Source organism: Rubinisphaera italica (assembly GCF_007859715.1).
Lineage (GTDB): Bacteria > Planctomycetota > Planctomycetia > Planctomycetales > Planctomycetaceae > Rubinisphaera > Rubinisphaera italica.
This window is the reverse complement of the sequence record NZ_SJPG01000001.1, coordinates 4,278,631-4,393,973: the sequence shown is the minus strand read 5'-3', so window position 1 is coordinate 4,393,973 and position 115,343 is coordinate 4,278,631. Positions and strand designations below refer to the sequence as shown.

Genomic DNA, 115,343 nt, shown 5'->3' with positions numbered 1-115,343 from the left:
GCCGAGTTGATCGACGATATGCATCAACTCGAATCCGAGCTGTTCGACATTATCTTCTTCGGAAAGTCGAGGGTGCTTGAAACGTACCACCGCAATATTACCGGACGGTTCGAGCGAGAAATAAAAGGGTTGGAAGTTTTTTGTGTGATCACTCATGGTTTGGCCCGCCGCGAGTTGCTGAAAGATGGTCTCGGAATGCCTGATGGCCCGTTACGGTTTGAAACGATCCAATCTCCGATTTCTTCCCGGGAAATTCGACGGGCACATAACGTTCATCGGTTCCGCGAACCCAGCCTTCCTGCTTTTGGGAGAGACGCTCCACAAAAACCTGAGATGCCTGCCCAATTCGCTCTCGATAATAATCTTCCGCCAGATCCCGCTCCAATTCACTCAGTCGGGCCACGCGCTCTTTAATAACCTGTGGGGGCAATTGATCGGGAAAATCAATCGCCTTCGTCCCTTTTCGGCCGCTGTATGGAAAAACATGCACTTTCATAAACCGTGCCTCCCGGCAAGATTGTAACGTTTCTTCGAACTCGGCTTCAGTTTCACCCGGAAAGCCGACAATCACGTCGGTAGTAAAGGCGGGATGGTCGAGCCGCTCCCGCATTTGTTGCAGTTTTTCCTGAAACCGAGCCATGCTATACCGCCGCCGCATCCGTCGCAGTACGGTTTCAGAACCACTTTGCAGAGCCGGATGAAATTGCGGGCAAAGATGCTTGCAGTTAGCCGCTGCTGAGATGAACTCGTTATTGATTTCAACCGCTTCAATACTTGAGAGTCGCATTCTCCAGTTCCCTGGGATTTTGTCCAGTTTCTCGAACAAATGCCATAACCGAAACGGAGCTTTCCCTGATTTCCCTCGCGTCGTGTCGACGCCATAATGTCCGACATGCACGCCAGTGATGACGATTTCCAGATAGCCATTATCAATCAATCGGCGAACTTCGTCTTCGATTTCCTGAGGAGAACGACTCTGTAAACCCGGACGGACAGAGGGGATAATGCAATAGGTGCACTTCAGAATGCAGCCATCCTGCACTTTCACATAAGCCCGTTTTCGGCCTTCGAATTCACTGATGCCAACCGGCATATCGTAAATTCCATGACGCTGCAGAATGTCTGGAAGTTCCCGCTTATTGGTCACCACCTCAAATACACTCGGCAACTTTGCCAGATCCTGAGGCTCCCGGGTCGCATAACAGCCCATCACCAATGTGCGGGTTCCTGGGTTTTTCCGTGAGAGTTGCCGAATAACCTGTCGGGATTTGGAATCACCAGTATGTGTTACGGTGCAAGTGTTTACTACGCACAGATCAGCATTTTCGTCTTCTGTTGCTTCCCGATAACCGTTTTTCTGAAGGGCTTCATAAACCAGCTGAGTTTCGTACTGATTGACCTTACATCCCAGCGTGACCATCCGACAGGTTTTTTGCTCCCCTGACAAATTCAAAAGGGGAGAAGTCGCCTGCATCGGGACGACTTCTTCGTTCTGATCATTCAGAACAGGCAGCGAAATGGAATTGGAAATCGTCATAAAATAGCAGATGACATTTTGAGGAAGAGGGTGATCGACGAATTGAAGATGTTCGAAATAGTATAATCACCCGCAATCCTGCAAACAAACGGCGTTCACAGATACTGTCATACATTTTCAGGATTCAGCCCCTCTCGCAATCATAATCATGAATGGGTTGGGGGTATTTACGGGGTGTAAACCCTGTCTCAGAAGAATGACGGATTTCCATCTATGAAATTGTAGATCGTAGATGGGGGTGAACTGATCGCGTCATGCTTTCTCATTTTCCAGTTTACTATGGAAATTATGAACCGCGGATGGACGCGGATTCATTTTATCTGCGTTTATCCGCGTTCATCTGCGGTTCTTTTTTCTGAAATAAGACGGGGGCATCAAATCTGGGGGCTGCGCTTCGCTACGACCCCAGCCACCCTTCCCTGTCCGTCTGGGGCAGCAGGAATCGTCTGAACTGTGAATCTGGTGGTCATTTTGATTAGAATTGTGTTTTCCTATGTAATCTCAATCTCGATGAACACCAGTTGATGGAATCTCGAATGATCTCCCAAAACCCAAGCGCCACCAATTCTCTCAATAAGTACAGTAGCCGGATTACCCAGCCGCGGAAGCAGGGTGTCTCTCAGTCGATGCTCTATGCGACTGGGATGAGTGATGAGGATATGAACAAACCTCAGATTGGCATTGCCAGTATCTGGTACGATGGCAATCCCTGTAATATGCATCTGGATCATCTGGCGACAGCTGTTCGCGACAGCGTGCAGGCGAAGAATCTGATCGGAATGCGATTTAACACCATCGGTGTGAGCGATGGCATTTCGATGGGGACCGAGGGAATGTCCTTCTCTTTACAGAGCCGGGATGTCATTGCCGATTCCATCGAAACCGTGATGTCGGCTTTCTTCTACGATGGCCTCATCGCATTGCCGGGTTGCGACAAAAACATGCCCGGCTGCCTGATCGCGGCTGGCCGCATGAATCGACCTGCCCTCATGGTTTACGGCGGCACGATCCAGCCCGGTTGCTGGAATGGAAAAATGATTGACGTCGGTTCCGCCAACGAAGTTTATGGCGAATACCTGGCTGGTCGCATCACCGATGAAGAACGGCATAACATCGTGCGGAACAGTTGCCCCGGTGCGGGGGCCTGTGGTGGGATGTTTACTGCGAACACGATGTCGGTTGCGATGGAAGCCCTCGGGATGTCGCTGCCTTACAGTTCCTCGATTCCGGCGACGGATGATCTCAAAGTAGCTGAGTGTAAATCGACCGGCGATTACATTTTGCGACTGCTCGAAATGGATTTGAAGCCTCGCGATATTATGACGCGCGAAGCCTTCGAGAATGCGATCACAATGATTATCGCACTCGGGGGATCGACCAATGGGGTACTGCATCTGCTGGCGGTGGCTCGATCAGTCGATGTCGACTTGACCTTGAAAGATTTCCAGGAAATCAGCGAGCGGACACCTCTGCTCGGCGATATGCGTCCGAGTGGAAAATATTCGATGGTCGATCTGCACAAAGCGGGTGGGACTCCTCCGGTCATGAAATACATGCTGGCCAATGGATATCTGAATGGTGATTGCATGACAGTCACAGGTAAGACCGTGGCAGAGAATCTGGCGAACATTCCAGACTTTCCTCCGGAGCAGGATGTTGTGCATGATGTCGCTCATGCGATCAAGCCGACGGGGCACTTACGAATCCTCTGGGGAAATCTGGCTCCCGAGGGAGCGGTCGCGAAAATTACCGGGAAAGAAGGAACTTTGTTCACGGGGACTGCTCGTGTGTACGACTGCGAGGAAGACATGATTGTCGCCGTTGAGAATAAGGAAATTCAAAAAGGGGATGTTGTCGTTATCCGTTACGAAGGTCCTAAAGGTGGGCCGGGGATGCCGGAGATGCTTTCTCCGACCGCTGCCTTGATAGGGACTGGTCTTGGAAAAGATGTTGCATTGATTACCGATGGCCGCTTCTCGGGTGCGTCTCACGGCTTCATTGTCGGGCATGTTTGTCCGGAAGCACAGGAAGGTGGGCCAATTGCTCTGGTGGAAGACGGAGATACGATTACCATTGATGCAGTAAAGAATGAAATCAGTATCGATGTCACACCCGAAGAGATGGCGACTCGAAAAGCGAACTGGGTCATGCCTCCTTATAAATACGAACGTGGAACTCTGCATCGATACATTATGACCGTGAAATCTGCTTCCCTGGGATGTGTTACCGATGAGTCCTGAAGAATTAATGCCAGAAGAATTTGAGCCTGAAGTCAAATCTCAACCGACCAAGTCCATGTCGCCGATTCGTCGACACAAACTGGTGATCGATGCAGACCCCGGTCTCATCGATGCGCTCACAATTATGGTTGCCATTCTCGATCCGCAAATCGATGTGCTGGCTTTAACGGCGACCGCTGGAGTCGTTAGCGGGAAGCAAGCCAATCAGAACATGCAGACGATTCTCAATCGGATGGATCCCCAGAAATATCCGAGGCTCGGTTGCACCGAAGTAGAACTTCCCGCATTAATCTCATCATTACGGGAGGTGCCGATTCCTCTATTGATCGGCGAGAATGGCTTGGGAGATTGCCCGACAACAGCGGTCAGTCTGGCCAGTCCTCATACGTCGGCGAAAGTTTTGGTCGATGTCGTTCGAAATAATCCACATGAAGTAACCGTGCTCACACTTGGCCCAATGACGAACATTGTCCTGGCCTGCGAAATCGCTCCCGATTTTCTACAGGAAGTCAAAACGCTCATTTGCCTGGGGGGCTCGATCAACGAAGGAGGAGATGTAACCGCGACTTCTGAAGGGAATGTTTACGCCGATCCCGAGGCGGCTCGTTATGTCTTTAAATCTTCTTGCCTCAAAACTCTGGTCCCGCTCGATATTTCCGATCAACTGCGGTTGAATTTCGGAGCGCTGGACCGACTGCCTCAGGACAGTAAGTCTCCCATTTCCGACCTGGTGCACCAGCTACTTTCATTCGCGCTGCGTTCTTCACGCCGACATCTGGGACAGGAAGGGATCGCCTTGAACGGCCTTGCCGCTTTAGCGGCAGCTGTCCGCCCTCAATTCTTTTCACGCAGGCTGATGTCGGTTGATGTTGAAACTGGTGGTGAATTGACACGTGGCATGCTGGTTGTTGATCGACGCGGAGTCCGACACCAGGAAGCGAATCTGGAAGTCCTCACAGAAATAGACGATCACGCCGCATTCGATTATTTCACGGGCGTTCTCTGGAGTGCCATTGAAAATGGGGAATAAATTTTTCAGTCTATTTTCTCCAATTTCTTTGATCCAATCACGGATTTGATCCGTCTAGTATCACAGCCTGCTAAGCTAAGGCATTCGCCTCAATCCGTAAAAGCTGTTCGCAACTCACATCGACTTAACCACAAGTGGAACCACTCATGCAGATTACACGATCGCGGATCTTAACATCATTCCTGCTCCTGACGGTTCTCGGCTGTAGTTCTCAGGAAGCTCCCGAGCAGAAGCAGGTGAATCTTCCAGAAGTCGAAACCTCTGAAGCAAAAGATGTTCCTCAGGAAGATCTCAGTCTCGACTTGAGTAAGCCTGAAGCGACTTTTGCGACATTCAAAACGAATATTGAAGCGGGGAATTGGAAAGCGGGTGCCAATTGTCTGACGGAAGATTCTCAGGCTTCTTTGTGTGGGGTGATGATCTTCATGTCTTCTCTCACCGCCGCTTTCGATCCGGACAGCAAAAAAGGATTTGAAGCGTTGATGAAAAAACATGGGGCTGGACCCGATGCGGAATCCCCGTTTCCGGGTTTAGAACCGCCCGCTGCTAACGGAGATCCACAAAACATGATGCGGATGCTTGGCAGTGCGATCAAAAACAAGCCGGCCTTTCTGGAAGACCTCATGGGCTGGATGTCCGAATCGGGTGGGAACTTTGATCTGGGTAAAGTGACCGATGCGAATTTGGAAGAGCTTAAAATCGATGAAGATAAGGCGACCGCGATCGTTGTCAACGATGACAAGCGTAATCCGATTGAATTTCAGCGAATGAAGGATCGCTGGAAAATTCATCTTCCCGATGAACTGTTTAATATGGACAACATGGCTGGTGATGAGACCGAGATGCAATTCGGAGAAATGCAGGAATACGATGATTTCGATTTTCAGTATGCCGAGCCCGATGTGATCCCACCGATGCAGGCGTTGACTCCCGAAGAATACAAAAACGCCTGGCAGGTCGATGTCTCTCTCGACAATCAGCCGGCTGGTGAACTCATCAAGAAAATGGCTGAGGAATGTGGATTTGAATTGTTTGAGGCAGAGAATTTCTCAGAAGCTTTCTCTAAGCCGATCACCTTGAATCTGCAGGATGTTTCCCGGCTTCAGGTGATCGAAGCTGCGTGTGAGCAGGTCGGAATTACTCCGCGATATAAACTCAAGTTACTGGGATTCAAAGAGGGCAAACGAGAGACTCCTGTGGCGACCAACGGTCCTTTTTTGATGCTTGTCGAATCCCTTGAAGAATATCCTCCTTATGCGGCAGGAGATTTGAAACTGCAATTGATTGCGGCCGGAATCCCCAGTGCTGTTGTTTCCAGTCTGCAGGAGGTGACCGATCAAGCTGATTCCGAGAACAAAACCAAAGCCCGCTGGATCATCGACCAGTTAACGGGAACAGGTAATCTCAATCTCCAGATCGAATCCTCCGGCTACCAGATGTTGATGCCTCAAGTCAGCCTCAAGCATGCCATCATTGAGGATTCAATACCTCTGGGAAACCTGGTTCAGACCGTCCAGCAAATTGAGTCGATTGATACTCAGTTTCATTATTCCATACCCACGGAAATTATTACCCAGACGTTCGACAAACTCGAAAAGGGGGAGACGATTGAAACAGAGAATTTCACTCTCACTCTCAAACAGGTTCGGATCAACCCGGATGCCGGTTCGAATTTCACAGTCGAGTACACGGGACTTTCCAACGGTCAGATCACAATTCTCGGGCTTGATGCAGAGGGGAATCCGTTCGAATCCAGCGGTGGAGGCGGATTCTGGACAGGCGACAAAGGCACTCAAAACGCTTACTTCGATAAGGCTCCCGCTAAACTTCAGGTTCAGATCGTCAAAGAATTCCAGGAATTTGAAGAATCGCTTTCGCTTTCCAATATCCCTCTGACAGAGTACGAAAATATGCCTGAAGAGATTGCCAAGCTCAGCTTTCCCGGCGAAGCTCCTGTCAGTTTCAAATTCCTGGAATTGACCGAAGAAAACGGCAATATGATGATGCAATATACAATCACCAATCATTCCAATAAGGACATTTCAAACTTCTCAGTCAATAACGATTACCTCGACGCCGACGGCAAGAAGCTCAAAGATTTCCCGCACTCCCAGTCTGGAGAGCGGAATCTCGTCCCGGCTGGCGAAACCCGTAAATTTGGTACGATGGCCTTCTTCGCCCCCGAGGAAACCAAATCAGTCGCCATCAATCCCAGAGATGTCAACTTCGCCGACAATACCAGCTGGGAATTCAAGAAATAGTTTTTGATCGATTCCAACAAGGGTGGCGGGGGCGCTCTCGAAGAGAAGCCCCCGAATCGATGAATTTTCCGGGGGCTTCCGCTGTAGCGGAGCGCCCCCGCCATCCAAACTCAATCGATCACACCTGTGGTTCAAACTCTTTCTCATACTCACGGCTCCACAGCTTCATCGCTGCAGGGTCGTTTTTGATTTGGTGGGTCTGTTCATCCAGTGCGATGCGTCTGCCGACTCGGTAGGAGATGTTTGCCAGATGGCACAGCTGAGTGCTCTTGTGGGCTTCTTCAATTTCGCAATTCAATTCAGCTTCGCCACGGATGGCTTCGACAAAATTCTGCAGATGATTGGTTTCTCCGCCCGGTCCAGAGCCGGAGGCGAGTTCTTTTCCGTTCGGATCGTAAGCGCGATAGCCCGAATCCGAAACGATCTCTAACGAACCCCCTTCGCCGAAGAATCTCATCGGTGTGCCCGGATCAAATTTGGTTGTCTTGATCCAGCTTCGCTGTTCCATCGTGATGAAACAATCTCCAAAGTGATACGTCGAAATGCTCGTATCGGGCGTTTCCTGATCATCCTCGTTCCGGAACTTACCGCCCGTGCTGCTCACTTCCTGCGGATGATCGACACCCAATCCCCAGCGGAGGACATCCAGATAATGCACGCCGTTGTTACCCATTTCAGCTGTCCCCCAGTCCCAGAACCAGTGCCAGTTGTAAGGGGCGATGTTATCCCGGTAAGCCACATGCGGAGCCGGTCCCTGCCACAAATCCCAGTTCAAATAGTCGGGAACAGGCGTCTGTTTTCCATACCCGATTCCCCCCCGGGCATTGTAATAGCAGCAGCTCGCATACAGCACTTTTCCGATCACCCCTTCATGCAGTTTTGCAACCGCTTCCTGTAACCCTGGCCGACTACGTCGCTGTGTTCCCATCTGCACGCGGCGATCGTACTTGCGAGCCGCTTCAATAAACATCTCCCCTTCATGAGGATTATGCGAACAGGGTTTCTCGACATACACATGCTTACCAGCCTGGCACGCAGCGATCCCGGCAGGAGCGTGCCAGTGGTCAGGTGTCGCAATGACAATCGCATCGATCTCGGAATCATCGAGCATGCGTCGGTAGTCGGCGATCGCTTCCGGCTTCCGATTCTGTTTTGTGGCGACACCTTCCTGAGCAAATCCGGCATTCTGGGAGTTGACATCGCATACGGTTTTAATTTCACAGTTCGGCAGGCTTGCGAAAGACTTTGCCAGATGCGTGCCCCGTCCATCTCTACCGTTAGCATTGCGGGATGTTCCCATAACACCCACAATCACTTTTTCATTGGGCGATTTGTTGTCGGCGAATAAGGTGGGGGCAGACATCAAACCCAGCATGCCTGCAGAAGTGGTTTGGAGAAATTGACGTCGTAGAAGATTGCTCATGGATAACGACTCCCGGAAGGAAACAGTGGATGTTTGGGCGAGTTTTCGTGAACCATTCTGTAAAATGTACGTTTCAGGCTATCAACTCTTTCAAAAATTTGCATGTCCATTCATCGTTTTAAGGGGAAATAATGTCTGCCAGCAATGTGATTACTGTCCTGGGTCTGTATGTGATTAAGCAGGATGAAATTGGAGTTCGACTGACACTGGGACAATTCTCGGGCATGGTCACACCCGGTTTAGGATTTGCGATTCCATTCGTCCAGCAGATCATGAAGACAAAACGCTCGCTACAGACAATTGATCTCCCCGAACAACAAATCGTGCTCAACGGCAATATCTCGGTGAAGATCTCCGGCAACTTGAACTTCCGCGTCGCCGATCCCGAGAAGGCACTACTGGAAGTGAGTAACTATCGCTACACGATGCAGCAGATGGCTTTAACGACTATCGCTGATGTTCTCGGCACAAAAACGATTGAGGACGTTCGCAATGAGAAAATGAAAATCGCGGCAGAAGTCGAAACCATTATCGCCCGCAACGCGGCTGACTGGGGATTGAGGGATGTCGATATTCGTCTGACCGATGCCCAGCTCGATGCCAGCCTCCAACGGGCGATGATGCGGGAGACGGAAGCTCAAAAGGAAGCCAATTCAATCAAGATCAAAGCAGAATCGGATCGTTATGTCGCCCAGATTTTTGGTGATGCAGCCGACATCCTCGGCCGGTCTCCCGGAGCGATGACACTCCGCGTGCTGCAAACTTTAAGTGATGTCAGTAACGATAAAACTACCGTCGTCATACCCGTCCCAATTGATATGCTGACACGTCATCAACCCAATCAACAAAGTTCATCCTCTGCGGATTCTTCACTCTCAACCTCTGAGGAGCGGGAGGCATCGCCATCCACAAATTATCCTGTAGCAGAACTTCGCTTAAGTGGTAGCCGGACGATTACTCACTGCCCCAACTGCAAAGCCAAGTACAACGTCACCGATATTCTCGGCAGCGATCAGTACGATATCGATCCACAAACACCTGGCCAGCAGATCCGCTGTAAAAAATGTGAGGTGACGTTTACATTGCCTGTTGAAGATTAAAGAACACCAGAATGATTAAAAGGAATTACATATCTTTTGATTAACACTTCAATGGTGTCATTAATAATTCCCAAGCTCCCCCTGCGAACGAATCTCCTGGTTCTCCGGTAGACGTCCGTGCGCGTTCAAGGCAAGGGATTTGCTAACGGATGTTGTAATTATCTGTTAAACTCGCTCTATTGTATGATTGAGGGTGGGCTTAAGATTTGCGGGCCAGGCAAATTGCAGGTTCTGATTATTCAACTTCAGAACAATGGTTGATCTCCATATCAGCATTCACTGCAATAGATACCCGATTTCTATGCCGATTCTTGGCAAGCGTTTATCAGAATTTCACATTGCAAAACATAATCTGTCATCAGATATTCAAAACTGTCGACATCCGTTATCATATTATCAGACTTGCATTTGTGATCCCATCTTGAACACATGGAGACAATGGTGGCTCAAATTGAATCTTCATTCGAATTGCTTCAGGACGGAAATGTATCCGTGCTGGTCCTGTTGCCCGAATTGAATAACGTTCAATGGGGAGACATCGACGCAATTGGAACTGAAGTTCTGAACTCGATGTCAACGCAAAAAAATCCTTACATCATTGTCGATCTGTCTCCCTTGAACTACATGGGCTCGGCGATGGTCGCCCTGATTGTGCGTGTCTGGAAGGCCGCTCAGGCTAAAGATGGAAAAATCAGTGTTGTCTGCCCACACGATGGGGTTAAGGAAGTTCTGAAACTGGCCTCACTCGATAAGGTCTGGACCATTGTCAATACACGTGAAGAAGCTCGTTCCGCCTTAGGATTACGAGGAACTTCCAATTTGACATCGTCCGGCAAGAATAATTCCACGGGCTCAAAGGCTGGCTGGGTTGTCGCCGGATTCCTCCTGCTTGCCTGCATTGGCCTGGCAGTCATTATCCTGAATCCAGGGATTTTGAACAATGAAGTCGTGAGCCCGGAAGTTCCAGCTCCAGCTCCAACCTCTTCCGATTCCAGCGAAACGGGGACTTCAGAACCCGCACTGGAAGAAATCACAATCGAAGAGACTGTCGAGATGAGTAGTTCGCATAATTCACTTCCCCAGGAAGAGCTGACATCATCTGAGCCAGCCGAAAATGTCCCCAGCCCGGCAGCGACAACAACTCCAATGCCTGAAGAGACAAGTGGCAAAGAGTCATCCAGTAACCCTTTCTCACCTTCAGGTTCGTAGCAATCTATACGGTTTCTAATGTCGTTAACATTCCGTTTTCCAATCTCGAATATCTGCCTCTCTGTCAATTTGCAAACTCTGTTGAAATCTCATTTTTCTGCAGAGATTAAAAACATACGAACGATGATTTAACATTTACTGAAGATCATTGAACATACCTACGCCACATCATGATGATGGTCGAGAGTTCAACAGCCGCTCAGACCGAGGAGTTAATACGATGAATGATGATAAAGAGATCGCATCTGACAACACCAACTCTCAAGGTTCCGGAGGAGAAGTTCGCCAGAAAGCCCTCCAGGAAGAACTCAGAAGTTTGATCGATGTTGTCGGACCGGGACCGCTGGTCGATTTACTGCTCGAACGGGCCTTCGAACTCGGGGCGACCGATATCCATTTCGACCCCCGTGTCGATGGCTTGCACGTTCGCCTTCGTGTCGATGGAATTCTGCATGGCATCCTGCAATTAAAACCTGGGATGACTTCTCAGGTCATTTCGCGACTGAAGTTGATGGCCGGAATGGATATTACCGAGCGTCGTGTCGCTCAAGATGGACATATCTCCAATGCCGTCCTCAAAGGACAGCGGGACATCCGCGTCGGTGGTGGGCCCACCCTTCATGGCGAGCGGCTCGTTCTCCGCTTGATGCCCAACGCTCGCGAATACACCAGCCTCGACCAGCTCGGACTCGATCCCGCTCAGGCCGAATCTGTTCGCACATACATCCAGGCACCTTACGGAATGATTTTGAGCGTTGGGCCAGTCGGTTCCGGGAAAAGTACAACCATGTACAGTTGCCTCGAACTCCTCAACAATCCCGGCAAAAGTCTGATTACCATTGAAGACCCGGTCGAACGGCGCATGGAAGGGGTCAACCAGATTCAAGTTGATCAAAAAATCGACTTCAATTTTGCCGAGGCTCTCCGCGGCGTTTTGCGTCAGGACCCCGATGTTATCATGGTTGGCGAAATTCGCGATCCCGAAACCGCGCACATTGCCGTGCGCGCTGGCTTGACGGGAATTCGAGTCCTGAGCACGCTGCACGCCAACGAAACAGCCGCTACCATCGATGTCTTCCGCGATTTCGGCATTCCCCCCATGTTCATTGCCGATAGCGTCAACTGTGTGATCTCACAGCGACTCCTCCGCAAAGTCTGCAGCAATTCCAGCGAAGACTACCATCCCGATGCCGCAGCCTGCCAGTTCCTGGGAATCGATCCCAATGAAGGGGAATCAGTCACCCTGAAACGCGGCATTCCAGCCGACTGCAACTTCCACACCGGCTACATGGGCCGGACTGGCGTCTTCGAAGTTCTGCCTGTCGATAGCGAGATTCGCGATGCAATCATCCAGAACAAATCAAGCCGGGAACTGCATAAACTAGCCGCAGAACGCGGCATGATGTCCCTCGAAAAAGCCGCCAAGCAGAAAGTCCTCTCGGGCGAAACGACCATCGAAGAACTGCACCGAGTCCTGGTTTTCGCTGCATAAGAGAATTGTCATCTCGACACGATCAAAAGGTGCGTTTCGACGCACCTTTTTTAGTGAACAGCTTCGGATGGTATCGGACTCCGGACTTACAACCACTACATACTCTGGAACGGAAGAAAACCTGTTTAATGGTCAAGAAAGATCTGGAACGGGGCGGAATTCCGTACAAAGATGATGATGGTGTGGCAGACTTCCATGCTGCTGAGTGACACAGACACATTACCGAACTCTTGCAGAATGGCTGTTCAATTCCTGAAGCACAGCAAATGTTACGGCATTCTGGAGCATTTTCAAAAATGAACTGCAGCGTGTAAGGCAGGAGCAAACTCAGTGTTTTACGCCATTTGATGTCCATGCGACTGCAGAAATCATTTGAAAATGGTCTAATATCCGATTGACAATGCGATAGACACATTTTGGAATTCAGGATCAGGCCAAAGCAGTCGCGAATCTGCCTTCTCCAAAGAAGAAACCCTTGCCATTGCAAGGGTTCAGGAACCGTGTGTCACCAATTGGCAACAAGTGACAAAATGGAGGATAGGGGACTTGAACCCCTGACCTTTTGGCTGCCAGCCAAACGCTCTCCCAGCTGAGCTAATCCCCCGTGGGTGGTGGTCATCACCTGTGACGGTATTATGAACAATCGGTTTGAAATTGCAAATGCTTTGGAAAATTGATTTTATTGTCTCTGAAAATTTCTGGGAAATACTGCTCTCACCGCTGGACGTGAAGGACTTGTATCAGGCAGAATGAATGTGTCAGGGGGCTGTTATCGATCCAAAATGAAGTTTCTCCTGAGCTATTCTGGAGGATGAAATGCTACATCTGTACGATCAGAGACAAGCTGGAAACCGTTTCGGTTCGCGACGGCACTTTTTGAGTGTCGGATCCCTTCTGGCGGGAGGATTGACGCTGGAGCAGATGTGTCAGGCTGGCTCTGCTGCGGGGATGGGATCGCTGTTGCGGGATAAAGCGGTCGTTTTTCTCTTTATGCACGGCGGGCCGAGTCAATTTGAGACGTTTGACCCGAAAATGGATGCTCCGGTTGAAATTCGCAGTACGACGGGCGAAGTGCAGACGAATCTGCCGGGAGTGACATTCGGTGGCACATTCAAGCGGCTGGCAACGATGGCGGATCGTCTGGCGATTGTCCGTTCATTTACGACTGGAGATAGCCGTCACGACATTAAGCCGATCGTGCATAAGTCGACGAATGATGCCAATCTTGGAACGCTCTATTCGCGAATTGCAGGAGCACATCATCCGGTAACCGGGATGCCTCGAAATATTGCACTCTATCCACAAGCGGTGGAACCGGAAGCCCAGCCAACGACGATGAATTTTGGGAAGTTCGGGTCCTCTGGAAACTACTCCTCCGCTCTGGCACCGTTTGCTCCAGGAGCGGGAGGAAATTTGCAGGATGATATGCAGCTCTCGATATCGATGCGACGATTGAACGATCGCCGAAAGTTGTTATCAGAACTCGATCAGTTACGCTGGCAGCGGGATCGGAGTGACTCGACTTCACTGCAGACGCCATTTCGTCAACAGGCATTTGAGACAATACTCGGTGGTTTGGCCGATGCCTTTGATTTGAAACAGGAAGATGACCGGACGCTGGCACGATATGATACCAGCCCCATTGCCCGTCCCGATAATATCAGCAAGAAGTGGAAGAACTATCAGAATTATGTCGATAACGGGCAATCACTGGGCAAGCTGCTTTTGCTTTCACGCAGGCTTTGTGAACGGGGTGCAGGGTTTGTCACCATCACAACTAACTTTGTGTGGGATATGCATGCTGATGTCAATAATGCGGGAGTTGCCGAAGGGATGCGGTATATGGGCAGGCCGTTTGATCATGCCGTCTCTGCATTTCTGGACGATGTGCACGAGCGGGGATTGAGCGATAAAATTCTACTGGTCTGTTGCGGAGAAATGGGACGTACGCCGCGGATCAACAAAAATGGTGGGCGGGATCATTGGGGAAACCTGGCTCCGCTGATACTGGCTGGCGGCGGATTGCCGATGGGGCAGGTGATTGGAGAGTCGTCTCGGGATGGAAGTGTTCCGAAATCGAAACCGATTACGATAGAAAATCTGGTATCGACAATTCTGAGAACGCTCGTCGATCCAGGGGTACTCCGGCTTGAACCCGACATCCCACGTGAAATATTGCAGGCCGTTTCTGAATGGGAATCGATTCGGGAATTGATATAAGTCGGCTTCCCTGCAGTGTCTCAGGCGGGCTTTCTGTCAACAGATGTTTCAGGCTGATCAATCTGTTTTTCACGTTGAAACCAGCGAAAGATCATCCAGCAGATCGCAGCCCAGGTCGCTCCCAGAGTCCAGCCGGCAATCACATCAGTCGGCCAGTGGACGCCGAGATAGACTCGGCTGATTCCGACGGCCAGTGTGATAAAGCATGCCAGCAGGAGAATATAAGCTTTCAGGCGACGACTGGTTTGAACACGCGCGAGTAAGGCTCCCAAAGTCAGGTAGGTGACGGCAGAAAGTGCCGAGTGTCCACTAGGAAAACTTTGTGTGTAAACGTAAGAGCCGTGGGGAACGAGATCTGGACGAGGGCGATCAAAGAAGTGCTTAAGGCCAGTGCTCATCAGCATTCCACTGACAACGGCACAAACCAGAAAGAGAGCGACCCACTTTTGTTTCTGAAGCACGAGAAAGCCAGCGATACTGATGGTCAGAAAAATTAGAATCGCATTGCCACCCAGAGCCGTAACGTCTCGACCAACTTCTTCCAACCAGAGAGGTCCGAGCGGATCAGTCAGATCATCGGGATTTCTCAATGAGAGTAATACCGCACGATCAAAATCCTGACTGTCGCCTTCGAAAACCTCATCAGCAAGTTTGAGAAAGCCCCAGCTTCCTCCACCAATGACTGCAATCAGAATCAACGTGGTCAATTCGTGTTTGCCCAGCCATTTGACGAATCGTTGAAGCATTGGTCAGTCTGTAATCAGAAAAATAAGGGAAGTCGTTCGTTCAGAAGTGGAGAAGGGGACTGGGGTCGTAGCGAATCGCAGCCTCCCAGATTTACCATTCCTATCGTATTGAGCGAATTAAACTGAGGTCACGGTGTCAGAATAATTTTGCCATGGAAGTCGGCTTCGCCTTCGAGTGTTTTCTTTTCCTGGAGTTGATGGGCAAGAGCGGCATCCTTCAGGGAAAGGTTTTTACCGATTGGGATGGTCAGCTGGCCAGCTTTGAAAAAATCGTTGATTTTACAGGCGACTTCCTGCTGCTCGGTAGCCGAAGCGTTGAACATGGCGAAGCCGATCAGTTTCAAATCGTTCACATAGAACGGACCGAGTGGAAACAGGAGTTCTGCTTCTCGGCCTGCCATCACGACAATGCGACCGCGTTTTTCCATGAAGGGAATCGTGCGGGCGATATCGGGAGAGCGAAGTGTTTCCCACCAGAAATTGATTTTGCCGTTTTGATCGAGATGGCTTTGTAACTGACGGTCCATTTCAGGATCTCGATAATTGAGAACGAGATCGGCTCCGATACTTCGACAATAGTCAGCTTTCACATCCGAGCCAGCCGTCGTGATGACGTGGGCCCCCATGGCTTTGGCCATCTGAACAACGATTGACCCGACTCCACCGCTGCCACCGTTGATGAATAAGGTTTCACCCTCGGCCAGATGGGAATGAGTAGTCAGTCCCAGAGCGGCAGTGATGGAAACCAGTGCCCCAGCTGCCGCCTGTTCAAAGGAAGCTTCCTCGGGAATCGGATACATCCAGTCTTCATGGACGGAGATCAGTTCTGCAAAGCTGCCTTGCTTTCCGAAGAGTCCCTGATTGCTGCCCCAGGCGCGATCACCAACGTGATATTTCGTGACCTGATTACCAACGTCTTTGACGGTTCCCGCAAAATCGCAGCCGGGGGTGTAGGGAAGAGGCAAATCCATAGCGATATTGCCGGCGCGGATGTAAGTATCAATCGGATTGACAGCAACCGCAGCAACTTCGATCAACACGTCATGTTCCTGAATCGACGGATCAGGTCGGTCGCCATATTTGATGTTTTCTGGATCACCAGTTTGTTCGATGTATGCCGCTTTCATCGTGAGTATTCTTTCAGTCGGGCTTGTCGAAATTGATAATGAATTTGAACCACGGATATACGCGGATGAACACAGATATTGTTAACCCAGATTCCCACTTGTATCCAAGGAGAACAACGTGACACGTGAGACGACATTAATACTATAAGAGTATAAGTTTAACCCGGATATTGATTGAACGCTGTCCCCTCGCTGACGCTTCGGGTTATGATTATTTTTCAAATTGAAGTCAGGAATCAGCCGATAACAATTTAGTTATCTCTCCGTCTTTGGGAAAATCAATACCGAATTTTATTGGTCTTCTTCTGGGACCGCATCACTGTCAACCATAGTGGACTCGCTCTCAGGGCCAGGAGAATCCTCTTTGGTTGTTGAGTTCTCACTGACGATTTCTTGTTCGAGAGAGTCTTCTGCAGCGACCTCTTCTTCAGTTGCTGAAAAATACATGTGCGAAAGCATTTCATCGAGTGGAACCATCGGCCGGGGAGGATGTTCGGTTTCGATGAACTGCATCCAGCAGCGGTCTTTTGTGAAGGGTGAAACGAACTGCGTGACATGGCCGGGAGTCTTGAGAATGCGACCCGTTTGAGGGCATTTCCAGACTCGTCGAACATCCAGTCGGGTTTTCAGTCCTGGACCTTTCATGGTGCTGCCTTCTATAAAAATAGATGTCTATGAGATCTCAGGTGTAGGTCAATGCGAACAGATCTCAAATTGTCCACGTTCATTTCGATGGCTATTAAAACTCAATCCACCAATATCAAATTCAGCGAGCCAGGATATTTCTATCCTGGCTCGCTGACAGTTACGTCATCATTTGATTTTACTGGTTTTGTCGGAGCAATCCCAGTGCATTCAGATAAGAACGCATTATTAGATGTTTAGACCAGAGGTGTCACTCCTGGTACGGACACCTTGGTGTCAGTTGGGGTCGACTCGAATGTGTAACCGGTCGGGCTCAGATCGAGGCTGGAGTTCCAGGCCTGCTCCCAAGTGACTTCTTTACCGGTGTAGGCGGACATGCGTGCCATGATGCCCATCAGCGAACTCTTCACCATATATTCGGTGTTGTTTAGCGCTTTCTGATTACGAATCGAATCGTACATAGCAACATGCTCATTGTGGTACATCTGGTTGACGTTCTTACGTTTCTTCCATTCATTCGGGCCGTTGATTTTGTAGGCCATCAAATCAGCGGTTCCATTTGTTCCGATAACGAAATCCTGGAATTCGTTCGTGCAGCCAATCTGTTGACGGGAAGCAGCGTGATAACGAACACCACTCGGGTAGTAGAAACAGGCTGCGATGTGATCAAACACATTTCCGTTTTCCTCGCCGATACGAGTTTCACGTCCCCCGGTGGCGAGTACTTTTTCGGGATAAACATCCTGCATCATCCAGGAAATTTTATCGAGTTCATGGACAAACTGCTCGGCGAAGAAGTCGGCTGAGAGCCAGGTGTAGTAGTACCAGTTGCGAATCTGGTACTCGATTTCCGACATGCCTGCGGTGCGTGGCTGGCGCTTATCGACACCTGCATTGAAACGCGTACTGTAAATCGCCTGGATGTCTCCGATGGCACCATCATGAATGCGGCCGATGGTTTCTTTCATGCCATCTTCGTAACGCCAGCACAAACCAGAGACGAGAGTCAATCCATTTTCTTTGGCCAGGTTGCCCGCTTCAAAAACGCGTCGACAACCGACGGGGTCAACCGCGACAGGTTTTTCACAGAAGACATGCTTGCCCGCTTTGATGGCGGCTTCAACTTGAATCGGTCGGAAACCGGGAGGAGTCGCCAGCAGGACGACGTCGACATCGGAATCGATCAGCTGCTGGTAAGCGTCGAAACCTTCGTAGATACGATCGGGAGATACATCGACCCGGTCTGCGTATTCGGTTGCTTTAAGTTGTCGCTGTGCCGCTTCGGCTTTATCTTTAAAAATATCGGCCAGAGCCACAATTTTACAGTTGGGGTCTGCAGAGAGAGTATCGCGTGCTGCTCCAGTCCCTCGACCGCCACAACCGACAAGTCCGACTTTCAGAACGGTTTCTTCTGCGGCATGAACATTGGCCTGAAAGAGTTGCTGAGTGAGCATACCGGCGGCCGCGCCAGCTGCTGAAGTCTTAAGGAAGGATCGTCGCGAGGACTGAGAATTTTGGGGCATGTTATCTTTCTCCAGATAATGGTGGGATTGCTGGAACGCTTAATAAGGCGAATTCGTCATACAGAACACATGCAATGCGAACTTAAACAGTGTATCCTCAGTGATCAGCGGAATTCAAAGCCAACGCAACATTTGTGAAGAATTTCGTTAGAGATAATCAACAGCGCACAAATGAGTATGTTTTTTCGTTTCTTTACTAATCGACTCGAAACTCAATCCATCGATCACGTTTAGTGAGTTGCTCTCGCCATTACGTTTACAATCGCCCTCCGCAAGTCATTGCTCGCCCTTATGTGGAAGATTCATAGAAAACGAGCGGTGGTCACAGGTGCCGCCTCTGGAATTGGACGTGAATTGTCCTTACAGCTTGCGGCGAAGAAAGTGCATTTGTGCCTGATCGATCTGCAAGGCGAAAAGCTTGAAGAGACCGCTCAGCTATGTCGTGCCCATAATGTAGAAGTCCAAACGCTGTGCACAGACATGTGCAATGAACAGACTCCTGCACGAGTTACTCAACTCGTTCGTAAAGAACTGGGCGGATTGGATCTGCTCTTTAATAATGCCGGCATCAGCTACTACGGCCAGACCGATAAAATGAGTGCCGAACAATTGCATCGCGTCGTGGGAGTTAATTTTGTGGCTCCACTGAATTTAACACACGCATTAATTCCTCTCCTGCTCGAACAGAGGCGTTCTCACATTGTCAACATCGCAAGTATGTTTGGATTGTTTCCAACTCAACGCAGCACGGCTTACCATGCCACCAAGTACGGCTTAATTGGTTATTCGCATGCACTGCGAGCTGAGTATTTACGGTATGGCCTGGGTGTGACAGCTGTTTGTCCTGGATTTGTCAGGACTGAATTGTTCGACAGTATGCTGCGACCCGAAGGCGAAGGCAAACGGGCTCCACCACGGTGGATTACGACGACACCTGAAATTGTAGCCCGAAAAGCGATTCGAGCAGCCGAACGAAATCAACGACTTGTTCCAATTACTCTGGCTGCGTATGTCGGCTATCACTTACAGAGATTTTTCCCGGCCGCTGTAGATTTGGGATATCGCCTCGAACGACGCAAAGCTCATCCCCTCACGGTCGCTGCGGAATTAAAAACTCCTGTAACGGTGACTGTCGAATCAATATTGGATGCCAATTTTTCTGCAGACGGCAAATGAACGAATCAAGTCGACAGCGACCTTTTGCAGTCGTTAATATGAATTACTCAGGCGAGCAGAGTCAGTCATGACTCGGGTGTGTTTGGTTAATAAGCGGTTAACGATCATATCCTGCATGATGATCGTGAGAATACCCGACCTATAACTGGCTCGCCTGGGTGATGTTGAACTCAAAAGTTTCCAATACGGATTTTACTGCATTCAAGAAAGTTATGGATTGATGGATTCACATTGTCCCGGACAAAATCGGCATTTACATGATGGACGCAGCGATGGACTGGTTCCGTTGCAGCCGATTGATTTGAATAAAACAAACACATTTGCCGAATTACTGCATGCGATGTCGAACACGGCCTTCGCTGGACGACAACTCGGTCAGGCGTTTGAAGTGCTTGAAGAGATGGCCAAAAACGAAAAGTGTGCCGTGGTCATGACTCTCTCGGGTGCGATGACGGTCGCCAAGCAGGGACAGATCTTTTGCGAACTGATCGACCGGGGCATTGTCCAGGCCGTTGTCGCAACGGGAGCCTTGATTGCACACGGCCTGACAGAATCGATCGGCTTGACGCACTATCGCTATGATCCGACGAAATCCGATGAGACACTGTTCGAGCAGGGCTACAATCGAATTTATGATACACTCGAAATGGAATCGAATCTGAACAATGTTGAAGCTGTTGTGCGGAAAGTGCTGAACGATTCTCAACCGGAAGACGGCATGTGGTCCTCTGCCAGATTGTGCCGTGCTCTTGGCGAAGAACTCGAACGACTCGATGAAGGCCCCGGCATTCTGCGGAGTGCCTATCAGAAGAATGTTCCCGTGTTTATTCCGGCTTTTACTGACAGTGAAATCGGACTGGATGTTTCGACATGGGCCATGAAAAATGCCTTCGAGAAAAACGGACAGGATCCCTCAAAAATGACTTCTGACGAAGTCTTCCGCGAGATGGCTCCGTTCAATCCGTTTCTGGATTTGCAGCATTATGCGAGATTTATTCAGTCGAGTGAAGAAATCGGTATCTTTACAATTGGCGGCGGAGTTCCTCGAAACTGGTCGCAACAAGTGGGACCGTATGTCGACATTACGAATAACCGCGTTGGGACAAATCTGGAGGCTCCCCGCTTCAAGTACGGCGTAAGAATCTGCCCGGAACCTGTCCACTGGGGTGGACTGTCTGGTTGCACGTACTCGGAAGGGGTCAGCTGGGGGAAATTTGTTCCCCCGCACGAGGGCGGCCGTTTTGCTGAAGTGTACTGTGATGCAACGGCTGTTCTGCCACTGCTCTCAAAAGCGTTATTTGAGAGAATTGGGAAATCGGAGTGACAATTTTATGAAGAATGCGTATTCTAATCCGATACGTACTGTCTAATAATAATTCAAGAGACATCAATACGGGCAATTCTAGTCCGTATTTTTTTGAATTCATTCCAACAGCTGAATAATATGAAGCCACCACAAGCAAACGTGAAAGTGGAGGTCTTAATCGACTCCGACAACCAAATCCCGGAATCCAAGCCGGGGTTTCTGGATCGGTTTCTGGTCAGCGGCTTTGCTTTGAGTCTCGTCTTGCATACTCTCCTGCTGATTTTCATGGCATTGATCGTCTTCCAGATTCCAAGCCCGGAAGAATACCTTTCGGCGATTGTCGAGTATTCCGAAGACGAAGTGGAACTGCTGGATGATATCCCTGACCTGGCCGAGCTGAAAGTTGAGGTCGATGAAGCTCAGTTCGACCTTGTGACCAGGCAGATTTCAACAACTCCAGGAGGCGCTCCTGAACTCAACATGATGCGAACCGAATCCGACAACGGCACGCCGACCGTTGAGGTTTTGGTCAAGATTCCTGAACTCGATATCACGTCTCATCTCGGTGGACGCTCTGCAGCTTCCCGGAGTGAAATGATCAAACTCTTTGGCGGGACCGAGCAAAGCGAAAAAGCAGTCGAACGGGGTTTGAAGTGGTTAGCAGATCGTCAGCGGAAAGATGGCAGTTGGAGCTTCGATCATCGCAGACCTGAAGATAAGCATTCCGATCATCAAGCAGGTAGCTTGCGGAATTGCCCGATTGGTGCCACCGCCATGGCTTTAATGGCTTTTCTGGGAGCCGGTCATGTGCATACGGAGCCGGGAGAATACAGCAAGGTCGTCGATCAGGGACTCCAGTTTTTAATCTCTCAAGGTGCGGAAGTTCGCGAAGGAATTGATTTTCGAGGTCGAACCGGAGCCGACAAAACGGATGTGCCGGGTGGAAGTCATGTGATGTATGCGCATGCTCTGGCTGCCATCGCACTCTGCGAAGCTTACGGCATGACACGTGATCGAACACTCCGCACATACGCACAGGGATCTCTAGAATACATTGTTCGCATTCGCAATCGTGAAGTTGGAGGCTGGCGCTATAAGCCGGAAGATGTCGGGGACTTGTCGGTGACGGGTTGGATGGTGATGGCACTTAAAAGTGGCCAGACAGCCGGGCTCCGTTTTTCCGAAATTGGTTTCACGACTTCCGAAGACTTACTCGATGCCTGCCAGAGAGCCGAGGGCAGTCAGTATGGCTATCTCCCCGGCCAAGGCCCGAAATCTTCCACGAGTGCAATCGGCTTATTGTGCCGCATGTATCTGGGCTGGGGGCGGGAACATCCTGTATTACGACAGGGAGCCAGCTTGATCAGTCAGACGGGTCCCAGCAAAGAAAATATTTACTACAACTATTACGCCACCCAGATTATGCATCATCTCGGAGGTAATGTCTGGACCACCTGGAATCAAGAAATGCGGGAATGGCTCGTCAATTCTCAGGTTCGTTCAGGCCCGGAAGTCGGGAGTTGGGATGCGACCGATCCCCACTCCAACCGCGGTGGACGACTCTATCAAACCTGCCTCTCGGTAATGACTCTCGAAGTTTATTACCGGCACTTACCACTGTATCAGGTCCGTGCTTTTGGTGAGAAATAATACGTCACGCCTGCTGAAAACTGGCAGCCAGTCGATTGAATGTCTTCGCATCTGTCAGGATTCTACGGCGAACTTCGATGGGTGCATTCAGCAGGTCGCTACGGTTGACCAGTAATTCGAGTTCAATATCCTTTTCCTGATCTTCAGGTGCCAGGCAATTGGTTGCTTCGGCAATTCGCAGATGCATTGTCGTTCTGTTGATATCTCGCAATACCGACTCGAATATATCTTCACCGGTTTTCACAACAGGATGCTGCTCAAAATCATTCAGGACTTCTTGCATCGATTTGAGCAGTGGTGATTCAGCCTGCTCCTCCGGAATCAGGAGCCATTGATGTTTTGTTAACCAGCGGCCGAAACGAGCACTGCCCAGAATCATCGCAAATGGAACGACGAGCAAAGGGCCGACTAGAATCGGTGCAAACCAGGGCAACATTTGTGGTGCCAGGCTGGCAACCAATGTCCCCAGTAAGCCATAGAACGCAAACACATCCCAGTGCATCGACCAGGCATCCTTTGCGGAGACACGAGTTTCTTCACGCTGCTGCGAATTCCAGGAAACCGTTCGGCCCATCAATGTCATCAAGACAAAACGGCTGTGATAGTAAGCCATCACGGGGGCGAGCAGAACGGAGAAAAAGATCTCCAAAAAAACACTAACGGTTAACGCGAGTGGACCTCCAAACTGCGTCACCTGTTTGCGATCACGAAACAGGCAAGACAGCCCCATGAATTTTGGAACGAGCAGCAATCCCATTGTTACTGCAAAAATACCAAACATGCAGGCCATCACATAACTGGCAGAGACTGTTGCGCCAGTAGGAAACGATTCGAGATACTGCGAAAGAAATGTAACGAGCATAAATGTCAGCCACAGCGGTGAAGCAATGTACGACATCACGCCCATAGCAAAGTGTACCCGGCTCAAAGGATGGAATCCTTCACTGACGACCAGTCGTGCGTGCTGCATATTTCCCTGACACCATCGCTGATCGCGTTGTACATAGTCAGCCAATGTTGTGGGGCATTCTTCGTAGCTTCCCTCAAGATCGGCAGCGACGCGAACTTTCCAACCGGCTCTCCTCATCAAAGCGGCTTCGACAAAATCGTGGCTGAGAATCTCTCCGCCTAACGGACGAGGCCCAGGCAGAATCGGCAAATGACAATGATCGATAAACGGACGAATGCGGATTAACGCATTGTGTCCCCAATAGTTTCCATCCACTCCTGTCCAGGAACAGAATCCCCGCACACAGAGTGGACCGTATGCAGCAGCAGAGAATTGCTGGAGTCGGGCGAATAAAGAATGTCGATTAAATGGACGGGGAGAGACCTGCAGGATTCCCAGTTTGGGATCGGCTGCCATACGCCGAACCATTTCGACAATGGTTTCACCAGCCATCACGCTATCGGCATCAAGGACGAGCATGAAGTCGTAACTCGTTCCCCAACGCTCACAAAAGTCTGCTATATTCCCGGCTTTCCGCTGAGCATTTTTTAGACGTCGCCGATAATAAATATTGATGGATGGTTTGAATCGCTCCAAATATTGGGACCAGACCAGTTCTTCGCGCAAAGCGATATCGGGATTGGTTGTATCACTCAGAACAAAAATCTCAAAACCGCTTTCTGCATTCACTTTTCGAAGTGATTGTATGATCGCATGCAGGCGGGCAATGACCGCTTCCGGATCTTCATTGTAGATCGGCATCAAAATGGCGGTCTTTGTCTGCTCCTGCACTTCAAGAGAAATCGATTTCCGCTTTGAAGCAGACTCGCTTCTTTTGAGCCGTGACATTTTCTGGTAGCCAAAAAAGGCGTTCCAGAATCCAAGCGAGACCCAGAAGGACAGCATCGCAAATAAGACTGTCGAGACAGACTCCAACGACGAGACCCCATTGCGTGAGATCGCATAGACAAACGGCGCCATTAACAGGATTGTCGAATACAAAGAGACAATCAGCAGTGCTAAGCGAGTTTGACGAATCTGGTAACTCGATCTTGCAGAGGATTCCATCACGATTTTTCTCCAGCAAAACTACCCAGCCCCAGATAGATGAAGGTTTGACGCACCCGACGAAATTGCACAGCAGAGACCTGCTGCCATCCATCTGCGCGCAACCACCAGACAAGTCGGAATGGATGAGCGTGGCGGAAGGCGCAAATTGATTCCATGGGCACGACCATTACAGCACGTCGTACGACCACTGCGTCGGCACGGCGGTCCTCGGTTGTTTGTTCAGTTTTGTAACTATCGGGAACTGCAGCGAGTGAAAGCGATGTTTTGCTCATGATCCTGGATCCTGTTTGAGGTGAAAGTTCAATCCGTTGTTTTCACATCTGAAATACTTATTCGTTCCGTGTGTAAACCTGGGGAAACTCATACGATGGTGGAGTGATTGGACAGAGATAACTCCATGTTTCCGTCAACTTGCGACTGGCATCACTGAGGCCAGCCTGTATTTCAAAGGGGGCATCTGAAGTTGGCTCTAACACCAACTGCAGACTCCACTTGCCATGAGGTCGTCGAATCAAATTGCGGTGCATCACTTCCGCTCTGGTGGTCCTCAGATTGATCTCGACGGGGGTTTCCTGTGCCAGATCGGCCAATGAAGGACCAGAAAAATTGATTGTCAGATGGACTTTGGAATCGGACTGGCGTCTAACCTGAAACGAATCGGCAACGCCCAGATATTCCCGGCATTTCGATTTCAAATCGCCTTGAAAATAGGAGATGCGATAGGAAATCGGCAGGCCTTGAGGTAGCGGCTTAGTAGTGTCGGGAACCCAGTACGCTCCGATATTGTCGATCCCTTCATGAGCGGCGGTTAGCTCGAACAGTTCGAGATGACCGGTGGGCCATTGATTTTTGGGCTCAATCCAGATACTGGGACGCTTGTGATATTGAGCAAACGAATCTTGATAGGTTTCAAATTCCGTATTGCGTTGCAACAATCCGAAGCCACGAACTTCTTTATTGGAAATTCGGCTTACGGAGGGATAACTCTGTCGGCACAAAGGTCGCCATGTCCAACCCTCTTCAGACTCAACAAGTAAGCCATCGGCATCGTGAACGGCTGGTCGCAAATCGACAGGCGGAGCAATTAAACCATCACCCCACATCCACATACTTGTAATGGGGGCAATGCCGAGTCGCTCCGGCTGTGCGCGAAAATAGAGAATCGAACGGACGTCAATGGTCGTTGTCTCTCTCCCATGCTCTAATGTGAATTCGTAGGCTCCCGTTAACGTTGGGCTGTCCATATAGGCGTATACAATTTGCCGATTGGAAACTGCGTCCGGTTTGACAACCCAGAACTCTCGAAAGACAGGGAATTCTTCCGGTTGATTCGAGCCGATGTTGACGGCTAACCCTCGATTTGAAGAACCGTAAATTCCACCAGCAGATCGACATCGAAAATAACTCGATCCGAGAAATGTCAGGATCTCCTGGGGATCGTCATTACCAGGGAATCGACCTGCCAGTCGAATACCTGCGTAACGAGTCGTCTCTGGTACATCGCTGCTTGTCAGGTCGCCGTTGTATTCAAAGTTTGCCGGGTTGAAGGGGACCTGGAATTCTCGCTTGTTCTGCACCAGATTGAGCAGAATCTGATTCTTCTGCACAAATCCCGGATGAAACATTTCGATCCAGAACGGACTGCTTTTCGCCCAGATCGCGTGGTCATGCTTAAAATGAATCTTCAAATAATCATCGTAACTCAATCGCTGGAGCGACTCGGCCACCTGCTGTTCCGGCTGATAAGGGCGAGCAGCTTTCAACTTGGCGTAAGCCACTAAATCTTCAAAGCTTGTAATGGAGAACGATCGCAAAGAGGACGCTTCGCCAGCCAGGGCAGCAGGGATCAAACGTTGTTGGTCTGCTCCGGCCACGTCATGCCTCCCTCCCAAAATTACTGACAACACCATGAACAGAGTCAGCACTTTGCAACACATCGCCATCTGTTTCTCCTTAAAACAAAGATTCTGCAGAATGAATATGCAAAGCTTGAGCCATAAATCTTGATTGAAGTGAGTCCTCGTTTTCGTGGAAAATGGCGAGGTTTGCTCGACCTGATGGCCAGGACTGCTCCCTTAGCTGCCAATTCTGTTTTCAAGGTGATCAATAAACTGTCATAATGATCATTCAACATGCAGTTAACTGTTTATTATTGAGACAGGCAAAATTGAACGGTTCGTCAGTTAGACAGTCTCCAGATTTGTATGAGCAGAACATGCAACCTCTGTGAAAATCACAACAGAAAAACGCAAGTAGATACCATTATTCAAGTTAAGGCTTCTCGAATGATTTCTGGCAAAGATCGCTGCCGCTTACTGAGAGATTATTGAGCCACTGAAATTGAAGCGAATTCGCAATTTGTAGAAACGACACAGTCTGTAAAAGTGAATGACTTCTTTACAAAGCGATTGAATTGTTAATTCGTCCGGTCGAACTAAGCGATTACGCGAAAGTTTCCTGATGTGATGGAGCCAGCATCGCCGATGTAATGAGTAGCGAGCGTTTTAATGTGCGCGATGTAGTAATCAAAATCCAAAATTAAGCCCCATCAGGGCAATACGGCTTCAAGCCGCTGTCTAATTTCGACGAAGGAGAAACACGGATGTTTCGACGCATGGCCCTAGCCGGCTTAACCATGATGATGTTGTTGCTGGTCGCGATTTCCACCAGTCAGGAAGCCAACGCAGGGGGACAGGGACAACCGACCGATTGGAATCGGTTCTACCACTATCCTTACCTCTATTATCCCCAGAACTTCCAGCAGCACGGCAGTTACGACAACATGTACTACCGATACGGACCAGAAATGCAGATTCCCGTCTACAATAAAGACTGGTACAACTTCTATCCCACAGAAAAACCCTATCACAAGGGTTTCCACTTCATCATGGATACCTTCTAGAGCATATTCAAAAATCACCTGCAGTGTTTGGCAGCAGCAAACTCAGTGTTTTACGGTCATTTGGAGTCCAAGCGACTGCAGAAACCATTTGAAAATGGTCTAAGGATTTTCTGCTCTCAGGAGCGGAATCAGGTAATCTCAAAGTGAATGAATAATAAAAACGTGCGCCTAACCAGTCGCACGTTTTTTTATTAGTCGCATGCGGAATTGCAGAAGCAACACCGCTGACATCATTCACGAAATGGGATCATCATGTTTATGAAGCATATCCAAAATCAGTCTTCCGCGTTCTGCCTGAGCAAATGCAACATTTCAGGGAAATCATCGCACATGCGAAGGCAGATACCATTTGGAAATGCTCTAATTGCGTAGAGCCGCTTCCAGTAACATGTTAAGACCTGCCGAGGTTATATTTTTTCAGGTAATTTCCAATTGAACGAAAGGGAAACACCTATGTTTCGACACATATTCCTTGCCGTGCCAACCATGATGATGTTCTTGCTGGTCGTCATTTCTACCAGCCAGGAAGCAAATGCTACAGGTCAGAGGAAACCCATTAACTGGAATCGGATTTACCAGGATCTTGGCCTCATCGAGCCCCAGGATTTCCAGCAGTTTAATTGTCACAACAACATGCTCGACCGTATTGATGTCCAAATGCAGATGCCGGTCAATAACAAGGATTTGAACCTCTTATATCCCAAAGAAACAGAAAAGCCATATCATAAAGGATATTCATTCATCATGGACGTCTTTTAGGAGGCTTTCAAAATCGCCCAAAGATAACGGCTCAATTCTTGTAGCCGTTTCCACAAAAATGTAGCGGGTGTTTGACTGGAAACCTAGGTCTCAAACCATCAAAAAGTCACTGCAGTATTCTGTAAACTGCAGTAGATGAACTTGGGTTCCACGCACCGTCATGACGTTTCACGATTCAATTCCTCAACGCAACTCCAGGTCGATTAACACTCCGTCCGCAGGCTTAGTGGAAACGCCAGCTTTAGCATCCAGTTTACATTCGACGGCTTGAAAGCGAAAAAGTTTAACAAATGCCCCAACTGCCAGCGCGACTTCAAGTTGTCCTAAATGTTTTCCCGGGCAGACGCGTGGTCCGTGTCCAAATCCAAAATGCAGGTTGTCTTTCGAGCTGCCTCCACGTTTTGCCAGTTCGCTCCAGCGTTCCGGGACAAACTCCGTAGCCGGGGATCCCGATTTCTCAATTCCCCAATGATCCTCGTGCCGATTCGCATGCCAGATATCCAGCAGGATATGAGTTCCGGAAGGAAGTAGAAGTTTGCGACCATCAGAGGTTTCGATCCAGGTGTCAGCTGTCGCCCGCCTGGGAAGAAAATAGAGTGACGGCGTGAGTCGCAACGTTTCTTCAAGTACGTTAGTGAAGTATTTGGCCTGCTCCAGGTTCTCCGGAGAGTAATCGGTCATCTCTTTGACCTCGGAATAGACCTGATCCTGTGCAACGGGATCATGTGCCAGATGAGACAAGGTCCACGCAGCATAGGACGTTGTTGCTTCGAGTGCTCCCGCGAGAAATACTTTGATGTTACTGCGAAGTGCTTCGTCGGGAGAATCCGATTTGAATTGCTTCCAGTGTCCCCGATTTGTTTTTCGTGCATCTAGTACCAGCGTCGTCAAATCCTCAAAGTCGGCATCATCCCGTTTAGCCTGAGCAATGCCAGCAGTGAATGCAGGCATTTTGCGAATAGGAATCCCGAGACGGTTCCAGACGGTATCGCTGACAATATGATCGATCACTCGTTCAAGAGCCGGGACGAAGCGATTGCGTAAATCTACATATGATATATCGGTGCCGAAAAAGTTGTTGGTCAGTAACTCCAGCATCACGGCTTTGATTTCCGGCTCCAGCTGAACACGTAATTTCGATGCCCCACTCTCGGCTAATCGCTGATGGAGAATTTCGAGTCGCTCTGTCACTGTCTGCCGAAAGGTTTCTGCAAACTCATGAAAAACTTCCGGCTGAAACAATGAGGTTTTACCGAATGGAGAAGCGGACAGTTTCCGCTGTCGTTTCCACTCGACTCCGTTGCTGAAGAGCAGGGTATCTTTGCCTGTCGCGCGGGCAATTCCTGTTGAAGGAAGAGTGTCGCGATCGAACTGCCCCGGCTTATCTCCTGTCGCTGTTGTGATGGCGCGGATGACTCCCGGATCTCGTGTCACGAAAACGGGTGCAAATCCCAAAATTTCGAGATAACGATTGTGTTTCCCAGATGACTCTACCCCATCCGCTTCATGAAAAAACGTTTCCAGAATCCTCAACGGCTGTTGATAATTCCAGGGATGCGGAAACGGAAGCGTCGGCCGTCCTGAGAACGGAGAATAAAGGGGAATTCGCGTCGGTTGGATGTCCCCTTCAAACGGACTTTGTCCGATCATCTGTTTCCAGGTGCGAGAGAACCATCGTGCTCCAGACATACTTGAATAATACCTTGAACGAGGTTTCCATTGGAAAAGAGATGATGGAAATTATAACGGAAATTCGTTTTGCAAATCACTCTGAGTCAATTTTCCAACAATCCCAATAAAAAAACATGACCAGATTTAGGGCCATGTTTCAGTTGGAATTTTAAGTTATTGCTCAGCGATCTGTTACTCCGGTCGGAACCGATAACCGACACCGCGGACTGTTTCGATCAGGTCACCTGCCTTTTCCAGTTTCTGGCGAAGCGAGCGGATGTGAACATCGATCGTTCTCTCAAGTGCGTTGGCATCTTCTCCGCGGCAGGTGTCCATCAATTCGTTGCGTCGGAAGGGACGACCAGCCTGTCGGGCGAGTGTCCAGAGCAGTTTGAATTCTGTGGGAGTGAGCGGAAGTTCTTCATTGTTGACGGTGACACGATGGTTCACACGATCAACAAAAACTCCGCGGCAGGTGACAGAATCCTGAGCATTGTTCTTGGAAGTTGGCCGTCGGAGCAGGGCTTTGATGCGGCTGATCAGCGGTTTGATTTTGAATGGCTTGGTGACGTAATCATCTGCTCCCATACTGAAGCCGACAATTTCGTCGACTTCTTCACTTTTGGCAGTCAGCATCAGAATACGAATGTGCTTGGTGCGGGAGTCTGACCGCAATTGTCGGCAAACTTCCAAGCCGTCGAGCACGGGGAGCATCAGGTCGAGAACAATCAGGTCAGGCAGATTGGCCTGAGCCCGTCGTAAGCCGTCCTGACCATCTGTTGAGGAGATCACCTCAAAACCGTCTTTTTGAAGATTGTAGGCCAGCGCATCCGAAATGGAACGCTCATCTTCGATAATCTGTATTGTCTGTTGGCTCATTCGCAATCCGGCTCAGTATGTTTATGAAGCAATTTTTTCAGAGCGATTCCGATGCCGTACAATTTCCCCTTCCACCAGATACACAACATCTTCAGCGATGTTCGTGGCATGATCGGCCACGCGTTCGATGTGTCTGGAGGCAGAAAACATGTGTAAGGCTGGTTCGATAATATCTGGGGATTGAGTCATCAAGTTGGTAATATGTTCGATAATTTCGCGATTCAGGTCATCGACGATATCGTCCTGACGGCACACTTTGCGGGCCAGTGCGGTATCGAGATTGACATACGCATCGATACTTTCGTGCAACATGTTGACGGCATTATCTGCCATTGTATGAATTTTTGGAGGAACCTGAACGAAAGTCGAACCGACGAGACAACTGGATCGTTCAGCAATGTGAACGGCCAGATCGGCAACGCGTTCGAGTTCTCCTGAGATTTTCATAACGGCCGTAATCCGTCGTAAGTCCGTGGCAACTGGTTGATGGAGGGCAAGTATTTTCAGACAATCTTCTTCGATGGCCACATCGTAGTTATCAATCTCACGATCCTGCTCGGCCAGTTCCTGAGCTTTATGAAGATCTGGTCGAGCAAGAGTTTCCACGGCTGCGTGAATTAACTCTTCAACCATTGTGCACATCGTCATTAAGGAACGATGAAGGTTGTCTAAATCCCTGATGAGATGAACGGACATCGTGAGTTACTTCCCTGCCATTAAATAAATTGAATACATGGCGTTAATGAATTAACCGAAGCGTCCTGTGATATAGTCTTCGGTCTGTTTTTCCCGGGGTGTCGTGAACAGCGATTTTGTCGTCCCGAATTCAATCAGGCGTCCCTGAAAGAAGAATGCTGTACAGTCACTCACACGAGCCGCCTGTTGCATATTATGCGTGACAATAATAATTGTGTAGTCTTTTTTGAGTTCAAAAATCAAATCTTCGATGCGAGAAGTCGAAGCAGGGTCCAGAGCCGAGGCTGGTTCGTCCATCAGAATCACTTCCGGATTCGTTGCCAGCGTTCGGGCAATACACAGTCGTTGCTGCTGTCCACCGGAGAGTGCTAAAGCCGAGGAATTCAGTCGATCTTTGACTTCATCCCAGATCGCGGCCTGCTTTAAGGTGCGATGGACGATCTCATCGAGTTGTGATTTCCCTTTGATTCCCCCAATTCGGGGACCAAAAGCGACATTATCATAAATCGATTTCGGGAATGGATTCGACTTCTGAAACACCATCCCAACTTTTTTCCGCAACTCGACCACATCGACCTGAGACGCGTAAATGTCTTCATTGTCGACAAGAATATCTCCCGTAATCCTCGTCCCTTCAATGATGTCGTTCATTCGATTCAGGGTCCGGAGATAAGTACTCTTACCGCATCCTGAAGGACCGATGAGGGCAGTCACCGACTTTTCCGGCATCACCATGGAAATGCCAAACAGAGCCTGCAGAGGACCGTAATAGAAATCGAGATTACGGGTTTCCACTTTTGTTAGTGCTTTGGGGGCAGGTGTTTTGCTACCTGCTGTGCCCGTATTGGGAGTCTCGGGAGGATCGCCATCCCGTTTCGAAATCAGATTTTCAAAGGCATTTAGTTCCATAGGATTCTATTGTATAGCAATGTGAACTGAAGAAAAGATTTCATTGGAAACTTAGGGAAAACTGAAAGGAATCAGCCTCTTTCATCACCAGTCGAGACGCTTGGAAAAATGATTTCGAATGTAGACGGCTAATGCATTCATAAGCAGAAGTACGGTCAATAGGACGACAATGGCAGCAGATGCTACATTTTTGAATTCAGGATCCGGTGAGTTGAGCACCCAGATGTATATTTGCAGTGGCATCACAGTGTATGGACTAGCAGGAACCTGCATTAAAACTTCGGGATCAGTGACCAGATCACTCACGCTTTCCATGTAGCCGGGATTAAATGTGATAAAGGAAACCGCACCCACAACAATAATTGGAGCCGTCTCGCCAATCGCTCGTGATAGTGAAAGGATGACACCGGTCATAATTCCGGGCAAAGAAGCGGGAAGCACTTGAGACCAGATTGTCTGCCATTTCGTCGCTCCAAGTGCCAGAGCCGCATGTCGAATCGATTGCGGGACAGAACGTAATGCTTCCTGGGCAGCAATGATAATAATTGGCAGAATCAACAGAGTAATTGTCAGTGATCCACTGATCAGAGACTTTCCAAATGGAAGTGGAATTTTCAGCATGCCAATTCCCATGGGAATTCCGATGACTGTCGGCTCAGAAAACAGACCGAACATCCTGGAAAATGCAGTCAGTCCCAGAATACCAAAGACGATTGAAGGAATACCCGCCAGATTCGAAATATTGAGCCGAATGAATCGAGTCAGCCTGTTTTCTCGGGCATATTCTTCAAGATAGATCGCTGCACCAATACCCACAGGAATACTCAAAATTGCAGTCATCACAATCAACCAGACAGTTCCCCAGATACTGGCAAGCATCCCGGCTTTCTCCGGTTGGGAGGAGGCCTGATTAGTCAGTAAGGTCGGAGTGAGCCAGTTTTGAGTCGCTTTAGCTTCACCGGTTGATGTCGGATCCCAGGTTCCTGTTGCTTTCAGGACGAGTGCAGTCATCAACACCGCGAGTGTGACCAATCCAAACCAGGTGGCGATCAAACAAATTCCAGTAAAAATTTTACTGACCAGGTGTCTGCGTTGAAGACGTTGATAATATGGATCGGACATTGCGGTAATAAGTTTGCTATAACCTTGAATAAATCTTGATGATGTCGTTAAATCTGCAATGCACTACGTCGTCGTATTCTATAGCACATTCAGTCCAGAAGTCATTCAGTGAACGAACACTGGCTGTCTGTTAGACGATTAATGTCAGGTGATAATCTCAATCAAAAATTGATCAGAGCAACAACAGCCCGCTCCGTGAGTTCACAACAATCGTTCTTGATTTATTGGTAGACTTCGCGGTACTTGTTCAAAATAAACTGTGAGATCACGTTCATCGTGAGGGTGATTACAAATAGTGTCAGCGCGACAGCATAAATACTGCGGTACTCGACACTTCCGACTGGTGAATCTGAACCAGCCATTTTGACGATATTGGATGTCATCGTACAAATCTGTTCGAAGGGATTCATCGTCAGGTTCGGTCGAACTCCTCCAGCAATGTTTACCGCCATCGTTTCGCCTAAGGCACGTGAGATCGCCAGCAGGAAGGATGCAAGCACTCCAGAAAGAGCAGCGGGAAGGACTACTTTTACAGAAACATCAAATTTAGTCGAACCGAGTGCATATCCTGCTTCACGCAATCCACGTGGAACCGCGCGTAAAACATCTTCGCTTAACGAGGAGACCATTGGAATAATCATAATGCCAACTACAAATCCGGCACTGATCGCATTGAATGTATCAACTTGAACCCCGAGAAATCTCCCTAATGGCTCCACGATCAACGGGGTAATAAACACGAGTGCGAAATATCCATAAACCACCGTCGGAATTCCTGCAAGGATCTCGAGTATGGGTTTGATATAACCGCGGGTTCGAGGAGAAGCATATTCACTGAGATAGATAGCGGTCGCCAGACCAAAAGGAATTCCGATCAGAGCCGCAATTCCGGTCACCCACATGGTGCCGACAACCAACGGCAAAATACCGAATTTCCCTTCCCCGTATTCGGGAGCCCATTTGGTATCTGTTAAAAAGCTCCAGAGAGGAACCTGCTGGAAAAATGCGATGGAATCGCCAATTCCGAAAATAGACTCCGTGACCAGAACAAAAATGATTGCTGCCGTTGTAACAACTGAGACCACAGCACAGCTAAACAGGACAAACTGAATGAACTGTTCCCAGGTCCGCCGAAAGCTGGTTTTGGCGGCCAAACTGTGTCGTTCTTTATTCAATGGTCCGATCCGATTTACTCAATGTTCTGGGGTAGAATTGCGATAACATTTCCCATAAGTAACGAAAACTCCCTGCTGCCTGATAAGGCTTCAGGGAGTGTCGATTACAGAGCCATTTATTCAGACCCCAAGGCTGCATCAATCTTGGCTTTGCCTTGCTCCAGGGTCGCTTCAGGAAGCTTAACATAACCAACTTCTGTGACTGCGGATTGCCCCTCACCTAGAAAATATTTTGTCAGCTTGGCGACATCAGGCTTTGTCTTGAGAGATTCCGTATTCACATAAATGAACAGTGGGCGGGAAAGTGGAGCATAGGTTCCGTTTTCGACCGTTTCTTCAGTAGGAATGACCGCATCAGCAGGATCGTCTGTGTTGGAAATCCCGACAATTTTGAGCGAGTCCTTGTTCATCATGTAATAGGCATAGCCGAAGTAACCGAGGGCATATTTGTCTCCTTTGACCCCTTCGACCAAAACATTGTCTTGCACAGCTGGTGTGTAGTCTTCCCGGCAGGGGCTTTGACCCTCAGGAACTTCACCGATGATTTCTTCATTGAAATAGTCGAAAGTACCAGACTTGTCATCTGGTCCAAACAGTTTGATTGGCTCATCTGGCCAGGATTCATCGAGCTGCTTCCATTTTGTCACTTGACTGCCATGTTCCCAGAGTTTCTTCAACTGAGCAACTGTCAGAGCAGAACACCAGTCATTTTGTGGATTGACAACCACTGAAAGTCCATCCATTCCGACCTTCAGTTCAATTGGCTCCACGCCATTTTCCTCACAGGCTTCTTTTTCAGAATCCTTCATCGGGCGAGAGGCTCCGGTGATGTCACATTCTTTTTTGGCCAGTCTCTCCATCCCGGTTCCAGTTCCTGTCGAAGCGACCGTCGCCTTCACACCAATTGCAGAATCAGCTTTCTCTGCAACACGAGAGGACAGTGGAAAGACCGTGCTCGATCCAGCGACTTCTACAATCGAAGCCGCAGTCGAACCCTGCTTCTCCTCATAAGTACATCCCACCACAAAACTGCAGGTGGCTAAACTGAGCGCGAATAAAAACTTAGGTGTTTTGAACGACATCGTGAGTCCTTGGAGTTTTCGAGTGACTGCTAATTGTGGGGAATAAGTAAGATCTACGGTCCAGATCCCGATTGAGGAAGTGGCTTAAGATATGCAATTGTTAAGATCTCACATTCCCGCCATGCTAGTCACGTCTATGAAGAAAATGTGAAGCCAAATGGGATTCCTGATAAATTCGGCATTTCAACTCATTTTTTTCGCAAGATATAAACAACATCTTCTGTGTCATCGTCCACAACGATGGGATCATCAATGTCATAGTGGAAGTCGTAGGTTTCGACCAACTCCCATTCGGGTACTTTTTTGATCAGTTGTTGCATGTGCTTCCGAGTATAGCACCGAAATGTAGTTGTATCCTCTATGCGGAACTGCTTGGAAGGTGTGTACACATCGTACGTGAAGCCTATTAGTTCCGTCCGGGTTTTGGGGTGATACTCCATCGACCACAAGCGAGTATTGACCTGCAAATGGCCACGGCGAGCCGACCATTCCTCCTCAGCTTCATAATCGTCTCCCACGTCAGCCGGGTTCAAGTGTAGACCCAGGATAAAAATCCCCCCTTGCTTAATCGCTTCTGCAACGCATTTCAGGTGGCCGACAGCCTGTTTTTCAGTGGTGAGATGTCGAAAACTATTGATCATATTGAAAGCGGCATCGAACTTCTTTTTGACTGTAAAGTCCGACATATCCCCAACTTCGGCTGTTGGAGCATGCCCGCGTTTTTCCAGACGCTTATTGCAGAATTCCACAGCTTTGGGGTTCAGATCATTACCCGCGACCTCAAACCCGGCATCCGCCAGTTTGTACATCAGTCGTCCCGTGCCGCAGGCAGGTTCAAAGATGCGTTTCACAGGCTTTTTAACAAACTTCTTGCAGCAATCCTGCACAAAATCGAACTCAGCTTTCCAGTCAGATCCGAAAACAAGGTCGTAATATTTCGGGTAATCATATAGGTGACCGTTGATGACTTCCAGGCTCACTTTGCACATCCTTCAGTTGTTTGAGACAGTTATTTTTCTGTATTTCCGGGTATTTTCCTTGCTGGATACCTTACCGAGAAAACCTGGTGGCGTTAACTCTCCCGACTTTTGAATCACTTGAATTTCCCCAAGAATTGCGACTTTTCAGCGAAATCAGGCGAGTTCGATATCTCGATCCCAGAATTCATAATTTGTTAACACCTTTTCTGTATTCTTCAAAGTTCTAACTTCATTTGTCTATTACTGCCTCAGTCTCCCTCTTGGTGTTACTGAGGGATATTCGGAAGTTCTTGAAACAGGAAGATGGTGAACCTGCCTGGAATAATCATTCGTGAGGCAAATCGGTTTGGACTGAGAGCCATCATACTCAAGCATGAATAATAGTCTGCCGTTCTCACGGCACTTTGGATTTCTTTTAAATAGAGGGTGAGTCAGGGAGTGCCTGATTCACAATTGATGAAACGATTTCTGAAAAGCAAAGTTAACATTGCAAAAAACACTCATGTCTGGAAACACAAAAACTTGCGGTCAATGTGGTGTCTCCGTTCCAGCGGCTATGGTCCGCTGTCGAGATTGCGGACATCGGTTTGACGCCCCCGTACAGACTTCTGGAACGCGTACATCAGGTGTTTATCGTGCCGCTGCTGAGAACCGCAGCAACAAGCCTGAGCAAAATGCGTTAAGCCTGGAAGATATGCTTTCTGTTGCCGAAGATGCGGAAACAAATTCTTCGTCTGTATTCAATATATCCCGATCACTCAAAACCGATGGCAAACTGCGTCCTGCGTCCGGGCCTCAATCACACAACAAGCCTATTCCTCCCCAGCACCAGCGGTCTGATGAAAGTACAGTCGATGTTTCTCCTGTGCAGGAGCCTCATTCAATCAGCGAAATCTATCAGTCTCCTTTTGCACAGACTGATCATCAGCACAAACCGAGGCCAACGTCGACAACTCAGCCAGTCACACAGAAAAAGCAACCCTCTCAGGAGAGTTCTGTCGTTTTGAACCAGAACGACACAGAAGTCACTTCACCTCTTGAGTCTCCAAGTGGCCTTCGAAGAACCCGGGAAAGACGCCGATCCGATGCGGCTTCAAATTTTCCGCTCACACTCAAAGCGATCAAAAAGGCAATCAAAGTCTCGCCTCCCGAGATCAGTGCCCCCGCGGACGAAGAGTCTTCTTCAGGTTCAGTTGCCAAGAAGAACAAGGCTCGTAAGAAAATTGTAAAGGCCTCTCGGCAGATTCTCGAAACGAATTACGATGAACATGGGCGGGCAGCGATCAACAAAATGTGCGATGCTCTTGAGGATTTGGCAGAGGCAGGCGGCGAAGATGCCATTCAAATATTGACGAGCTATCTGACTGATAAACGCCCAATTCTTCGAGAAACCGCTGCGAGATCGATCGGAGAAACGCGAGATCAGGCTGCATTTGAAACACTGATCAAGCAACTCGTCCACGAATCGGTTGATATGCGAGCAGCGGTTGCCAGCGGACTAGGAGCGATGGGAGATCGCCGTGCGATTGGGCCGCTGGTTTGTCTGGCCGACGAAGACCCTCAAATGAGCATTCGCGCAGCGGATGCTCTGGTTCGGATCGGAGAATCAGCAGTTCCCCAGTTGATTGAAACCGCTGAAGAAAGAAATGCGACGAATGTTCTGACTGCGATAATCGCTTTGGGACGTCTGGAAGATGCTCGTGCATTGGAGGTCCTGTCGAATCAAACTTCCAATTCTTCTGCGACAATCCGCTCTCATGCCATTGAAGCCATCGGCCGATTGGGGGAGTCGAAAGGGATTCGTTATTTAGTTCGAGGATTGAGTGATAAAGATCTTGGCGTGAAGTTGCAGTCAGCAACCGCGTTGAAGCGACTTGGTGATAAGCGGGCCGAAGATGCTCTGATCGCTGCACTGAACGATCCCGATGAAGAGGTTCGCGAGCAAGTCATTATCGCACTATCGACCTGTGGGAACGATGCCGCCGTCTCGGCTTTAATTCCTCTGTTGGAATCCACTCAAAATAATATCCTGGTCGCTGCCTCGGAAACGCTTGGGAAACTGGGTGATGAACGAGCAGTTCCCAAATTATGCGAGTTGTTGAATCGTACAGATATCGCAGAGGATCGTACTTTCCGGATTAAAATTCTCGATTCATTGAGACGTTTGAAAAATCCTGCGGCAATGCCTGCTCTGTTGCACAACCTGAAAGATCCACAACCAGAAATCAGGGAACGAGTGGTCGATGCCATCGGTCCGATTGGCGATGAATCAATCGTGGTTGAACTCGAAGCGATGCTCAAGGAAGATCGCAGTGAAGCGGTAAGAGCCGCTTGTGCCAAAGCCCTGGGTGATATTGGCGACGCCGAATCGGTTGAAGCTCTCGAGGTAGCTTTAAGCGATACTGTTCAGGTGCGTATCAAGGCCGCGATCTCGCTGGGACAAATCGGCAATCCTTCAGCGATGCTCTCTTTGACTGCCATGCTCCGCGATCAAATGCCGGAAATTCGCTATCACGCTTCTCAGGCTCTGGCAGAAATCGGGGATAAGCGTTCGATCCGTCCAATAGAAGTTCTGGCTGTCGATTCTGATCCGATGGTTGTCCGCGGTGCGTTTAAAGCCTTGCAGAAACTGGGAGATGAACGATCAGAAAAAGAGATTCTCAAGGCGGCTAAAAAACGCGGTAAGAAATCGACGACCGTCAAATCTTCCTCTGTGAAAATGTCCGATTTTGTCTCTCTGGCGGTTCTTAAAGATTTACTCTGGCCGGAAGATATTCAGCAACGTGCAATTATTCTTGGCTCACTCGGAACTGTGTTTGCAGTGATGTTTGGAGTCTTGATTTATACGCTGTTTCCCAAGCAGGAAAAATTCATTCCACGTGCGTTTCCCCTCTCCGTCTCATTCAACCAGACCGGTGACAAATTAGTGTCTGGGCGGTCTCTCGGGGCGATGGAAATTTGGGAAATTGGTGGTCAAAAACCGCTTTCTACAGTCGCAATTGATCTTGGTCCACTCAATGGTGTCGGATACGTTACGGATGACAATATCTGGATTGCATTTGCAAATAAAATCGTTCGCTATGATGGATCAAAAAGTATTCCTGTTGCTGAACAGCCTGCAAAGTTTGTTCGACTTGAGCTTTCAGAAGACCGAACAAAATCAGCAATTTTTGATCAGAATCAAACCGTCTACATTTATGACACCACGACCAATCAACCTGTTGGCTCTTTAAGTTTTCAGGGTTACGAGCACATAGAATTTTCTGGTTCAGGAAAACTTTTTGCGGCCGCTGCAAATGAAGAGGTCAAATTCTTCGATCTCAAAGCAAATGAAACAGGAAGTATAAAAGTGAAAGGAGCCATTCATTCGATAGGGATGTCTCCCGATGATTCTGTACTGGTCATCAATCATGGCGATAAAGGAATGTTGACCGTTGTGAATCCTGTGGATCAAACCATTATTCAAGAGTTCAAACCTCCTGAACCATTAATCGCCGGCGATATTGAATTCCTCACAAATCAGGAGCTGTTATTGTTTGGCGTCAAATCCACTGCCGAAAAGGGGATTCATCAATGGACAATCGGGGCTGAAGAATCAAAATATATTAAGGATTCACCAACGCTATCCCCCGCAGCCTTTGATTCTAATAACCAACGGATAGCCTATGTGATTGAAGAGAATAAAGAAATCTACTTGTTTGACTTAAAAGCCGGACAGAAATCAACTCTGGACATTGTCCGTTGACGTCAGGAACAGAATCGGTCAGCTTGTCTGCAAGATTGTTTTTCCGCAGATATTTTTAAGGCTGGCACTGTGAAGCAACTCAGTTTGGGCATTTTTATTGCCTACAGTATTTTCCTGCTCATCATGACGCACTTGCCGATTGAGCAACTCCCACCTACGCAAACATCCGACAAACTTCTGCATTTATGCGCCTATGGCTTTCAGGGGCTGCTGGTCAGTCTTTGTCTGATCACCTACCGCCCGTTTCGTTGGCGTAGTCTGTTTTACTGCTTTCTGGGACTGTGTCTGTTCGGAGCGTTGGACGAAATGACACAAGCATTGGTGGGACGGCTTCCGGAATGGCTGGACTGGTGTGCGGACATCGCTGGGATTTCTGCTGGCCTGGCAATTGCGGCAGTATTGAAAATCCTGAAAAAAGTCTGAGTGATTCATTTTATTGTGGCTGATTTTTCAATCTGAGAAGCAAATTGCTTGAGTCGAGCATCGAGTCGCTGGCGGGAGATTTTCGCATTGATTTTATCGCTCAACGAATGGCACATCGAAACGAAACAGGCGATCGCCTGATCGGAGTTGATTTCATGAGCGGTGAATTCCTTCATCGCCTGCTGTCGTAAATCGGTCACATCGTCGAGCATATCCTGCAAGCGTTTCCGATCATCGGTCTGGTCATTCTGATCCAGAAATTTCTGATCATGCTCAATCACGAGCAGCTTCTTAATGTAATGATCGAGCTTATGTTCCTGACTACGATTGCGATAATCTCGAATCCATTTCACGAGGAAGAACGCAGCAATCAGCAGTGAGACAACAAAGGAACGAATCCCCTCGGTTGCTTCGACAAAGTCAACATTCAACAGCGGCTTCAATTGAGGCTCATAAATGTGCTGGGATCCCGGATGTAACGGGAAGTCGAGACCTTCAAGTGCAAAGACTTCTCCCCCCTGCAGCAATTCATTTAATCGGGCTCGACGTTGAAATTCAGGATCGTTCAAAACGGTTGTGATCAGTTCAATCAATCGTGTGGAAACGGATTGAGAAGTGATCAACTGAGCGCGAGCAGCCAACGTTGTAATCGGTTCACTCGGTGCTCCCGCCTGCGATTGATCGTACATTCCCTGCGGAATGACATAAGTTTCCAGAAACCCGGATTTGTGACAAATGGCATCCGTAAATGGTATCGGCGTCAGTACGCAAACGGCTGAACCATCCTCCTCTGGCTTCATCAGGTGTTCCAGCAGGGGAGCCTGGACTCCAGCCGTGATAAACGCAGCATCAATTTCATCCCGCAGAAATGCCCCCCGAATTTCATGAAGTGGCATATTGATCAGCTCTACCTGTTCTGTCAGATGGAATTGATCCAGCAGGTATTTCGCGACCAACTCTGTGCCTGACCGTTTAGGCCCAACGGCAATTTTAAACTCCTGCATGTCAGAAATCGGCGTATCTGCATGATCTGGATCAACAACCAGATGCACAACTTCCGAGTAAAGGCTGCCAATGGAAGTTAATCGTCCCAGAACCAAACCATCCTGATCCTGCTGCAGTTCAACGGTCCCTCGCTGATAAAGAGCAATGTCCGCTTTGCCACGATAAACCTTCAGCGCATTCTCGCCCGAACCTTCCGTCGTTAGCTGGGAAACTTTGATCCCATAGCGATGAGTCAACTCTCGTCCCAACTCCTCAGCAACCCAGCGGTACTGCCCGCTTTCCGTGCCGGAGGCAATCGTAATTGTTTCGGGAAGTTTGAGATATTGCCGATACCATTGCGTAAACACAATCGGCAATCCCACCACCAGAACTACAAACAACCACTTCGCAACAAGCCAGATGATCGAGTAAGTATCTCTCATACGCACACCTGAGTAGTTTGAATCCAAGGCTGATGATTTACAGTCGCTCCTGCATTTATGGTTTACATAACGAAGAGAACAGGATCAGGTTCAAGTAAAATTGAACTTGATCGTCCATAAATTAAGTATCTGTCGGTTCAGTCATCAATCCCAGACGCACCAGTTTCTCACGGCACTCATCTCGTTCCCGGCAGCGCTTCAAATCTTTCCAAGTCTCATCCTGAGCCGCAAGAAATTGTTCGTCGGAATATGGCGGGGAAATTTTCTGCTCCGCTGCAGCCGCATTGAGCCGTTCAATCACGCCACGATCCAGACGTGTCAGGAACATCGACTGCATGCGATAATCTTCAAACGCTTCCCAGGCAATCGGGAAGAGCGGTTTGATGATGTTTTCACCGATCGTTTTGGCATACTGGCGTATTTCCAGTTGAGCATGAGAGTCCATCCGCAATGCCAGAAAGTGCAGCAGGTTGTGCAGATCGACTTTCCAGTAAGCTTCTGTGTATGTGCACAACGGCAAATCTTTACGCGCCAGCTCTCTGGCAACGCCGGCTTCGAGTCTTTCGTCGTAAAGTTGACGAGCCGATTTCTGAAAAGCGAGTTCGGATTCCGTCAGCTGTTGACCAAGTTCCTCGGAAAGAGGGCGATCACTTCCCTGTCGATTTGAAGTCGACTGTGTTCGCCACTGATCAACCGGCGTGGTTTGCGCGCCGTCAATCGCGACTGAATAGCGTGTACTGTATTCATTCACATTGGCGGTTCGATGCCGAATCCATTGGCGCCAGCAGTCCATCGGCACACGAACAAGGATTTTGACTTCCGCCATTTCGAACGGCGTGGTGTGTCGATGCCGGAGCAAATAGCGGATCAGTGTACGGTCATCGGAAACCCGTTTCGTTCCCTCACCATAACTGACCCGAGCCGCCTGCACGATGCTGGAATCATCTCCCATCACATCGACCAGACAGACAAATCCGTCATCCAGGACCGGAAACTTTTTCCAGCGTAACGACTCTAGATCAATCGTTTCTTCCGACATCGCCTCAATTCCTCAGTTGATTCTGAAGTACTCTCAAAACATTTCTGGAACCGGTGGGTTCAATCTTGAAGAGGACTTCTCGCTCTCTATTGATGGATCAGTTTTTCAACATGTAAAATCCGTCCTGCGGAAATGTTTGCAGGATTCTCATTTAAGCAGTGTAAGAATCGAGAACTGATCCTGCATCCCCACGGAGACTCTGTTAGGATGAAAGAGTCCAGAACATCCAGGTTTTCAGTACAGGAGTTCAGTTATGCTCAGCCGCTCGTGCTCATTTTTGATAGTATTTTCACTGATTTGCACTCTATCTGCCACGGGATACGCTCAGCCACCCCGTAGAGGTGATCGAGATCTTGATCAACAGTTGCTGGAGGAATTGGAGCACGTTGCTCGGATGCTGCGAGAAAATCGTGAAGTTGAGGCACGTCGACCAGAAAATCGCGAACGTCATCCAGAACATTCCCCGGAACGGCCCCCACATTTCCACTTGCAGGAAAAGTTGGAAAAAATTCAGCACCTCCATCAAGCAGCCGAACATCTTGAGATGGCTGGAATGGGAGAAGTGGCCAGGGATTTACACCGCGAAGCTGAAGAAATTGAACGCAGTATTCCCAAACCTGCAGAGCACCCTCGGCAAGCCGAACAACATCACGGAGATCTCGAACAACTGACCCGACATCTTCGGGAAATGACTCAGGAATTTCGGCGTTTGAGCGAAGAGGTCGAAGGAATTAAAAAAAGAATGCTGCAACCTGACGGGGTGCATTATCGAAATCCTCAGCCAATGCTTCGATCCCCCAATTATAATCCTCACGATTCGAACTCACCAAATGATTGGAAAGAACAACGCGATCATGGGCGTCCTCAGGTGAAACCACCTCAGCCAGTCCCGAGTACTTGATGCATTTCAACAGGTTTAACACGCAGGTTGGGTTAGCGGAACGCGTAATCCAACCTGCTTTAATTAACCTGGTATTAATTCAAAACCGCAGCGTTCTGCTCCAGAAGTTCCGGTTCGACAACAATTGGCTCGATGACTCGCATCGAACGCCATTTGCCGCCCATGAATCTTGTTAGATAAATGATTCCCAGAACCCAGACCCAGATCGTGATCAATCCCCAGCAGCCATAGATGCCGGTGTGAATCACTTCCACGGCCAGCCAGCTGCAGAACACCATCGTGCTGGCCATGATCGCGCTGACTTTCAGAACAAACGGCGTATCGCCCGCGCCTTTTATGGCACTGACGAAAATCATCATCGTCGCATCAAGCAGATTATAAGCGGCGACGAATCGCAGCAGATTAATTGCCATATTCCAGGCCGCATTATCGACGGCTGACGATTCCGATCCTGCAAAAAAGGGAGCCAGGAACATGCCGGGCACAAGCACATAACAAAGCGAGACGATCGTCATATAAACCAGACTGACCTGCAGAGTGGTCCAGGTCGCGCGGGCACTCAAGTCGTCCCGGTTTTCTCCCAGATGTTGTCCCACCAGAATGCTGGCCGCCTGAGCAAATCCCCAGATCGGCATGAACGCCAGTGTTGCAATGCTGAACGCCATACTCGTCGCTTCCGCTTCGACGACGCCGAGCCGTCCGACCAGCATGATAAAGCAGGTGAAGCCGAGCACATCGATCACGAATTGAAAACCGCTGGGAGCACCATAGTACAACAATCGCCCAACCAAGGGCCGATTCAAACGGAGGTCAAACGAATGAAAATCGAGTCGATATTTTTTCTGAATGACCAGCATCCCGTAAATCAGCGCTTTCACCCACAACGAGGCAACCGTCGCCCAGCCGGCTCCTGCAATTCCCATCGCAGGAAAGCCGAATTCGCCGAAGATCCAGACGTAATCCAACACAACATTCAACAAAGCAACGCCCGTATCGACACACATCACAATCCGCGTTTTGCCGCGGCCGGAATAGAATGATGAGAGTGCCTGAGCAATCAGCATCGCGGGAATACCCCAGCACAGGATCTGAAAGTATTTGATTTCCAGAGCCGTGATGTGAGGTTCGTGTTTCGCCAGAGAAAACAGAAACGGAGCCAGCGGGATCGCCAGCATTAATATCGGACTGAGCAAAACAGCGACCCAGAATCCTTGCCAGACGGCTGGGCCAACTTTTGCGGGCTGATGATTCCCCGAATACTGCGAAACAAACGTCGCACAATACATACAAATCCCGAGCGGCAGGCAGAGCAGAGCAAACCACAAAGTCGATGCAGTAAAAGCAGCCGCCATCGCTGCTCCCGATTCCCACTTCAGGAAGACTCGATCGACAAATGTCATCACCGTCCAAGAGAGCGAGGAGATCACCAGCGGCAGCGAAACTAGCAGAACCTCACGCCCCCCAGCCGACCTGCGCCACCAGGACGATTCATCGTGAGGGACTTCGTAAACATCAATCATGTGGTATCCGTTCCGAGCGCCGCGAATTGGAAATGAGAACAATACTCAATTTTGATTTCGACACAAGCCGGAAGGTTTGGTTCACTGAGAATGAACACTACAAGCACGAAGCGCAAGCGAGTGAGTCCACGGGTTTCAAGACACACACTCGCTTGCGCTTCGTGCTTGTAATTCGAGTTGATTGTATTAGTTCTATGATATTTGATCTTCCAGCCAACTCATAAGTCTTTGTGGAATATTTATCTCTGTCACGGCTTGAAAATGTTTCCAGCCAGGGCAGGCGTTCACTTCAAGAAGATAGAGTTGCCCCTCAGTGTCGCGAATTAGATCGACACCGCCAAAGATGACGCCAGTCGCTCGGCAAGCGGCTACTGCCAACTCACTTTCCTCCTGAGTGAATACGTGTCGTTGTGCGGTTCCCTGCTGAGCACAGTTTGCGCGGAAGTCATTGGTTCCGGTCCGTCGAATTGCTCCGATTGCTTTTCCATCGAGGACCATCACACGAATATCGGACATTTCTGCATCGATGAATCGCTGTTGAAACAGTACCGCTCCGATCTGTTGCCAGGTATAAAAGACACGCCGGGCGGTTTCGAAATCGGTGAGTCGTAACATGCCCCGGCCTTCAGCTCCGAAAATCGGCTTGGCAATAACATCCCCTCCCAATTCCTGAAAAGCAGTCAGAGCCTCTTCGACCGTTTCACTGCAACTGCTTTCCGGAATCGATAACCCAGCCTGCTGACATCGGGAAAGCGTGAGGAATTTATCAATTGCACATTCCATCGCTTTCGGGGGATTGATGATTGGCATTCCTGTTTGCTCGAGCGTCCAAAGCAAATCCATCCGGTAGACGATCTGCTCCAATGAGCCAGGCGGCATCCCCCGCATCAGACAGACATCAAACTCTCGAAGATCAATTTCAAGTCCAGAGTCTGACTTCGCCAGCAGTTTCACACCCGAAGAACCGAGCGTACTGCGAACCGAGGGAATCGAAACAACTTCACATCGATGTCCACGTGACCGAGCAGCCAGCACAAGCTCGCCATTCAATCCCCCATCGACCTGACCAAGAATGAGGATCCGCATTGATGACGAACTTTTAACGAGCCAGTTTCTTTTCTGATTGAAACCGTAGAATCTAATAAATGTAGAAGTTTTTCAAAATATTATTTTATCTTAATTGAATGAAAGCGGTCGCACTGTAATCGTATATTGAACAGGTTTGACGGCAGATTTGGCTTTTTGGTAAGCGGCATCGTCAATTTCTGTCATTTTGCGACGGATTGTATTCAGTGCATTCTGCACTTCAGGATCGTCCGCTAATTCTCCAGGCATTTGCCGAAAGTTAGTCACAATTCCTTTTATCATCTGCGTTTCAAAGGCCTGCTTGCGAGCGACTTCGTTCATTACTTGCTTAAACGGTTCGACAAAAGGGTTGTCCTGAAAATCCGTTGCCAGATTGATTCCTGACTTCAGTTCTTCCCATGTATATATTTTTGTTGACTCTCCGAAAGTAACTTCAGCACGAGGAGTTTCCAGTCCAGTAACTTTCAAAATGAAGCGGTTCATCTCTTCATCGAATTGAGTATATGGCAAAATGCTGGAGGTTCCATTCGGGTCAATGTAACCACCATAAAAGCAAAACGGGTAACGATTACTTTCCAACTCGATTTTACCATCACTATTGTTAAGCACTTTATGACCAGTTGTCGCCTCAACTTTGTCGGCTGACAAATCGACAGTGATCGTCCCGATTTTTCCGTCCAATCCGAGTGCTTTCAAGAACGCGTAGGCCATCAGTAAATGACCGTTTGCTCCGGGATGGACTCCATCACCACCAGCAACCGGATACTCTTCTCCCAATTCAGCTTTGGCCGCTTTCATCGATTTCATCATCTCACCAAACACGTCGGCATGAGGTGACTTACTTTCTTTGGCAAGTTCATTAGCAATTTGGCCGAGGTGTTTGAGATTGTCGTTATAGACTTGATCAAATTCGGGATTGCCTCGTTGCCACGTGAAACTATCAACAACGCCGGGAGAGCCAACCACAATTGTCGCTCCGGCTTTTTGCATCCGGTCAATAATCCGACGCATTCCTTCTTCATAGGTTTTGCCGATCTGCTCAGTGTATTCGCGATACGAACCATCGTTCATGCCGTAGCAGGTGGTGACCACATCAGGGGTCCACGGGACGAGATCGTTCTCCATTCGAGCCGCAAAGCCGGGAGCCCGTTCTCCACCCCAGCCAAACTGAAAGGTCTGAATCTCCAGTTCGGGATAACAGGCCAGCAGATACGTTTCGATAAACTTGCTGTAGAGTTTCTGTTCGGTAATCGAATCGCCGATGATCGCCAGTCGATCGCCTTTCTCCAGCACAGGAGTTTCTGCAGAAACAACTCCAGAAAGAGCTCCAACAACAAGGGCCAATCCAGCAAGAATATGTTTCATAATTGGGGCTTTGGCAATCAAGGAGAGAGGAAACATGTTTAAAATGCAAACTGTGTAAATGAGAACGAAATTCAATAGATCCGCCAGGACATCAGGTTCAAAAAAATGGCCTTAGTCTGGAAAGTTAAAATCTGTTCATGAATTATCATATTCTCCACGAAGACGCAAAGAAATAGAAAAGGTTGGAATCGCTGAAAGAGAATGCCTGTCCAAACATTGCGGAAGGTCATTTCAGTTTTGAATCATTCAAGCATTTTCATTTCCTGTACAGACGAGTTCACAGGATCCCTCTATCCACTTGAAAAGTGAGCGAATATCTTTCATTCTTGATACACTACAACTATCAACAAATTCAATCAGAAATTCACAGGAGCAGAAAATGATTTTTCGCCTCGCCATCATTGCGACCGTTTTGCTGGCAACAATTTCTCAAGTCCATGCTCAGTATGATGACGTAAAAAAACAGGGTGGCCGAGTTTTGCCACTTTCGCAAGCGGATGATCGTGTCGAGATTTCCTACCATCTTTCGAGTGATGAGATCACCGATGCCAATCTCCAGCCGCTCGCCGGTCTCGAAAAAGTCTATGCGATCAACCTCCGCGGCACCAAAGTCACGAATGCGGGTTTGGCTTCCATCTCAAAGCTGGAGTCCCTGACACGTCTGCATCTTGAAAAAACAGACATCGGCGATGAAGGGCTAACCCATCTCTCCGGCTTGAAAAATCTGGAATATCTCAATCTGTATGCCACCAAAGTGACCGATGCCGGACTCGCCTCACTCGAAAGCCTGACGAAGTTGAAGAAGCTTTATCTCTGGGAGTCGGGAGTGACAAAAGCGGGAGTTGAAAAACTGCAGGCTGCCTTGCCCGAACTGGAAATCATTGCAGGTTTTGAAGAACCAAAACCAGCAGTCGAAGAGCCGAAACCAGAAGAAAAGCCAGCCGAAGAAAAGAAGCCCGAAGAAAAGAAACCAGCCGAGGTGAAGCCAGCAGAAGAGAAGAAAGCAGAAGAGAAGCCAGCAGAAGAGAAGAAAGCAGAAGAGAAGAAAGAGTAAATTGAAGTTTACCAGCACAAAGCACATGCGAGTGTGTTGAAATGAGAGAAGAACACACTCGCTTACGCTTCGTGCTGGTATTTGATTTGTAAAATGTGAGGGCGGCTCCTTGAGCAAGCCCCCTTATAATATTCTGAACTACTCCGGCAGGCGTTTCACTTTGATATCACGGAAATAGACTTTGCTGCCGGGGTCGTGAGCCTGCAAAGCAAAAGTTCCTGAAGATAGCACACGGTCGAAGCCTTCCCCCGGTTGAGCTCCCGGTGGTTCGTAGTAATCGACGCAGACTTTATCGTTAATGAGGGTTTGCACGTGATTTCCCTTGACGATGATTTTGTAATCGAACCATTCGTTATCGACAGCCGGGGAATCGTACAGGATGTTGGAAACGGCATAAATTGAGGCGGTTTTCTTCGGGTCTTTTTCGTAGGTGTTATTCACCTGACATTCAAATCCTCCTTTGGGCCAGCCTTCATCCTGATATTTGGTGTGGAAGTAAATCCCGCCATTGCTGTTTGGCAGAGTTTTCACCTGGCACTGGAATTCAAAGTTCTTAAACGGTTTGTCATCTCCCACATAGAACAGGTGGCTGCGTTCTCCCTGACACACAAAGGCCCCCTCTTCAATTTTCCAGCTGTCGGGATGTTCGTTGATCTTCCAGCCGTCGAATGTCTTTCCGTCCATTAAAGAAACCCACCCGTCCTCACCAGCCTGCAAGGTTGATGCCATCGATAACAGAGATACAGTCGCTACGAGGATGAGAGAGATTTGTCGCATGGGCGTTCTCCTTGGTGGGAATTGTTTGTGTTTTGGGGTAAATTGAAGCGGTCTCAAGTCAAAAATGGTTTGAGTAATGATCTTCGCTCTACAATTCTTATACCCACAACTGTTGATGGATGCCATCGTCGAAACTGAAAACTGATCCTGAAAATTGGCTTTCCGGGGCATCGATACCAAGAAACTGTGATACCTATGGCTGAACACGTTGCTTCCCACGCTCCCAAAGCTGCTCGTAATTCGCAACGGGGACTCGTTATCTGGCACGGCATGCGAATGGGAGATTTCGCGAAACTGATCCGAGTCGGAGCGGAACTGCACTGGACACAACTCCATCGCATCCTGCCAACCCTGTTTATGACGGTCCACAATTCGGTCTGGGCTCCCATCGAAAAAATGCGGTTTCGCAAACAGATTGAGCAGACCGAAGTTCAGCCTCCCGTCTTTGTCCTCGGCCACTGGCGTTCCGGCACCACCTACCTACACAACCTGATGACCCTCGACGATCGATTCACCTACCCGAATCTCTACGAGTGCATCTTCGCCCATCATTTTCTCACCACAGAGAAAACGATGGCGGGCCTGACGAATTTCATCGTCCCGAAAAAACGGCCGATGGACAATATGCAGACCGGCTGGAAGCTGCCGCAGGAAGACGAAATGGCCCTGCTGCTCACCACCACATATTCCCCCTATCGCAACCTGGCTTTTCAGGGACACCGCGAACGCTACGAAGACTACTTCGATTTCAAAAACGCGGATCCCAAAGAGCGGGAAGAGTGGAAGCAGGCGTTAATGACGTTCGCCAAAAAGCTGACCATCCGCAACAACAAGCCGATCGTTTTCAAATCTCCCGGACACACGTACCGCATCGAAATTCTGCGGGAGTTGTTTCCGGATGCCAAGTTCGTCTACATCCACCGACATCCCTACGATGTCATTCGCTCAACGATCTATCTGCGGGGCGTGATGTTCCAGACCAACGCCCTCGGCCGGTTGAATCTCGAACGGAACGAAGAACTGATCTACGAAGCCTACGAGCAGTGCATCCGCACGTACGAGCAGGACAAACAGCAAATCCCCGAAGGCCACCTGACCGAAATCAAATACGAAGATCTCGAACAGAACCCGATCGAGCACATGCGAAAAGTCTACGAAGACCTGAGCCTGCCGGCTTTCGATCACGTCCAACCGGAAATTGAGAAGTATGTCGCCGGACAGAAAGAATACAAAAAGAACGAATTCGCCACCGATCCTGTGCTGGCTGAGGTCATCAACACGCGCATGAAATTTGCGTTGGAGAAGTATGGGTATGATCCAGTGACGTGAAATGCCACAACAGCATCCCCAAACGTGTGTTTTAAATCATTTCATACAGCCAAGCTATTGATGACTTATGGATGAACATTCATTTCATGAACGGATTCAATCAACACCCGGTGACATCGACTTACTTAGAGAATACGCGCATTGGCTGGTGACAAATAAAGACCCTCGTGGAAAACACCTGATTGCAGAACTCGATGTTCGTGATGCAAAAGCTCAATTGATCCAATCAGAATCAGATCTATTCCAAATGAGGTCTGTTCGCAGTTGTGACTTTGAGTGGCTCGATTCTATTCTGCCACTCAAAGTCGCATCGCCAGTTGCAGGCAAGTTCTATTGTGCTCCCGCTCCAGATGAGCCTCCTTTTATTAAGCAGGGCGACTTCTGTTTCCCCGACACCATCATTGGAATCGTCGAAAGTCTGAAGGTGTTCCACAAAATTCCTGCTACTTACAGCGGCATCGTAGATGAAATTGTTGTTACCCCAGGAGCATCTGTCACCTCTGGTGAAGTTCTCATAAAACTCGTACGACCACAGAAACCGATAGCTCACGGAAAACAAAGCAACTAAGTATAAGAATGGATAGCCGTTTTTCTGAGGCTTCGCTTCGACCACAGCCACCCAAACCCTGTTAAGTTGAACTTTCTGGTTCTCTCTCACCGCCAATACTCATCAAAGAACCCTGCCTCAACCACTTGTCCTGGCCAGAGTGCATTCGGTTTGGTGTTGAGGTTAATGATTGACCAGTCGGGAAGTTTGGGGACCTGGCGGGCGTTGTTGAGGTAGGCGTATTCTCGGTAGGTGAAGCCGCTGTTGAGGACGATGTAACGGCTCGGGTTTTCGGGGTTCGGGAAAATCAGGATCGGGGCGTGGATGGCTGGATCGTAGGATTTGCCTTTGAATAGCAATTTCTCTTCGGTCCACTCCAGTGGAAGACGGTCGATAATCTTTGCCAAATATTGATTGCTGGAGGGATCGCCGAAGAGAATGAGGTTAGAGTTGGCGATTTTGTCGTCGGTCAGTTTTGTATCGTCGACCACAACGGCATCGCCGCGGAAGTGGCGTCGCCATTCTTGCACGAAATGCTCTTGTTCGGAGCTTGCCCAGTCGCCGACCTGATCTTGCCAGCTGGTTCCGGTGGGGGAGACGACGGTAAACGACTCCATGAAGGCATCGTCGACTGGTCCCTGCAGATTATGCTTCTTCTTTAATCCGGTTGGCTCGACTGACTGTTGAACCCATTGACGGCCTGCCCATCGTAAGGAACAGGACCAGGAACGATCTGTCCCCGGGCGATCCAACTCCAGGATTTGCTTGTGCAGAGATGGACGGCTTTGATATTTGGTGGTGAGATGAATTTCGATTTTCTGATCCAGCGGAAAGGGGCACGTTCCAGCCGGGAAGTTTAATTCCAGTCCAGTGACACCCTGAACGGAAACCAGAATGCGTTTGTTTTCGGGTACGAGTTCGGCATAGACGCGGGACGGTTCCCAATGCTGTTCCAGTCCGGTGACGGTGAGCCAGTGCAGTTTGTTGTACTTCAATGTGTGCGTGATGAATCGTAATTGTTGGGGAGGATCGAGCGAAACGTGTTCTGCGAGAATGTCCAGTTTTGCGGTGATGATCTTGTTCGATTCGGGATGAATCGCATGTTTGGTTTCCGGACCGATGATGTGCGTGAGTCGCATATTCTCTTTTGCGAGCGCCTGTTCCATAATATCTGCGGCCTGCTTTTGAATATCGAGTTCTCCGCTATAAGCAACCACGGGTAACTGATAAAGATTGAGAGCGTTATCCGTGCAGTCGTACATTCGCCAGAGTTTTTGTTCGTACCAGGTCGGATTGAGCGTCTCCTGCTGGAAGGATTTCAGGAACTCGGGAGTTTCGGCAAAACCTGCTCCCGGGTTGGCGGCGAAGAAGAGATCGGGATAGTGGACCGCCATTTGCCAGCAGCCTGCACCGCCCATCGAAAACCCGCGAACGGCTATCCGATGTTCATCGATCCGGTAATTCTGTTTCGCATGTTCAAGAGCTTCGAGCACATCGACTTCGCCTGCGAACTTGAAGGCGTTGCTGTAGCGTCCGTAGGGATGCAGTATGAACGTGTTAGCGGGCTGATATTGTCCGCGACGGTTCATCCGCTGGTTGATGAAACTCGTTTCGAGCGTTTTTTCACCGCGACCATGAAACCAGAGATCGAGTCTGAACTTGTCGTTGTGTCCGAACGAATAATTGTGAGGAATTTCGAGGCCGTACGGTTGAACGGTGTTATCGATGCGAGATCGATATCCGCGAACGACCAGTCCGGTTTGAGTTGTCCAGGGAGCATCCCCTTCCAGCAACGCCTCTGCTCGACGCTTTCCCTCTGCTAAAACCGATTTGGCCGCTTTAACTTCGTTATCCGAATAGAGTTCCGAGTGTTCGATATTCTGTCGCAAGGCTCGTGCGAAGATTTCAACATCTGGGAGGAGAGCCGGGGTGCGGGCATCTTTTCGTTTTCGCAATTGCTCGATCATTCCATCGAGTTGATCGATGCCTGTCGTCAATTCCTGATGGTCCTGTTTACTCAGTGATATTCCCACCGGTGGTACGGCTCGGACTTCGCCCGGGATATTATCTTGAGGTCCATCAGCACGAACCGAAGACGTCAGGGAACCGAGTAAGGAAAGGGTGATGGCAAACAACAGCGAGCGGTATTGTAGTTTTTGCATGATTGACTCCTTGCGATGTGAAAACTCCTGATTCCGACTGTAACGAACCTAATTGGCGTTGTGTACTGATCTGTAAATAACGGTGAAAACGAAATTTTGAATTAAAGTTGGATTTATGGTGATCAGGGAAATTGGTTTATCCGATATTCATTGATAGGGAGCCGTACATGCGCATGGCGTTGTACCGCGATAAGACCGTTCAATTCATTATGTCAGGCGGAGTTCTGCGTAGTGATCCGAGGGCAGAGGGAATCGCTCTCGACGGATGATATGACACAGTCCAATCTCAGGGAGGGGATAATACCGATGCTTTCACCAGTCCTTCGCAGTCTGGCTTTTGCAACTGCTATCACACTTTGCTGCGGCAGCCTTGTGCAGGCCCAGCATGTTCCAGGCACTGGATCGAAGTCGACAACGCAAAGCGACGACTTTGAAACCGGAAACTGGAAATTCAATTACAACATGCCCAAAAGTAGCCGGGAACAGGACGAGCAAGTCCGTGGTCCTCTGGCCTATTCAAGCAACAAAAAATGGCGAGAAGGCCCTAAACGGGGAACTCCAGATCATGTCGTTCGCGTTGAAACTCCACCAGGTGGCCTCGAAGGCAGCCAGTACGCTTTGTCTTTGAAATCACTGCACACCGGGATTCCCGGTCGTGTGACTTACGAACAACAGCAGGACGATCTATTGATCAACACTCGCCCGGTTCCAGTTTCCTGGTCACCGAGTTGTGTCGTTCGCATCTATCTGCCTGAATGGGATCAGTGGGAAGATCGTACTGGATCTCACTTCGGCGTCCGTGCCGACCTGCGAACAACGATCAAGAAAGAAGAGGATCTTCCGATTACAGATCCTCGTTCAAGAGATGGCGGTCGGAGCAACCGTGGTGGCCTCTTCGGACGTCTGTTCCGCACCGCCATGGTCGATACTGTCGAGCCATACTGGCCAGGCATGTTCATTCAATTCCACAGCAAGACCGATGGCAAGTTTGAAAATGACTCTGCAATGATTGTCGTGCGTGGTGATCACACAGGAAACGTAATCCCCGGTCCTCACATCAGTCAACCAGGTTGGTGGACTCTGGGAATGTCTTTCTCTCCAGACGGAGCCGTCCACTATTACGCCAGCCCAGGCGTGGACGATTTGACATCAGCTGATCTGATTACCTCACAGTATCCCTACGGATACAAAGCCCACACGTTCACCACGATGTTCTTCAACAACGTGAATAAGGACGATGGGAAAACGTGGTCTACCGAATTCATCATTGACGACCCGGCTATCTACTATGCCGCTGGCAGCAATGGTCGTCAGGCGTCATCGTCGAGCAACTCTCGACGATAAACGTCAAAGTGACGGTAATAATAAAATGGGGCAACGGGGTATGGCAGTTTTGCCGTACCTCGTTTTTTTTAAAGAAGCGGAGCCATCAAGCGGGCAATTGCTTCCCCGAATGTTTTGAAGAAGCCACGATTGCCCCAGTGATTGAGATGAATTGGATAAGCCGATTCGAGATATTTCTGCTGTTGATCCGAGATTTTTTGAATCGTTTCTTCATCGAACAGGATCAAGTTCATTTCCAGATTCAAAGCAAACGAGCGGATATCCATATTGCTGGTGCCGACGAGTGCAAATGTTTTATCGATGGTCAGTGTTTTGGAATGCAATAATCCTTTTGTGAATAGATAGATCTCGACATCCATCTCAAGCAACTGACCATAAAACGAGCGTTGGGCCGCACTGACGAGAATCTGGTCAGACTTCTCTGGCAACACAAGTATGATTTGTACTCCACGCAAACGAGCCACTTCAATCGCCTGCAGCAACGATTCATCGGGAATGAAATAAGGAGTTGTAATGGTCACTTTTTTGCGGGCCTGATACAACATTGCCACAATCAGTCGATGCAGATTCATTGTGTGATAAGTAGGACCACTTGGAAATAACTGCAGCGTTTCCTCACCCGCAGCTTCCGGCGTCGGAAAACATTCTGCTTTTTCGAGTTCCGCATTGGTTTCTGCATACCAGTCGGTCAGGAAGACAGCCTGCAACTGCATGACGATAGGCCCCTGCAGACGCATCATCAAATCGTGCCAAATCAACTTTTTGGTGCCGTAGTCGGGATTGACAATATTCTGACTGCCGGTGTAGGCGATCTTGCCATCAATCACGACCAACTTGCGATGATTCCGCATATCAATCCGGTGAAAGCGTCTGCGGAACAGGTTCACCGGGAGGATCGGAAACATTTCCACACCTGCGGCCTGCAAATCTTTGGCTCGCGATTTCAAAAAGCGACGGGAGCCAACCGCATCCACCAGCACGCGGCACTCGACGCCTCGCTTCTCCGCTTCAATAATGGCATCGGTCACACGTCGACCGATTTCATCATCCCGCCAGATGTAAAACAGAAGATGAACACAGACCTTGGCTTCATTGATATCTTGAATAATCCGGTCAATCGCTTCGGAAGTATCGTCGATCAGTTGAAAGTCATTGTTGGCAACAGCCGGCATCTCGCCCAGTTGAACTGAGAGCTGATGTTTGGATTGCCCATCAATTCCAGACTGAGGATCGACGCAGTACTTTTGGAGCATCGGCCACATATCCAGTTGCAGCGCGCGACGACGCCGAGCGTGTTCGGCAATTCGTCGACGAGGGAGACGGTTTTCTCCGAAGATGATATACAAGGCCAGGCCGATCATCGGTTGAAACGAAATCACGGCAATCCAGGCCAACGCCGAAGGTGGGCGATAGCGGTAGGCGATAACTGGGATGACCAGGATGCGGACAATCCATTCCGCAAATAAATACAATACAGAAAATTGCATTAACGAATTCGCTCCATAGTAGATCGTTCCAATTCAAGCTTCTCGTTGTGTGCCACTGCTGGCATGCCCAGCAGTGCTAATTACTGAGTTAATAATAGGATCAGTCGATATTTCGTATGCGGCCGCAATACCAGATGGTTTGAATGTGATCTGCATCATAAAATGAATCTGCGAATCTCCAATACGGAATTCGAACGAGATCAGATAAAACGTTACGATGTAACTTTACAGTACTGTTGAAGGGTAATGGTTGAGGGGTGTTAAAAGACAGGCTTCCAGCTTGTGTGTTCAGAGGATCGTTAGAATAATCATGAATATGTCAGATCTATCAGGCAAGACGATCATTCTCGGGTCGCGTTCACCGCAACGCCGGGAACTGCTCGAACGACTCTATCCTGAAGCAAGGATCGAAATTCTACCACCCGATGATCCAGAAGAATTGTCGTTTGATAGAATCCATTCCCTCGAAGGTATCCATCAGCAGATTCAACGCATCTCACGTCTCAAAAATGAAACCGTTGCCCGGCAATGCAAGGGTCAGAAGTATGATTACCTGCTGACTGCTGATACGGTCATTGTTGTCGAGCCGACGAATAATCATTATCTCGTACTCGGGCAGCCTCCAGAAATGGATTATGCTGCTACCGTCAAATTCTGGTTTGGAAATTATTATCTCGGCAAATCCCATCAGGCGATTTCAGCTGTCACGATACGCAATCGAAATCAGAAAAATTTCGAGACACTAGTGACGACTACTGTGCAGATGCAGCAGGCCTCCTCAGCCTTAGTAGACTGGTATCTGCAGACCGACGAACCACGTGGCAAAGCGGGAGGGTACGCCATTCAGGGGCTGGGCAATTTATTTGTCTCACAAATTTCAGGCAGCTTATCAAATGTCGTCGGCTTGCCGATGTTCGAGACGCAGGAACTATTCGAGCGAGCAGCCGATCAAACTGCGGGGTAAGTCGCGCATTCAGTAAAAGGTAAACCTTTTTTATCCTTTTCCGAAAGGATCGGATCTCCTGTCATAGGCCATTCTATCCCAATTTGTGGATCGTTCCACATCAGGACATGTTCGTCGGCAGCATCGTAGTCAGCGGTGCATTTGTAGAGAAAATCGACAGAGTCACTCAGAACATAAAACCCATGAGCACAGCCGGGGGGCACGTAAAGCTGCTGAGGAGTCTGTGCGTTCAATCGAACGCCCGTCCATTGCCGGAACGTTGGAGAATCTTCCCGCAAATCGACTGCCACATCGTACACTTCCCCCTGCAGAACTTGCACAAGTTTCCCCTGTGGGTTTTTCAATTGATAGTGCAACCCACGTAAAGTTCCCAGCCGTGAACGGGAATAATTATCCTGAACAAAGTTCGCATCGATACCGAATTCGGTATACCTGGATTGACGATACATTTCCATAAAGAAACCTCGGGAATCGCCGAATACATCGAGTTCCACAATCGAGCAATCAGCGATGGAGGTGGGGAGAATTTTCATTGTCGATAAGATTCCATTTGATTTTCAGCAGAATTTGCGTTGCAATAGAATGATTATTCACTCGCCGCTTTTAAAAATTCAGATATCATGATGCGGGTGCCATTGCGTTCACAACATAACAAAACATCGAGAGAAATAAATCTATGAAAAAGATCTGCAATGGAACAGTAAAGGCTGGATGTTTATTGATCGTGTTTTCATCCCTGCTGGTCGTTGAGATTTCATCGAGTCTGGCTCAGGGAGTTTCAGACCTGGGTAGCAAATCTCTTGGCACAAGCCGCACCGCTCTGAAGATTGCGACCGATGCAAATGTTGCCGAGAATGATCTTGTTGCAGATCAAATTCCGAAACAGGCCCTCAAACAACTCGATCCTGAAATAGATCGGATCCCATTTGATGATTTGCCACTCTCTCCCCAGGATTTAAAACTTCTCGAAGAAGCGACCATCGAATTAATCCCTGACTATCAGGCTGCCACTGTTAATATTCAAGTTGGTGGCGGTCAGGGAAGCGGTGTGGTGATCAGCCCTGAGGGGCATATTCTGACAGCCGCTCATGTCGTGGGTGAAGTTGGAAACTCAGTCGTCATTGTATTTACAGATGGACGCCGACATCGCGCGACTGTTGTTGGTCTCGATGTTCGAGCCGATGCTGCAATTGTGCGACTCGATGGCAAGGGCCCCTACAAATTCATTCCGATGGCGACCAATGAATTCGCAAAACCGGGACGCTGGGTCGTTGCGATTGGTCATCCCAACGGATACGAAACAAGTCGACTTCCTGTCATTCGGCTCGGTCGAACTCTCTCAATCACTCCCCGAACAATTCAAACAGACTGTTCACTCGTCGGTGGAGATTCCGGTGGACCACTCTTCGATTTGAATGGTCGCGTGGTCGGGATTCACAGTCGTATCGGTGTCAGTAACAGCATCAATTATCACGTCCCCGTTCAAGTCTACTTAAAAGACTGGGAAGAGTTGAACGAAGGTGACACACACGATGAAGACTCCGATAACAATTCCAAACCCGCTCCTCCACGAAAGGCTTATCTGGGAATTCGCGGTCGCGATGCCACCGGTAATGGTTGTATCATCACAGAAGTCAGTCCGAATGGCCCAGCCGAAGATGCGGGAGTCAAACCGGGAGACATTATTACAAAGTGCGATGGCAAGAACGTAAAAAACTTCAGAGACCTTGTCGCGGCTTTGAAATCGAATCAGCCCGAGGACGAAATCAAAATTACCGTTCGTCGAAAAAACGCAATGAAAGAATTGACGGTGAAACTGGGAGCCACTGAGTTGTAGCAGTGACGAACATTATATTTAAGAATATTCGAGATTTTGCTCAGTTCATTGCTAAAACAGAACATCGTTTGCACATCTCTCTGCAACATTTCTAATTCGTAAAGTGGTTTAGCAACAGCGATTTCTGACTCACATTTGAGAATGATTTACACTCTCCAAATTCCGATTGTCTTCTCGTGCCAGTCCGGGTAGGATGCGATTAATGGATGTCACCCCCTGAAGTGACCTAGAACGTTATTCAGGAAGCACGTGGCAAGACTATTCAAGGATTGAAATTTCCGGTTGGACCGATGAATCTACAAGAAATACGCCAGGAATTTGTTGAAGACACCGAGTTTTTGAAACTCTGTGATCGTTACGAAGAGATCGATCTGTCTGTCGCGGCTCTCGAATTGGCTCGCGACTATTATCCCGATCTCGACTTCGACCACTCCCTCGTCTGGATCGATGAACGGGCAGACGAAATTCGTCAGCAAACATCTTCCTTCCAGAAACCGTATTCGCAGATCGAGTTTCTTGCAGAGACAATCGGGACAAGGCACGGATTACGCGGCGATAACGCCGCTTTTCAGGCCGCCGATGGCAGCTTTATGAATAGTGTGATCAAAACCGGCCGTGGCATCCCGATCAGTCTGTCCATCCTATATATGGCTGTGGCAAAACGCGCAGGCATCGATTTGGAAGGTGTCGCTGCACCGGCTCATTTTCTGACACGACTCGAAACCATCGAAGGCCCGGTCTTTCTCGATGCCTATACCCCAGGTCGTTACATGCAATACGACGAATGTGTCGACTGGGTGCAGACGATTGCCGATGTTTCTCGTAGCGACGCCAAATCCGGTCTAAAATCTGTCGGTCATCGCACTATTGTCACACGCATGCTCAACAACCTGAAAGTACTCTATATCGAACAACAGAAGTGGGAGCATGCCCTGCGCGTGCAAAATCGTCTCCTGCTGCTCAATCCTTCCCAGTACGCTTCCCGGCGTGACCTGGCTTTAATTTCGCTCAAAGCCGGTTATCCAGGAGAAGCACTTGCTCTGCTGCGAAAAGTGGTCTCGGTGGCTCCTGAACTCGAACAGCGGATGCTCCGAAGTCAGATCACTCAGGCGTTCAACGAAATTACTCGTTGGAATTGATGTTGTCGGATTGCTGACATTGTCGCTCAAAAGCGTTAAGCTGCAAATGTGGTTCGCTGGATTCCATATGATGGATTCAGCTGGCCGCACTGGGCCGCTCGACTCTGACTACTAAACTTGTGAAAACTTTCATAAGCGACAACGATTTCGCCAGGCAATACATCATGCAATTTTCCGCATCTACACCGACAGAGGCTTTAGCGAAGCCAGCCACCATCCTCATTTTCGGAGCCTCGGGCGACCTGACGGCTCGCAAACTGGTTCCTGCGTTATACACGCTTTGGAAAACAGGATATCTCCCCAAAAGCACTCAAATTGTAGGAGTGGCTCGAAGAGAAAAGACGGACGAATCGTATCGCGGCGAAATGTTAGAAGCCGTCAAAACATCGTCACGTACCGGGGAAGTCACTCAGGAAAACTGGGATCTCTTTTCCCAGTCTTTACATTACCGGGAAGTCGATCTGGAAAAACCGGAGCAGTTTGATGCTCTGAAAGTTTCGCTGGAGAAACTGGAAGAAGAAAATGGTTTGGGCGGACAACGAATCGTCTATCTGGCGACCGCTCCTCAACTGTTTCAGCCTTCTGTCGAGGCCCTTTCAAAAGCGGGAATGATTCCTGCCCCAGATGCCCCGAACTGGTTACGCGTTGTTGTCGAAAAACCGTTCGGTCACGACCTGAAATCCTCACAGGAACTCAGCGCCAATCTCAGCAAATTGCTGGCTGAGAAGCAGATTTATCGTATCGATCATTATCTCGGTAAAGAAACCGTACAGAACATCTTGCTGTTCCGCTTTGGAAACTCGATATTTGAGCCTCTGCTCAATAGAAATCATGTCGACAATGTACAAATTACCGTGGCCGAATCGCAGGGGATGGAGCGTGGACGTGGCGGCTATTACGATCAATCGGGAGCACTGCGGGATGTTCTGCAGAACCACGTCTTGCAATTACTTTGCTTGATCGCGATGGAACCTCCCTCGTTATTCCGTGGTGAAAATATTCGCGATGAAAAACTGAAAGTCCTTCAGGCACTCCGCCCCGGAGATCCTGATAACATCGATAACTGGGCGATCCCCGGTCAATACACGGCTGCCGAGAAAGATGGGCAGGTCCTCAAAGGATACCGCCATGAAGAACGGATCCCGGAAATTTCCCGTCGGGAAACATACGTCGCGATGGAAGCCCGGATCGACAACTGGCGCTGGGAAGGCGTGCCTTTCTACATGCGAACCGGGAAACGCCTGCCCGCTCGTGGAACTGAAATCGCGATCAAATTCAAGCTGCCACCGCTGAATCTGTTCTCAACCGTTGAGTGCGATGGCGACATGTGCGAAATGGTTGAGGCTCAGCAGAATACCTTGGTGTTCCGCATTCAGCCTTACGAAGGCATCATGCTGCAATGCTCAACCAAACGTCCAGGCATGCAGTATCAGATCCATCCGGTCACAATGGACTTTGCCTATAACGATGCATTTCAAATCGATATGCCCGAAGCCTACGAACGACTCCTGCTCGATGTGATGCGGGGCGACTCGACCCTCTTCACCCGCAGCGATGAACTCGAAGCGGCCTGGCGATTTGTGACTCCAGTCCTCGACCATTGGGAGAACCGCACAAAAGATCCCGAATTCTACCAGGCCGGCAGTTGGGGGCCTGACGAAGCGGATCGGTTACTCACACGAGAAGGCCGCACCTGGCGTAAACCGAGTTTCCAGAAGAAATATTAAGAACGTCTATCAAAACCGACTTTCGATATGTGAAACCAATTTTTCCTATCAGAATTACTATGGATAAATTGATCAAGAACAGAAATCAAATAATTCAATTTCTCAATAGTGAAATTGAATTACTGAACCACAGAGACACAGATAACACGGAGAGTTTTTATAAATCTAAGCTTAACCAAATTTCCAATATTTTTGTCACTCCAGATTTGCACAACTAAATTTCTCTGTGACCTCTGTGTCTCTGTGGTTTTAATTTTTCACAGATTTATGACGTCTGGTTTCGTATAACAATCTGGTTTAATTAACGGTTCTAAGTTTTACGCAGCATGTTTGCTGTTCGCAGCGGCAACCGCCTGAAAGCCGATTTCCACGGCAAGGGGTTTGTCTGCATTCGTATTGCGTCGGACATCGACACGGAATCCATGTGGATACACTTCGCCGATCGACGCTTCGACATCGGCATCGCCGAGTGGTTCGCATTCAATTTCCGGATGACTGGATAGTGAGGGCGTAAACACAGCATGAGCAGACATCTGTTTCTGCCCGGCTGCCATTTCCAGTCGGAGCATTCCTTCAAGAACTTCCGAGCCGTCTGATTGTCGTTTGCGGGAAAGCCACTGGATAACCTGCTCGTCCTCAACAACCGATTCCGTCTTCTTCGTTTGTGAAGCAGGGTGAATTTCTGGAGCAGAGGCGATCTCAGCCGAGGAATCTGTCGCAAAGAAACTTAATAGACGAGAACCTATCAAAAGCGTTGATCCGACGGTAATTAAGGTCATCAGGCAGAATGCCCAGACACTGCTCGCTGGAAAGCTGGAGATTAAGCCACAGAAAATTCCGCAGCTTATCAATCCGGCAATGCACAGCACCTGATCGCGTTCAGAATTGGCCAGCAGACGATTCCGCAGCACATATCCAATCGACATCACACCGAGACCGAGCAGCGCGATGCTCAAACCAAGCTGCCGAATGAGATCGGCTTCTGGATGGAATCCGCTGAGAACCCGAGCCGAAAGCATCAGCAGACCGAGAGTGATCCAGGTCACTCCGATCGCCCAACTCGCCTGGAGATCCTGAGATTCACGAATCTCCCGTGCCCACTGCTCGCAACGCTGACTCCATGTCATGGCGACACTCCTTCGTACGCCGAATTTTATTTAACATCAACTTTTTAGAGTTCAGTCTAGCTTAAAACGTCGCCCAATTTTGATATTCAAAGTTGAATGTATCACTGCTGGACTAGCCAGCAGTGGCACACGTCAAACGACATTTAGCTCATCACAAACTCTGTCTGAGGAACTTCACTTCCCAGGCCGACCGCTTCACGCAGTGCAGACGCTTTGTTTGTTGATTCCCAGGTGAAATCAGGATCATTACGACCGAAGTGTCCACCCCAGGCTGTTTTCTGGAAGATCGGGCGTCGCAGGTCGAGAGTTTCGATGATGCCTTTGGGAGTCAGTGGGAAAATCTCACGGACAGCGGCTTCGATTTTTGACTCGTCGACTTCGGCAGAACCGAAGGTATCGACTCGCACACTCACAGGCTCAGCGACACCAATCGCATAGGCCAGTTGAACTTCACATTCGGTTGCCAGCCCAGCTGCGACGATGTTCTTAGCGACATAGCGTGCCATGTAAGCTGCAGATCGGTCCACTTTAGTAGAGTCTTTTCCACTGAAGGCTCCGCCGCCATGTCGTCCCCAGCCGCCGTAGGTATCGACGATGATTTTTCGTCCGGTCAAACCACAATCGCCGTGCGGGCCACCGATGATAAACTGCCCAGTCGGATTGATATGATATTTGGTTTTGTCGCTGAGGAATTCTGCAGGGACAACGTCTTTAATAATCTGCTCAATCGCGAAATCGCTGATCTCTTTTTGTGACACGCTTTCGGCATGTTGAGTCGAAATAACAACCGCAGAAACTCCAACCGGACGGGAACCTTCGAACTCGACACTCACCTGACTTTTGCTGTCGGGACGCAACCAGTTCACTTCCCCTTTTTGACGAGCTTCCGTCAAACGATTCAAAATTCGATGCGATAATGCAATTGGGACCGGCATGAATTCTTCGGTTTGATGGCAGGCATAGCCAAACATCAATCCCTGATCACCGGCTCCGTCGCGATCGACTCCCATGGCGATATCGCTCGACTGAGAATGCAGACGAACATCAATTTCGCAGGTCTTTGCGTTGAAGCCCAGATCGTCGCTGTTGTAACCAATCTCATCGATCACTTTACGGGCGATGGCTGCGTAATCGACTTTGGCATTAGAAGTGATTTCACCAGCCAAGCAAACGAAGTCTGTTGTGCAGAGTGTTTCGCAGGCGACGCGGGAGAGTGGATCCTGAGCCAGCAAGGCATCAAGTATGCCATCGGAGACCTGATCGGAAACTTTGTCCGGGTGCCCCATACTGACAGATTCACTCGTGAAAATATAATTCGACATTCTGATTCCTCGATACAAACTCTGCGTTTGAGCAAATGAAACTGCGTGAAAATCGAATCGATTGTTCAACACAGTATTGATTGGAGCTGTGAATACTCATGACACATCGTCAAGAATGCGACTGGACTCCAGATTTCCAACTCGCCATTTTAGCAGGTCGAGCGGGGACGGAAAGTCAATCTCCCCCTCAATTTACTCACTCAAGCAGCAGATTTTTGAATTCTTTTGAACGGGATTTCCAGCGTTTGTTCGATCCATTCCATCGTTTTCCGGGTTGCACCCTGCTGGGAGAGTACATATTTCCGGGCGGCATTGCCGATCAACTCTGCGTTTTCGGGCTGGTGCAACAGTACCGAAATACAATCGGCCAGCTCATCACCTGTAGGGATGACCATGCAAGCTTTGCGACGTTCGAGTTCCTCGACAACTTCGATAAAGTTCCAGGTATTCGGCCCCAGCACAATTGCGGCTCCATATCCTGCAGGCTCCATCATGTTCTGACCGCCCCGCTGATTAAAACTCCCGCCGACAAAAGCAATCTCTGCCAGACCCCAACAGGCGGAAAGTTCGCCGAGTGTATCGAGCAATCGAACGGTTGAAGAATCGGCATCACGCCCTGACTGTTCTCCAGAATTGACCAGTGAACGGCGTAAAACTTGAGATCCCGACTCCTGGATCAACTGAGAAACTTCGTCAAAGCGTTCCTGATGTCTGGGAGCGATGATGAGTTGTAAGTCTGGAAATTCGCTTCGAAGTGTTTTCCACGCAGAGAGAATCAGAGACTCTTCCGGCTCCCCTGTGCTGCCCGCCATCATGACGGGAGCGTCCGGCGAAATTGCAAATGCGTTCCGAAGTTCCTGAACACGAAGATGATTACGATCCGTCATCAATCGATCGAACTTGATCGACCCAGCAGTTTCGAGCCGACTCGCATTTGCTCCCAGTGCGAGAAAACGGTCTGCATACTCTGAATTCTGGGCAACGATTAACGAGAATCGCTGGAGCAGAGGACGGATCAATGAGCGAAATCTGCGGTAGCCTTTGAAGCTGTTGGCACTCAAGCGACCATTGATTAAAGTGACCGGAATATTAGCCCGATGAGTTTCCAGAATCAGATTCGGCCACAACTCAAGTTCGACCAACCCCAGACAACTGGGCTTCAATCGCTGAATCACATTTCGGACGGCCCAGGAAAAATCGAGTGGGCAATAAAACAGTCGGCAGTCGGGATAAGTCTTCCGAGCAACCTGCATTCCGGTTTGCGTCGTAATACTGATCGCGACTTCCCAGTCGGGGTGCCGCTCTTTCCAGGAATTCACGACCGGCTCAATCTGCAGCACTTCCCCGACACTGACCGCATGAAACCAGACGCACTCTGCATGACTATCTCGACGAGGAATCTGTCCAAGGAACTTTTCTCGAAACCCCTCGCGGTATCGACCCGTTTTCAATCGTCGATAAACCAGATATGGAAACGCCAGAGTCAGCAATGAGAGATACAGAATGTTGAGCAGATATCGCACGAGAGAGAATCCATTCGCTCTGGTTATCTTAAAAAAATTATTCGTCCCAGTTTTCGTCCGGATAGCTGACGATCACATTCGTCCGGATTCCGCCACGAGGTGTGAACTCGGCTCGGATTTCCATCGATCTTGGCTGGGTCACTGCGACTAAATCGTCCAGAATTTTGTTGGTGACGCTTTCATAAAACGCTCCATGATTCCGATATTCCTGCAGGTACATCTTCAACGATTTGAGTTCGAAGCAGACTTCGTCGGGAATGTAAGCAATTGTCAGAGTGCCATAATCTGGCTGACCGGTTTTCGGACAGACCGATGTGAACTCCGGACAAATCGTTTCGATCACATAATCGCGATCCGGATTTGGATTTTCAAAAGTTTCCAGCAGGTCGCGTGACGGCTCAGTCATGGGAAGTATCAGTTCAGCAAAACAGTTATAGACGATGGGAATCAGGTTTCAGGGCACGGACGACATTGTTCAAGATCGTAAGCACAATTTCGAATAATTATTGGCTCAATCTCTAGTTAACAACACCCTGCATCTGAAATTTATTCGCCGTAGACTATCACCTGTTCCTGATGTTTCAAGGGAGTCGTAATCTGATCGGCCAGCACATCGAATTCGACGCGTCCATCCCCGGCTTGTGCGGCACTGAAGACCAGATCAAACGTCGCTTCTTCATTCGGCACTAGTTTCGCCATCGGCTTGAAGGTAATACTGGCTCCGTTTTGCACACCCGTTACCGGACCATTAGCAGAGATGTACTGTAATTGTGCTGGGATCTTACAGGTGACGGCCACCTGAGTGGCGTCTGCTGATCCCCGATTGACGACTTTAAACCGCATTGAAACCCGCTCTCCCTGAGAGACCGGACCACGGACATCGGGAATACGAACCGCCAGTGAGGGAAAACCTTCGATTTTAACCATCGTACTGATTTCCGCCTGATGACCGGAAGAATCTTCAGCAGTGACAATCAGATTTTGAGCCCCGACTTTGCTTGGCTCCAGTTTCGATGAAACTTCCAGCTTCTGTTTGGGCTCCAGTTGAGGAATCACCCAGGTGATCGATCGCAATTGATCGTTATACATCCCTTTTTCAGTGGCTGACTGGAATTCAAATCCGGGAGGAATTTGCGCGACGAGTCGAACATTTTCCAACACTCGGCTCGAATTATTCTGCACAGCCGTTTTGTACTCGGCGACATGACCGACGAATCGTCGAGTAGGCCCACTGTGAGCGACACTCATCACGGATTCAATCACATTCACTTTGACTTTGCCCTGAGCAGAAACATCGCCATCGGCTTTCACGCTAGCCACATTTTCGAGTCCACCCACCTTGCGGGCGACCATCGTGAGATTGATTTCCTTCTGCTCGCCACCTTTGAGCTGACCGATTTCATATTCGAGATCGGTGCCAGCGGGGTGTTCGAGGCCATCGGGAATCAGGTTTCTCAAGATGACGTTCTGTGCATCACCTTCGCCGGAGTTGGTGACGAGAAACTGAACCTGGACAGCTTCATTCAATGCGACTTCTTCGGTGCACTTGAGTTGAATTTCGAGTCGAGGCGCAGTCACCATTGTCTGCGAAGAAACAGTCGATTTGTAGCTGACCGTTGATACCGATCCAATTTTTCCTGACTCGATCGGCACAACTCGGACAAGAATTTTCTTCCGTTCACCCGGTTTGAGTTCATCAAACTTCCAGTGCAAAGTTTTCTCGACCAGTTCTGCTCGGGGAATCGTCCCTGTCAGCTTTGTGCCAGCCGGGAATTTGTCTTCGACGATAACATCCCGAACACTGACTTCCCCAGCATTTTCAATTTCGATCGTGTAAATCAATGGTTGACCCAGCACGGCATTGTCGGGCGCATTCTTGTGCAGTTCAATTTTCGGTTGCAGCATGCTGACGGAAAGATCGTTATCGACCCGTGCCCCACCAATTAAAACGTCGTCTTTGGGGGCGGCAGGTTGATCGTTCAACTCCAGTGGAGCAGGTTCAGCATTCATCCGAACGTTGCCGGTCGTTTCTTCCGGTTCTGCTCGAGGGAACCCCTGATTCGCAAATGGATTCGTTTGTTTTTCAGGAACTGGTGCCATTGCTGGAGCAGGAGAGGTGCTGACTGTCGGGGTTGGTTCTACAGTTGGTTCTGGTTGGAACGGCTCTGGTTTAGCCGGCGGCTCTGTATTTTCAGGCTCAGCCGAGAACGTTGGGAATCCAGACGGACGCATTTCTTCCGCTGGTTTTTCCGTGGCTGGCATTTTCTCAGCTGGAGGTTGAACCGCGAAAGGATCGGCTTGAGCTTCTGGAACGGGCTCCGGTGCTGGGGAATCAGCAGGAACAGATTCCGGAGCCGTATTTGTGTCCGGCGGTGTCAACATGAACGGAGAAGGCTCCGTTTCAGTCACTTCTGGCTTAGTGACCGGTTTATTCCCATTGAATTCCGGCACAAGTCGATATGGATCATCCGCTTTTGGAGTTTCCGATGCTGCCTCTTCTTCAAAACGTGGGAAGAAGGGCTGAGGAGTTCCATTTGTTTCTGGTTTTGGTTTTGGTTCTGTTTCTGGTTCTGGTTTAAACTCAGGCGAAGGTTCCGGTTGAGCCATCAATTCCGGCTGAGGATTCACAGCTGGCAGTGGCTCTTCGTTGGCCACAGGAACCTCGACGGGAGTAGGTTCATCCTGAGGTTCCGACGGATTAAATCCAGGGAATTGGCTGCCTGGCTGAACTTTCGGTAGTTCAGTTGGCGCGTCTGCTTTTGTCGTCTTCGGTTCATCAAATGGTGATCCCGATTTCGGGCCTGCTACTGGCACATTAAATGACTGAAGTTTCGGCTTGGATTCATTGGCTGGTTCCGGAAAAAATGCTGCCTTGGGAGCATCCTTTTGATCCATTTCAGATGACTGAGGTGGATTTGCATTCTCAATCGGTTTGGCTTCATTATTGTCGAAGGCAAAGAATGGGGGCGGTGCATCGGTTGGTTTTGCTTTTGTATTGGCAGCCAGTTGAATCAGTTCCTGAGCCGCTTCGGTTTCGGAAACTGGTTGCTCATTTCCTGTAAATTCCTGAACGGCATGCACGACCGGAGCCATCAGTTGAGCTGGTTTCTCTGCCGTATTATTCAGATCAGTCTGAACTTCATTCGCTGTCTGAACAATTTCCGATTGCCATTCGTCAACCTGTTCTTGAGTGGCCCGTTCAAATTTCTGACCGGCATTCGCGAAATCGCTTTTGATGTCGTTGAATTTTTGATCGACAGGGGCACGAAAGTCTGCGAAAGGATCATTTACAGGCACACGAGGGGTGCGATTTTCGTTAGCAGGAGGAGGATCGAAAGAATTGGGTTCCTGCTGAGGCGGAAGATTACCCGCATCGGCTGATTGTGGATAAGCCGAGGAGCGTTCCAAGGAGGAATCTTGCGGCGGATTTCCCGCATCCCGCCTGAAATATGGGCTGTTTTCAGGTTCCGGTTCGTTCTGGGATTCGGCAAAATCCTCAGCGGAAAGCATCCCTGAAGCCGGAGATTCCTCTCCCAATTGAGAGTTTTCCAGCTGAGAACTATTCTCAGTGAATTCTGTTGGATTCTGTGACTGCTTGTCCAGATTCTGCTGAACCTGCATCAAACCAAAAAATCCAACCGCCAAGCTTGCGGCTAACGCTGTCAGCTTCCAGGCTGCACCCTGCATGGGATTCCCTTCCCCAGTGATATCAATAACTTACTGCGATGACGCCACACTTTCATCCTGAATGTGACGTAAGATCTTGAGCCATATTTTGCAGAAATACCATTTTTGGCAAATTTTGCAAACCCCAGTTTTTTGCAGAACCCTTTAGAGAGATACTACGTTTAAGAGGAAATGAAAACAAATTTTTTGACTCTCACATGCTCTATCTGTACTGAATGACTCTCGTTGAATAATTATGTTGAGAGGATTCAGTAAATTCCCAAATCCATTTGTAAAGCCTTCTGAATTCACAAACTACTGTGAGGCAATGCCTTACGGTGAAATGAATTATTGCGCAGGGACTTTTTGAATCAATTTTCAAAAAAAATGCTTCGTATGCGAACTTTTTTCAACCATGTGTCGTCATAATAGCGTAGTAGGGATGTGTTAAAGCAATTTTGATTTTTTAGGAAAATCGCCGGTCACGATGTCCGGAGGTCTCTTACGAGAAGTTTTCACGAAGAAGACGATTCGGAAGGAGAGTTATTATGGCGACTTATGCAAATCCAGTGATAAAGCAACTGAAAGACCAGCAGGTCCGATATGCCCCTAAGAAGGTTCGTTTGGAGCAGATCCAGCGAGCTGAGAAACTTCTGGCGGAATTGGATCTGGAACGAGATTACGAATATCCTGAACTTTGTCAGCGGATTACCGATTATCAGTCGAGTCTATATCCCGATCTGAAAATCGATGGCAAAGATGTTCAGCACGATTTATGTCGCTTCGTCGAAGATCTTTCGGACAGTATCGATATGCAAATCGATGATGTCCAGGAAGATGTGATGACGGTTGACGACCTGAGTGAACGATTTCACGTTTCCACGAAAACAGTTGATCGCTGGCGACAGCGGGGACTGGTGGGACGTAAGATTAAAATGGGCGCTCGCAAACGAGTCGTCTTTTTGAAGTCGAACGTTGACCGATTTATTAAAGCCAATGCAGCCGAGATCCGTCGCAGTTCACGTTTCACTCAATTGACAGCCCAGGAAAGGCTCGAAATTATCGATCGTGCCCGGAAACTGGCCGCTCATGGCGCGTGCCTGTCTGAAATCAGCAAACGGCTGGCCCGGAAAACGGGCCGGTCCGTCGAGACAGTCCGTTATACGTTGAAGAATCACGATCGCGATTATCCGCAATCAGCCATCTTCCCGCATGCCCGCGGTCCATTAACGGACGAAACAAAACGGGAAATCTGGCACAAACATCAACGGGGAACTTCCGTTGAAGATCTGGCCAGACAATTCTGTCGCACGCGTTCGAGTATTCATCGCATTATCAATGAAGTGAGAGCAGACCGAATATTGGAGGTCAATCTCGATTTCATCGACAGCGAAGAGTTCCACAAACGGGGCGCAGAGAAAGTGATTCTCGGCGATCCCCCCGAAGTAGAACGCAAAGAGTCGAAACCAAAAATTCCGCCCGGGCTGCCCGCCTATCTGGCCAGTCTGTACGAATTGCCGTTGTTGACTCGGGAAGAAGAAGGATACTACTTCCGCAAAATGAATTACCTCAAATTCAAAGCGGGACAGATGCGGGAAAAAATCGATCCTGCAAAACCTTCTGCCCGATTGATGAGTGACATCGAAGAACAGATTCGTGAAGCGGTTGTCGTGAAAAACTTCCTGATTCGCAGTAACTTGCGGCTGGTTGTTTCCATCGCCAAACGGCACGTCAAACCGCAATCGAACTTCTTCGAAATGGTTTCGGACGGGAATATGTCGTTGATTCGAGCGATCGAAAAGTTCGATTACTCTCAGGGAAATAAGTTCTCCACTTATTCCACCTGGGCGATAATGAAAAACTACGCCCGTTCGATTCCGACCGAAATGAAGCAGATGGATCGTTATCGGACCGGTCACGACGATCTGTTTTCACAATCGACCGATCAGCGCGACAATCCGTTCCAGCAGGAGCTGGCACAGAAACATCAGCACTCGGCGATTATGAATATCCTCGAACAACTCGATCACCGCGAACGGGATATTATTCTCTTCCGCTTCGGGTTGAACAAAGGAACGGAATCCGAAACCCTGGAACAGGTCGGCCAACGTTTCGGCGTGACCAAAGAACGAATTCGACAAATCGAATCGAGAGCGATTTCCAAACTCAAGAAAATCGCCATCGAAGAAAAAATCGACATCCCAGGCTTCTAAGCCCTTTCAGGGCTTTGATCTGGGCGTCGGATAACTGTTACGCACTCCGTTATCGTGCTTGACTAGTTTATCCTGAAAATGATTAACCAATGACTTGGAGATGAAGTCGCAAGATTTGTTTGCTCCGGCAGAATGCGAAAATACTGAATCGGAACGTCCTTCGTTCCGTCCTGCAAGATCCACGAGCACTTTTGTTCGTGGATCTTTTTTTTCTCTTTAAACCCAAAGCGTCAGTTTTGAAGTTGCGTTTTTACTACTTGCCTATCCGTCAAACTGAATCCCTGTGAGGTTCCATGAATAATCGATTTCCAAGATTAAATCATAAGAAAACAAATGATTTCCGAAATAACACAACCGAAAAAACTTTTCAAAAAATATGGCGCGATTCAAAACCCATCCTTGATATATTTCTTCTTCATCGCATTCCTCACTGTCAAATCCGTTTCTTGCAGCCAGTTCTTCTACATCAACAAAGTATCTTTCCAGGAAGTCTATCGTCTCAAATTCTTGAATGTTTTGGTAAACTCTTTCTGCAGTGTTTAATACTCCATCCAGAGTACTCGCTTTAAATCTTGTATTAGCATGTTCGGTTTCCCATACTAAAGAAATACATGTTTTTTCACCGCTGGAGTTTGATACATCGGCATTATAACTCAATGAATATAATTGATAATCACTGAATTCAAGTTCTGATAATTTCCGAGTTAAAACTCCAAAAGCGTGTGATGATAGCGTGTCTGGAGTGTTGAGATAAATTTTATTAACAGTCGGATTGTTCATTGTTTTTTACATCCAACTTGGACTCGATGTTAAGGTGGGGCGGTTTCAGTATTGAAGTGGAGTATTCTTACATTTCGCGAAAGAAACGTCCATATGTGTATCAAGTCATGAAAACAGAGTCACTTGCGCCTCGTGCTTGTAAATCGAGCAAATGCGAACTTACTGCGTCCGTCGATAGTGCTTCTCCAGAGTATGAATATTCGGCAGACAGCGTTTCACCCAGGCCAGGCGGATTTCGTCTTTTTCTGCCTCGGTCAAATGCCAGTCCCGATCGGAATTATGCAGACGGTGCACCAGTTCGTTCAGGCATAACGCGACCGAGACCGATACGTTATAGCTTTCTGTGAAGCCGAACATGGGAATTGTCACACATTCGTCAGCTGCGTTCATCGCTTCCTCTGATAAACCGGTTTTCTCCCGCCCGAACATAATGGCGACCGGTTCGGTTAAGTCGAGATCAAACAGCGAGGTGGCCGTTGGTTCTGGAGAAGTTGCGATCAGGCGATAATTTCGTTCTTTCAAAGACTGCAGGCAGTCTTTTGTGCAGGTTTCGGGATTCTGCCAGAGTTTCGTCGTGACCCATTTTTGAGCGCCGCGTGTAATGTCCCGATTGATTTTGTGGACATGATCGCGATCAATCCGCTGCATCTCCTGGATACCGAAGCAGTCGCAGCTGCGAAGAACGGCACTGGCATTGTGCGGCTTGAAGAAATTTTCCAAGACAACCGTAATGTGTTTCGTACGAAAATTCAGGACTTCTTCAAAACGTTCGAGCCGTTCCGGAGTGAGAAATTGCTGCAGATAATGCAACAGATTCTTATCGGTCATCAGTTACACCTGTTTCATCATATTTCTCAGCCTCATGGTTTTCCCACCGTCAGTCAGTGAACATTCCGTAAAAATCCGTGTCGTATGGATTGTGCGATCAAACCACGAAAAACAGGCAGTCGCATTCGATTCCATCACTTGAAACCGAGAAGTTTCTCGGGTAATGTATCGCTTGTCCGCCACCAGTGCGAACTGGACAGACTGGCAGACAAAACAAGATGGTGCCCATAGCTCAGCTGGTTAGAGCGTCGGATTGTGATTCCGAAGGTCGCGGGTTCGAGCCCCGTTGGGCACCCTTTTTTATGCGCGGATTTATTCTATGTGAAGTGATCATACGAAGTGCCAAGGCTCTATGAGCCGTGGTACCAGACGATTTAAATCTCCTGGCCCAGTAGGCGGGCGACTTCATTGACGTCTTTATCGCCGCGACCGGAGAGGCAGATGACCATCACGTCATCTGGACTGCGCTGACCAGCGGTTTTCAGGGCGTAAGCCAGAGCATGTGACGTTTCGACGGCTGGCAGAATCCCTTCGAGCATAGCTGTTTTCTGAAATGCATCGAGTGCTTCATCGTCTCTAATCGACGTATAATCGACACGGCCAGTATCTTTCCAGTAACTGTGTTCGGGACCGACGCCGGGATAATCGAGACCGGCGGAAATGGAGTGGACATCGAGTGTCTGACCGTCGTCATCCTGCATGACGTAGCTGTAAGAGCCGTGGAGAATGCCAGGTTGACCGTAGGTGAGCGGGCTGGCATGTTTGCCCGGTTCCGGTCCCAAGCCGCCGGCCTCTATGCCCGTCAATGTGACGGTATCATCTTCGATAAAGGGATAAAACATCCCGGCTGCATTCGAACCGCCACCGACGCAGGCGATAACTTCATCGGGAAGTTTGCCTGTCATTTCGAGGCATTGAGCCCGAGACTCATTACCAATAACGGACTGAAAATCACGGACAATTTTGGGAAACGGATGCGGTCCAACAACCGAGCCTAGAATGTAATGCGTATCGGAAACACTTCCCATCCAGTCCCGCATCGCTTCGTTAACGGCATCCCGCAATGTTCGCGAACCTGAAGTGACCGCTCGAACTTCCGCTCCCATCGCCTTCATTTTGAAAACATTCAGCTTCTGCCGACGAATATCTTCTTCACCCATGTAAACGACACAGGGAAGTCCGAACCGGGCGCAGGCAGTAGCCGAAGCGACGCCGTGTTGACCGGCTCCGGTTTCTGCAATCACGCGGGGTTTTCCCATGCGTTTCGTTAAGAGAGCCTGACCCATCGTGTTATTGATTTTATGGGCGCCGGTATGATTGAGGTCTTCCCGTTTCAGGTAGATTTTCGCTCCTCCACAATGTTCAGTCAGCCGTTCTGCGAAATAGAGGGGGTTCGGGCGTCCGACATACGTTTTGAGCAGCATGTCCAGCTCGGCCTGAAATTCGGGATCTTTTCGAGCCGATTCGTAGGCGGCATCGAGTTCATCGAGAGCGTACATTAAGGTTTCCGGGACGAATCGACGCCCATAAGGACCAAAACGACCAAGTTGATCGGGAACCTGTTTTGTGGCCGGTCCCAATGGTGCGGTTTTCGTAGCTTCTGACATACGACTAATCCTGGGTTCTTTATGAGTCGAGGATGGCAGGTTTTTATATTCGGGGGCCTATCTTTGAGAGAGCCCCCGCCACCCCTGATTAATTAGTTTGTGATGCAGGTCTGGCACAGCCTGACCTACGGCTTAATCTATGATATCTCATCTGCATTGCATTAACAGATTCAAATCCGAAATCCTCGCCTATCGTAGACGACAATTCAGCGGCGAGGAATGTTCGGGGTTGTTATCATAGCATCAGTATGACAGAAAATCAGAAAATCACTGCTGAACAAATCCTCGGTCCCAAGGGGAGAATTGCTGCGCGGCTCAAGAATTATGAGTTCCGCGAACAGCAACTGGAGATGGCACAGGCTGTTGAAAAGGCGATTGCGACAAAATCGCACCTGGTTGCAGAAGCCGGAACCGGAACGGGCAAAAGTTTTGCGTATCTCGTCCCGGCCATTCTCTCGGTCCTCAACAATAAGTCCCAGGAAAAAGGCAAAGAAAAAAAGCGAGTCATTGTTTCGACTCATACGATCAGCCTGCAGGAACAGCTGATTCAAAAAGATATCCCGTTCCTGAATGCCGTTTTGCCGCTCGAATTCTCAGCGGTGCTGGTGAAGGGACGCTCGAATTATGTGAGCCTGCGTCGCTTGCAGGGGGCAGTTCAAAAAACAGTTTCGCTCTTTCCCAAAGAAGAGGAACTTCAGCAGTTACGCACACTTTCGGAATGGTCGAAAAAAACAAACGATGGCAGTCTCGGGGATTTAGGATTTCGACCGTTGCCATCTGTGTGGGAAGAAGCTCGCAGTGAACATGGAAATTGTCTTGGACGTAAATGTCCAACTTATGACGATTGCCTGTATTACAAGGCGCGGCGGCGAATCTGGAATGCGGATTTGCTGGTCGTCAATCATGCCCTGTTTTTCTCTGATCTGGCTTTGAGGCGTGATGGAGCCTCGATCCTGCCCGATTATGAAGCCGTTATTTTTGATGAAGCGCACACGCTCGAAGCGGTCGCGTCGGATCATTTGGGGGATGCCGTCTCGAATTCTCAGCTGCATTATCTGCTGACGAAACTTTATAACGATCGGGCTCAAAAAGGTCTGCTGGTGCATCATAATATGGTCAAAGCCCAGCAGCAGGTCGGTCGACTGTACATGATTGCCGATGAGTTTTTCGCGTCTGTTGAGCACTGGCTCAGTCAACATGCCGGAAAGAATGGGCGGGTTCGTGGAGAGGTTCCGATCAGTAATGGGTTGTCTGCTGAGTTGAATCAACTCGGAAGTGCGATCTGTGAATTTGCGGAAGATCTGGAGAATGAAGCCGAGCGGATTGAGCTCAATGCGGCTGCCGATCGCGTCTTTTCGATTTCGAATTCGATCCGCAACTGGATGGAACAACTCTCGGGCGATGCCGTTTACTGGGGCGAAGTGATACGTGGGCGTCAGATGCGTATCAAACTGATCTCTGCTCCAGTCGAAATTGGGGATGTGCTACGGGATGAACTGTTCAACAAAATCCCCTCAGCCATCTTAACCTCGGCGACAATGGCGATAGGCGGCCAGTCGTTTCGTTTTGTGAAAGATCGCATTGGATTGACCAGCGGCGATGAACTGCAGGTTGGCAGTCCGTTCGATTATCGCAAGCAGATGAAGCTGATTCTGTGTAAGAACATGCCGGATCCGAGTCAGGAATCTAAAGCGTATGAAGCGGCTGTCGTTGAGCGGTTGAAGAAATATCTGCTGCAGACGAAGGGCCGGGCGTTTGTGCTGTTCACGAGTTACTGGATGCTCAACGAGTGTGCGCGTCAGCTTTCGGGGTGGTGTCGCGAAAATGGCTTGACGCTGTATTGTCAGGGAAACGACATGCCTCGCTCGCTCTTACTGGAGCGATTTCGTAAAGACTCAGCCGGGGTGCTGTTTGGTTCTGACAGTTTCTGGCAGGGAGTCGATGTGCCGGGGGATGCATTGCAGAATGTGATCATCACGCGATTGCCATTCAGCGTGCCCGATCATCCACTGCTTGAAGCTCGTGTCGAGAGAATCAAGCGGCGGGGCGGCAATCCGTTCAACGAATATCAGGTTCCCGAGGCTGCCATCAAACTCAAGCAGGGTTTCGGGCGTTTGATCCGCTCGAAAACAGATACCGGGCAGGTCGTGATTCTCGATCCCCGTATTCAAACCAAGAGTTACGGGAAGGTATTTTTGAAGAGTCTGCCGGAGTGCAATGTGATCATTGAATAATAGAGTCCGATCGTAGGAATCTCGCTCCCGAAACATCTGCGAGAACTCGAGCGGGCTTGTTACCAAAGGGCTAAAACAGGAAATAGATTTGTCTTCGTGTACCTCGAATGTTGCGTGGAATGGTCTTCCTGATATTCGGCATAATGATCGCGACAGCGCTTGCAATGATCCAGATGCATTTCAATACGATCGACTATTTCAGGTTTAAGCTGATGAGCAAAATAGTCTTCGGAATAGTCAGCAACTTCGGCACAGGCTAAACCATCTGGATGGTTGGTTGGGAGTTGCATAATGACCATGCCCAGTCCCACACCAATAACGAGCATCGCAGCCGTTATTGAAGTTTTCATGATGCGGCGACGGGAATTTACAAATTCCCGTTTTTGAAGCAGACTCTTTGCCAGACCCGCAATTTCTCCTCCCTGGCATTCGGTCCAATCATCATGTTTTTCATTATATGTCATACTGAATTCCCCCTCTTACAAACGCCCTTATTCAGTATATTGTCATTCGGTGGGCTTAGACTTTGTGAACTAATTCACAATTAGGAAAAATAAAGGAAAAATTTCTTCAACTCGTTAAGTTAGAAATCCCAGATCAGGAGGTTTCGTGTTAATCGCCTCGGCTAGCGCCTTGATGTTTTTGAGGATGACCTGTCTTCTGTGAATGGCAACCAGTTTTTCTAATTGAAGTTCCCCAAGAACTACTGTTACCGTTTCGCGGGTGCTGCCAATCAGATTTGCCATCTCCTGATGGGAGAGGCGAATTCGTAATGCGATGCCTTCTGGATGCTTCACTGCATAACGCTCTGCCAGTTCGAGGAGCAGGTGAATCAAGCGATCTCGATTCGGCTGAAACATCAGCGATTTGAGGCGTCGTTCGAATTTCTGCCGACGCAATCCGATCAGTTTTGTCAGTCCCAGTGTGACATCGGTCTGCTCGGCCATTAGTTCCCGAATCGCCTCCGCCCGAATGGAAACAATCTGCGATTTCTCCATCGTTTCCGCAAATTCTTCCCGTTCACTCTGGCCGATGACTGTCAATTCGCCAAACAGTTCGCCGGGATCGATAAATGCCAGCAACGCCTCTTTACCTTCGGGGGTGATGTGATAAATCCGCACACGACCACTCACCACAAGTAGTACAGAATCGGTGGCATCATCAGGTAAATAGACCAGAGATTTCCGATCGAATGTTTTGGTTTTGCTCTGCACTTCCAGCTTGCGGATTTGCTCATCGCTAAGTTGCTCGAACAACTCACAACGTTTGAAATACCAGAATTGATCGTCCATGCAGAATGTCTTGATGCAGAGAGACTGAGCAGAAGGTGTGGTTTTCCTTGATAACTTATGTCAGAACTGTAACAAACTCCAGTAAATCCACCAAATGGCGGGGGTTTCTTCCGGGAGAGACTATGTTCGACAGTTAAGCAACCTACGTTACCTTTCCTTTTCCTTGGGGAGAAGGTGGCCGAAAGTCGGATGAGGGGATCTCTTCGGCGTTTTTTTTGCCGTTCACATCAATTGCCCTCACCCTAACCCTCTCCCAGAGGGAGAGGGGAAATTTATTACACTGGTTTTTGCAAGCAAATCTAGAGCGTAGTTAAAAATCACCTGCAGCGTTCGGCAGGAGCAAATACAGCGTTTTAGGACATTTCGTGTCCAAGCGATTGCAGAAACTATTTTAAAATGGTCAGGTCAACTGCTGCGACTCGATCAGTTTGTCCAGTTCATGCTTCAGCTTGCCCAGAATTTCATCGTAGGGATAGGCTCCCAGTTCTTCGGTTCCTTTTTTCAAATTCACGAAGTTGGGGGCACACCATAATCCGAGATCCGCATCGTCGGTTTCTCCGGGACCATTCACCCGGCAGCCCATCACCGCAATTGTGATGTCGTGTTCTTTGGCATAAGCAGACATCTCTTTCACCTGAGCAGCGAGATCGACAAAGGCTTCGTTTTCGACGCGGGAACAACTTGGACAACTGATGATATTCAAGCCGTTCGTATTGAAATCGACAACACTGCGGACTCGTCCGTGTGCGATATCGTCAAGAATTCCCCGTCCAGCTTCAATTTCCTCAAACTTGCGATTGTTGGGAACGGTTAACGAAACGCGAATCGTATCGCCGATGCCGGTGCCGATCAGCTGTTCGAACGCAATTCGGGTTTTAATGACCCCATCCGGCGGCATCCCGGCTTCCGTCACGCCTAAATGGAGTGGAACATCGGGACGCTTCCCGGCAAAGCGTTTATTGACTTCCACCACTTTGCGAGGATCGGAATCCTTGAGCGAAACGCAAAACCGATTGAAATCCAGGCTTTCGAGGAAATCGCAATGATCGAACGCCGATTCGAGCATTGGAGAAATCGAATCTTCTGGATCGTATTTTTCCTTCTTGGCGGGGTCGACAGAGCCGCAGTTCACGCCGACTCGAATCGCACAATCGTGTTCACGGGCGATATTCACAATGAATTTCACCTTCTCCTGCCAGGGCTTGTCTCGTTCATGGTGATACAGGTGCCCCGGGTTATAGCGTAATTTCTGGACATTCGGGGCGACCAGTTCTGCCAGGCGATAATTCTCCTGGAGATCGACCGAGAGATTCGCCGTCACCTGTTTCGCAATTTCATTGAGAGCCTCGGCATCTTTTTTACTGTCGACCGCAACCCGCACAATATCCGCACCTGCTGCAGTCAATTGTTGAATCTGACTGACTGTTGCATCGATGTTAGGAGTTTTGGTGGCTGTCATGCTCTGAACGGCAATCGGATGACCTGCCCCAATCGTTGCAGTTCCAATTTGGACTGCTCGTGTCGGATTTCGCTGAATTTCAACCATTATTTGAGTACTCTTATCAAACTGAACGAGCCAATACGGCGTAACGAATCCGTAAATGAAGCCCTAAAATAGATCATTGTTTTCAATCACCAGGGGCTTCTGGGTAATTTTCACGTATCCAGACTGTTTTGCAAAGTGCAGGAACAGGAAGAATAGCAGGAAAAGGCGAATTCTATCGACTATTCATCCAGAAGATCAATTTTTGATGAGGTTGGTCAGTCTGCATTCAGCGTGCTTTCGTTCATTGCTGCGTCTGGATAGGATATATGTGAGCAGAAAAAATACTTAAAGACGCACGAAACTCATGTACAGTGAACATGAGATTTTCAAGATCCTCGATAGACAAGAATAAGAATTGAAACCCACTATGAGTCGTTGTTTGATCACCGGAGGAGCTGGCTTTATTGGTAGTTCCATCGCAGAGTATCTTCTGGAAGAAGGCCACGATGTTACGATTCTCGATAATTTGTCGACAGGCCGGGATTTGAATCTGCAAGGTATTCGGGATCATGAACGGCTCACCATTCGAGTTGGTTCAATCACCGATTCCGTTCTGTTGACCGAGGTGATGGCGGGCCAGGACGAAATTTACCACATGGCCGCAGCAGTTGGCGTGAAACTGGTGGCTGATGATCCCGTTCGCACCATCGAGACAAACATCTATCCGACCGAACTCTTGTTACGACAAGCCATGCACGGAGGCCAAAAAGTATTTCTGGCCTCGACCAGTGAAGTTTATGGCAAGAACACAAAAGACTCCTGGGTGGAAGAAGACGACCTGCAATTTGGTCCCACATCAAAACCCCGCTGGGCCTACGGCTGTTCGAAAGCAATCGATGAATTTCTGGCCCTGGCCTACCATCAGAAGTATGGTCTGCCTGTTGTGATCGGACGATTCTTTAATGTGGTCGGCCCGCGACAGGTTGGCAATTATGGCATGGTCGTTCCCCGGTTTGTCGAATCGGCCCTCCAGGGAATTGCACCGACCGTCTATGACGATGGCGAGCAGGTTCGCTGTTTTGGTCATGTTTCTGAAGTTGTCCGCTGCGTTGTCGGCTTGATGCGAAAAGAGAATTTGGAACACAATCTGTTCAACATCGGAAGTGATCAGCCGATTTCGATTCGCGAATTAGCCGAGAGGGTCGTTGCCCTGGTCGATCCTTCCCTCGAAATCAAATATGTCCCCTACAAAGACTATTACGGTCACGATTTTGAAGATGTTCGCAGGCGAGTACCGAATACGAATCGACTCAAAGAAACGCTCGGCTTCAAACCAGTCATGACGCTTGACGAGATTCTCAAAGATACCATCGCCGCGAAGAAACTGGCGCTGGGACTGAGCTGAATTGATTCTGTCGTTCCCGGAATGATTATTAATCCTGATTGACACTCATCCGTCTTCTCGAAATCAACCAGTAAATCAGTAGGCCAACGAGAATTGTCACCAGGCCAGCGGCACTTTCTCTGGGATTTCGCGAGGCTCCCAGAAATGAAATCACTAAAGTCGCAAGTGTGAAAAAGCTGGCGACAATTTTCTGCCAAAGTCGTATCTGATTTCTGTGCCTACCGAGCAGAAGACTCCCCACAGTGATTGCAGAGCACAGGGATAACGTAAAGCTCAAGTACGTCAGGAGTTCGCGTAAGGTCGTCACTTGAATGAACAGGATCGATGCAATCGCCTGCAGGAAGATGGCAATTCGAGGTGTTTCCCCCTGAAAGTTGAACCAGCCGGGCAGGTTGCCATCCTCGGCCATACGTGCCAGCACGCGCGGGCCAATCATCATTGAAACCGAGACGGATGTGTATAGCGAAATTACAATGACCAGCCCCATCAGCCAGGCAAACCATACGCCGCCAATATCTCCGGCGACAATTGTGGCAATCTGTTCCTGACCAGCGACTTGATCATAAGGTGCGGCATACACAAAAACGGCATTAATGCACCAGTAAAATCCTACGACCAGCAGAGTCCCAATCAGTAATGCACGAGGGACGGTCTGTTCTGTGTTTTTGATTTCTCCAGCACAATAGATCGCCGCATTGAAACCGCAATAACTAAAAGAGATCCACATCAGGCTCGTGGCAAAAGTTGAGAGTGAAACGGAAGACGTTTGAATGGATGTTTTTGATTTCCAGCTTTCCCACTGATCCGGAAATTGTGCGAACGCAACGGCGATAAATATCAGCAACAACGACAGTTTGGACAGGACGATTGCGTTTTGTAATTGAGAACCGATTCGCACACGAAACATATGCTGCAGGGCTGCCAGTACCACAACCGTTGAGGCGATCGAACCTGCAGGCAGTTGGTCGAGCGATTTCGACAAATCGAGCAGACTGGCCTCGAGTGTGATCGCGGCAAAGGCGATGGCACCGGTGAAACCAGCAACGATGGAAACGATCCCCGCCAGAAAACCGACCGCAGGGTGAACGGTCTTCGAAAGATAAAGATATTCCCCACCCGATTCCTGAAATTGACGCGCCAAAACTCCATAACCAATTGAACCACACAGCGCGATGATTCCTGCGATTCCCCAGGCGAGCAGCACCAGAGCCGGGCTTTTCAAATCAGCCAGGGCGAATCCCGAGGTCGTGTAAAGTCCAGCTCCGACCATGCTCGAAATGACAATTCCGATCGACGAGGTCAGCCCCAGTATTTTTCGATCCGTCATAAGTAAGTGAGCGATCTGAATTCCATTGTGATTCGTAATCCGATTGCCTTATTGACTTTGAAACAAAATCACGTAGTTTGAATTTAGACGAATACCGTCTCCTGTAATCGTATCTCCAGCATAACGACCTCTTCCGAGAAAGCAGAACCATGACGCTGATTGATCTTCTATTATTACTTCTTGTGGCCGGAATTTGTGGAAGTTTGGGGCAGGCGATTGCCGGTTATTCCCGCACAGGCTGCCTGGGGTCGATTGCACTCGGATTCGTAGGGGCATTATTCGGTATGTGGATGGCTAAGTTGATGAATCTGCCAGAAATTTTCAACGTGCAGTTTGGCACGGTCTCATTTCCGATTGTCTGGTCAATCGCTGGTTCTGCAATATTTGTGGCCATTCTCAGTTTGGCTACTCGCAGAAGAATTTGATGCGAATCAGGAACGATTACGGCGAGGTTGAAGTCTGTAAATCGATGAGTCGTCTGGATTCTTCTTTGAAATATTGTAGAAATTGCTGGATGTAGTTATCTGAGAGAAAGTCGCCATTGTACAGGATGCCGAGGTGCAACTCGGTATTCATGCCAACAATGGCAATTGCGAGGTTGGAGGTTTCTCGAACCGGAGGCATGAGAGAGATGCTGGTCAGGGTTTGATCGTTCCATGAAAAATCATCGCAAAACATGGGAGCAATTCGGCCTACATTGCTCAAGACCATGCTGGACGCACAGATCGAACCCGGAATCCAATGCCAGGGATAAATGGCTCGCAAAGTATGCAGCATCGAGAGAAACAGATGATGTTTCTTAATCGCATTGGTTTCCATAACCATCGTTCGGAAAAAATCACGACGGAAATTATCATCGATCTCTTTACGATACAATTGATCGATAAATGTCATTGTAACGCAATTTGCCACCAGATCTGGTTCATTTGATAAGTATCGGGTATTGGCAGGCACGCCAATGCGGAAACGACTGTTTTCAGTCGTCGAAGCGGGATCGGCCAACCGAAAAATTGCAAGATAAGTAGCTGTCAGCAGAAGATCGTTTAGAGTCCAGTGCAAACCTTCAACTGGCGGACGGACGGTCAGGCGATTGATCACATCTGGGATCTGGCAAAAAACTGCTCTGCGATTGTATTGTGATTTCTGATCCTGATTTTTCAGAGGCAATACCTTTTTGGCAAGATAGAATCGAATAATTCGTTTGAGTTGATGCTTGGACATCCAGCCGAGTTTTTCTTCACCGCGGGAACGAATCTCCTTCAACTCGGCTTTGGTCAATTCAGGAGGTTCCTCAGGAACATCACCTGTTGATAGCGAGAGTTTCCGGTCGGTTTCCCGCCACTCTTTGATGAACTGCAAAGCTGCCATTCCATCGACACAAGAATGATGGATTTCCAGAACGATTTCGGTTGAGGAGCTTTCATCAGCTTTGGTTATCACCCAGGCGCGGAATCCTCGCTCTTGAGTGATGTCCAGCGGAGTCAGGTTTAATAACTCCTTCTGAGTCGTCGGCTCAATGCAGACCGGTTCCCAGGGAATTGTTTCCCAACAGGGATAAAACCCTTTTCGGATGACTCTCGCATTGAGTAGCGGGTGGCGGGCGATTGTGTGGTTGAGCGATTTCTCCAGCCTCACCAGATCGCAGGTCTCATTGAAAACAAGCCGAGCATACAGCGTCATTGGCTGGTGGGGCCGATGGCTGGTAAACATAAAGGATTCAAAGGGAGTTAAACGGTCGAAGACAACGGCCATTGTCACTAACTATCGAATGTTCGAAAAGGAAGTTCACATCAAAAGGTGATAATCAACCCTTCAATGACAACTTCATTGTAAAGAGAAGATGAAGAGATTGCCAAACCGAACGCTGTTCAAAAGACGAGTTCTCAAAGGAGATCCTGCAAATTCGCCTCGATATGGCAACGCGATTTCTCGGAAATGTACGTCTACCTCTTTGTTCGGCATCGCCAATCATTTATGCTACCTTATCCTGTATATGATCGATTCCAATATCGCTTTCTAACTGAAACTTGAAATTCTATGGCGACTGCTTCCGTATATTTGTCTGGCGAATGGAAACCTTCTTCAGGCTTAAAGACATTCCAGGCGCACAATCCGACAACTGGGGAAGTGATTGGAGATCCATATCCGATCAGTAACTGGACGGATATGGAGCAGGCATTGCAGTCCGCGTCCGAATGCGATCTCATCACACGTGACTGGTCCGGGGATCGGTTTGCCGGTTTACTCGAGGCTTATGCCAGTCAGCTGGAAAATCGGGGGGATGAAATTGTAGAGCAGGCGAACCTCGAAACCGCCTTACCCGTCACTCCTCGACTCAAAGGTGCCGAGTTCCCTCGAACACTCGCCCAGTTGCGAGCTGCCGCCCAGGCTGCCCGATCAGGTGAATGGGCTATGCCAGTGATTGATCAGGCAAATAATATCCGTTCGATGTATCGCTCGATTGGTCCTGTGTTTGTCATCGGACCGAATAATTTCCCTCTCGCGTTTAATGGGATTTCCGGGGGAGACTTTGCCGCTGCGGTCGCGGCTGGAAATCCCGTCATCGTCAAAGCTCATCCTGCACATCCTGGCACAACTCGACTGATGGCCGAATGCCTCGTCAACGCCTTGATGGCTGTGAATTTCCCGGCCAACTTTATTCAACTGATTTACGAAGTCGCACCTGAAGAGGGATTGAAAGCGATTCGGGATTCTCGAATTGCAGCTGTCGGCTTCACTGGATCTCAAAAGGCGGGAATCGCCATCAAAGCCGCAGCCGACAAAGCTGGAAAACCTGTCTATGTGGAGATGTCGAGCATCAATCCTGTCTTTGTCTTACCGGGAACTCTGGCTGAAAAATCAGATGCGTTTGCCGAAGAATTCACTGGCAGCTGTCTGATGGGAAGTGGTCAGTTCTGTACAAATCCGGGTCTGGTAATTTTACCCCCTGGAAACGAAACCGCAAAATGGATTGAGAATGTCCGCGATCGCTTTGCCAATGCGAAATCTGGACCATTATTAACCGAAGGTGTCAAAGATTCTCTGCTGGACAGTATTCAGAATCTCGTAAAGGGAGGTGCAGAACTGTTAACGGGCGGTCATGCGGCCAAAGACATTGGCGGTGCTGCTCAGAATACATTGCTGTGCGTCGATGCCGAGAAGTTCCTCGCCGATTCAGATCTGTTCCAGCAGGAAGCATTTGGGAATTGCAGTCTGATCGTCAAGACAAGCGATCCTGACCAGATGACAGCCATCGCTCAATCACTCGAAGGACAGTTGACCGGCTGCGTTTACCTGACTGATCAACCTGAAGATGAAGCGATTTATCAGCAGCTCGAACCAATCTTGCGCAGGCGTGTTGGCCGCTTGATCAATAACAAAATGCCAACCGGAGTTGCCGTTTCACCTGCAATGAACCACGGAGGACCATTCCCGGCTACGGGACATCCCGGTTTCACCGCCGTGGGAATTCCCGCTTCGATTCGCCGATTTTCCATGTTAGAATGTTACGATAACGTGCCAGAGCATCGTTTACCGATTGCTCTTCGCAATGCTTGAACATAACCATCCTGAATCGCAGGGATCACAACTATGAACACCGCTCATCATTTTCGCAGTCATGTAACGTTGTCTGTCGCATTCATGGCAGCAACCTGTCTGTTTTTACTGGATGTGACAACTGCCTATTCGCAGAAGTCAGGTTCCAGCAGTAAATCGAGTCGCAACAACGCCGCCAATGTCACGATTCTTGATCAGCAGGCCGAACAGGCGCATCAGGATTTTCTGGAAACGTCTGCGGATCTCGCTCGGGAATACGAAGATCTGGGTGAGCTGGAAAAAGCGAAAGGAATTCTCCAGCAAATGCTCAAACTCGCTCCTGACCTGAAGCAGGTGAAAGATAAAATCGACTCTCTTGAAGAGGCACGAATCGCTGGTAATGAAGCGATCCTGGAAGTCGATGCCAGTCAGAGTTGGATCCCTGCCAATGTCGGTGTCACCAAAGGCAATACAATTCGATTTGAATCCAACGGGGAATTCCGCATGCTTGTTAATCAAACGGTCGGGCCAGATGGAGTCGCTTCTAAAGACGTTAAAACCGACCTGGCAGCCGGTGTCCCCCTGGGGGCTTTGATGGGTTTGATTGTCGATGCGAAAGGGAAATCGAGCGATCCATTTTCTATCGGAAAAAGCGGCGAAATGAAATCTCCTCAGGATGGTCAACTCTTCGTTCGCGTGAATGTTCCGCCTCAAAGCAAGTGTATCGGCAAAATCAAATTGAGAGTGACGGGTGATATCATCGTGCCAAAGTCTGAGACTTCAAGCCGTCGATAATCGATGAACTTTTTATTATCGACTAAGTGGCATAACCACAACAATCTTATGGGCGTGGAGATTTGCACAAAGCATCAGTAGAGGACGGCATTCGTTTGGCAAGTCGGTTAAACTCCGATATCCATAGAGTTTATGCCAGCTGATGCAAATAATGTTCTTCCGGGGAGCAAGTATTAGACGTTCTGAATTCCTCATTTTCTCACCTCTTTCAAACATCTTCAAAGAAGACCTCAGGGATGAACAACCCAATTCGTAAGGAGCTGGCTGAGTCTGCGCGGACCTTTGTCATCAAAATTGGCACGAATGTGCTCTCCGATGAAAAACAGGCTCTCGATCCTTCCCGAATTGCAGCACTGGCTGAGCAGGTCAATGAAATTCGTGCACGAGGTAAACGCTGCGTATTGGTTTCGAGTGGTTCCATAGGGGCCGGGATGAGACTGCTGGGGTTGAAGGAACGTCCTAAAGATCTTCCTCATCTGCAGGCCGCTGCTGCGACCGGGCAGGCACATTTGATTGGACTCTATGACCAGGCCTTTCAGAAGCATGGTTATCGAGCGGCTCAACTCTTGTTGACTGCCAACGATTTCCGGAATCGCTCCCGGTATCTGAATGTACGAAACACTTTGCACACACTTTTTGAATATGGATGTGTGCCGATTATCAACGAGAACGATACTGTCAGCGTGAATGAAATCGCGACACCATTCCCAACAGCGATGCGATCCGATATTGAGTTGCCGCATTCGGTCCGACAAACCCCCACACATGCCGGAACAAAATTCAGCGATAACGATCAACTCGCGGCCATGGTGACTAATCTTCTCGACGCCCCTCTGCTCATCATTCTTTCAGTGATTGAAGGATTATTCGATGGCGATCCCCGAGATCAAAACAGCAAATTAATTTCGAACGTAGAAGACTGGGACGATAACCTGTTCAATTGCGTTGGTTCCTCACGAAGTTCCGGCGGAACAGGCGGAATGCACTCGAAATTGACCGCGATCAAAAAAGCGGTTTCTGTCGGAGAGAATGTGATACTTGCCAACGGGGAAGATAATCATGTGCTGATGAAAATTCTGAACGGTGAAAATGTCGGAACCGCTTTTCTGGGCCGAGGTAAATTCATGCCGGCCTGGAAACGCTGGATTGGGTTTACGATCAATCCCCGAGGGAGTTTCGTTGTCGATGATGGAGCCCGCAGAGCGATTGTCGAAGCGGGGAAATCGTTATTGCCAATTGGAGTTCGAGAGATACGCGGCGTTTTCGATGTCGGCGAGGTCGTTTCAATTAAAACAGCTGATGGAGCCGAATTCGCACGCGGGTTGAGCAATTATAATTCTGATCACGCTCATCAGTTGATTGGTCAACGCTCCGAAGAGATACGGACGAAAACAGGAACGCTTCCCTTCCTCGAAGTGATTCACCGAGACAATCTCGTGATGCTTGATTGATTTACAATTTCGTGATTTACGGAATCTAATAAGAAAGAGCGTTTATACCCCAGTTTGAAAGCCACTGGAAGCCCCCAGGTTACCAAGGTAATCAATGGGTTATATTCTATGAAACAATGTGGTGAAATTGGAAATTATTTCCAGGATCAAATTCCAAGGGAACTCTAAACGCTCATGAAAAAAAGAAGGAATCACGCAAAGACGCAAAGTCGCAAAGATGCTTCAAAGACATCGATTATAAATTCTTTGCGGCTTTGCGTCTTGGCGTGAAACATTTTTTTACAATGAAAATACTGATCTTTCAGATATTGTTTTAAGTCGTAGAATCTCGCTATTTCAAATTAGAAAGCGTATTATATGACCCAATTTTCAACTTGTCGTGAACCTGTAGCTCAATTAAAAAACCACGGGAGAATGATTCTTCTCTCGTGGTTTTATTGTCCTTGGATCAAATTAACCGATTAGCCGCCGTAAAGTGAGCGGAAGAGATCCGAGTACTCCTGAGCTTCGCCGGGATAAGAATCCCAGAGGCTTTTCAGTGGGAAGTCCGCAGGGATTTCTTCACCCTGTGCCTGCTTACAACCTCTCCAGATCACAACCGATTTAAGACACTCTTCGCGGAAGTTGTCTTCCTGTTTCAACTCGGGCCATTCCCCCAGGATTTTTTCCATAGTGGTCATCCCCTGAGTCAGCAATCGCTCGGCTTCGTAAGTGTCCTGGCGATCAATAAAGGCTCGTTTTCCGAGAAACAGATTGCGGTGAGCTTCAATCGTTTCCGCTTCTGATTCCACGCGGCACAGCAGTCGCCAGTAACGATAGTTGGACATATTCTGACGACGGTTCACCCATTCATGTTTCTGCTCCAGAGAAACTTGATCGCCTTCTTCGTGGATAATCGCTTCCAGAATTTCATCATTGGCTTCGAGTACGATCGCCCCGGCTGGAGTCATAAAACGTTCTGAACCCCAGTCTTCGCGGAGTTCAGTGGATGCAACTTCCCATGCCTCTCGAATACGCTCAATTTCATCGAACTTTCCTTCTTCCTGGAAGGTGTTCGCATAATCGATTTGAGAACGAACCGGATAAGAGCGGAAGAGCACTCGGGCTAGTCGACTTTGTGATACGCCGGGTTGAAGCTCAACTTCGTTGGCTTTCTCAAACCAGTCCTTGGCCGCCAGATAGTTATCTTTTCCGTCGGGATTGACTTCAGGATCGGGACCACCACCTTCTCGGTTCGGGTCGTCAAGAAAGTAGCGACGGAAGAAGAGTTTTTCATCCGCCCGGCCAATCTTCTGTCCCAGAATTCGGCCACTTTCCCAATACAACTCGGGATATTTGTAGTTGCGATCGCTCCCTCTCATCATGAATTTGGCACCCTCTTTGACCCATTCATAACGGTCAGCGACGCCATCCCATTCCGCGGAAACATTGTAAGCCAGATTCCAACCCTGGAATTCCCACACCTGCTTGAAGTGAGGCTGCAACAGGACAATCGAATCGACAGTTGCACGTAAGCCAGCCCAGTCTTTTTGCGATTTCTGTTCGACAGCCTGTGACCACAGCATATTGGAGGCTATTCCCCGTAGTCCCAGCAGAACCAGGTTCATTGTTGCTGAGGCAGGATCGACATTTCCCAGGCTGGTTTCACCCAGGTCGTACTTGCTCCGCAGTTGAGCCAGTTTTCCACCCGAGTTCTCATCCTTACCGTTGCCCGGGGCTCCGAAATAGACGATCGGGGCCAGCAGGAGCACGATGATGATCAGATAAACCAATTTTCGCTGTTGTGATGAAATTCGGTTCATTATTTCGCTTCCATCTCTCTTAATTGCATCGAGAAGTACCCGAGGATTAAACAGGGAATCACAAAGGCCAGCGTGACGAGAATACTCGGCAGCAATGAGGCCTTCCATGGGACATCGAAGCCGTTAGCGACGAAAGGAACCATGTTATAATACTCAAATTGAGGGAATAAATATTGGACAGTCCAGAGGAAACCGAGTGCCGCCTGATCGACGATCGTCATGATGGTTTTTAAGGGGCCATCATCAATACTGACAGACGGATTCAAGTGCATAAACATACGGTAAGCCGACTCAAACGGGCCGCCGCCTTCACTGGTTCCGATTGCCAATGATTGCATCAGCTCACTGAAGCCTGATCCGATAACCAGCATTCCGAAGGTCAGCAATGTGGCGACCGGCCCCTTCACAAAGCAACTGGCTGTCACTCCGAGAACGATAATCAGCACCATTTCCAGCCAAATCCCAAAGATGGCCTTGAAAAACGTGATGTAGAATGGGCGATCGGGCATGCGAATGAACAGGTCGGGACGAGCCATTCCGAGGAATTGTCCCGGGTCCAGGCATTGCACTTCAACGGTGATATCTCCACCCTTGAGAAGTTCATCGAAGATGTTGACCGATTTGACTTCGTTCGTGTTTTCTTCGCGATAAGTCACTGTTTCGATGGGGTTGCCCTCTTCGTCAGTGCCCCCGAGAATAATCGTTTTATCGGCTGAACGGTTGCTGAATTCCTTAACCTCAAATGTCTCCAGAGGGACTCTCAATCCAGATTCATTATTGACAATTGTAATTCGGCACAGCAATCGTTTTTCGATATCTCCCTTATGAGTTCGGAACGCTTCGAAATTGTATTCAATCCGGAATTGTCCGGCTCGTTTGGCAGCAGCGACATCAATATTGTCGAAGTCGTAGAAAGTACGGGATTTGGTTCCCCCTTCAATGTAACTTCGGAATTCCCAGACATCTCCCACGTTCGTCGCGGCTGAAGCCGGGTTCTGGGGATTGTTGGGATCATCAAAATCAGGACGGTCTCCAATGCGATTGGAGTAGGTCATATCCCCGTAGACAGGAACGCGACCGACCAGTTCAGATTTCGCTGCTTCGGGCATTTGGCCAACTGTCCACAGATAACCTACACTTCCCATGACCAGCAAAATGACAGTACCGACAAGTGTGAAGCCGAAGAAACGCCCCAGCACAACTTCATGACGGCGGATTGGTTTCGTCACGACGGTATGCAGGGAACGGTTTTTGATATCAGCCGGCAATCCCCAACAGGAAAGCAGGAGAATGACCGGGAGCGTCAGCCACGAAATCGCTGTCAGGACAAATTTGACATAAATTTTTAATTGCAGATCGGCTCGATCAACAGAGTCTCTCAGGAACCAGCCAGCAAACATGATAAGAATGGCGAACACAACGAAGACAAACAGTGCCTTCTTTCGAGCCGACTCTTTCCAGGTCAGTTCGGTAATCGCCCAGACACGCCGTGGCGAAGTGTGGGCAAAATCGACCAGAGCCTGCCACAATGTTTTGAAAAACAGGCCAGGTCCACGTCCACCATATTGGATGAGGGCCAGAATGAAGGAAACGATGAGCGCAGTCAAAGCAACGCCGCCGAACACTTTTAGAAAGTGTGTCAGCCCTTCGAGAAAATCAAATCCGACAACGTCAAAGGACATTGTTCGCGTTACTCCACTAGAGAATCATCGAATAGAAAAAATCACAGTTGTCATATTTTGCGACGATTGAGTGACCAGACGCTCGACTCGCCAATGTTACAGCCAGACTTATGTCGCTGGCTTTTCTTCGTTATCCAGAGGCGACTCGGCTTTGTCGTCTGCAGACACGAATCGCTTGCCCGGCTGTGCCTGTGAAATCTGAACCGTTTTCAGGAACAGATCTTCGAGAGTAGCCGTCGGACGGTCTGCAGAAATAAATTCCGCATTGTGCTTGACCAGAACCGCTTTGACCTCATTTAGTGCTTCATCACTCAATGTCGAAGTCAGAATCTGTTCCTGCTCTTTCGATTTGAGGAGTTCATCAACTCGGCCCATGACCTTCAATTCGCCGCCATAAAGAATGGCGATGCGGTCACAAACATCCTGCACATCGGCCAGCAGGTGGGAACACATCACAACCGTTTTCCCCTGATCCCGCAGGTCGAGAATCATGTCTTTCATGTCTCGGGTTCCGATCGGATCCAGACCACTGGTCGGTTCATCGAGCAGAACCAGATCGGGATCGTTGATCAAAGCCTGGGCCAGCCCGATACGACGGGTCATCCCCTTGGAATACTCTTTGAGCTGACGTTTACGGGCGTGTTGCAGGCCGACTCGTTCAATGAGAGCGTCTCGTCGTTTTTTACGTTCGTCACTCGAAATATTGAACAGGCGACCGTAAAAATCGAGGGTTTCGTCCGCATTCAGGAAGCGATACAGGTACGATTCTTCCGGCAGGTAGCCGATTTTTTCGTTCTTTTCGACGTTCGAAGCGGGCTCGCCGAACATACTCACATCGCCGGTTGTCGGAAACAACAGACCGAGCAGCAACTTCATGGTTGTCGTTTTCCCTGAACCGTTTGGTCCAAGTAAGCCAAAAATTTCGCCTTTTTTGACGTCCAGACTCAGCGATTTCAGAGCCTGTACTTTCTTACGGCCCCAAAAATCACGATAGACTTTGGAAAGATTGCGAATCTCAATCACATTTTCCGGTTGATTCATGCCTCAAGCCTTACCCGTGTTCACTATGGATGAAAAACTAAATGATCTCTGAACTGAATTTCTCTCGGCTTTAGCCGTGAGAATCGAGCCATGAACTACGGACTAAAGTCCTGACGCCCATATGCTCTGAAAAATTGTATGAGTAACAGGAATAGTGCAGCATTCCAGCTTAGATTTCGAGTTCTGATCCGCGAATTCGACGAAAGAGCAAGCACTTTCGTTTACCTTCGAGATTTTTCAACCCGCATTCTTAAAGGGAACATTCCAATAGTCCTGTTGAAAATCCATCTTCCGCAAAATCCCATCACATTCCTCTAGTGGGATTCGTCTTTGAAGAGATACGCAGAACGCAATCTTTTTCAAAAACCCTGAAGAAAAAGAGGTTTTCAAGCGATTGAAAACGATCTCTCCAGTCTAAAATGCGTCCTGAGTATAAGCAGACCCTAACCACGATACGAGCATTCGAGCAGAAACGTTGGCGAATTCATGAGATTTTCAAACTGAAAAACGCACAATCGGTATCGTTGGTCTGAATTGTATTGCCCGCATCAGTCATTTAATGCGGTAGCGACGATACAATTTCCTTGACCTCTGCTCTCACATCGGGCCGATCGGGATAATCGATTTCAACGGTTTTCGGCAGCGGTGCAGGAGCGATTCGCCAGTTTCCGTCAGCATCTCGCAGAATTGGCAGAATCCGCTGCATCTGTGGCTGCCAGTGAGGACTGGGCGGCAGTACTTGAAAAGTGGTTTCAGGCTCGACATCGACTCCCTGCCGGGTAAAAAGCACTTCATTGACGCCGATTGTGCCCTGAATATCGACAATCTCTGCAGCAATGACTGCATCCGCTCTCATAATCTGGACACGATTGAGCGTGACGGGATTGGCCGTGAACAGGGAAAGAATTGCCAGTGAAATAAGCCAGCAGATGCCCAGCAATATCGCCAGATAAAAAGGGAGAGCATGCTTCTTTGAAGCCGTCGGAGTAGCCTGCGTTTCGACAGCCGCCTGATTCATTGTCGATCTGGTTCCATAAGAGTGATCTTCAGGCAAGCCGAGTCAGGATGACTCTGGTTTTCTCACGATCATTGTGCCTTGGTAGAACATACAGAGCCGTGGGTGAATCGAACCCACCCGAGTCATCACTGACTCGGCTCGCCAATACCTGTTATTTATCGGTGGGATTTGAATGCTTCGCTCAGGTCGAGAACATAATTATTATCGAATGCATCTTTGAAGTGAAAGACTTCGACAAAATCGCTCAGCTGATCGCGTTCTGTCTTTTTCATTTCGCCTCGTTCGATCAAGTCGAAAACAATGCGACCGAAATCTTCAGTGGAACGAACTCCCCAGTTGCGAAAGACGGTTTGAGTCAGTAAACCGTAGCGTTCCAAAGCCAGCAAGCGGATGCCTTCGAGTAATTCAGTCCCGGAAATATGAGCTGAGTCTCCGGTCATGCCGTCGATCAGTCGGTCACGGTCGAGCATATCCTGAGTGTAACGCAAGGCGTCGAAAACAAATTCATACGCATTTCGATGATACGGTTTTTTCAGACTCAGTACATCGCCCGTTGTCATCATGAATCGTCCCTCGATACAGATATTTTCAGTTCAAAATAGAAAAAGATGTTCTGAACTTCTCGATATCTTATTCTTGCAATTGAATTCCCAAAAATCCAGAAACAACTTCGTGTTATCGCCTGGTATCCCCGAATTTTTATGCGTTTTTCTCTTAAAGAACCATGATCAGGTGACTTTGAAAGAACTCAACTCACCTGCTGCCAGTCGGTTCCATCGAAGTTTGTGTCAATTCTTTGTATCCACGCAGGCGGGGATCAAACGGATCTCCCTTCCATAACACACCCACAATTCCCTGATCGGCATTGCGGACGACGTCCTCAAAGACATAAACCGTTTCGTTATTCCCACCGGTTTCCACATTGCCACCCGGATGAATCAGTCGAATCGCAGTCGGAAGATAGCTGCGGGCATCGAGCATGACCTCGGCCTGTTGCCAGTTCGCAGCATCCTGTTGCCAGAGAGGCTTCACTTTCAGGTGAATAATTCCACCTTCCAGATTGTGCCGTCCACCAGTGGCGGGGGTATGCAAAGTGATGTTATATCGCATCAGCACTTTTTCTTTGGAGATTCCAAACAGGAATGGGAGAGGGCCATCGACAATGTTTTCACCCTGAGAATCAACCGGAATTGGCAAACGCTGATATTCTTTGCGATCTTCATCGATGGCAAAGACCTGCTTGCCGTCGCAAATCCAGCGTTCCGGCTTATCTTTCTGAATCGCGTACTGTTTGCCGTTTCGTGGACGTTTTTGTCCTTCCTTAAAGTTGGAAGGTGCCTCTAAATCAATACGCCCCTTATCAGGAGCTTCATAGTAAAACTCCCCTTCCGACCATTTCTCGACCAGGAAGACATGGTCGTAGATGTATCGTTTATGTTTGCCTTCGAGTTTTTTGGTGAAATCCCCCGCTTTTTCCCAGTTATTGAGAATATGATCCAGTTCTGGATTGAGGGCCTGATTGATCGGTGCTGCTGGTTTTGGATTGGCAGCGGGTTGTCCATTTTGCGCCAGAACGTCAGAGGGAGACGTTGAGGAAATAACAAACAGGCACAGGGCGACTGAAGAAGGCAAAGTCACGTTGAAGCGACAAAATTTCATGAGACGACATCCTTGTCGGTCGGGGATCGGGTCTCTCAGGAGAGACAGTATCAACAGTCAGAGCCGTTTGCTCCTTGAATGCCCCGGATGGGCATCTGTTGTCCTACAAATACAGGTTTTTCACTAGGGAGATCGAAGTAAGATCAAATCGAAAAGACTGAAAAGACAGGATTCAGTGACGATTATCACGCCGACGAAGCTCGGAATTGGAAAATGTACCATCTGTTGTCAGTTGTGCAAAGATCGATTTTCTTCGGGAAATATGGATAGCAATACACAAACTGGGAAATCGAGGGTATTGCAATTTCTCTATTTCTTTCCTGTATAAACATGACCAATGAAATAGACCAAATCACTCGTTTTATGACACCGAATCAGTAGAGATGGTTGCCTTGGCTGTTCTTATCTGGAATAATTGATGCGATGTCTGCTGGAATTTACGTCAAATTGCCTGATACATTTGTAAAGACAAACTCGAATGGCAGGCACAAATCAGAGCATCTTTTCAACATCGTTTGAAGATGACCTGCCCCGCAAGCCTGCCCGACATAACTCTTCACCTTATATTATGGAACGAATATGAAATTACGTCACCTGATGACTGCGATGTGCTGCATCGCTGCCTTAGCCGTCACAGCAACCGCGGCTGAACTGGAACTGAACAAGGGGGATAAAATCGTCCTCATCGGAAACACGTTCGTCGAACGGATGCAGGACGCCAATCATTTTGAAACACTGCTCTATGAACGATTCCCTGAACACGATCTCGTAATTCGAAATCTGGGATGGTCGGCTGACGAACTGAAATTGCGACCTCGGTCCCAGGACTTCAACGATCACGGACATACCCTTGAAGATCACAAACCCGATGTAATTATCGCCGCATTCGGATTCAACGAATCCTTCGCAGGCGAAGCGGGACTAGAGAAGTTCAAACAGGACCTGACTTCAGAAATCAAAACCTGGACGACCACCAAATACAATGGAGAATCTGCTCCTGAAGTGCTGCTCTTTTCGCCGATTGCCAGTGAAAATCTACCCGAACGGAATCTGACAGCTGGGGATCAGAACAATAAGAACATCGAACTCTACACCGCAGCCATGAAAGAAGTGGCTGAGCAGACTGGTGTTGGATTTGTCGATTTGTATCATCCCTCATTACGATTGATGAATGCCGCCAAAGAGCCGCTCACCTTCAATGGAATTCATCTGGTCGAGAGTGGCTACAAAAAGCTGGCCCCGATCATGATCGATCGCACCTTTGGCAAAAGCGAGGCTTCCTCGAAAATCGAGCAGGAAGCTTTAAGAGAAGCCGTTGCCGAGAAGAATTTGCAGCACTGGTACGATTATCGAGCCGTCAATGGATTCTATATTTATGGGGGACGCAAAAAGCCCTTCGGCGTCGTCAACTTCCCTGCGGAGTTCGAAAAGCTCCGTAAGATGGTCGCCAACCGCGATGCTCGTATTCATAAAATCTGTAAAGGGGAACAGGTTCCCGATGAAATCGACGACAGCAACACGGGCGACTTTGTCGATGTTGAAACGAATATCACATTCGATCTGACAATCACCTCACCTGAAAATTCACTCGCCACTTTCAAACTGCCGAATGGTTTTGAAGCGAATCTGTTCGCCTCAGAAAAGGATTTTCCAGATCTCGAAAATCCCTGCAAATTCACCTTTGACGGCAAAGGCCGTCTGTGGGTTTGTACGATGCCAACTTACCCGATGTATCTGCCCGGGAATCCTGTCCACGATAAAATTCTGATTCTCGAAGATACCGACAACGATGGCAAAGCCGATAAGCAAACCATCTTTGCTGACGGACTGCATCTTCCAACCGGTTTTGAACTCGGAGATGGTGGAGCCTATGTCGCTCAACAACCGAATTTGGTTTTCCTGAAAGATACCGATGGCGATGACGTAGCCGATACCAAAGAAATCGTCCTGCACGGTTTCGACACCGCTGACTCTCACCATTCGATTTCTGCTTTCACCTGGGGGCCGGATGGCGCACTGTACTTCCAGGAAGGAACATTTCATCATACTCAGATTGAAACCCCTTACGGCCCCACTCGTTGTGTGAACGCTGGTGTTTATCGTTATGAACCCCGCACAGAAAAAGTGGATGTCTTCGTCTCCTATCCGTTTGCCAATCCCTGGGGACATACCTTTGATGAATGGGGGCAGAACTTTGTCGCCGACGCTTCAGGCGGTGCCAACTATTTCGGAGCGGCTTTCTCTGGCGATGTCGATTACCCCAACAAGCATGGTCGCCTCAAGCAGTTCCTGACTAAACAGTGGCGCCCCACTTGTGGTTGCGAGTTTGTCAGCAGCACGAATTTCCCAAAAGAAATGCAGGGCGATTATCTGCTCAACAACTGCATCGGCTTCCAGGGAACACTGCAGTACCGTATGAAAGACGAAGGTTCCGGGTTCCATGCCGATCCTGTCGAACCGTTGCTGCAATCTTCCGACCGCAACTTCCGTCCTGTCGACTTGCAGTTTGCTCCTGATGGTTCTCTGTATGTGCTGGACTGGTTCAATCCGCTCGTCGGGCACATGCAGCACTCGGTTCGCGACCCAAACCGCGATGCCAAGCACGGTCGCATCTGGCGAATTCGTAACACCAATAACGAACTGGAAACTCCCGTCGTTGTCTCTGGCAAATCGGTTCCCGAATTGCTCGAACTGCTGGACAATCCTTCCGATCGTGTTCGATATCGCGTCCGACGGGAATTGCGACTTGGCGAAAGTCAAGATGTGATTGGTCAGGTTGATCAATGGTTGAAATCGCTCGATAAAAACTCCGACTCCTTCGAGCGGCTGCAACTGGAAGGCCTCTGGGTTCATCAGCAGCACGATGTCGTCGACGAAGCCTTACTCAAGACGGTTCTGCAATCCAAAGATCCTCGCGCACGAGCAGCGGCTACGCGAGTCTTATGTTACTGGCAGGATCAAGTCGAGAATCCACTGGAATTGCTGACCGCTTCCGTTAATGACGAGCACCCACGCGTGCGACTCGAAGCCGTGCGAGCTTTAAGCTTCTTCACCGGAGACGATGTTCTGCCCGCTCTCGATCTCGCGGCTCAATCATTGATTTACGATCAGGATGACTATCTCGAATACACCCTGAACGAAACCATGGCAACGCTCGATCGACGCTTGAAAGCGATGGAGTAACGGGTCGAGGGGCCTGAGATCAGGGTCCAGACCACATTAATCTTGTTATCCTGCAATGCTCACGCTTGTCGTGGGCATTGTTTTTTTAACAATACTCCAGCCACATTACAGAGTATTCAACTCCGCTTTCACTGTCTCAGCAAGATGATCAGCCGACACAGTCAACTGATTTCCCGTTCGCAGGTTTTTGAGTTGCCAGACATTTTCTGCCAGTTCGTCTTCGCCGGAGATGAGGGCCAGCGGAATTTTCTTGCGGTCGGCGTATTTCAGCTGTTTGCTGAGGGCCTTAGCTTCGGGATAGACTTCGCTGGCGATACCAGCCTGGTGCAACTGGCGGCTGATTTTCTGATAGTCGGCCAGTCGATTTTCGACAAAACGCAATACGAGAATCTGTGATGTTGTCGCGACTTCATCAAGTCGCTTCATTTCATCCAGTGCAGCTAGTAATCGATCTAAACCGAGACTGCCGCCGACTCCGGAGAGTTTCTGTTTCGTGTACAAACCCGCCAGGTCGTCGTAACGTCCTCCTGAGGAAATGCTGCCCATGTCGGGGAGATCGGTCAGGAAGGTTTCAAAAATCAGGCCCGTGTAATAGTCGAGTCCCCGGGCAATGGAAAGATCGAGCGACAGACGATTCGTTGCGATGCCAATGTTCGAGCAGGTTTGGGTAATTTCCTGCAGAGCCGACCAGGCCTGCTGTCCGAGTTCGGAAGAACTGATCAAACTGCGGGCTTCTTCCAGAATTGCTTCTGGTTCTCCCTGAAGAGCAGCCAGTTTTAGAACCTGCTCGGCTTTGCCGGACTCTACTCCAGTTGTGTCGACCATTTCCTTGATGACGGCTTCTTCTCCGATTTTGGGAAGTTTATCGAGCGCCCGCAGCAGTTCTTTGGAATGTTCGAGTAGACCGAGTTGTTCGAGCAGACCGTTGAGCAGTTGTCGGTGATTGATGCGAATGGTGAACTCGCCGATACCGATTTTATCGAGCAAATCGTGAACGACGAGAATCGTTTCGATATCCGCTGCGAGGGAATCGGTGCCAATCGTATCGAAATCGCATTGGACAAATTCACGAAAACGTCCGCGAGCCGGGCGTTCACCGCGCCAGACCGGGGCAATGTGATAGCGTTTGAAGGGAGTGCCGAGGACGCCGATGTTTTGAGCGGCGAAGCGGGCGAAGGGAATCGTCAGATCGAACCGCATCGCGACATCCCTGCCGCCCTGATCTTCAAACCGATACAACTGTTTGTCGGTTTCATTCCCCCCCTTGCCAAGCAGGATTTCTGTATATTCCAGGGCAGGGGTATCAATCGGGCTGAAGCCGTATTGGGAATAGACTTCCCGGGCGGCTTCAATAATTTGCAGCCGGGGAATCATCATGGCGGGGAGGAAGTCACGAAACCCACGCAGGGTTTGAGGTTTGATAATGGGTGTGCTCACGGTGATCAATTCGGTTGTTGGTAGATTTTTATATACGATTTAAAAGTCAGAGATAAATCGATCTTAGGAATTCTATTCCAGGCGGCCTGGGAGATCCACTTCAGTGGAAGCCCTCGAGGATGTCGATTCGGGGGCTTCTCTTCGAGAACGCCCCGCCACCCACATTCGTATTTGGTTGACACAAACACTGGTCAACCGTTCGCACTTCAGGCAATGATAGGCAATTGTGTGGCTGCTCTTCGTGAACGTTTTTTCTTTTGAGGGAAGCGGGCTTCGGTATATTCGCCCATCTGTTCGGCTGTTTCGAAAAGTTGATCGTAACAGCCTTCGCCGTCGTATTCACAGTTGTCGGTAGAATAATCCCGGCAGATTTGTGGGCGGGTTTCGTAGATGCCGCAGAGGTTGTCGTCGCGGAGTTTCTTGCAGGTGGTGTGGACCATCAGATACCAGGTTTCTTCATCGACAAAAATCGAGACGTTATCGTGGAGCAGATACCAGCGAAGATTTTCGAGTTCTTCTCGCGAATCGGGCGTATCGATCGGTAAGGCAAAATAGCGACAACATTTCGCGGTGCAGTGATCGCAGAGAAATTCGCCGGGTTTGAGATCCTCGCGTGAAACTCGCTTTTTTTCCATCAATGTCTCCTGGAACCGAAAATTTCGGCTATTTGAAATCGTGCGTTTCTGCAGTTTTATCGGAAGCGATTGCTAACAACAATGTTCACGAAGCAATCAAGTGGTTCGAAAAGGCAATCTGACCTGAGTTTCCGCAGATTTTCGTGTGGATTTGCGTTTGAAGTGAGTGGAGACCAAAATTGAATAGCAAATACTGTTCATATGAATCGACTCATTATGTGCAATGTGTGTAATGTTGAAAATCGCCATGTGAATCCACTGATGCGTAGTAGACTTCCCTAGGAAACCAACGGACTTTCGAATTATGATAGGGAGAGATTTGATAATTTTGAGAGAGTTTCTGATTTTCCATGTCCCTCGGAATCAGAAAATTACGCTTTGCCTGTCGCAGAGGTATCGAAAAAATTCAGCGTCAGTGCTCAATCGACGCGATCTCTGTGCCTGCATTCCTAACTACTGATATCAAAACCTGTTAGATTCATGATGAATAACCCCACAACCCGCCGTTGGCTGGAGCGGATGTTGCAGCGATACCTGCTGCCAGGCATCGCGCTGGTTTACATCATTTCCGCATTCTATCCCCAATTTGGCATCTGGTTGCGAACACAGTCGTTCGGTGAGGGGGGACTGGGCTTTGGTCAAATTACTGCGGTCAACCTGCTGTTAGCCGGGTTGTTGTTCAATACGGGGCTGGCAGTCCCCTTGAAGGAACTGCTCTGCCTGACCCGGCATCCGAAACTGGTCGCTCTGGGGCTTTCGATCCGAATCACATCGAGCTTGTTGATCATTCTAATCGCGATGGTCGGGGGCCTGCTGTTTTCTGGTCATGTCTGGGATTCGATACTTCTCGGATTGATCCTGATTGCAGTGATGCCTGTGGCCAATTCCTCGGCTGGCTGGACGCATCATTCCGACGCGAATGTCGGTTTGAGTATGTGGCTGATCCTTTCGAGCGTTTTGCTGAGTCCACTACTTGTCCCTGGCTTGCTGGATTTGTCGAGTCAATTTGTCTCTGCAGAGATTGTGAAAGATTATCAGCAACTGGCGGGTGGTTATGCCGGTTCGTTTGTGATGATGTGGGTCATTATTCCAGCCGTGCTGGGAGTCCTGTTCCGCACACTGTTTATCAAGGAATACGGCCCCCGTTTGAAGCTAACCGTTAAAGTGATGACAAGTTTGTTTTTGTTGATTCTGAATTATATCAATGGGTCAGTCTCGCTGCCGGGACTGCTCAATGGGGGGCAGAATGGATTGATTTTGCTGGTCGGTTTTTCTGCCAGTCTTTCCTGTGGACTTCTGTTTGCGGCAGCCTGGATGGTCTCAGTAATCTGTCAACTCGCTAAACGAGATCGGCTCGCGGTTATGTACTCGACCGCAATGAGCAATACCGGCGTCGCTCTGGTGCTGGCCACAACGGTTGCCCCCGAATTAGTGGTTGTCCACCTGATGGTCATCTTTTACACACTGATTCAACATATTATCGCAGGAGTGATCGATGAACTGGTCGTAAGCAGTTCAAAAAGCCAGTCTCACTCACTCGATAAACCCTGCACAATCACCAACCAGCCAGTATTGAACGACTTGGAAGAGCGGCCGACAACGCAAACCGGCTCGCAAGCAGCGACGTATGATGGGGAAGTCATCACGTCGAAAGGGTCGACATAGTCGTCGATCAACAGCACATCGGTGGTCGATGCGGCGAACCCTGCTTCGTGAATCTGTTCGATGCGTTGCGATCTGTGATTTTCAATTGTGTTCAGTTCATCCTCGGTCAGACGTGGAATATCGCTCAAATTGGGATTCAACTTCTGGAGCATCGCTTGTAAATCCGGATGCTGCAAAATCATTCCAAATTGCGAGTTTTTATCATTTTGGGAGCCACGCATATTCACGAGCACAGAAATTTCATGCATGAGCCGCCCCTCGGCTTCATCCTGCAGAACGGCAAAGCGACCAAGTTCGACAGAATAGCCAAGCACACCCAGGAATTGACGCTCCCCACCTCGATTGCCTGTCGACCAGATTGGAATCGAAAAAGCGACTTTCAAGTCGGCGGTATTGCTACTTTGATAAACCGTAGAAAGATTGATGTCTTCAATATGCGGTGGAGATCCCTGCTCACCGACAATCAGGTCGTTTCCATTGCCGTGAAAATAATCTCGATGAGAGTAATTCGAGCCGATACTGTCGTAAATTGTTCCGGTGTCATCTTCAAGCGGATAGCGTGCGATTTGCACGCCTTCGGCGTTACATAAAAACCAACTGGAGGCTTGCGTCGCTTTTTCCTGCGACTGGGCCTGTTTTACCAGCCATTGCTGAATGTCCTCCCATTGAGTGGGATCCATTTGATTTCCAGGCCCCTGCATTTCTTCAAGCAGATGCTGAGAGTTGGACTCGATTTCGAGTATTCGCCACGCATCGTTAATCTTCAAAGCCATCGAAGTCGCAGCCGAGCGGGCTGCAACCTGGAGTGAACGATTTCGCATGAGAGTCGCCTCATGCCTGGCATACGATTCCCGATTGGCCAACTGGCCCATGATTCCTGCAAAGACAGTCGAAAACAGAATCAAAACAATCGCACTGATTATGAGCACGCGAGACACACCTCGATGCCGCCGCATTAACCGTGACACTCTCCGAGATAGTGGCTCTGCATAGGCGATCACTTCTTCATCGCCCAGATACCGTTCGAGATCTTTGGCCATTTCTTCAGCGGAGGAATAACGATCTTCCGGTGCCAGGGACATCGCTTTCAGGCAGATCGCTTCGAGAGCCTTGGGAATCCACGGGCACAAGTCGGTCGGCTTGCGAAATTTGCCACGAATAACAGATTCACGAATTTTCGAAAGACTACTGTCTGGCGGGAAAGGTGGTCGTCCCGTTATTAATCGATAAAGCGTTACACCAAGTCCGTAAATATCCGATGATGGTCCGACATCTTCGGCTTGGGCGTGCTGCTCAGGGCTCATGTAGATCGGCGTTCCCCCGGTTCCGCCAGAAGCGGAGTCACCACCGGTATCGGAAAGCGGTTTGAGAGATTCTTCGCCCACCGATTTCGCTTTTCCTTCGCTGCCAACATACTTGGCGCAACCCCAGTCGAGCACGACCGTTTCGCCATACTTTCCGAGCATTACATTACCCGGTTTAATATCGCAGTTAATCACCCCGCGAGTATGGGCATATTCAATTGTATTACAAACACTGACAAACGAGCTGAGCAGCTTGCGAAAATCGAGAGAGTGCTCCCGAGGCAGTTCATCTTTTTTTAAGCGGGTGTGATAGTCATCAATGAATTGCTGAAGCGTTTGTCCCTCGACCATCCGCATCGCGTAAAACGGAACACCATTCTCGGTGAGTCCATACCCATGGACCGGTGCAACGCCGGGATGATCGAGACGGCTGGTGATCTCTGCTTCGACTCGAAACCGCTGAATGTCGAGTGGATTATGTCGACGTCGTTCACGAATAAATTTGATGGCGACATCGCGATGGAGCTGTTGGTCAAATCCTCGAAAGACAATCCCGAGTCCACCATGGGCATGATACCGGAGCCGACTGGCATCACATTTCCATTGAATCTCTTCGGCAGGTTTCAGTTCCGGAGCTCCATCAGGATCGCTCAGCTGAGTCATCTCGTTGGGTTTGAGCTGATTAGCAACCTGGGCAAGTTTTTCCGTTTTACTGACAAATTCCGCCAGGAGATGCGGATAATCTCGACAGATGATTTCCGGAGCCGGACGCTCACCCTGTTCTACCATCTCTTCCCAGGCATCGAGAAGTAAATCGATGGTTTTGGCGTCGGAATCTGGAACTTTAAATTCTTCATTCATAATCGCAGCCAGAATCCCCAATGCAATACAATAACCTGCCGATGGGTTAGTGGAACAAACCCGATCGTCAAGAAATCAGTGTCTATTTAAGACGACCACTCAAACAGCCTGTCACGACATCAACTGGAAACGAGACAATCCCGTACAGAATACGCTATTAGAGCAGGCTTGTCCAAGTGCGGGTTCACTTTGGTACGCTGTCAAAAATGAAGTTCTGCTCATTCGATACCGGGAGGTCCGCCATTCATCTTTTCTGCTAGTTGCAGTTTGGCATCCCGCCAGCGACGTTTGACCTGTCGGACACTGATCCCGATCACATTGGCGGCTTCTTCCTGGGACAGTTCGTGATACCACAGTAGATCGAACATTTCCCGGCTCTCTTCAGGCAGAGATTCAATCGTCTTGTGCATCTCTGTCCACTCTGCCACACGGCTTGGATCACACGTTAATTCCGCCCCGTCCAGGAGGTTGGGGGCTTGGCTTTGATCTGCTCTTCCAGGGGGCATCGTCGCGTGATTGGCTCCGTGTCCCTGTGGTCCCTGATAATGCCGAGCCAGATCGAGCAGCGTTTCGCGAATTTTTTTAGCGGCCAGCCGAAAAAAATGACGAGCATCATTCAATTCGACACTATGCAAAGCTTCATAGAGCTTCATGGATGCATTTTGGAAAACGTCGTCTGTCTGTTCCCAGCGTGCCACTCCCGGATAGGACTGTTTGATCCGATGAGTCAGGCGCATGAGCCGATCGCACGTTAAGTTTAGTAACTCACCGCGTGCTAAAGAATCCCCGGCATTCAACCGGGCAATACAATCCTCCACACGAGCCGTTCCCGTCGTTTGATCCGACATGCGATACCTCAAAATTGAAATTCGATGCACAAGATTCAGACAAGACTGCCTGATGCACCTATTATTGCCAATCCTTTGCTCCTGATAAAGTCAGTTCCGTTGTAAACAGTATTCTCTGTTCGTCGACAATTATCCAGCCTTGATTGGGAATACTTTCCCAAATTGCCCTCCATATGAAAATGGGATCAATTTCAACAGCATACTAAAAGTGAGCGAAGTCATTTGGGAATTGGGAATACACAGTTTGGGTGGCACGACCCAGAACGAAGTGATGGGCGTGGTGATCGCGCCCTTCGCGATGCTCAGGGACGTGCCGCCCATTCGAGCTTTGCAAGTAACTTTTTGAGCTTATTTATTCGACTTCGATTGCTCTAACCAGACAGACCATACCTTCATGCGTTCATCATAGTTGCTCGCTTTTGATAAATCTGGTTGCTCAGCTTCGGGGATAATTCGATTCAGTCCTTCCAGAATAACACGTTGCACCTGAGGATCGGTCTCTGTCCAGCCGAGTCGGATGAGAGGTTCGCTGAATTCGCGATCGTCCAGTTCCGAGATTCTGGTCACGACTTCACGTCTTCGTTCCCCATCTGGAGAATAAGCGAGCTTGATCAGTTCTGATTTCCCCTGAGAGTCATCTAAACGTGCCAGCGCAAGCAGGACTTCAAGCTCGATATGCCCGGGGACAGTTCCGAGTAAGAGACGCAAACCGCTTGGTAAAGAAGATGTCTCAGATGTGGAAAGACCATCGATCACAATCGGATTGCGACAAAAACCGGCCGCTCGAATGGCTGCCACCTGCACCGCTTGATTTCGTTCCTGCAATAAGGGAATCAGCAATGGAGCTAACTGTGGCAGACGATGCTTCTGAACATACTGGCACCCCAGAATGCGAACATCGGCCCAAGGATGCAGTAGTGCAATTTCGGCGACATGCCTGGATTGTGGTGTCGTATCATTTGAGATGGACGCGAGAATCGCACGACAGACATGCGGATCCTGTTCGTTTTTGAGTTGCTCTCCCAAAAGTCGAATCGTCCACTCTGGCAAGGTTTCCTGAGTTGCGATTTCAACAAACTGACGAGCCGCCCGACGTCGCTGTAATAATTGATCGGAGTCCAGATTTTCAAACGGTTCGCACCCTCGGCAGGGAAGTTTCGATAATTTAATAGCCAGCGGCTTCAATTCTTTCGTTGCCAGTCGATCCAACTCCCGATTCAACACGACAGGCGAACGTTCCGCGGTTCGTTGCAGGTCCTGTTCGATTTCCTGCTTCTCAATCCGACTGAGTTCTTCGTCGAGAAGTTGATTCAATTGAGATCGTACTCGGGTTTGTTGAGCATAGACATCTTCCTCCGGCTGCAGACGACTGGCATCAGCATGGAATACGGGCGTCTCATTCCAGGAGATCTCTGGAAGATGTTCAGATTGAATTTGATCGAGAATCTGACGCCGCTGTTCTTGAGAATCTTCAATGCCAGCGATCACAATATGAAAATGCTGCTCAAGCGATTCACGGGCCTGCTGTCGAGTCTGGAACATACCGAGATGAAATCCAGCAGCAAGGACAGGAAATGCGAGTTCCTTATCCCAGTTCTTGACGGCTTCGACAGCTGCCTGCTGAATTTCCGGATCTCGCTCTTTCACCAGTTTCAAGAGTGTGGTCAGGCTCGTTCGTGAAGGATGCTCGCCCGCAAATTTCGCCACCTCTAATCGAACGGAACGATCCTCGTCGTGGACCGATCGTTCCATAATCTCAGGATTTTGATAACTCAATGCCAGTAGCACGAGAGCCTTGTTCTGCCCCTGCTCCTGTTCGAGTCGACTTGTTAAAAACGTGTTCGCAGATTTTTCAGGCAACAATCCTAAACTGCAAAGCGAAGCCTGCTTGACTTTGATATCCACATGACTCAATTTTTGTGTCAGATAGGATTCTGCCAGAGGATGTCTGATCAGTGACAGCCATTGCCCGAAACGAATGACCATTTCAGGGGAATCATCCCAACGTTGTTCCCATAAAGTAACCGGCCAAAGACCAGCCGGGTCGGATGCCGCCACTTCCATTGTGATCGGCTTCGATGTGACATCCCAGTTTTGTGTGATCTGTTCCCGATGATGAATCGCATACACCAGACAGGCATCCATCACCGCAATCTGCATCAATTGTTGTGTCGCAGGATTCGAATTTCGAGTAAGGGACTCAGATAGCCCAGGGATTTTTCGAGGTGGAATTTCTCGAGCAATGCCAATCATCAATTCCTGTCGGACGAGATCAGGCAAATCTTCGTCCTGCAATGTCTGCCCTGGCTCACGATACTTTTTTTCAGCCACTTCATTTTGATTGTAAACGACATAACACCAGGCCTCAGCAGCAGCTGCCCGTTGTTGAATTGAAATTTTTTCGACAGGTTTTTCTGATTCAAGGGATGCGGTTTTTTCAACAGTCTCTTCTGGTAACTGCTCCTCATTGGCTGGATTATTCCTGGCGGACCAAAATCGATTCCAAAATGTCTCAGGCTCCACTGAAACGAACTCCGCAGTGTTCAAATCCTGTGGATTCAAGTTGATCTCATCACGAGTAATGCGGGCAAGTCGATCCAATCGAGAAGCATCCAGTTTGTCAGGAGCATGATACGCCAGCAAAATGCAAGCATTTCGACCGGAAGCATCATCGAAGGCGGACAGTGTCCACCACTCTGCCAATTGCTGACGAGTCGGTTTTTCGATGCGACTGTATACAGTTGGAAGATCCTCAGTCTCGTTTGTTGTGGCAGGATTGTGAGCACGTTCATTCTGAACGGTTTCTGGTCGCTCGAAATGCCAGCGAAATTGAGGAACTTGAGCCAGTTCGAGAATCGCACCTGGTCCTTCGAAAGGCTCCGGCCATGCGTTCTCGTATCGCCAACGCCCTTCTAATACCGAGGAATCTGGAACAACAGCAGGGACGAGTGGAGATTCGCTGATTTGATCGACGGAATCCGTTGCATTCACTTCTTTGATTGAACTTCTGAGCAAACTCAATTGACCGACAGGCAAATTCTGACATCCGAAAGACAGGAACAACAACAAGCAACCCGTGATCAACCTGAACCCAAGGAGGATGACTTTTGCAAAGTACGTACTGCGAACAGGACTGTATTGAAGTGATACAGAAAGAGGTCCCAGTGCAGGATGCGAACAGGACAAAGACATGATATTTGATTTGCAGGAAGGGATGGCGACGCCAATTGAGGAAAGAATAATGAGTTAAAGGTACCCCGAACGCTTTGAATTCGGAAGTGCATCTCAAACAAGGCCGTGGACCGTCGTTTGTTCAGTAAATAACCCCCTTGTTGACATCATTTTCAGGTCTCGATGCAATCTCTTCCCGGAATTCGCGATCGAATATTGTAATTTATTCAAGTTCCGAAGCGTGCGTCATGTTTTGATGACAACTTCATGACAACAAACAAGACATCTCACTCATCGCAATCCCTATGTTCCCCATCCCCAAATTTCTCCTGAACACTCTTGGAAATTTCTTAAGAACAGGTTCCTCGTTGTTGCAGTGATTACGGTTGAAGTCAGACCCGTCGCTGAATAAAAAACTTTGCGATAGATGCAAACACTTCGAGCTGTTCCTGTGATGAAATTTTATTTCATCTTTGATCAAATACGGACGGGGTTCATGCCCCTCGATGGACACTTTCTTTGGACGAACGATAACAAAATCGAATGCAAATTATTGAATGACATGGCATGTCATAAGGCATCTCTAAACGGGATGTAGGTCTAAAGAAAGATAAAAATGGACGGAATTTTAGAATTTTAAGTATGTTTTTGAAATTTTTTTTCTGACGTCTGAGTCAGTAAAATGATACGTTTCAGGGCAGGTCAGTTAACTGCATCAGAGACATTCACAGCCTTTGGTCAGCATCGCAAGCTACACTCTTTTCCGGTCCCCAGTGGTCTACCTCGGTAGACTTACGGGTCCACTGCGGTTGTCTTGTTGTGGCATCGCAGGATTTGCAATGCTCTCGGGACCGAACAATACACCCTGATTTTAAGCACTTTACAAAACGTAGTCCTGTATTAATCACTATCGTCGCATTCGCGTCATCAGCATGCAGCAATAAAGATCGTGTCTACTGCTGCGACTCAATGATTTCCTGAACAACCAAAGTGCATGGCCTGATCGGACAACAGACCTAACGGAATCTGCTTGTCTGACTTGCACGGAAGGGATGGAAAGGTTGGGCGATGCAAAAAAATCGCAATAAAAATCTCTTGCGTTATTTTACGAAAACCTTACATTGGGGCAGATTTGTGTAAGTCCTTTTGTGGCAAGGGGTGATGGTCAACTCCAATCGACGTAAGTCGAAAACAGGAAGTGGCACTCACTCGAACGATGCCGAGGACATCAGGCTGATCATTGGAGGTCAGTCTGGAAAGGATTCATTATCGTGGGAACTGGTTTGCCGAATTCTTTTGCCCGGTAAGCGGCGGTAAACCAACCACTATCGAACTCTGAGGAGGAGTGAACGTGGCCAAGAAAAAGGCAGCCAAGAAGACCGTCAAAAAAGCTGTTAAGAAGACAGCCAAAAAAGCCCCAGCAAAGAAGGCCGTCAAAAAGACCGCCAAGAAAGCTACTAAGAAGGCTCCAGTTAAAAAAGCTCCAGCGAAAAAAGCTGTGAAGAAAGCTGTTAAAAAGACTGCTAAAAAGACTGCTAAAAAAGCCGTCAAGAAAACAGCGAAGAAGGCCGTCAAGAAAACAGCCAAAAAATCTACAAAAAAATCTACAAAAAAGGCGACAAAGAAGTCCAAATAGGGCTGATGCGACGCAAAGTACCTGAAGCGATCAGTCTGACTGATCGCTTTTTTATTGCGCTGGATATTGCCGTCAGACCTCTGACCGGTACGATGGAAGAAGACAGTCAGTGTTCGCTGAGGCTGCCTTTGTTTGAATCCAATGATGCGATAACCTGATTACTGAGTGGACGGGAAAATGCCGGAGCGTGTTGTACTTGCAATGAGTGGTGGAGTGGATAGCTCAGCCGCCGCTTATTTGCTCAAGAAGCAGGGATATGATGTCATCGGTCTCTTTATGAGATCGGGGGCAACTGATGAGACCTGTACAGTCGATGAATCGAATCCGCTTTCGCTCCCCGTGATTAACGTAAAGTCTCATAAGCAGGGTTGCTGCAGTGCCTCTGATGCAGCCGATGCACGTCGGGTCGCTGATGAACTTGATATCCCCTTTCATGCCTTGAACTTCCAGGATGCTTTCGGACGCATCAAAGACTATTTCGCCGATGAATATTTAGCCGGTCGCACGCCCAATCCCTGCGTGATGTGCAACAACTGGCTGAAGTTTGGTCGCCTGTGGGATTTTGCCAGGCAGGTCGGGGCTACAAAAATCGCATCTGGGCACTATGCTCAGTTGGAAACCGATCCCTCAGGCACAACGCATCTGCTGCGGGGACTTGACCTTTCTAAAGACCAGTCTTACGTCCTGTTCGGCATCCATCCCGATCTGCTTACACGCATTTTATTTCCAGTGGGGGGATATCAGAAATCGGAAATCCGAGAGTTAGCCGGAGCGGCTCGGTTGGAAACGGCCAATAAGAGAGACAGTCAGGAAATCTGCTTCATCCCCGACAACGATTATGCTGGCTTTGTGAATCGATATCGAGGCGAGCAGCAGACAGCTGGAAACTTTGTAACTCAATCCGGCGAAGTCCTGGGACAACATATCGGGTTTGAGCATTTCACGATTGGTCAGAGACGCGGGCTGGGTATTGCATTTGGTTCTCCGAAGTTTGTTCTCGAAATCCGTCCGGAGTCCTGTGATGTTGTGCTCGGAGATTACGAAGAACTCGGACGAAATGCACTGATTGCAGATCGCACCAACTGGCTGGCTGAAGTTCCTCGACAATTTCGATGTCAGGCTCAGATTCGCTATCAACATCGCCCCGCTGATTGTGAAGTTACCTGTCGAGATGATGGAACCATTGAAGCTCGTTTTGAGAATCCGCAATTCGGAGTTGCTCCTGGACAGGCATTCGTCTGTTATGACAATAACCGTGTCCTGGGAGGAGGCTGGATTCGTGAAAGCCTGAATCATTCGAACACTCAGAATCAGAATGAGTCCGCGGCACGATAAGCAGCTCCGTTCGTTTGTAACATGATCCAGTCCTCGACCAGCAGCTTTCGCCTCAACAGTTGCTCCTCACAATTTCTGATCGTCTTTCCAGTTGCCCAAACCGTGCAGATTGGTTCTCCAGTAGTAAAACGTTTTCCCGGTTGAGGCAGGTCTGAAAGTTGGGGGATCTCCCAGGCCGAATAATTCTGAGAGATTCCTCCCAGTTCCTGTATGATTGGCAACCAGTTCCAGTTGTTAGAGAGTTGCAGCTCAGATCTGGCAAACAGAAATGCCTTCCCAATCACTGCGGGCTTCGTGGAATCATTTTTGAAATTGGTACGCATGAACGAAGAAGAGTTAGCCAGCAACAGATCCAAAAAAGATCCGCCCGTTGCCAGTTCGAGCACTTCCATTGCGGCTGTGTATCGAGGATTCACTTCTATCACCGCAGGACGATCATCTTTTAAAATAAAATCAAACCCCCACAATCCCCTCAGATCGTATACCTGAGCCAACCTTTGACCAATCTCCTGGATTTCCAGAACTAATTTCTTTGCAATGCTAAGCTCCAGTTCAAAAAGATCTTCGTTCCGTGCCGTTCCGATTGTGCCCGTATAAGCAAATGGAAAATCGGGAAGCTCAGGGCAGCCAGTTTGTTGTTTTGTGAGTCCCAGAAATTCAGTTGACTGGGGTTGAGAATTCAAAAATGAACAAAATTGCGCAGAGTAAACCGGTCCCACAATGTATTCCTGCTCATAATATCCATTCTCTTCCAGGTCGCTGATCGTGTCAGCCATGAGGCTGATGGCATATCCTCCCGTGGCGGAGCGGGATTTTCTAATCCACTTCAGTTGACTAACATCGTCTGGGCGTCCCGACATACGAACTTTGAGTGATTGATATTGCCATATTTTCATAGTCTGCTGCAGGGAAATCGGATCGCGGATGTTCTGCATGACCATCGCTGAGTTCCCCCAGATGGGACGTTGGTCAGCAAGCTGCTGCAATTCCTCAAGTCGATTTTCCCAACCTCCAATGGGCAGAAAGGGAATCGAGCGAGGAATCTTCTTCCAGAACTCTGTCGTTTGCTCAGACTTTAAAGCCAGGGATGGCAAATCGAGATCCAGACATTGATCAAAAAGGACAGGCCTCAAACCAGCCCGCACGACGGACCAGGCGGCCGCCCGGGTCGAAAATCCGTCAATCAGAACTTCATTGGAATTGGCCATGTTCATTCCTGTTGTTTCAATCCCATTGTCAGTGAAATTGCGACGTTCGCGAAGTGCAATCGGCTCCGCGCTGGCGATGATTTTGAGTTGGAGAAATCGACTGAGTATAAATGGATGTTCGTCTCATGCTGGAAATTGGTCGGCAAACATGATATTCCTCAGGCTGGTTCTCAGCCCGTAGGACTTGTTACCATGGATTAACTTCGAGAGGATATTATCTATCTGGTCGAGCCTGCGGGAGCATCTTAGGCTCAATGAGAACCTAAATTTCGAGTTCATGTATGTCGCTTGAGATTCCGAATTGAACTCTCTTGCTTTGCTTCGGCAATTCACTGCATGCACATTATGAAAATCTTCAGTAACAGACCAGAGTGGATGTCGCTGTTGTTCTCCATTGGGAGACAAGATTTCCATAATCCTTAAGGGGTCCGGAAGGACATCGTACAGAGCAGTTTGCTCGAACAGTAACAGAGCGTTTGCTCAAACAGTAATCATTGAATGGTCTAGCACTAACAAAAGGAGAACTCCATGGGAATGCGTATTGGCGAAGCTTTAGTCGGCGATGGAAATGAAATTGCACACATCGATTTAATCATCGGTGAAAAAGATGGCCCTGCAGGTACTGCATTTGCAAATGCCCTGTCTCAACAAACAGCCGGTCACAGCAATTTGCTGGCCGTTCTCGAACCGAATCTGGCCGTCAAACCAGCAACTGTGATGATCACTAAAGTGACAATTAAAGGTGCCAAGCAAGCCGTTCAGATGTTTGGACCAGCCCAGTATGCTGTCGCCAAAGCCGTTGCCGATAGTGTGGCTGATGGTGTGATTCCAAAAGATCAGGCTGAGAATCTTGTCATCATTTGTGGCGTCTTCATTCATTGGGATGCCGCCGATGATAAAAAGATTTATGAATACAATTACGAAGCGACCAAGTTGTCGATTCAGAGAGCCATGAAGAACGAACCTTCTGCAGATGAAATGATCGCTAAGAAAGATACTGCCAAGCATCCATTCTCTGGTGTTTAATCGATCATTCGTTAAAAAACGTGCCTGGTAAGTAAAAATACTTACCGCACAGGTGTTTTGAGACAACTCCCGTTTTCCAAGATTGCGGGAGTTGTTTTACGTATGCTTGGAAAGATAATAGAGACTCTGATTGAAAGAAAAATGTTTAGCGCCAATTCCTAAGAATGCAACGATTAATGAAACGGATTCTCTTACAACTCGACAGTGATTCCCATCCGAGTAGTTTCGATGCGGTGACCGCAATTGACGGAGGAGTCGACCAGTTATTGCCTTATGGAAATGTCTCAGCGGTGAATGTCGTTTCTTTGGTACAGGGTGCGATGTTCACACGCTCTCCAAAGGATTTACATAACACAGCGATCTTTCTTGGGGGGAGCAACGTCGAAGCAGGAGAGTCCCTGATGAAACGAATTCAGGAACAGTTCTTCGGCCCGATCCGCGTCTCCGTCATGATGGATTCAAACGGTTGCAATACCACCGCTTCGG

Annotated in this window: 89 protein-coding genes, 2 tRNA genes and 1 pseudogene (2 of these 92 only partly in view); 38 read left to right on the top strand and 54 right to left on the bottom strand. The window is 48.9% G+C overall.

Annotated elements, in window-relative coordinates:
* Both Pan54_RS16485 and mtaB read right to left on the bottom strand, forming a co-directional pair.
* Positions 1-156, bottom strand: partial view of an STAS domain-containing protein gene (locus Pan54_RS16485; protein WP_146504523.1) — the 5' portion only. The gene continues 228 nt to the left of window position 1, outside the view; only the first 156 of its 384 coding nucleotides appear in the window; the start codon lies at positions 154-156; the stop codon falls past the left edge of the window.
* Positions 149-1,537 carry a tRNA (N(6)-L-threonylcarbamoyladenosine(37)-C(2))-methylthiotransferase MtaB gene (gene mtaB, locus Pan54_RS16480; RefSeq protein ID WP_242631352.1) on the bottom strand — a complete coding sequence of 463 codons (1,389 nt, stop codon included), beginning with the start codon at positions 1,535-1,537 and terminating at the stop codon, positions 149-151. The genes Pan54_RS16485 and mtaB overlap by 8 nt, the downstream gene beginning before the upstream one ends.
* A gap of 536 nt (positions 1,538-2,073) precedes the next feature.
* On the opposite strand from mtaB, the gene ilvD reads away from it, so the two are divergent.
* The 3 genes from ilvD to Pan54_RS16465 all read left to right on the top strand — a co-directional run bounded on the left by ilvD (position 2,074) and on the right by Pan54_RS16465 (position 7,068).
* Positions 2,074-3,777 (top strand): dihydroxy-acid dehydratase, encoded by a 1,704-nt coding sequence (ilvD, locus tag Pan54_RS16475; RefSeq protein WP_146504522.1) that lies wholly within the window; start codon positions 2,074-2,076, stop codon positions 3,775-3,777.
* Positions 3,767-4,807 (top strand): nucleoside hydrolase, encoded by a 1,041-nt coding sequence (locus Pan54_RS16470; protein WP_146504521.1) that lies wholly within the window; start codon positions 3,767-3,769, stop codon positions 4,805-4,807. The genes ilvD and Pan54_RS16470 overlap by 11 nt, the downstream gene beginning before the upstream one ends.
* Before the next feature lie 146 nt (positions 4,808-4,953).
* Positions 4,954-7,068 carry a hypothetical protein gene (locus Pan54_RS16465; RefSeq protein ID WP_146504520.1) on the top strand — a complete coding sequence of 705 codons (2,115 nt, stop codon included), beginning with the start codon at positions 4,954-4,956 and terminating at the stop codon, positions 7,066-7,068.
* Positions 7,069-7,186: 118 nt separating this feature from the next.
* Here Pan54_RS16465 and Pan54_RS16460 read toward each other — a convergent pair whose 3' ends face one another.
* The gene (locus Pan54_RS16460; RefSeq protein ID WP_146504519.1) at positions 7,187-8,491 is read right to left on the bottom strand and encodes a Gfo/Idh/MocA family protein; all 1,305 of its coding nucleotides are present in this window, start codon (positions 8,489-8,491) and stop codon (positions 7,187-7,189) included.
* Between the two features lie 131 nt (positions 8,492-8,622).
* Between Pan54_RS16460 and Pan54_RS16455 the strand changes: the two genes are divergently transcribed.
* The 4 genes from Pan54_RS16455 (at position 8,623) to Pan54_RS16440 (ending at position 12,501) form a co-directional block, all read left to right on the top strand.
* Complete coding sequence (locus tag Pan54_RS16455; protein WP_146504518.1) at positions 8,623-9,591, top strand: SPFH domain-containing protein; 969 nt, start codon at positions 8,623-8,625, stop codon at positions 9,589-9,591.
* 441 nt (positions 9,592-10,032) lie between these two features.
* A complete protein-coding gene (locus Pan54_RS16450) occupies positions 10,033-10,800 on the top strand; it encodes an STAS domain-containing protein (protein ID WP_165441811.1) in 768 nt (255 codons plus the stop codon).
* Positions 10,801-11,020: 220 nt separating this feature from the next.
* A complete protein-coding gene (locus tag Pan54_RS16445; RefSeq protein WP_146504516.1) occupies positions 11,021-12,292 on the top strand; it encodes a GspE/PulE family protein in 1,272 nt (423 codons plus the stop codon).
* Positions 12,293-12,321: 29 nt separating this feature from the next.
* A complete protein-coding gene (locus Pan54_RS16440) occupies positions 12,322-12,501 on the top strand; it encodes a hypothetical protein (protein ID WP_146504515.1) in 180 nt (59 codons plus the stop codon).
* A gap of 322 nt (positions 12,502-12,823) precedes the next feature.
* On the opposite strand, the gene Pan54_RS16435 is transcribed toward Pan54_RS16440, so the two are convergent.
* Positions 12,824-12,896, bottom strand: a tRNA-Ala gene (locus Pan54_RS16435).
* A 212-nt stretch (positions 12,897-13,108) separates the two neighbouring features.
* Between Pan54_RS16435 and Pan54_RS16430 the strand changes: the two genes are divergently transcribed.
* Positions 13,109-14,512 carry a DUF1501 domain-containing protein gene (locus Pan54_RS16430; RefSeq protein WP_146504514.1) on the top strand — a complete coding sequence of 468 codons (1,404 nt, stop codon included), beginning with the start codon at positions 13,109-13,111 and terminating at the stop codon, positions 14,510-14,512.
* A 20-nt stretch (positions 14,513-14,532) separates the two neighbouring features.
* Here the strand turns inward: Pan54_RS16430 and Pan54_RS16425 are convergent, their stop codons facing one another.
* The 4 genes from Pan54_RS16425 to Pan54_RS16410 all read right to left on the bottom strand — a co-directional run bounded on the left by Pan54_RS16425 (position 14,533) and on the right by Pan54_RS16410 (position 18,553).
* Entirely contained in the window at positions 14,533-15,258 is a 726-nt protein-coding gene (locus tag Pan54_RS16425; protein ID WP_146504513.1) for a phosphatase PAP2 family protein, read from the bottom strand.
* A 128-nt stretch (positions 15,259-15,386) separates the two neighbouring features.
* Positions 15,387-16,385 carry an NADPH:quinone reductase gene (locus Pan54_RS16420; protein WP_146504512.1) on the bottom strand — a complete coding sequence of 333 codons (999 nt, stop codon included), beginning with the start codon at positions 16,383-16,385 and terminating at the stop codon, positions 15,387-15,389.
* A gap of 291 nt (positions 16,386-16,676) precedes the next feature.
* Positions 16,677-17,030, bottom strand: coding sequence for a hypothetical protein (locus Pan54_RS16415; protein WP_146504511.1), 354 nt, complete (start codon positions 17,028-17,030; stop codon positions 16,677-16,679).
* Between the two features lie 236 nt (positions 17,031-17,266).
* Positions 17,267-18,553 (bottom strand): Gfo/Idh/MocA family oxidoreductase, encoded by a 1,287-nt coding sequence (locus Pan54_RS16410; protein WP_146504510.1) that lies wholly within the window; start codon positions 18,551-18,553, stop codon positions 17,267-17,269.
* A 291-nt stretch (positions 18,554-18,844) separates the two neighbouring features.
* Here Pan54_RS16410 and Pan54_RS16405 point away from each other — a divergent pair, with 291 nt between their 5' ends.
* From Pan54_RS16405 to Pan54_RS16395, 3 genes are all read left to right on the top strand, one after another.
* On the top strand, positions 18,845-19,729 hold the full coding sequence (locus Pan54_RS16405) for an SDR family NAD(P)-dependent oxidoreductase (protein WP_146504509.1): 885 nt from the start codon (positions 18,845-18,847) through the stop codon (positions 19,727-19,729).
* A 220-nt stretch (positions 19,730-19,949) separates the two neighbouring features.
* On the top strand, positions 19,950-21,053 hold the full coding sequence (locus Pan54_RS16400; protein WP_146504508.1) for a deoxyhypusine synthase family protein: 1,104 nt from the start codon (positions 19,950-19,952) through the stop codon (positions 21,051-21,053).
* A gap of 120 nt (positions 21,054-21,173) precedes the next feature.
* Entirely contained in the window at positions 21,174-22,685 is a 1,512-nt protein-coding gene (locus Pan54_RS16395; RefSeq protein ID WP_146504507.1) for a prenyltransferase/squalene oxidase repeat-containing protein, read from the top strand.
* A gap of 4 nt (positions 22,686-22,689) precedes the next feature.
* On the opposite strand, the gene mdoH is transcribed toward Pan54_RS16395, so the two are convergent.
* From mdoH to Pan54_RS16380, 3 genes are read right to left on the bottom strand one after another with little or no spacing between them, the layout of a single operon-like run.
* A complete protein-coding gene (gene mdoH / locus Pan54_RS16390) occupies positions 22,690-24,702 on the bottom strand; it encodes a glucans biosynthesis glucosyltransferase MdoH (RefSeq protein ID WP_242631473.1) in 2,013 nt (670 codons plus the stop codon).
* Positions 24,702-24,977, bottom strand: a complete 276-nt coding sequence (locus Pan54_RS16385) for a hypothetical protein (RefSeq protein WP_146504505.1) — start codon at positions 24,975-24,977, stop codon at positions 24,702-24,704. The genes mdoH and Pan54_RS16385 overlap by 1 nt, the downstream gene beginning before the upstream one ends.
* Positions 24,978-25,034: 57 nt before the next feature.
* Positions 25,035-26,579: a glucan biosynthesis protein gene (locus Pan54_RS16380; protein ID WP_165441810.1), complete on the bottom strand. Its 1,545-nt coding sequence runs from the start codon at positions 26,577-26,579 to the stop codon at positions 25,035-25,037.
* Positions 26,580-27,307: 728 nt separating this feature from the next.
* Between Pan54_RS16380 and Pan54_RS16375 the strand changes: the two genes are divergently transcribed.
* Entirely contained in the window at positions 27,308-27,607 is a 300-nt protein-coding gene (locus Pan54_RS16375; protein WP_146504503.1) for a hypothetical protein, read from the top strand.
* Between the two features lie 7 nt (positions 27,608-27,614).
* Here the strand turns inward: Pan54_RS16375 and Pan54_RS16370 are convergent, their stop codons facing one another.
* A complete protein-coding gene (locus tag Pan54_RS16370; protein ID WP_146504502.1) occupies positions 27,615-27,845 on the bottom strand; it encodes a hypothetical protein in 231 nt (76 codons plus the stop codon).
* Between the two features lie 215 nt (positions 27,846-28,060).
* Here Pan54_RS16370 and Pan54_RS16365 point away from each other — a divergent pair, with 215 nt between their 5' ends.
* Positions 28,061-28,366 (top strand): hypothetical protein, encoded by a 306-nt coding sequence (locus Pan54_RS16365; protein ID WP_146504501.1) that lies wholly within the window; start codon positions 28,061-28,063, stop codon positions 28,364-28,366.
* 183 nt (positions 28,367-28,549) lie between these two features.
* On the opposite strand, the gene Pan54_RS16360 is transcribed toward Pan54_RS16365, so the two are convergent.
* From Pan54_RS16360 to Pan54_RS16325, 8 genes are all read right to left on the bottom strand, one after another.
* Positions 28,550-30,055: a cytochrome P450 gene (locus Pan54_RS16360; protein ID WP_146504500.1), complete on the bottom strand. Its 1,506-nt coding sequence runs from the start codon at positions 30,053-30,055 to the stop codon at positions 28,550-28,552.
* A 174-nt stretch (positions 30,056-30,229) separates the two neighbouring features.
* Complete coding sequence (locus tag Pan54_RS16355) at positions 30,230-30,916, bottom strand: response regulator (RefSeq protein WP_146504499.1); 687 nt, start codon at positions 30,914-30,916, stop codon at positions 30,230-30,232.
* 21 nt (positions 30,917-30,937) lie between these two features.
* Entirely contained in the window at positions 30,938-31,612 is a 675-nt protein-coding gene (gene phoU / locus Pan54_RS16350) for a phosphate signaling complex protein PhoU (RefSeq protein WP_146504498.1), read from the bottom strand.
* 51 nt (positions 31,613-31,663) lie between these two features.
* Positions 31,664-32,521, bottom strand: a complete 858-nt coding sequence (gene pstB, locus Pan54_RS16345) for a phosphate ABC transporter ATP-binding protein PstB (RefSeq protein ID WP_146504497.1) — start codon at positions 32,519-32,521, stop codon at positions 31,664-31,666.
* An 84-nt stretch (positions 32,522-32,605) separates the two neighbouring features.
* Positions 32,606-33,643, bottom strand: coding sequence for a phosphate ABC transporter permease PstA (gene pstA / locus Pan54_RS16340; protein ID WP_146504496.1), 1,038 nt, complete (start codon positions 33,641-33,643; stop codon positions 32,606-32,608).
* A gap of 221 nt (positions 33,644-33,864) precedes the next feature.
* Entirely contained in the window at positions 33,865-34,818 is a 954-nt protein-coding gene (gene pstC / locus Pan54_RS16335; protein ID WP_146504495.1) for a phosphate ABC transporter permease subunit PstC, read from the bottom strand.
* A gap of 116 nt (positions 34,819-34,934) precedes the next feature.
* Positions 34,935-35,900, bottom strand: a complete 966-nt coding sequence (locus tag Pan54_RS16330; RefSeq protein ID WP_146504494.1) for a PstS family phosphate ABC transporter substrate-binding protein — start codon at positions 35,898-35,900, stop codon at positions 34,935-34,937.
* Positions 35,901-36,088: 188 nt separating this feature from the next.
* A complete protein-coding gene (locus Pan54_RS16325) occupies positions 36,089-36,874 on the bottom strand; it encodes a class I SAM-dependent methyltransferase (protein WP_146506473.1) in 786 nt (261 codons plus the stop codon).
* Positions 36,875-37,382: 508 nt separating this feature from the next.
* Here Pan54_RS16325 and Pan54_RS16320 point away from each other — a divergent pair.
* Positions 37,383-40,625 carry a HEAT repeat domain-containing protein gene (locus Pan54_RS16320; RefSeq protein ID WP_146504493.1) on the top strand — a complete coding sequence of 1,081 codons (3,243 nt, stop codon included), beginning with the start codon at positions 37,383-37,385 and terminating at the stop codon, positions 40,623-40,625.
* Positions 40,626-40,694: 69 nt separating this feature from the next.
* Positions 40,695-41,048: a VanZ family protein gene (locus Pan54_RS16315; RefSeq protein ID WP_146504492.1), complete on the top strand. Its 354-nt coding sequence runs from the start codon at positions 40,695-40,697 to the stop codon at positions 41,046-41,048.
* A gap of 5 nt (positions 41,049-41,053) precedes the next feature.
* On the opposite strand, the gene Pan54_RS16310 is transcribed toward Pan54_RS16315, so the two are convergent.
* Positions 41,054-42,475, bottom strand: a complete 1,422-nt coding sequence (locus Pan54_RS16310) for a TAXI family TRAP transporter solute-binding subunit (protein WP_146504491.1) — start codon at positions 42,473-42,475, stop codon at positions 41,054-41,056.
* 121 nt (positions 42,476-42,596) lie between these two features.
* The gene (gene thyX, locus Pan54_RS16305) at positions 42,597-43,514 is read right to left on the bottom strand and encodes an FAD-dependent thymidylate synthase (RefSeq protein WP_146504490.1); all 918 of its coding nucleotides are present in this window, start codon (positions 43,512-43,514) and stop codon (positions 42,597-42,599) included.
* Between the two features lie 253 nt (positions 43,515-43,767).
* On the opposite strand from thyX, the gene Pan54_RS16300 reads away from it, so the two are divergent.
* Complete coding sequence (locus Pan54_RS16300) at positions 43,768-44,415, top strand: hypothetical protein (RefSeq protein ID WP_146504489.1); 648 nt, start codon at positions 43,768-43,770, stop codon at positions 44,413-44,415.
* Positions 44,416-44,489: 74 nt separating this feature from the next.
* Here Pan54_RS16300 and Pan54_RS16295 read toward each other — a convergent pair whose 3' ends face one another.
* The 3 genes from Pan54_RS16295 to Pan54_RS16285 all read right to left on the bottom strand — a co-directional run bounded on the left by Pan54_RS16295 (position 44,490) and on the right by Pan54_RS16285 (position 48,422).
* The gene (locus Pan54_RS16295) at positions 44,490-45,935 is read right to left on the bottom strand and encodes an MATE family efflux transporter (protein WP_146504488.1); all 1,446 of its coding nucleotides are present in this window, start codon (positions 45,933-45,935) and stop codon (positions 44,490-44,492) included.
* Between the two features lie 192 nt (positions 45,936-46,127).
* The gene (locus Pan54_RS16290) at positions 46,128-47,021 is read right to left on the bottom strand and encodes an ATP-grasp domain-containing protein (RefSeq protein WP_146504487.1); all 894 of its coding nucleotides are present in this window, start codon (positions 47,019-47,021) and stop codon (positions 46,128-46,130) included.
* A 90-nt stretch (positions 47,022-47,111) separates the two neighbouring features.
* Entirely contained in the window at positions 47,112-48,422 is a 1,311-nt protein-coding gene (locus Pan54_RS16285; protein ID WP_146504486.1) for an SGNH/GDSL hydrolase family protein, read from the bottom strand.
* A gap of 343 nt (positions 48,423-48,765) precedes the next feature.
* Here Pan54_RS16285 and Pan54_RS16280 point away from each other — a divergent pair, with 343 nt between their 5' ends.
* Positions 48,766-49,440 (top strand): hypothetical protein, encoded by a 675-nt coding sequence (locus Pan54_RS16280; protein ID WP_146504485.1) that lies wholly within the window; start codon positions 48,766-48,768, stop codon positions 49,438-49,440.
* A gap of 138 nt (positions 49,441-49,578) precedes the next feature.
* Here the strand turns inward: Pan54_RS16280 and Pan54_RS16275 are convergent, their stop codons facing one another.
* Positions 49,579-50,217 carry a 3-keto-disaccharide hydrolase gene (locus Pan54_RS16275; protein WP_146504484.1) on the bottom strand — a complete coding sequence of 213 codons (639 nt, stop codon included), beginning with the start codon at positions 50,215-50,217 and terminating at the stop codon, positions 49,579-49,581.
* Between the two features lie 195 nt (positions 50,218-50,412).
* On the opposite strand from Pan54_RS16275, the gene Pan54_RS16270 reads away from it, so the two are divergent.
* Positions 50,413-51,546: a sulfotransferase family protein gene (locus tag Pan54_RS16270; RefSeq protein WP_146504483.1), complete on the top strand. Its 1,134-nt coding sequence runs from the start codon at positions 50,413-50,415 to the stop codon at positions 51,544-51,546.
* A 67-nt stretch (positions 51,547-51,613) separates the two neighbouring features.
* Positions 51,614-52,114 carry an acetyl-CoA carboxylase biotin carboxyl carrier protein gene (locus Pan54_RS16265; RefSeq protein ID WP_146504482.1) on the top strand — a complete coding sequence of 167 codons (501 nt, stop codon included), beginning with the start codon at positions 51,614-51,616 and terminating at the stop codon, positions 52,112-52,114.
* Positions 52,115-52,200: 86 nt separating this feature from the next.
* On the opposite strand, the gene Pan54_RS16260 is transcribed toward Pan54_RS16265, so the two are convergent.
* On the bottom strand, positions 52,201-54,255 hold the full coding sequence (locus Pan54_RS16260; RefSeq protein WP_146504481.1) for a prolyl oligopeptidase family serine peptidase: 2,055 nt from the start codon (positions 54,253-54,255) through the stop codon (positions 52,201-52,203).
* A gap of 306 nt (positions 54,256-54,561) precedes the next feature.
* On the opposite strand from Pan54_RS16260, the gene Pan54_RS16255 reads away from it, so the two are divergent.
* Positions 54,562-55,599 (top strand): hypothetical protein, encoded by a 1,038-nt coding sequence (locus Pan54_RS16255; RefSeq protein ID WP_146504480.1) that lies wholly within the window; start codon positions 54,562-54,564, stop codon positions 55,597-55,599.
* A 68-nt stretch (positions 55,600-55,667) separates the two neighbouring features.
* On the opposite strand, the gene cls is transcribed toward Pan54_RS16255, so the two are convergent.
* The gene (cls, locus tag Pan54_RS16250) at positions 55,668-57,086 is read right to left on the bottom strand and encodes a cardiolipin synthase (RefSeq protein WP_146504479.1); all 1,419 of its coding nucleotides are present in this window, start codon (positions 57,084-57,086) and stop codon (positions 55,668-55,670) included.
* Positions 57,087-57,402: 316 nt separating this feature from the next.
* Between cls and Pan54_RS16245 the strand changes: the two genes are divergently transcribed.
* Positions 57,403-58,050, top strand: a complete 648-nt coding sequence (locus Pan54_RS16245; RefSeq protein WP_165441809.1) for a Maf family protein — start codon at positions 57,403-57,405, stop codon at positions 58,048-58,050.
* Here the strand turns inward: Pan54_RS16245 and rfbC are convergent.
* The gene (rfbC, locus tag Pan54_RS16240) at positions 58,035-58,583 is read right to left on the bottom strand and encodes a dTDP-4-dehydrorhamnose 3,5-epimerase (RefSeq protein WP_146504477.1); all 549 of its coding nucleotides are present in this window, start codon (positions 58,581-58,583) and stop codon (positions 58,035-58,037) included. The two genes, Pan54_RS16245 and rfbC, sit on opposite strands and share 16 nt — an antisense overlap.
* 143 nt (positions 58,584-58,726) lie before the next feature.
* Between rfbC and Pan54_RS16235 the strand changes: the two genes are divergently transcribed.
* The 3 genes from Pan54_RS16235 (at position 58,727) to zwf (ending at position 62,753) form a co-directional block, all read left to right on the top strand.
* A complete protein-coding gene (locus tag Pan54_RS16235; RefSeq protein ID WP_146504476.1) occupies positions 58,727-59,887 on the top strand; it encodes a S1C family serine protease in 1,161 nt (386 codons plus the stop codon).
* Between the two features lie 290 nt (positions 59,888-60,177).
* Positions 60,178-61,026, top strand: a complete 849-nt coding sequence (locus Pan54_RS16230) for a SirB1 family protein (protein ID WP_146504475.1) — start codon at positions 60,178-60,180, stop codon at positions 61,024-61,026.
* A gap of 164 nt (positions 61,027-61,190) precedes the next feature.
* Complete coding sequence (gene zwf / locus Pan54_RS16225; protein WP_146504474.1) at positions 61,191-62,753, top strand: glucose-6-phosphate dehydrogenase; 1,563 nt, start codon at positions 61,191-61,193, stop codon at positions 62,751-62,753.
* Positions 62,754-63,070: 317 nt separating this feature from the next.
* Here the strand turns inward: zwf and Pan54_RS16220 are convergent, their stop codons facing one another.
* The 5 genes from Pan54_RS16220 to Pan54_RS16200 all read right to left on the bottom strand — a co-directional run bounded on the left by Pan54_RS16220 (position 63,071) and on the right by Pan54_RS16200 (position 70,412).
* Entirely contained in the window at positions 63,071-63,880 is an 810-nt protein-coding gene (locus Pan54_RS16220) for a hypothetical protein (RefSeq protein ID WP_146504473.1), read from the bottom strand.
* Positions 63,881-64,023: 143 nt separating this feature from the next.
* Positions 64,024-65,202: a methionine adenosyltransferase gene (gene metK, locus Pan54_RS16215; protein WP_146504472.1), complete on the bottom strand. Its 1,179-nt coding sequence runs from the start codon at positions 65,200-65,202 to the stop codon at positions 64,024-64,026.
* 200 nt (positions 65,203-65,402) lie between these two features.
* A complete protein-coding gene (locus Pan54_RS16210; protein WP_242631349.1) occupies positions 65,403-66,725 on the bottom strand; it encodes a 3-deoxy-D-manno-octulosonic acid transferase in 1,323 nt (440 codons plus the stop codon).
* A gap of 37 nt (positions 66,726-66,762) precedes the next feature.
* Entirely contained in the window at positions 66,763-67,131 is a 369-nt protein-coding gene (gene queF, locus Pan54_RS16205; protein WP_146504470.1) for a preQ(1) synthase, read from the bottom strand.
* Positions 67,132-67,271: 140 nt separating this feature from the next.
* Complete coding sequence (locus Pan54_RS16200; RefSeq protein WP_146504469.1) at positions 67,272-70,412, bottom strand: DUF11 domain-containing protein; 3,141 nt, start codon at positions 70,410-70,412, stop codon at positions 67,272-67,274.
* 527 nt (positions 70,413-70,939) lie between these two features.
* Here Pan54_RS16200 and Pan54_RS16195 point away from each other — a divergent pair.
* Positions 70,940-72,604 carry a sigma-70 family RNA polymerase sigma factor gene (locus Pan54_RS16195; protein ID WP_207310159.1) on the top strand — a complete coding sequence of 555 codons (1,665 nt, stop codon included), beginning with the start codon at positions 70,940-70,942 and terminating at the stop codon, positions 72,602-72,604.
* A gap of 261 nt (positions 72,605-72,865) precedes the next feature.
* On the opposite strand, the gene Pan54_RS16190 is transcribed toward Pan54_RS16195, so the two are convergent.
* A complete protein-coding gene (locus Pan54_RS16190; RefSeq protein WP_146504467.1) occupies positions 72,866-73,384 on the bottom strand; it encodes a hypothetical protein in 519 nt (172 codons plus the stop codon).
* A gap of 159 nt (positions 73,385-73,543) precedes the next feature.
* On the bottom strand, positions 73,544-74,212 hold the full coding sequence (locus Pan54_RS16185) for a TrmH family RNA methyltransferase (RefSeq protein ID WP_146504466.1): 669 nt from the start codon (positions 74,210-74,212) through the stop codon (positions 73,544-73,546).
* A 221-nt stretch (positions 74,213-74,433) separates the two neighbouring features.
* Between Pan54_RS16185 and Pan54_RS16180 the strand changes: the two genes are divergently transcribed.
* Positions 74,434-74,507, top strand: a tRNA-His gene (locus tag Pan54_RS16180).
* 79 nt (positions 74,508-74,586) lie between these two features.
* Here Pan54_RS16180 and trpB read toward each other — a convergent pair.
* On the bottom strand, positions 74,587-75,819 hold the full coding sequence (trpB, locus tag Pan54_RS16175) for a tryptophan synthase subunit beta (RefSeq protein ID WP_146504465.1): 1,233 nt from the start codon (positions 75,817-75,819) through the stop codon (positions 74,587-74,589).
* A 248-nt stretch (positions 75,820-76,067) separates the two neighbouring features.
* On the opposite strand from trpB, the gene Pan54_RS16170 reads away from it, so the two are divergent.
* A complete protein-coding gene (locus tag Pan54_RS16170; protein ID WP_146504464.1) occupies positions 76,068-78,053 on the top strand; it encodes an ATP-dependent DNA helicase in 1,986 nt (661 codons plus the stop codon).
* 59 nt (positions 78,054-78,112) lie between these two features.
* Here Pan54_RS16170 and Pan54_RS16165 read toward each other — a convergent pair whose 3' ends face one another.
* The 3 genes from Pan54_RS16165 to ispG form a co-directional block, all read right to left on the bottom strand.
* Complete coding sequence (locus Pan54_RS16165) at positions 78,113-78,517, bottom strand: zf-HC2 domain-containing protein (protein WP_146504463.1); 405 nt, start codon at positions 78,515-78,517, stop codon at positions 78,113-78,115.
* 114 nt (positions 78,518-78,631) lie between these two features.
* Positions 78,632-79,345: a Crp/Fnr family transcriptional regulator gene (locus Pan54_RS16160; RefSeq protein WP_146504462.1), complete on the bottom strand. Its 714-nt coding sequence runs from the start codon at positions 79,343-79,345 to the stop codon at positions 78,632-78,634.
* A 400-nt stretch (positions 79,346-79,745) separates the two neighbouring features.
* Positions 79,746-80,891: a (E)-4-hydroxy-3-methylbut-2-enyl-diphosphate synthase gene (gene ispG, locus Pan54_RS16155; RefSeq protein ID WP_146504461.1), complete on the bottom strand. Its 1,146-nt coding sequence runs from the start codon at positions 80,889-80,891 to the stop codon at positions 79,746-79,748.
* Positions 80,892-81,258: 367 nt separating this feature from the next.
* Here ispG and Pan54_RS16150 point away from each other — a divergent pair, with 367 nt between their 5' ends.
* Positions 81,259-82,236 carry an NAD-dependent epimerase/dehydratase family protein gene (locus tag Pan54_RS16150; protein WP_146504460.1) on the top strand — a complete coding sequence of 326 codons (978 nt, stop codon included), beginning with the start codon at positions 81,259-81,261 and terminating at the stop codon, positions 82,234-82,236.
* Between the two features lie 28 nt (positions 82,237-82,264).
* Here the strand turns inward: Pan54_RS16150 and Pan54_RS16145 are convergent, their stop codons facing one another.
* Positions 82,265-83,563 carry an APC family permease gene (locus Pan54_RS16145; RefSeq protein WP_146504459.1) on the bottom strand — a complete coding sequence of 433 codons (1,299 nt, stop codon included), beginning with the start codon at positions 83,561-83,563 and terminating at the stop codon, positions 82,265-82,267.
* A gap of 149 nt (positions 83,564-83,712) precedes the next feature.
* On the opposite strand from Pan54_RS16145, the gene Pan54_RS16140 reads away from it, so the two are divergent.
* Complete coding sequence (locus Pan54_RS16140; RefSeq protein WP_146504458.1) at positions 83,713-83,988, top strand: hypothetical protein; 276 nt, start codon at positions 83,713-83,715, stop codon at positions 83,986-83,988.
* Between the two features lie 16 nt (positions 83,989-84,004).
* Here Pan54_RS16140 and Pan54_RS16135 read toward each other — a convergent pair whose 3' ends face one another.
* Positions 84,005-85,273: a hypothetical protein gene (locus Pan54_RS16135; protein WP_146504457.1), complete on the bottom strand. Its 1,269-nt coding sequence runs from the start codon at positions 85,271-85,273 to the stop codon at positions 84,005-84,007.
* 327 nt (positions 85,274-85,600) lie between these two features.
* On the opposite strand from Pan54_RS16135, the gene Pan54_RS16130 reads away from it, so the two are divergent.
* The 3 genes from Pan54_RS16130 to proB all read left to right on the top strand — a co-directional run bounded on the left by Pan54_RS16130 (position 85,601) and on the right by proB (position 89,346).
* Entirely contained in the window at positions 85,601-87,121 is a 1,521-nt protein-coding gene (locus Pan54_RS16130) for an aldehyde dehydrogenase family protein (protein ID WP_146504456.1), read from the top strand.
* Between the two features lie 33 nt (positions 87,122-87,154).
* A complete protein-coding gene (locus Pan54_RS16125) occupies positions 87,155-87,895 on the top strand; it encodes a hypothetical protein (protein WP_146504455.1) in 741 nt (246 codons plus the stop codon).
* Between the two features lie 236 nt (positions 87,896-88,131).
* On the top strand, positions 88,132-89,346 hold the full coding sequence (gene proB / locus Pan54_RS16120) for a glutamate 5-kinase (protein WP_146504454.1): 1,215 nt from the start codon (positions 88,132-88,134) through the stop codon (positions 89,344-89,346).
* 461 nt (positions 89,347-89,807) lie between these two features.
* Here proB and Pan54_RS16115 read toward each other — a convergent pair whose 3' ends face one another.
* The 6 genes from Pan54_RS16115 to Pan54_RS16090 form a co-directional block, all read right to left on the bottom strand.
* Positions 89,808-91,148 carry a hypothetical protein gene (locus Pan54_RS16115; protein ID WP_146504453.1) on the bottom strand — a complete coding sequence of 447 codons (1,341 nt, stop codon included), beginning with the start codon at positions 91,146-91,148 and terminating at the stop codon, positions 89,808-89,810.
* Complete coding sequence (locus tag Pan54_RS16110; RefSeq protein WP_146504452.1) at positions 91,148-92,830, bottom strand: ABC transporter permease; 1,683 nt, start codon at positions 92,828-92,830, stop codon at positions 91,148-91,150. Before Pan54_RS16110 ends, Pan54_RS16115 begins: the two co-directional genes overlap by 1 nt.
* 108 nt (positions 92,831-92,938) lie before the next feature.
* Positions 92,939-93,871 carry an ABC transporter ATP-binding protein gene (locus Pan54_RS16105; protein WP_146504451.1) on the bottom strand — a complete coding sequence of 311 codons (933 nt, stop codon included), beginning with the start codon at positions 93,869-93,871 and terminating at the stop codon, positions 92,939-92,941.
* A gap of 556 nt (positions 93,872-94,427) precedes the next feature.
* The gene (locus tag Pan54_RS16100; RefSeq protein WP_146504450.1) at positions 94,428-94,889 is read right to left on the bottom strand and encodes a hypothetical protein; all 462 of its coding nucleotides are present in this window, start codon (positions 94,887-94,889) and stop codon (positions 94,428-94,430) included.
* 155 nt (positions 94,890-95,044) lie between these two features.
* The gene (locus tag Pan54_RS16095) at positions 95,045-95,452 is read right to left on the bottom strand and encodes a Minf_1886 family protein (RefSeq protein WP_146504449.1); all 408 of its coding nucleotides are present in this window, start codon (positions 95,450-95,452) and stop codon (positions 95,045-95,047) included.
* A gap of 190 nt (positions 95,453-95,642) precedes the next feature.
* The gene (locus Pan54_RS16090; protein WP_146504448.1) at positions 95,643-96,548 is read right to left on the bottom strand and encodes a hypothetical protein; all 906 of its coding nucleotides are present in this window, start codon (positions 96,546-96,548) and stop codon (positions 95,643-95,645) included.
* Between the two features lie 579 nt (positions 96,549-97,127).
* Here Pan54_RS16090 and Pan54_RS16085 point away from each other — a divergent pair.
* The gene (locus tag Pan54_RS16085) at positions 97,128-99,731 is read left to right on the top strand and encodes a PVC-type heme-binding CxxCH protein (protein WP_146504447.1); all 2,604 of its coding nucleotides are present in this window, start codon (positions 97,128-97,130) and stop codon (positions 99,729-99,731) included.
* A gap of 105 nt (positions 99,732-99,836) precedes the next feature.
* Here the strand turns inward: Pan54_RS16085 and hisS are convergent, their stop codons facing one another.
* Entirely contained in the window at positions 99,837-101,156 is a 1,320-nt protein-coding gene (gene hisS / locus Pan54_RS16080) for a histidine--tRNA ligase (RefSeq protein WP_390621950.1), read from the bottom strand.
* A 218-nt stretch (positions 101,157-101,374) separates the two neighbouring features.
* On the bottom strand, positions 101,375-101,803 hold the full coding sequence (locus Pan54_RS16075) for a YkgJ family cysteine cluster protein (RefSeq protein ID WP_146504446.1): 429 nt from the start codon (positions 101,801-101,803) through the stop codon (positions 101,375-101,377).
* A 480-nt stretch (positions 101,804-102,283) separates the two neighbouring features.
* Between Pan54_RS16075 and Pan54_RS26690 the strand changes: the two are divergent.
* A pseudogene (locus Pan54_RS26690) lies at positions 102,284-102,994 on the top strand (hypothetical protein); the annotation flags it as partial.
* 338 nt (positions 102,995-103,332) lie between these two features.
* Here the strand turns inward: Pan54_RS26690 and Pan54_RS26685 are convergent.
* The 3 genes from Pan54_RS26685 to Pan54_RS16055 form a co-directional block, all read right to left on the bottom strand.
* Positions 103,333-105,633, bottom strand: coding sequence for a protein kinase domain-containing protein (locus Pan54_RS26685; RefSeq protein WP_146504444.1), 2,301 nt, complete (start codon positions 105,631-105,633; stop codon positions 103,333-103,335).
* Between the two features lie 218 nt (positions 105,634-105,851).
* Positions 105,852-106,481, bottom strand: coding sequence for an RNA polymerase sigma factor (locus tag Pan54_RS16060; RefSeq protein ID WP_146504443.1), 630 nt, complete (start codon positions 106,479-106,481; stop codon positions 105,852-105,854).
* Between the two features lie 348 nt (positions 106,482-106,829).
* Positions 106,830-109,472 (bottom strand): HEAT repeat domain-containing protein, encoded by a 2,643-nt coding sequence (locus Pan54_RS16055; protein ID WP_146504442.1) that lies wholly within the window; start codon positions 109,470-109,472, stop codon positions 106,830-106,832.
* Positions 109,473-111,003: 1,531 nt separating this feature from the next.
* On the opposite strand from Pan54_RS16055, the gene Pan54_RS16050 reads away from it, so the two are divergent.
* Positions 111,004-111,288: a hypothetical protein gene (locus Pan54_RS16050; RefSeq protein WP_207310158.1), complete on the top strand. Its 285-nt coding sequence runs from the start codon at positions 111,004-111,006 to the stop codon at positions 111,286-111,288.
* Between the two features lie 177 nt (positions 111,289-111,465).
* Entirely contained in the window at positions 111,466-112,623 is a 1,158-nt protein-coding gene (gene mnmA / locus Pan54_RS16045) for a tRNA 2-thiouridine(34) synthase MnmA (RefSeq protein ID WP_146504441.1), read from the top strand.
* Here mnmA and Pan54_RS16040 read toward each other — a convergent pair.
* On the bottom strand, positions 112,599-113,831 hold the full coding sequence (locus Pan54_RS16040) for an ATP-grasp domain-containing protein (RefSeq protein ID WP_165441808.1): 1,233 nt from the start codon (positions 113,829-113,831) through the stop codon (positions 112,599-112,601). The genes mnmA and Pan54_RS16040 overlap by 25 nt on opposite strands.
* 528 nt (positions 113,832-114,359) lie before the next feature.
* On the opposite strand from Pan54_RS16040, the gene fae reads away from it, so the two are divergent.
* Together fae and Pan54_RS16030 are read left to right on the top strand one after the other, a co-directional pair.
* Positions 114,360-114,857: a formaldehyde-activating enzyme gene (gene fae / locus Pan54_RS16035; protein ID WP_146504439.1), complete on the top strand. Its 498-nt coding sequence runs from the start codon at positions 114,360-114,362 to the stop codon at positions 114,855-114,857.
* A gap of 176 nt (positions 114,858-115,033) precedes the next feature.
* Positions 115,034-115,343 carry the 5' portion of an NADP-dependent methylenetetrahydromethanopterin/methylenetetrahydrofolate dehydrogenase gene (locus Pan54_RS16030; protein WP_146504438.1) on the top strand. The gene runs 545 nt beyond the window's last position, so 310 of the gene's 855 nt are visible here — the first part of the coding sequence; the start codon lies at positions 115,034-115,036; its stop codon lies beyond the right edge, outside the window.

Bases quoted from the DNA above. Each gene is read 5' to 3' on its own strand.
- Pan54_RS16060 (WP_146504443.1), bottom strand. From the start codon at position 106,481: ATGTCGGATCAAACGACGGGAACGGCTCGTGTGGAGGATTGTATTGCC.
- Pan54_RS16100 (WP_146504450.1), bottom strand. From the start codon at position 94,889: ATGAATCAGGCGGCTGTCGAAACGCAGGCTACTCCGACGGCTTCAAAG.
- Pan54_RS16165 (WP_146504463.1), bottom strand. From the start codon at position 78,517: ATGACATATAATGAAAAACATGATGATTGGACCGAATGCCAGGGAGGA.
- Pan54_RS16280 (WP_146504485.1), top strand. From the start codon at position 48,766: ATGATTTTTCGCCTCGCCATCATTGCGACCGTTTTGCTGGCAACAATT.
- Pan54_RS16260 (WP_146504481.1), bottom strand. From the start codon at position 54,255: ATGCAAAAACTACAATACCGCTCGCTGTTGTTTGCCATCACCCTTTCC.
- Pan54_RS16075 (WP_146504446.1), bottom strand. From the start codon at position 101,803: ATGGAAAAAAAGCGAGTTTCACGCGAGGATCTCAAACCCGGCGAATTT.
- phoU (WP_146504498.1), bottom strand. From the start codon at position 31,612: ATGTCCGTTCATCTCATCAGGGATTTAGACAACCTTCATCGTTCCTTA.
- Pan54_RS16365 (WP_146504501.1), top strand. From the start codon at position 28,061: ATGTTTCGACACATATTCCTTGCCGTGCCAACCATGATGATGTTCTTG.
- Pan54_RS16115 (WP_146504453.1), bottom strand. From the start codon at position 91,148: ATGAACCGAATTTCATCACAACAGCGAAAATTGGTTTATCTGATCATC.
- Pan54_RS16170 (WP_146504464.1), top strand. From the start codon at position 76,068: ATGACAGAAAATCAGAAAATCACTGCTGAACAAATCCTCGGTCCCAAG.
- zwf (WP_146504474.1), top strand. From the start codon at position 61,191: ATGCAATTTTCCGCATCTACACCGACAGAGGCTTTAGCGAAGCCAGCC.
- Pan54_RS16200 (WP_146504469.1), bottom strand. From the start codon at position 70,412: ATGCAGGGTGCAGCCTGGAAGCTGACAGCGTTAGCCGCAAGCTTGGCG.
- Pan54_RS16330 (WP_146504494.1), bottom strand. From the start codon at position 35,900: ATGTCGTTCAAAACACCTAAGTTTTTATTCGCGCTCAGTTTAGCCACC.
- Pan54_RS16415 (WP_146504511.1), bottom strand. From the start codon at position 17,030: ATGAAAGGTCCAGGACTGAAAACCCGACTGGATGTTCGACGAGTCTGG.
- trpB (WP_146504465.1), bottom strand. From the start codon at position 75,819: ATGTCAGAAGCTACGAAAACCGCACCATTGGGACCGGCCACAAAACAG.
- Pan54_RS16105 (WP_146504451.1), bottom strand. From the start codon at position 93,871: ATGAATCAACCGGAAAATGTGATTGAGATTCGCAATCTTTCCAAAGTC.
- Pan54_RS16130 (WP_146504456.1), top strand. From the start codon at position 85,601: ATGGCGACTGCTTCCGTATATTTGTCTGGCGAATGGAAACCTTCTTCA.
- Pan54_RS16310 (WP_146504491.1), bottom strand. From the start codon at position 42,475: ATGAGAGATACTTACTCGATCATCTGGCTTGTTGCGAAGTGGTTGTTT.
- mdoH (WP_242631473.1), bottom strand. From the start codon at position 24,702: ATGGAATCCTCTGCAAGATCGAGTTACCAGATTCGTCAAACTCGCTTA.
- ispG (WP_146504461.1), bottom strand. From the start codon at position 80,891: ATGGTTGAAATTCAGCGAAATCCGACACGAGCAGTCCAAATTGGAACT.
- Pan54_RS16420 (WP_146504512.1), bottom strand. From the start codon at position 16,385: ATGAAAGCGGCATACATCGAACAAACTGGTGATCCAGAAAACATCAAA.
- Pan54_RS16135 (WP_146504457.1), bottom strand. From the start codon at position 85,273: ATGTTTACCAGCCATCGGCCCCACCAGCCAATGACGCTGTATGCTCGG.
- Pan54_RS16245 (WP_165441809.1), top strand. From the start codon at position 57,403: ATGTCAGATCTATCAGGCAAGACGATCATTCTCGGGTCGCGTTCACCG.
- Pan54_RS16400 (WP_146504508.1), top strand. From the start codon at position 19,950: ATGGATTCACATTGTCCCGGACAAAATCGGCATTTACATGATGGACGC.
- Pan54_RS16290 (WP_146504487.1), bottom strand. From the start codon at position 47,021: ATGCGGATCCTCATTCTTGGTCAGGTCGATGGGGGATTGAATGGCGAG.
- mtaB (WP_242631352.1), bottom strand. From the start codon at position 1,537: ATGACGATTTCCAATTCCATTTCGCTGCCTGTTCTGAATGATCAGAAC.
- Pan54_RS16255 (WP_146504480.1), top strand. From the start codon at position 54,562: ATGCTTTCACCAGTCCTTCGCAGTCTGGCTTTTGCAACTGCTATCACA.
- thyX (WP_146504490.1), bottom strand. From the start codon at position 43,514: ATGTCGGAAGAAACGATTGATCTAGAGTCGTTACGCTGGAAAAAGTTT.
- mnmA (WP_146504441.1), top strand. From the start codon at position 111,466: ATGCCGGAGCGTGTTGTACTTGCAATGAGTGGTGGAGTGGATAGCTCA.
- proB (WP_146504454.1), top strand. From the start codon at position 88,132: ATGAACAACCCAATTCGTAAGGAGCTGGCTGAGTCTGCGCGGACCTTT.
- pstA (WP_146504496.1), bottom strand. From the start codon at position 33,643: ATGTCCGATCCATATTATCAACGTCTTCAACGCAGACACCTGGTCAGT.
- Pan54_RS16190 (WP_146504467.1), bottom strand. From the start codon at position 73,384: ATGAACAATCCGACTGTTAATAAAATTTATCTCAACACTCCAGACACG.
- Pan54_RS16285 (WP_146504486.1), bottom strand. From the start codon at position 48,422: ATGTTTCCTCTCTCCTTGATTGCCAAAGCCCCAATTATGAAACATATT.
- Pan54_RS16230 (WP_146504475.1), top strand. From the start codon at position 60,178: ATGAATCTACAAGAAATACGCCAGGAATTTGTTGAAGACACCGAGTTT.
- Pan54_RS16090 (WP_146504448.1), bottom strand. From the start codon at position 96,548: ATGAAATTTTGTCGCTTCAACGTGACTTTGCCTTCTTCAGTCGCCCTG.
- Pan54_RS16295 (WP_146504488.1), bottom strand. From the start codon at position 45,935: ATGATTGATGTTTACGAAGTCCCTCACGATGAATCGTCCTGGTGGCGC.
- Pan54_RS16385 (WP_146504505.1), bottom strand. From the start codon at position 24,977: ATGAGCAAAACATCGCTTTCACTCGCTGCAGTTCCCGATAGTTACAAA.
- Pan54_RS16195 (WP_207310159.1), top strand. From the start codon at position 70,940: ATGGCGACTTATGCAAATCCAGTGATAAAGCAACTGAAAGACCAGCAG.
- Pan54_RS16360 (WP_146504500.1), bottom strand. From the start codon at position 30,055: ATGTCTGGAGCACGATGGTTCTCTCGCACCTGGAAACAGATGATCGGA.
- Pan54_RS16125 (WP_146504455.1), top strand. From the start codon at position 87,155: ATGAACACCGCTCATCATTTTCGCAGTCATGTAACGTTGTCTGTCGCA.
- Pan54_RS26685 (WP_146504444.1), bottom strand. From the start codon at position 105,633: ATGAATGAAGAATTTAAAGTTCCAGATTCCGACGCCAAAACCATCGAT.
- Pan54_RS16300 (WP_146504489.1), top strand. From the start codon at position 43,768: ATGCTCAGCCGCTCGTGCTCATTTTTGATAGTATTTTCACTGATTTGC.
- Pan54_RS16395 (WP_146504507.1), top strand. From the start codon at position 21,174: ATGAAGCCACCACAAGCAAACGTGAAAGTGGAGGTCTTAATCGACTCC.
- Pan54_RS16445 (WP_146504516.1), top strand. From the start codon at position 11,021: ATGAATGATGATAAAGAGATCGCATCTGACAACACCAACTCTCAAGGT.
- rfbC (WP_146504477.1), bottom strand. From the start codon at position 58,583: ATGAAAATTCTCCCCACCTCCATCGCTGATTGCTCGATTGTGGAACTC.
- Pan54_RS16405 (WP_146504509.1), top strand. From the start codon at position 18,845: ATGTGGAAGATTCATAGAAAACGAGCGGTGGTCACAGGTGCCGCCTCT.
- Pan54_RS16235 (WP_146504476.1), top strand. From the start codon at position 58,727: ATGAAAAAGATCTGCAATGGAACAGTAAAGGCTGGATGTTTATTGATC.
- Pan54_RS16410 (WP_146504510.1), bottom strand. From the start codon at position 18,553: ATGCCCCAAAATTCTCAGTCCTCGCGACGATCCTTCCTTAAGACTTCA.
- fae (WP_146504439.1), top strand. From the start codon at position 114,360: ATGGGAATGCGTATTGGCGAAGCTTTAGTCGGCGATGGAAATGAAATT.
- Pan54_RS16085 (WP_146504447.1), top strand. From the start codon at position 97,128: ATGAAATTACGTCACCTGATGACTGCGATGTGCTGCATCGCTGCCTTA.
- Pan54_RS16275 (WP_146504484.1), bottom strand. From the start codon at position 50,217: ATGCGACAAATCTCTCTCATCCTCGTAGCGACTGTATCTCTGTTATCG.
- Pan54_RS16040 (WP_165441808.1), bottom strand. From the start codon at position 113,831: ATGGCCAATTCCAATGAAGTTCTGATTGACGGATTTTCGACCCGGGCG.
- Pan54_RS16265 (WP_146504482.1), top strand. From the start codon at position 51,614: ATGGATGAACATTCATTTCATGAACGGATTCAATCAACACCCGGTGAC.
- Pan54_RS16145 (WP_146504459.1), bottom strand. From the start codon at position 83,563: ATGACGGATCGAAAAATACTGGGGCTGACCTCGTCGATCGGAATTGTC.
- Pan54_RS16110 (WP_146504452.1), bottom strand. From the start codon at position 92,830: ATGTCCTTTGACGTTGTCGGATTTGATTTTCTCGAAGGGCTGACACAC.
- metK (WP_146504472.1), bottom strand. From the start codon at position 65,202: ATGTCGAATTATATTTTCACGAGTGAATCTGTCAGTATGGGGCACCCG.
- Pan54_RS16430 (WP_146504514.1), top strand. From the start codon at position 13,109: ATGCTACATCTGTACGATCAGAGACAAGCTGGAAACCGTTTCGGTTCG.
- Pan54_RS16270 (WP_146504483.1), top strand. From the start codon at position 50,413: ATGGCTGAACACGTTGCTTCCCACGCTCCCAAAGCTGCTCGTAATTCG.
- Pan54_RS16185 (WP_146504466.1), bottom strand. From the start codon at position 74,212: ATGACCGATAAGAATCTGTTGCATTATCTGCAGCAATTTCTCACTCCG.
- Pan54_RS16355 (WP_146504499.1), bottom strand. From the start codon at position 30,916: ATGAGCCAACAGACAATACAGATTATCGAAGATGAGCGTTCCATTTCG.
- Pan54_RS16220 (WP_146504473.1), bottom strand. From the start codon at position 63,880: ATGACATGGAGTCAGCGTTGCGAGCAGTGGGCACGGGAGATTCGTGAA.
- ilvD (WP_146504522.1), top strand. From the start codon at position 2,074: ATGATCTCCCAAAACCCAAGCGCCACCAATTCTCTCAATAAGTACAGT.
- Pan54_RS16460 (WP_146504519.1), bottom strand. From the start codon at position 8,491: ATGAGCAATCTTCTACGACGTCAATTTCTCCAAACCACTTCTGCAGGC.
- cls (WP_146504479.1), bottom strand. From the start codon at position 57,086: ATGCAATTTTCTGTATTGTATTTATTTGCGGAATGGATTGTCCGCATC.
- Pan54_RS16470 (WP_146504521.1), top strand. From the start codon at position 3,767: ATGAGTCCTGAAGAATTAATGCCAGAAGAATTTGAGCCTGAAGTCAAA.
- Pan54_RS16425 (WP_146504513.1), bottom strand. From the start codon at position 15,258: ATGCTTCAACGATTCGTCAAATGGCTGGGCAAACACGAATTGACCACG.
- Pan54_RS16160 (WP_146504462.1), bottom strand. From the start codon at position 79,345: ATGGACGATCAATTCTGGTATTTCAAACGTTGTGAGTTGTTCGAGCAA.
- Pan54_RS16375 (WP_146504503.1), top strand. From the start codon at position 27,308: ATGTTTCGACGCATGGCCCTAGCCGGCTTAACCATGATGATGTTGTTG.
- Pan54_RS16320 (WP_146504493.1), top strand. From the start codon at position 37,383: ATGTCTGGAAACACAAAAACTTGCGGTCAATGTGGTGTCTCCGTTCCA.
- Pan54_RS16095 (WP_146504449.1), bottom strand. From the start codon at position 95,452: ATGATGACAACGGGCGATGTACTGAGTCTGAAAAAACCGTATCATCGA.
- queF (WP_146504470.1), bottom strand. From the start codon at position 67,131: ATGACTGAGCCGTCACGCGACCTGCTGGAAACTTTTGAAAATCCAAAT.
- Pan54_RS16465 (WP_146504520.1), top strand. From the start codon at position 4,954: ATGCAGATTACACGATCGCGGATCTTAACATCATTCCTGCTCCTGACG.
- Pan54_RS16455 (WP_146504518.1), top strand. From the start codon at position 8,623: ATGTCTGCCAGCAATGTGATTACTGTCCTGGGTCTGTATGTGATTAAG.
- pstB (WP_146504497.1), bottom strand. From the start codon at position 32,521: ATGGAACTAAATGCCTTTGAAAATCTGATTTCGAAACGGGATGGCGAT.
- Pan54_RS16150 (WP_146504460.1), top strand. From the start codon at position 81,259: ATGAGTCGTTGTTTGATCACCGGAGGAGCTGGCTTTATTGGTAGTTCC.
- Pan54_RS16140 (WP_146504458.1), top strand. From the start codon at position 83,713: ATGACGCTGATTGATCTTCTATTATTACTTCTTGTGGCCGGAATTTGT.